This is a genomic window from Haloarcula sediminis (assembly GCF_035656455.1).
In the GTDB taxonomy this organism is placed as follows: Archaea; Halobacteriota; Halobacteria; order Halobacteriales; family Haloarculaceae; genus Haloarcula; species Haloarcula sediminis.
Genome location: NZ_JAYMGA010000006.1, coordinates 166381 through 279742 on the forward strand (window position 1 = coordinate 166381; position 113362 = coordinate 279742).

Annotated in this window: 107 protein-coding genes and 5 pseudogenes (2 of these 112 running past the window's edge); 64 read left to right on the plus strand and 48 right to left on the minus strand. The window is 65.6% G+C overall.

Annotated elements, in window-relative coordinates; translation table 11 throughout:
* The 8 genes from VJ162_RS11745 to VJ162_RS11780 all read left to right on the plus strand — a co-directional run.
* On the plus strand, positions 1–760 hold the 3' portion of the coding sequence (locus VJ162_RS11745) for a carbohydrate ABC transporter permease (protein WP_324664478.1). Its footprint begins 152 nt before the window's first position; only the last 760 of its 912 coding nucleotides appear in the window; the start codon falls outside the window, past its left edge; it ends in the stop codon at positions 758–760.
* 1 nt (position 761) lies between these two features.
* Positions 762–1868, plus strand: a complete 1107-nt coding sequence (locus VJ162_RS11750) for an ABC transporter ATP-binding protein (protein WP_324664479.1) — start codon at positions 762–764, stop codon at positions 1866–1868.
* Positions 1865–3967: an MGH1-like glycoside hydrolase domain-containing protein gene (locus VJ162_RS11755; RefSeq protein WP_324664480.1), complete on the plus strand. Its 2103-nt coding sequence runs from the start codon at positions 1865–1867 to the stop codon at positions 3965–3967. Before VJ162_RS11750 ends, VJ162_RS11755 begins: the two co-directional genes overlap by 4 nt.
* Entirely contained in the window at positions 3960–5123 is a 1164-nt protein-coding gene (locus VJ162_RS11760) for an ABC transporter ATP-binding protein (protein WP_324664481.1), read from the plus strand. The genes VJ162_RS11755 and VJ162_RS11760 overlap by 8 nt, the downstream gene beginning before the upstream one ends.
* 18 nt (positions 5124–5141) lie before the next feature.
* A complete protein-coding gene (locus VJ162_RS11765; protein ID WP_324664482.1) occupies positions 5142–6527 on the plus strand; it encodes a glucoamylase in 1386 nt (461 codons plus the stop codon).
* Between the two features lie 139 nt (positions 6528–6666).
* Positions 6667–6849, plus strand: a complete 183-nt coding sequence (locus tag VJ162_RS11770) for a hypothetical protein (protein WP_324664483.1) — start codon at positions 6667–6669, stop codon at positions 6847–6849.
* Positions 6850–7354: 505 nt separating this feature from the next.
* Positions 7355–8527, plus strand: a complete 1173-nt coding sequence (locus VJ162_RS11775; RefSeq protein WP_324664484.1) for a glycerophosphodiester phosphodiesterase — start codon at positions 7355–7357, stop codon at positions 8525–8527.
* Entirely contained in the window at positions 8524–9225 is a 702-nt protein-coding gene (locus tag VJ162_RS11780; protein WP_324664485.1) for a TVP38/TMEM64 family protein, read from the plus strand. Before VJ162_RS11775 ends, VJ162_RS11780 begins: the two co-directional genes overlap by 4 nt.
* A 55-nt stretch (positions 9226–9280) precedes the next feature.
* Here VJ162_RS11780 and VJ162_RS11785 read toward each other — a convergent pair whose 3' ends face one another.
* The 4 genes and pseudogenes from VJ162_RS11785 to VJ162_RS11800 all read right to left on the minus strand — a co-directional run bounded on the left by VJ162_RS11785 (position 9281) and on the right by VJ162_RS11800 (position 12176).
* Entirely contained in the window at positions 9281–9991 is a 711-nt protein-coding gene (locus VJ162_RS11785; protein ID WP_324664486.1) for a DUF6498-containing protein, read from the minus strand.
* 104 nt (positions 9992–10095) lie between these two features.
* A pseudogene (locus tag VJ162_RS11790) lies at positions 10096–10907 on the minus strand (IS5 family transposase).
* Positions 10904–11254, minus strand: a pseudogene (locus VJ162_RS11795) (hypothetical protein); the annotation flags it as partial. The pseudogenes VJ162_RS11790 and VJ162_RS11795, both read right to left, overlap by 4 nt.
* Positions 11255–11432: 178 nt before the next feature.
* On the minus strand, positions 11433–12176 hold the full coding sequence (locus VJ162_RS11800; RefSeq protein ID WP_324664487.1) for a hypothetical protein: 744 nt from the start codon (positions 12174–12176) through the stop codon (positions 11433–11435).
* 433 nt (positions 12177–12609) lie between these two features.
* On the opposite strand from VJ162_RS11800, the gene VJ162_RS11805 reads away from it, so the two are divergent.
* The 6 genes from VJ162_RS11805 (at position 12610) to VJ162_RS11830 (ending at position 18572) form a co-directional block, all read left to right on the plus strand.
* Positions 12610–13371, plus strand: a complete 762-nt coding sequence (locus VJ162_RS11805; protein WP_324664488.1) for an ABC transporter ATP-binding protein — start codon at positions 12610–12612, stop codon at positions 13369–13371.
* Positions 13371–14654 carry an ABC transporter permease gene (locus tag VJ162_RS11810; protein ID WP_324664489.1) on the plus strand — a complete coding sequence of 428 codons (1284 nt, stop codon included), beginning with the start codon at positions 13371–13373 and terminating at the stop codon, positions 14652–14654. The genes VJ162_RS11805 and VJ162_RS11810 overlap by 1 nt, the downstream gene beginning before the upstream one ends.
* 941 nt (positions 14655–15595) lie before the next feature.
* Entirely contained in the window at positions 15596–16609 is a 1014-nt protein-coding gene (locus VJ162_RS11815; protein WP_324664707.1) for an alcohol dehydrogenase, read from the plus strand.
* 82 nt (positions 16610–16691) lie between these two features.
* Complete coding sequence (locus VJ162_RS11820) at positions 16692–17531, plus strand: hypothetical protein (protein ID WP_324664490.1); 840 nt, start codon at positions 16692–16694, stop codon at positions 17529–17531.
* 353 nt (positions 17532–17884) lie between these two features.
* On the plus strand, positions 17885–18241 hold the full coding sequence (locus tag VJ162_RS11825) for a MarR family transcriptional regulator (protein WP_324664491.1): 357 nt from the start codon (positions 17885–17887) through the stop codon (positions 18239–18241).
* A 1-nt stretch (position 18242) separates the two neighbouring features.
* Positions 18243–18572 (plus strand): type II toxin-antitoxin system PemK/MazF family toxin, encoded by a 330-nt coding sequence (locus VJ162_RS11830; protein WP_324664492.1) that lies wholly within the window; start codon positions 18243–18245, stop codon positions 18570–18572.
* A 318-nt stretch (positions 18573–18890) separates the two neighbouring features.
* Here the strand turns inward: VJ162_RS11830 and VJ162_RS11835 are convergent, their stop codons facing one another.
* The 5 genes and pseudogenes from VJ162_RS11835 to VJ162_RS11855 form a co-directional block, all read right to left on the minus strand.
* Positions 18891–19817, minus strand: coding sequence for an ADP-ribosylglycohydrolase family protein (locus VJ162_RS11835; RefSeq protein WP_324664493.1), 927 nt, complete (start codon positions 19815–19817; stop codon positions 18891–18893).
* Between the two features lie 792 nt (positions 19818–20609).
* Positions 20610–23888: pseudogene (locus VJ162_RS11840) on the minus strand (Eco57I restriction-modification methylase domain-containing protein); the annotation flags it as partial.
* Between the two features lie 3 nt (positions 23889–23891).
* Positions 23892–24083, minus strand: coding sequence for a hypothetical protein (locus VJ162_RS11845; protein ID WP_324664496.1), 192 nt, complete (start codon positions 24081–24083; stop codon positions 23892–23894).
* Positions 24084–24421: 338 nt separating this feature from the next.
* Entirely contained in the window at positions 24422–25417 is a 996-nt protein-coding gene (locus tag VJ162_RS11850; protein WP_324664497.1) for an aldo/keto reductase, read from the minus strand.
* Positions 25418–25695: 278 nt separating this feature from the next.
* The gene (locus VJ162_RS11855) at positions 25696–25917 is read right to left on the minus strand and encodes a hypothetical protein (protein ID WP_324664498.1); all 222 of its coding nucleotides are present in this window, start codon (positions 25915–25917) and stop codon (positions 25696–25698) included.
* Positions 25918–26349: 432 nt separating this feature from the next.
* Here VJ162_RS11855 and VJ162_RS11860 point away from each other — a divergent pair, with 432 nt between their 5' ends.
* Positions 26350–26766, plus strand: a complete 417-nt coding sequence (locus VJ162_RS11860) for a DoxX family protein (protein WP_324664499.1) — start codon at positions 26350–26352, stop codon at positions 26764–26766.
* A gap of 391 nt (positions 26767–27157) precedes the next feature.
* Here the strand turns inward: VJ162_RS11860 and VJ162_RS11865 are convergent, their stop codons facing one another.
* Together VJ162_RS11865 and VJ162_RS18500 are read right to left on the minus strand one after the other, a co-directional pair.
* Positions 27158–28393: a glycosyltransferase gene (locus VJ162_RS11865; RefSeq protein ID WP_324664501.1), complete on the minus strand. Its 1236-nt coding sequence runs from the start codon at positions 28391–28393 to the stop codon at positions 27158–27160.
* A 200-nt stretch (positions 28394–28593) separates the two neighbouring features.
* On the minus strand, positions 28594–28980 hold the full coding sequence (locus tag VJ162_RS18500; protein WP_407066859.1) for an aldehyde dehydrogenase family protein: 387 nt from the start codon (positions 28978–28980) through the stop codon (positions 28594–28596).
* On the opposite strand from VJ162_RS18500, the gene VJ162_RS11870 reads away from it, so the two are divergent.
* The gene (locus VJ162_RS11870) at positions 28935–30197 is read left to right on the plus strand and encodes a sensor histidine kinase (protein ID WP_324664502.1); all 1263 of its coding nucleotides are present in this window, start codon (positions 28935–28937) and stop codon (positions 30195–30197) included. The two genes, VJ162_RS18500 and VJ162_RS11870, sit on opposite strands and share 46 nt — an antisense overlap.
* Before the next feature lie 196 nt (positions 30198–30393).
* On the opposite strand, the gene VJ162_RS11875 is transcribed toward VJ162_RS11870, so the two are convergent.
* Positions 30394–31284 (minus strand): PhzF family phenazine biosynthesis protein, encoded by an 891-nt coding sequence (locus VJ162_RS11875; protein WP_324664503.1) that lies wholly within the window; start codon positions 31282–31284, stop codon positions 30394–30396.
* 234 nt (positions 31285–31518) lie between these two features.
* On the opposite strand from VJ162_RS11875, the gene VJ162_RS11880 reads away from it, so the two are divergent.
* Positions 31519–31935, plus strand: coding sequence for a dual specificity protein phosphatase family protein (locus VJ162_RS11880; RefSeq protein WP_324664504.1), 417 nt, complete (start codon positions 31519–31521; stop codon positions 31933–31935).
* Positions 31936–32144: 209 nt separating this feature from the next.
* Here the strand turns inward: VJ162_RS11880 and VJ162_RS11885 are convergent, their stop codons facing one another.
* Together VJ162_RS11885 and VJ162_RS11890 are read right to left on the minus strand one after the other, a co-directional pair.
* Positions 32145–35606, minus strand: coding sequence for a UvrD-helicase domain-containing protein (locus tag VJ162_RS11885; RefSeq protein ID WP_324664506.1), 3462 nt, complete (start codon positions 35604–35606; stop codon positions 32145–32147).
* Positions 35607–35672: 66 nt separating this feature from the next.
* Positions 35673–37769 carry a PD-(D/E)XK nuclease family protein gene (locus VJ162_RS11890; protein ID WP_324664507.1) on the minus strand — a complete coding sequence of 699 codons (2097 nt, stop codon included), beginning with the start codon at positions 37767–37769 and terminating at the stop codon, positions 35673–35675.
* A gap of 396 nt (positions 37770–38165) precedes the next feature.
* Here VJ162_RS11890 and VJ162_RS11895 point away from each other — a divergent pair, with 396 nt between their 5' ends.
* Positions 38166–38372, plus strand: a complete 207-nt coding sequence (locus tag VJ162_RS11895; RefSeq protein WP_324664508.1) for a hypothetical protein — start codon at positions 38166–38168, stop codon at positions 38370–38372.
* Between the two features lie 297 nt (positions 38373–38669).
* Here the strand turns inward: VJ162_RS11895 and VJ162_RS11900 are convergent, their stop codons facing one another.
* Complete coding sequence (locus VJ162_RS11900; RefSeq protein ID WP_324664509.1) at positions 38670–38894, minus strand: hypothetical protein; 225 nt, start codon at positions 38892–38894, stop codon at positions 38670–38672.
* Between the two features lie 384 nt (positions 38895–39278).
* On the minus strand, positions 39279–39401 hold the full coding sequence (locus VJ162_RS11905) for a hypothetical protein (RefSeq protein WP_324664510.1): 123 nt from the start codon (positions 39399–39401) through the stop codon (positions 39279–39281).
* 176 nt (positions 39402–39577) lie between these two features.
* Between VJ162_RS11905 and VJ162_RS11910 the strand changes: the two genes are divergently transcribed.
* The 4 genes from VJ162_RS11910 (at position 39578) to VJ162_RS11925 (ending at position 45829) form a co-directional block, all read left to right on the plus strand.
* Positions 39578–40294 carry a helix-turn-helix domain-containing protein gene (locus tag VJ162_RS11910; RefSeq protein ID WP_324664511.1) on the plus strand — a complete coding sequence of 239 codons (717 nt, stop codon included), beginning with the start codon at positions 39578–39580 and terminating at the stop codon, positions 40292–40294.
* 455 nt (positions 40295–40749) lie between these two features.
* Positions 40750–41886 (plus strand): HAMP domain-containing sensor histidine kinase, encoded by a 1137-nt coding sequence (locus VJ162_RS11915; protein ID WP_324664512.1) that lies wholly within the window; start codon positions 40750–40752, stop codon positions 41884–41886.
* A gap of 120 nt (positions 41887–42006) precedes the next feature.
* A complete protein-coding gene (locus VJ162_RS11920) occupies positions 42007–43152 on the plus strand; it encodes an FAD binding domain-containing protein (protein WP_324664513.1) in 1146 nt (381 codons plus the stop codon).
* Positions 43153–44113: 961 nt separating this feature from the next.
* Positions 44114–45829 (plus strand): hypothetical protein, encoded by a 1716-nt coding sequence (locus VJ162_RS11925; RefSeq protein WP_324664514.1) that lies wholly within the window; start codon positions 44114–44116, stop codon positions 45827–45829.
* Positions 45830–45945: 116 nt separating this feature from the next.
* On the opposite strand, the gene VJ162_RS11930 is transcribed toward VJ162_RS11925, so the two are convergent.
* Positions 45946–46998 (minus strand): hypothetical protein, encoded by a 1053-nt coding sequence (locus tag VJ162_RS11930; protein ID WP_324664515.1) that lies wholly within the window; start codon positions 46996–46998, stop codon positions 45946–45948.
* A gap of 594 nt (positions 46999–47592) precedes the next feature.
* On the opposite strand from VJ162_RS11930, the gene VJ162_RS11935 reads away from it, so the two are divergent.
* The 3 genes from VJ162_RS11935 to VJ162_RS11945 all read left to right on the plus strand — a co-directional run bounded on the left by VJ162_RS11935 (position 47593) and on the right by VJ162_RS11945 (position 48658).
* Positions 47593–47778, plus strand: coding sequence for a hypothetical protein (locus tag VJ162_RS11935; protein WP_324664516.1), 186 nt, complete (start codon positions 47593–47595; stop codon positions 47776–47778).
* 89 nt (positions 47779–47867) lie between these two features.
* Positions 47868–48272 (plus strand): hypothetical protein, encoded by a 405-nt coding sequence (locus VJ162_RS11940; RefSeq protein WP_324664517.1) that lies wholly within the window; start codon positions 47868–47870, stop codon positions 48270–48272.
* A 158-nt stretch (positions 48273–48430) separates the two neighbouring features.
* The gene (locus VJ162_RS11945; protein WP_324664519.1) at positions 48431–48658 is read left to right on the plus strand and encodes a hypothetical protein; all 228 of its coding nucleotides are present in this window, start codon (positions 48431–48433) and stop codon (positions 48656–48658) included.
* Between the two features lie 158 nt (positions 48659–48816).
* Here VJ162_RS11945 and VJ162_RS11950 read toward each other — a convergent pair whose 3' ends face one another.
* The 4 genes and pseudogenes from VJ162_RS11950 to cobN form a co-directional block, all read right to left on the minus strand.
* Positions 48817–49605, minus strand: coding sequence for a CbiX/SirB N-terminal domain-containing protein (locus tag VJ162_RS11950; RefSeq protein ID WP_324664521.1), 789 nt, complete (start codon positions 49603–49605; stop codon positions 48817–48819).
* Positions 49606–49782: 177 nt separating this feature from the next.
* Positions 49783–50560: pseudogene (locus VJ162_RS11955) on the minus strand (cobalt-precorrin-7 (C(5))-methyltransferase); the annotation flags it as partial.
* Entirely contained in the window at positions 50557–51297 is a 741-nt protein-coding gene (locus VJ162_RS11960; RefSeq protein WP_324664523.1) for a precorrin-8X methylmutase, read from the minus strand. The pseudogene VJ162_RS11955 and the gene VJ162_RS11960, both read right to left, overlap by 4 nt.
* Positions 51287–55174, minus strand: coding sequence for a cobaltochelatase subunit CobN (cobN, locus tag VJ162_RS11965; RefSeq protein ID WP_324664525.1), 3888 nt, complete (start codon positions 55172–55174; stop codon positions 51287–51289). The genes VJ162_RS11960 and cobN overlap by 11 nt, the downstream gene beginning before the upstream one ends.
* 35 nt (positions 55175–55209) lie before the next feature.
* Here cobN and VJ162_RS11970 point away from each other — a divergent pair, with 35 nt between their 5' ends.
* The 4 genes from VJ162_RS11970 to VJ162_RS11985 all read left to right on the plus strand — a co-directional run bounded on the left by VJ162_RS11970 (position 55210) and on the right by VJ162_RS11985 (position 61043).
* Positions 55210–57342: a VWA domain-containing protein gene (locus VJ162_RS11970; RefSeq protein WP_324664526.1), complete on the plus strand. Its 2133-nt coding sequence runs from the start codon at positions 55210–55212 to the stop codon at positions 57340–57342.
* Positions 57343–57428: 86 nt separating this feature from the next.
* Positions 57429–57617: a CbtB domain-containing protein gene (locus tag VJ162_RS11975; RefSeq protein ID WP_324664527.1), complete on the plus strand. Its 189-nt coding sequence runs from the start codon at positions 57429–57431 to the stop codon at positions 57615–57617.
* Positions 57617–58327 (plus strand): CbtA family protein, encoded by a 711-nt coding sequence (locus tag VJ162_RS11980; protein WP_324664528.1) that lies wholly within the window; start codon positions 57617–57619, stop codon positions 58325–58327. Before VJ162_RS11975 ends, VJ162_RS11980 begins: the two co-directional genes overlap by 1 nt.
* Positions 58328–58574: 247 nt before the next feature.
* On the plus strand, positions 58575–61043 hold the full coding sequence (locus VJ162_RS11985) for a DUF5059 domain-containing protein (protein WP_324664530.1): 2469 nt from the start codon (positions 58575–58577) through the stop codon (positions 61041–61043).
* A gap of 12 nt (positions 61044–61055) precedes the next feature.
* Here VJ162_RS11985 and VJ162_RS11990 read toward each other — a convergent pair whose 3' ends face one another.
* The 7 genes from VJ162_RS11990 to VJ162_RS12020 form a co-directional block, all read right to left on the minus strand.
* A complete protein-coding gene (locus VJ162_RS11990) occupies positions 61056–61748 on the minus strand; it encodes a type 1 glutamine amidotransferase (protein ID WP_324664531.1) in 693 nt (230 codons plus the stop codon).
* Between the two features lie 135 nt (positions 61749–61883).
* Positions 61884–62255, minus strand: a complete 372-nt coding sequence (locus VJ162_RS11995; protein WP_324664533.1) for a DUF3209 family protein — start codon at positions 62253–62255, stop codon at positions 61884–61886.
* A gap of 24 nt (positions 62256–62279) precedes the next feature.
* Positions 62280–63503, minus strand: a complete 1224-nt coding sequence (locus tag VJ162_RS12000) for a CbiX/SirB N-terminal domain-containing protein (protein WP_324664534.1) — start codon at positions 63501–63503, stop codon at positions 62280–62282.
* Positions 63500–64159, minus strand: a complete 660-nt coding sequence (locus tag VJ162_RS12005) for a cobalamin biosynthesis protein (RefSeq protein ID WP_324664536.1) — start codon at positions 64157–64159, stop codon at positions 63500–63502. The genes VJ162_RS12000 and VJ162_RS12005 overlap by 4 nt, the downstream gene beginning before the upstream one ends.
* On the minus strand, positions 64156–64416 hold the full coding sequence (locus tag VJ162_RS12010; RefSeq protein ID WP_324664538.1) for a ferredoxin: 261 nt from the start codon (positions 64414–64416) through the stop codon (positions 64156–64158). Before VJ162_RS12010 ends, VJ162_RS12005 begins: the two co-directional genes overlap by 4 nt.
* A gap of 2 nt (positions 64417–64418) precedes the next feature.
* Positions 64419–65387 carry a precorrin-3B C(17)-methyltransferase gene (cobJ, locus tag VJ162_RS12015; RefSeq protein WP_324664540.1) on the minus strand — a complete coding sequence of 323 codons (969 nt, stop codon included), beginning with the start codon at positions 65385–65387 and terminating at the stop codon, positions 64419–64421.
* Positions 65388–65390: 3 nt separating this feature from the next.
* Positions 65391–66323, minus strand: coding sequence for a precorrin-3B C(17)-methyltransferase (locus VJ162_RS12020; RefSeq protein ID WP_324664541.1), 933 nt, complete (start codon positions 66321–66323; stop codon positions 65391–65393).
* Positions 66324–66499: 176 nt separating this feature from the next.
* On the opposite strand from VJ162_RS12020, the gene VJ162_RS12025 reads away from it, so the two are divergent.
* Positions 66500–66685: a hypothetical protein gene (locus VJ162_RS12025; RefSeq protein WP_324664543.1), complete on the plus strand. Its 186-nt coding sequence runs from the start codon at positions 66500–66502 to the stop codon at positions 66683–66685.
* Here VJ162_RS12025 and cbiG read toward each other — a convergent pair.
* From cbiG to cbiT, 4 genes are read right to left on the minus strand one after another with little or no spacing between them, the layout of a single operon-like run.
* On the minus strand, positions 66672–67643 hold the full coding sequence (gene cbiG / locus VJ162_RS12030) for a cobalt-precorrin 5A hydrolase (RefSeq protein WP_324664546.1): 972 nt from the start codon (positions 67641–67643) through the stop codon (positions 66672–66674). The genes VJ162_RS12025 and cbiG overlap by 14 nt on opposite strands.
* A complete protein-coding gene (locus VJ162_RS12035; RefSeq protein ID WP_324664548.1) occupies positions 67643–68518 on the minus strand; it encodes a cobalt-precorrin-4/precorrin-4 C(11)-methyltransferase in 876 nt (291 codons plus the stop codon). The genes cbiG and VJ162_RS12035 overlap by 1 nt, the downstream gene beginning before the upstream one ends.
* Positions 68515–69300 carry a cobalt-factor II C(20)-methyltransferase gene (locus VJ162_RS12040; RefSeq protein ID WP_324664550.1) on the minus strand — a complete coding sequence of 262 codons (786 nt, stop codon included), beginning with the start codon at positions 69298–69300 and terminating at the stop codon, positions 68515–68517. Before VJ162_RS12040 ends, VJ162_RS12035 begins: the two co-directional genes overlap by 4 nt.
* The gene (gene cbiT, locus VJ162_RS12045) at positions 69297–69884 is read right to left on the minus strand and encodes a precorrin-6Y C5,15-methyltransferase (decarboxylating) subunit CbiT (RefSeq protein WP_324664553.1); all 588 of its coding nucleotides are present in this window, start codon (positions 69882–69884) and stop codon (positions 69297–69299) included. Before cbiT ends, VJ162_RS12040 begins: the two co-directional genes overlap by 4 nt.
* Before the next feature lie 148 nt (positions 69885–70032).
* Here cbiT and VJ162_RS12050 point away from each other — a divergent pair, with 148 nt between their 5' ends.
* Positions 70033–70845 carry a DUF7839 domain-containing protein gene (locus VJ162_RS12050; RefSeq protein WP_324664556.1) on the plus strand — a complete coding sequence of 271 codons (813 nt, stop codon included), beginning with the start codon at positions 70033–70035 and terminating at the stop codon, positions 70843–70845.
* On the opposite strand, the gene VJ162_RS12055 is transcribed toward VJ162_RS12050, so the two are convergent.
* Entirely contained in the window at positions 70818–72011 is a 1194-nt protein-coding gene (locus VJ162_RS12055) for a glycoside hydrolase family 27 protein (protein ID WP_324664557.1), read from the minus strand. The two genes, VJ162_RS12050 and VJ162_RS12055, sit on opposite strands and share 28 nt — an antisense overlap.
* 109 nt (positions 72012–72120) lie before the next feature.
* A complete protein-coding gene (locus tag VJ162_RS12060) occupies positions 72121–73134 on the minus strand; it encodes a PhoU domain-containing protein (protein ID WP_324664559.1) in 1014 nt (337 codons plus the stop codon).
* A 212-nt stretch (positions 73135–73346) separates the two neighbouring features.
* Here VJ162_RS12060 and VJ162_RS12065 point away from each other — a divergent pair, with 212 nt between their 5' ends.
* Positions 73347–74240 carry a helix-turn-helix domain-containing protein gene (locus tag VJ162_RS12065; protein WP_324664561.1) on the plus strand — a complete coding sequence of 298 codons (894 nt, stop codon included), beginning with the start codon at positions 73347–73349 and terminating at the stop codon, positions 74238–74240.
* Between the two features lie 131 nt (positions 74241–74371).
* Here VJ162_RS12065 and VJ162_RS12070 read toward each other — a convergent pair whose 3' ends face one another.
* From VJ162_RS12070 to VJ162_RS12085, 4 genes are read right to left on the minus strand one after another with little or no spacing between them, the layout of a single operon-like run.
* A complete protein-coding gene (locus VJ162_RS12070) occupies positions 74372–75031 on the minus strand; it encodes a DapH/DapD/GlmU-related protein (protein WP_324664563.1) in 660 nt (219 codons plus the stop codon).
* Complete coding sequence (gene phnE, locus VJ162_RS12075) at positions 75032–76057, minus strand: phosphonate ABC transporter, permease protein PhnE (protein ID WP_324664565.1); 1026 nt, start codon at positions 76055–76057, stop codon at positions 75032–75034.
* Positions 76054–76869, minus strand: a complete 816-nt coding sequence (locus VJ162_RS12080; protein ID WP_324664566.1) for a phosphonate ABC transporter ATP-binding protein — start codon at positions 76867–76869, stop codon at positions 76054–76056. Before VJ162_RS12080 ends, phnE begins: the two co-directional genes overlap by 4 nt.
* A gap of 23 nt (positions 76870–76892) precedes the next feature.
* Complete coding sequence (locus tag VJ162_RS12085) at positions 76893–77897, minus strand: substrate-binding domain-containing protein (protein WP_324664567.1); 1005 nt, start codon at positions 77895–77897, stop codon at positions 76893–76895.
* Positions 77898–78124: 227 nt separating this feature from the next.
* Here VJ162_RS12085 and phnG point away from each other — a divergent pair, with 227 nt between their 5' ends.
* The 19 genes from phnG to pfkB all read left to right on the plus strand — a co-directional run bounded on the left by phnG (position 78125) and on the right by pfkB (position 94437).
* On the plus strand, positions 78125–78568 hold the full coding sequence (gene phnG, locus VJ162_RS12090; protein WP_324664568.1) for a phosphonate C-P lyase system protein PhnG: 444 nt from the start codon (positions 78125–78127) through the stop codon (positions 78566–78568).
* Positions 78565–79122, plus strand: coding sequence for a phosphonate C-P lyase system protein PhnH (gene phnH / locus VJ162_RS12095; protein ID WP_324664569.1), 558 nt, complete (start codon positions 78565–78567; stop codon positions 79120–79122). The genes phnG and phnH overlap by 4 nt, the downstream gene beginning before the upstream one ends.
* Positions 79122–80276 carry a carbon-phosphorus lyase complex subunit PhnI gene (locus VJ162_RS12100; protein WP_324664571.1) on the plus strand — a complete coding sequence of 385 codons (1155 nt, stop codon included), beginning with the start codon at positions 79122–79124 and terminating at the stop codon, positions 80274–80276. Before phnH ends, VJ162_RS12100 begins: the two co-directional genes overlap by 1 nt.
* Positions 80269–81393, plus strand: coding sequence for an alpha-D-ribose 1-methylphosphonate 5-phosphate C-P-lyase PhnJ (locus VJ162_RS12105; RefSeq protein WP_324664574.1), 1125 nt, complete (start codon positions 80269–80271; stop codon positions 81391–81393). The genes VJ162_RS12100 and VJ162_RS12105 overlap by 8 nt, the downstream gene beginning before the upstream one ends.
* Positions 81390–82220 (plus strand): ATP-binding cassette domain-containing protein, encoded by an 831-nt coding sequence (locus VJ162_RS12110; protein WP_324664576.1) that lies wholly within the window; start codon positions 81390–81392, stop codon positions 82218–82220. Before VJ162_RS12105 ends, VJ162_RS12110 begins: the two co-directional genes overlap by 4 nt.
* On the plus strand, positions 82217–83023 hold the full coding sequence (locus VJ162_RS12115; RefSeq protein ID WP_324664577.1) for a phosphonate C-P lyase system protein PhnL: 807 nt from the start codon (positions 82217–82219) through the stop codon (positions 83021–83023). The genes VJ162_RS12110 and VJ162_RS12115 overlap by 4 nt, the downstream gene beginning before the upstream one ends.
* Positions 83020–84228 (plus strand): alpha-D-ribose 1-methylphosphonate 5-triphosphate diphosphatase, encoded by a 1209-nt coding sequence (locus tag VJ162_RS12120; RefSeq protein ID WP_324664579.1) that lies wholly within the window; start codon positions 83020–83022, stop codon positions 84226–84228. Before VJ162_RS12115 ends, VJ162_RS12120 begins: the two co-directional genes overlap by 4 nt.
* On the plus strand, positions 84225–85034 hold the full coding sequence (locus tag VJ162_RS12125; protein WP_324664580.1) for a sugar phosphate isomerase/epimerase family protein: 810 nt from the start codon (positions 84225–84227) through the stop codon (positions 85032–85034). Before VJ162_RS12120 ends, VJ162_RS12125 begins: the two co-directional genes overlap by 4 nt.
* Positions 85027–85692 carry an HAD family hydrolase gene (locus tag VJ162_RS12130; protein ID WP_324664581.1) on the plus strand — a complete coding sequence of 222 codons (666 nt, stop codon included), beginning with the start codon at positions 85027–85029 and terminating at the stop codon, positions 85690–85692. Before VJ162_RS12125 ends, VJ162_RS12130 begins: the two co-directional genes overlap by 8 nt.
* A gap of 127 nt (positions 85693–85819) precedes the next feature.
* Positions 85820–86215 (plus strand): hypothetical protein, encoded by a 396-nt coding sequence (locus tag VJ162_RS12135; RefSeq protein ID WP_324664582.1) that lies wholly within the window; start codon positions 85820–85822, stop codon positions 86213–86215.
* A 72-nt stretch (positions 86216–86287) separates the two neighbouring features.
* Positions 86288–86884, plus strand: a complete 597-nt coding sequence (gene rdfA / locus VJ162_RS12140; RefSeq protein ID WP_324664584.1) for a rod-determining factor RdfA — start codon at positions 86288–86290, stop codon at positions 86882–86884.
* A 371-nt stretch (positions 86885–87255) separates the two neighbouring features.
* Entirely contained in the window at positions 87256–88401 is a 1146-nt protein-coding gene (locus VJ162_RS12145) for a PTS fructose transporter subunit IIC (protein WP_324664586.1), read from the plus strand.
* A 4-nt stretch (positions 88402–88405) separates the two neighbouring features.
* Positions 88406–88879 carry a PTS sugar transporter subunit IIA gene (locus VJ162_RS12150; protein WP_324664589.1) on the plus strand — a complete coding sequence of 158 codons (474 nt, stop codon included), beginning with the start codon at positions 88406–88408 and terminating at the stop codon, positions 88877–88879.
* Entirely contained in the window at positions 88876–89154 is a 279-nt protein-coding gene (locus tag VJ162_RS12155) for an HPr family phosphocarrier protein (RefSeq protein WP_324664592.1), read from the plus strand. The genes VJ162_RS12150 and VJ162_RS12155 overlap by 4 nt, the downstream gene beginning before the upstream one ends.
* A gap of 2 nt (positions 89155–89156) precedes the next feature.
* Positions 89157–90836 carry a phosphoenolpyruvate--protein phosphotransferase gene (ptsP, locus tag VJ162_RS12160; RefSeq protein WP_324664595.1) on the plus strand — a complete coding sequence of 560 codons (1680 nt, stop codon included), beginning with the start codon at positions 89157–89159 and terminating at the stop codon, positions 90834–90836.
* On the plus strand, positions 90833–91282 hold the full coding sequence (locus VJ162_RS12165) for a PTS fructose transporter subunit IIB (protein WP_324664598.1): 450 nt from the start codon (positions 90833–90835) through the stop codon (positions 91280–91282). The genes ptsP and VJ162_RS12165 overlap by 4 nt, the downstream gene beginning before the upstream one ends.
* Positions 91283–91378: 96 nt before the next feature.
* Positions 91379–92167 (plus strand): class I fructose-bisphosphate aldolase, encoded by a 789-nt coding sequence (locus VJ162_RS12170; RefSeq protein WP_324664601.1) that lies wholly within the window; start codon positions 91379–91381, stop codon positions 92165–92167.
* A gap of 3 nt (positions 92168–92170) precedes the next feature.
* Positions 92171–93544 (plus strand): aldehyde dehydrogenase, encoded by a 1374-nt coding sequence (locus VJ162_RS12175; RefSeq protein ID WP_324664603.1) that lies wholly within the window; start codon positions 92171–92173, stop codon positions 93542–93544.
* The gene (gene pfkB / locus VJ162_RS12180) at positions 93541–94437 is read left to right on the plus strand and encodes a 1-phosphofructokinase (RefSeq protein WP_324664605.1); all 897 of its coding nucleotides are present in this window, start codon (positions 93541–93543) and stop codon (positions 94435–94437) included. Before VJ162_RS12175 ends, pfkB begins: the two co-directional genes overlap by 4 nt.
* 10 nt (positions 94438–94447) lie before the next feature.
* Here the strand turns inward: pfkB and VJ162_RS12185 are convergent, their stop codons facing one another.
* A complete protein-coding gene (locus tag VJ162_RS12185; protein ID WP_324664607.1) occupies positions 94448–95635 on the minus strand; it encodes an outer membrane protein assembly factor BamB family protein in 1188 nt (395 codons plus the stop codon).
* A 281-nt stretch (positions 95636–95916) separates the two neighbouring features.
* Between VJ162_RS12185 and VJ162_RS12190 the strand changes: the two genes are divergently transcribed.
* On the plus strand, positions 95917–96162 hold the full coding sequence (locus tag VJ162_RS12190) for a hypothetical protein (RefSeq protein ID WP_324664609.1): 246 nt from the start codon (positions 95917–95919) through the stop codon (positions 96160–96162).
* Entirely contained in the window at positions 96159–96332 is a 174-nt protein-coding gene (locus tag VJ162_RS12195) for a hypothetical protein (protein WP_324664611.1), read from the plus strand. Before VJ162_RS12190 ends, VJ162_RS12195 begins: the two co-directional genes overlap by 4 nt.
* A 24-nt stretch (positions 96333–96356) precedes the next feature.
* Here the strand turns inward: VJ162_RS12195 and VJ162_RS12200 are convergent, their stop codons facing one another.
* From VJ162_RS12200 to rdfA (VJ162_RS12210), 3 genes are all read right to left on the minus strand, one after another.
* Complete coding sequence (locus VJ162_RS12200; RefSeq protein ID WP_324664613.1) at positions 96357–96833, minus strand: hypothetical protein; 477 nt, start codon at positions 96831–96833, stop codon at positions 96357–96359.
* 93 nt (positions 96834–96926) lie between these two features.
* Positions 96927–98804: an archaea-specific SMC-related protein gene (locus VJ162_RS12205; protein ID WP_324664615.1), complete on the minus strand. Its 1878-nt coding sequence runs from the start codon at positions 98802–98804 to the stop codon at positions 96927–96929.
* Between the two features lie 32 nt (positions 98805–98836).
* Entirely contained in the window at positions 98837–99475 is a 639-nt protein-coding gene (gene rdfA, locus VJ162_RS12210; protein WP_324664617.1) for a rod-determining factor RdfA, read from the minus strand.
* Positions 99476–99757: 282 nt separating this feature from the next.
* Here rdfA (VJ162_RS12210) and VJ162_RS12215 point away from each other — a divergent pair, with 282 nt between their 5' ends.
* Both VJ162_RS12215 and VJ162_RS12220 read left to right on the plus strand, forming a co-directional pair.
* A complete protein-coding gene (locus tag VJ162_RS12215; RefSeq protein ID WP_324664619.1) occupies positions 99758–100120 on the plus strand; it encodes a DUF5789 family protein in 363 nt (120 codons plus the stop codon).
* A gap of 299 nt (positions 100121–100419) precedes the next feature.
* On the plus strand, positions 100420–100683 hold the full coding sequence (locus tag VJ162_RS12220; RefSeq protein WP_324664621.1) for a DUF6684 family protein: 264 nt from the start codon (positions 100420–100422) through the stop codon (positions 100681–100683).
* Between the two features lie 125 nt (positions 100684–100808).
* Here the strand turns inward: VJ162_RS12220 and VJ162_RS12225 are convergent, their stop codons facing one another.
* Complete coding sequence (locus VJ162_RS12225) at positions 100809–101132, minus strand: DUF7344 domain-containing protein (RefSeq protein WP_324664623.1); 324 nt, start codon at positions 101130–101132, stop codon at positions 100809–100811.
* 196 nt (positions 101133–101328) lie between these two features.
* Between VJ162_RS12225 and VJ162_RS12230 the strand changes: the two genes are divergently transcribed.
* The gene (locus VJ162_RS12230) at positions 101329–103281 is read left to right on the plus strand and encodes a GAF domain-containing protein (RefSeq protein ID WP_324664625.1); all 1953 of its coding nucleotides are present in this window, start codon (positions 101329–101331) and stop codon (positions 103279–103281) included.
* A gap of 529 nt (positions 103282–103810) precedes the next feature.
* Here VJ162_RS12230 and VJ162_RS12235 read toward each other — a convergent pair.
* Both VJ162_RS12235 and VJ162_RS12240 read right to left on the minus strand, forming a co-directional pair.
* Positions 103811–103951, minus strand: coding sequence for a hypothetical protein (locus tag VJ162_RS12235; protein ID WP_324664627.1), 141 nt, complete (start codon positions 103949–103951; stop codon positions 103811–103813).
* A 36-nt stretch (positions 103952–103987) separates the two neighbouring features.
* A complete protein-coding gene (locus VJ162_RS12240; RefSeq protein WP_324664629.1) occupies positions 103988–104314 on the minus strand; it encodes a hypothetical protein in 327 nt (108 codons plus the stop codon).
* Between the two features lie 27 nt (positions 104315–104341).
* Here VJ162_RS12240 and VJ162_RS12245 point away from each other — a divergent pair, with 27 nt between their 5' ends.
* A complete protein-coding gene (locus tag VJ162_RS12245; protein WP_324664631.1) occupies positions 104342–104548 on the plus strand; it encodes a hypothetical protein in 207 nt (68 codons plus the stop codon).
* A 144-nt stretch (positions 104549–104692) separates the two neighbouring features.
* On the opposite strand, the gene VJ162_RS12250 is transcribed toward VJ162_RS12245, so the two are convergent.
* Complete coding sequence (locus tag VJ162_RS12250) at positions 104693–105145, minus strand: Rieske 2Fe-2S domain-containing protein (protein WP_324664633.1); 453 nt, start codon at positions 105143–105145, stop codon at positions 104693–104695.
* A 70-nt stretch (positions 105146–105215) separates the two neighbouring features.
* Positions 105216–106109 (minus strand): annotated as a pseudogene (locus VJ162_RS12255) (NAD(P)/FAD-dependent oxidoreductase); the annotation flags it as partial.
* Between VJ162_RS12255 and VJ162_RS12260 the strand changes: the two are divergent.
* The 3 genes from VJ162_RS12260 to VJ162_RS12270 all read left to right on the plus strand — a co-directional run bounded on the left by VJ162_RS12260 (position 106014) and on the right by VJ162_RS12270 (position 109179).
* On the plus strand, positions 106014–106250 hold the full coding sequence (locus tag VJ162_RS12260; RefSeq protein ID WP_324664634.1) for a hypothetical protein: 237 nt from the start codon (positions 106014–106016) through the stop codon (positions 106248–106250). The pseudogene VJ162_RS12255 and the gene VJ162_RS12260 overlap by 96 nt on opposite strands.
* A 256-nt stretch (positions 106251–106506) precedes the next feature.
* The gene (locus tag VJ162_RS12265; protein ID WP_324664635.1) at positions 106507–107811 is read left to right on the plus strand and encodes a hypothetical protein; all 1305 of its coding nucleotides are present in this window, start codon (positions 106507–106509) and stop codon (positions 107809–107811) included.
* Between the two features lie 54 nt (positions 107812–107865).
* Positions 107866–109179, plus strand: a complete 1314-nt coding sequence (locus tag VJ162_RS12270) for a cation:proton antiporter (RefSeq protein WP_324664637.1) — start codon at positions 107866–107868, stop codon at positions 109177–109179.
* Between the two features lie 81 nt (positions 109180–109260).
* Here VJ162_RS12270 and VJ162_RS12275 read toward each other — a convergent pair whose 3' ends face one another.
* A complete protein-coding gene (locus tag VJ162_RS12275) occupies positions 109261–109626 on the minus strand; it encodes a DUF7344 domain-containing protein (protein ID WP_324664639.1) in 366 nt (121 codons plus the stop codon).
* A 278-nt stretch (positions 109627–109904) separates the two neighbouring features.
* Here VJ162_RS12275 and VJ162_RS12280 point away from each other — a divergent pair, with 278 nt between their 5' ends.
* The 4 genes from VJ162_RS12280 to VJ162_RS12295 all read left to right on the plus strand — a co-directional run.
* Positions 109905–111254 (plus strand): hypothetical protein, encoded by a 1350-nt coding sequence (locus tag VJ162_RS12280; RefSeq protein ID WP_324664641.1) that lies wholly within the window; start codon positions 109905–109907, stop codon positions 111252–111254.
* Between the two features lie 212 nt (positions 111255–111466).
* Positions 111467–111814 carry a HalOD1 output domain-containing protein gene (locus tag VJ162_RS12285; RefSeq protein ID WP_324664643.1) on the plus strand — a complete coding sequence of 116 codons (348 nt, stop codon included), beginning with the start codon at positions 111467–111469 and terminating at the stop codon, positions 111812–111814.
* Between the two features lie 275 nt (positions 111815–112089).
* On the plus strand, positions 112090–112908 hold the full coding sequence (locus tag VJ162_RS12290) for a hypothetical protein (RefSeq protein WP_324664646.1): 819 nt from the start codon (positions 112090–112092) through the stop codon (positions 112906–112908).
* Between the two features lie 240 nt (positions 112909–113148).
* On the plus strand, positions 113149–113362 hold the 5' portion of the coding sequence (locus VJ162_RS12295) for a hypothetical protein (protein WP_324664649.1). It continues 134 nt past the right edge of the window; 214 of the gene's 348 nt are visible here — the first part of the coding sequence; the start codon lies at positions 113149–113151; its stop codon lies off the right edge, out of view.

Genomic DNA, 113362 nt, shown 5'->3' on the forward strand with positions numbered 1-113362 from the left:
CTACTACATGGCGCTGGCGAGTCTGCTGCCAGAGTCGAGCCTGTACTCGCTGCCGCCGACGCTGATTCCCCGAGATCTGACACTCGAACACTACCGGACCGTGTTCGGGCCGGAGACGTTCCCGTTCCTGACGTACTTCAAGAACAGTTTCATTATCGCGACGACGACGGCTGGCGCGTCAGTGCTCGTCGCCACGTTCGGTGCCTACAGCTTCGCCCGACTGGACTACCGCGGGCGCGGAGTCATCTCGCGGGGCGTCCTGATGGTGTACATGTTCTCGGGCATCCTACTGGTCGTGCCGATGTTCCAGGTGATCGTCTGGCTCGGCTTCGTCGATTCGCTGGCGAGCCTGTTCATCACCTACCTCGTCCAGACCCTGCCCGTCTCGCTGTACATGCTGGGCAACTACTTCCGGTCGATTCCGGAGGAGATCGAGGAAGCGGCGATTATGGACGGCTATTCGCGGCTGGAAGTGATCTTCAAGATCACGCTGCCGCTGTCGGCGCCCGCGATCGTGGCCGTGTTCTTCTTTACGTTCATGATCGCGTGGAACGAGTACCTGTTTGCCAGCATCTTCCTCCAGTCCCAGAGTGTGTTCACCCTGCCGATCGGCATCGAGGCGCTGTCCTCGAGCTTCCGACAGGTCTGGGGCCAGATCATGGCGGCGTCACTGCTGACCAGCGTGCCGCTGATCGTGATGTTCACCTACTTAGAGAAGTTCATGGTCGAAGGGCTGACCTTCGGGGCGGTGGAGGGGTAACATGGCGACGGAAGCCACCCCTACCGCGGACGCTGCCGATCTGAGCTCCGACGACGACTCAGAGATCCGGCTCCGAAACGTCACGAAGCGGTTCGACGACCTCGTCGCGGTCGACGATCTGGACCTGACGATCCGGAACGGCGAGTTGCTCGTCCTGCTTGGCCCCTCGGGCTGTGGCAAGTCGACGACGCTCCGGATGATCGCCGGCCTCGAGGTGCCATCCGAGGGTAGTATCGAGATCGGCGGCGAGGAGGTCACGGAGGCGCTGCCCCAGAAGCGTGACCTCTCGATGGTGTTCCAGAGCTACGCGCTGTACCCCCACAAGACCGTCCGGGGGAATCTAGCCTTCCCGCTCGGGAAGATGGATATCGACGACGACGAGGCAGACGAGCGGATCCGCCGCACCGCCGAGCTACTGGAGATAGACGACCTACTGGACAACAAGCCCGGCCAGCTCTCGGGCGGCCAGCGCCAGCGCGTCGCGCTCGGGCGGACCATCGTCCGCGAGCCGAAGGCGTTCCTCATGGACGAGCCGCTGTCGAACCTCGACGCCAAGCTCCGTGTCCAGACCCGCTCGGAGGTGCGCAGCCTCCAGCAAAGCCTCGGCACGACGACGGTCTACGTGACCCACGACCAGGAGGAGGCGATGAGCCTCGCCGACCGGATCGCCGTGATGAACGACGGCCGGCTCCAGCAGATCGGGACGCCGAAAGAAGTCTACGAGAACCCGGTCAACGAGTTCGTCGCCGGGTTCCTCGGCGAGCCGTCGATGAACTTCCTCGATGCCGACCGCCTCAGGGGAGTCGATACGTCAGACGACTCGTTCGCGGAAACCGCGACCGTCGGGGTCCGACCGGAAGACATCGCAGTCGCCGAGGAAGCCAGCGGGCGAGCCGACGGCGGGCGGACCTACGAACTCGACGGTGAGGTGCTCGTCGTCGAGCCGCTTGGCAATGCCTACGAGGTCGAGGTCGACTGTGGCGACGACCGGGTCACCGCACGCCTGCGCGACCGTCCCAGCGCCATCAGTCCCGACTCGGCCGTGACACTCCGACTGCCCGCCGACGCCGTCCACCGGTTCGGCGCCGACGGCGAGGTGATCGGATGATCCCGGACGGCTGCGCGCTGGCGGTCCGCAACGGCGTCGTCTGCGTGGTCGGGGAGCGCGGCGACGTCCGCTCCGATTGCGCCGAAACCGGCGTGTTCGCGAACGATACGCAGTACCTCAGCGAGTTCGAGGTGTCCGTAACCGACCGCGGTGCGCCCGAAAGCGGCTGGGAGCGGCTCGACCGGCGGGCCGGCCCGGACGGCGTGACGACCGTGCTGGTCGGCGCCGCGCCGGGCGAGGGACGGGGTGGCGCCCGACGGTGCCTGCTGCAGAAGGACGTCACGGTCGACGGCGACGTGGTGACCGTCGAGACGACGCTCCGGAACTACACGCCCACAGAGCGCGTGGTCGATATCGAACTGACCGCAGCGTCCGATTTCCGGCACGTCTTCGAGTGTTCGGGCTTCTTCGCGGCGCGCGAGTCGGTCGACCGCGACGTGACCGTGTCCGACCGCGAGAGCGGCGCGGAGCTGTCCGGAACGTCGCCCGACGGGACGACGCGGGGCGCGACGATACAGTTGGAGGGCGGCCAAACGGCGTCCGTAGAAGCCGGCGCCGACGCCTCGGGCGCAACCGTCGAACGGACGCTAGAGCTTTCGGCCGGCGAGGCGGTCTCGGTCGTCGCGACGGCGCGGCTCCGGCCGACGCGCGGCCGGGTCGACCGCTCGTTGGAGCCGTCGGTGTCGATGGCATCACACCCCGGGCTGTTCGACGCCGCCGCCGACACCCTGCGGGCGCTCTTGCTGCCCGAGGGCGTCCCGGCGGCCGGCGCACCCCGGTTCGTCGCGCCGTTCGGGCGGGACGCGCTGCTGGTCGGCTTCCAGACGCTGCCGTTCGCGCCCGGTCTGACCAGGAGCGTCCTAACCTCCTTTGCCGGGCAACAGGCCTCGACGACCGACCCGGAGACGCTCGCCGAACCGGGCAAGATACCCCACGAGGGGCGACGGGGCGACCTGCCGGCGCTCGGCCGGTCAATCCGGTCGCCGTACTACGGGACAGTCGACGCGACGCCGCTGTTTGCCGCGCTCGTTGCCGCCTACGCGGAGTGGGCCGGCGAGGACGCGATCACCGACGAGCTGTACGACGCCGCCCTCGGGGCCGTCGAGTGGACGGTCGCGGCTGGCGACGAGGAGGGCGTCGTCTGGTATGAGCCCCACGACCACGAGTACGGGCTCGCCCATCACGGGTGGAAAGACAGCGATCGGTCGATCGCGCGGCCCGACGGCACGGCTGCGACGCCGCCGGTCGCGCTCGCGGAAGTACAGGGGTACGCCTACCGCGCGCTTCGAGGCGTCGCCGACCTCGCGGCGAGTCGGGGGGACAGCGGGCTCACCGAACGGCTGACCGAGCGCGCCGAGCGCCTCCACGAGGCCTTCGACCGGAAGTTCTGGCTGCCCGACGAGGGGTGCTATGCGCTCGCGCTCGACGCCGACGGCGTGGTCGACGCCGTCGCCTCGAACCAGGGCCACGCGCTCTGGAGCGGGCTCGTCCCGCCGGAGCGCGCCGACGACGTAATCGACTGGCTGCTGGCGCCGGAGCTGCTGACCGACGCCGGACTCAGAACGTACTCGGCGGCCCACGACGCGTTTGACCCGCTGTCGTACCACCGCGGCAGTGTCTGGCCCCACGACACCAGTATCGCCGCGATGGGCTGTGCGCGCTATGGACGCGACGACGCCGCCGCGGCGCTCGCCGAGCGGGGGCTGGACGCGCTGGCGACCGGCGCGACCGGCGACGCCGGTCGATGGGGGTTCCCGGAACTCCTGGTCGGCCTCGACGACCCCGACGTGGACGCTGGGCGGGCGCGCCATCCCGACGCCTGCGAGCCGGCCGCCTGGAGCGCCGGCAGCGCGTTCGGCTTTGTCCGAGCCGCGCTCGGCCTGGGCGTCAACTCGGGGACGCCGGTCGCTGAGCCCGCAACGGACGACGGAACCGGACCGGGGCTCGGCACAGTGACGGAAGCGACGATATACTGCCGCGGGCGGCGCTATGCCGTTCGACACAGCAGCGATTCGACGGTCGTGACGCCGACGTGCAGGGCGTCGGCGGCGAGGGGTAGCCCCGACCGCGACCACCCGGAGGTGACTACCGATGGCTGAACTCACACTCAACGACGTTACGAAAATCTACGACGACGCCGAAGGAACCGAGACCGCCGTCGAGGAAGTGTCCGTGACCGTTGAGGACGGCGAGTTCCTCGTCCTGGTCGGGCCCTCGGGCTGCGGGAAGTCGACGACGCTCCGGATGATCGCCGGTCTGGAGACGGTGACCGACGGGACAATCGAGATCGGCGACCGCGAAGTCCAGCACCTCGCGCCGAGCGAACGCGACGTGGCGATGGTGTTTCAGAGCTACGCACTGTACAAGCGCATGACCGCCCGCCAGAACATGGGCTACGGGCTCAAGCACTCGACCGATATGTCGGGCGACGAGCGCGACCGGCGGGTGCGCGAGGGTGCGGAGCTGCTGGGCATCGAGGAACTGCTCGACGACAAACCCGAGGCGATGAGTGGCGGGCAGAAACAGCGCGTCGCCCTCGGGCGGGCGATCGTCCGCGATCCGGACGTGTTCTTACTCGACGAGCCGCTGTCGAATCTCGACGCCAAGCTGCGCTCGCACATGCGGACGGAGATCCAGCGCATCCAGTCGGAGCTCGGTGTCACCGCGGTGTACGTCACCCACGACCAGACCGAGGCGATGACGATGGCCGACCGGATCGCCATCATGAACGACGGCGTCATCCAGCAGGTCGACCCGCCGGAGGTCGCCTACGATCACCCGAACAACGAGTTCGTCGGGGCGTTTCTCGGCAGTCCGTCGATGAACGTCTTCGACGCCGTCGCCCGCGAGGACGCCAACGGGTACGCCATCGACGTCGACGGCGCGACGCTCGGCAGAATCCCCCACGAAGCCGTCGAGGACGATCTCGCCGGCAAGCCGGTCCGCTTTGGCGTCCGTCCCGAGGACCTCCACCTCGACGAAGCGCCGGACGACGCGACCGATACCTGCCGGTTCGCCGCGACCGTCACGGTCACGGAGTATCAGGGGAACGATAACTTCGTCTATCTCGACGTCGGCGATCGATCGCTGACCGCCCGTGTCCCGCCAGGCGTCTACCCCGATTCTGGCGACGAGGTGACAGTCAGCGTCGCCGCGAAGGACGTCTTCCTGTTCGAGCGCGAGACCACGACCGCGATCAAAACGCGCGGCGTCAGCGGCGAGCGCACCGGCACGCAACCGATCACTCGCGGCTAATCCCCGCTTTCCCTACCGATGACACATTCGCAGCAGACGGCGGCAGACAGTATCGTACCCCAGCACGTCGACGCGCCGATCGACGACCCGACGTTCCACCTCGACGTGCTGGAGGAGCTAACTTACGACACCGAGGTCGACGGCGCGGTCCCACTGGCCAGCGACCCCGACAACCGATATCCCTACGTCTATCCGCGAGACGTCGCCTCGATCACGCGCGCCTGGCTGACGGCGCTGCGTCACGGCCTCCGGCCGGACGCCTCCCTGAATCGCGTCGTCGACGCGGCCCGCTTTCTGGTCGCCGTCGAGGACGATGGCTGGTGGTACCAGCGGTACGGGCTCGACGGCAGCGACCAGTCGATCTACCGACAGGAGGATAATCTCGCACACGGCATCAGGATCATCTCGCACGCGGTGCTCGCGCTCGACGCGGCCGACGCCCTCGAAGCGGCGGACGAGGCGTTCCTGTCGAACGCGGTCGACTGCATCGACGCTGCGGTGGCAGTCACCCGGTCCGAACTGTACGACGCCAACGCCCACCTGATCGAGAGCACGACGAGCATCCACGAAGGCGCCATCGAATCCGGCTACACGCTGTGGGTAAACTGCGCGTTCCTCGCTGCGTTGCAGCAGGCGGCCGACGCGCTCGACCGGATCGAGGTAGCGGGGCGATCCGCGGATATCGGGCGAGTCGGCGACAGCACGCCGGAGGCCGTCGGCGACGCCGCCGAGCGGATCGACGAGCTCCGCTCCCTGCTGGAACCGGGCGTAAAGCGATGCTTCGCCGTCGACGGGACGCCCGTGCCGCGCCGGCACACCCCCGACGGCGAGCGCGACGACCGCCCGGACATCACGCTGCTTGCGCCCGTCTACTTCGGACTCCAGGGCGTGTTCGGCGAGCACGCCGTGCGCGCCGCCGAGCGGGCGGCGGCGAGCCTGGAGGACCCACGGCTTGGCGGGCTCCAGCGGTTCCGTGGTTTTCACCGCGACCACGATGTCCACCAGCACGGCGGCAACGGCCCGTGGATGCAGTACACCGCCTGGCACGCGCAGTTTCGCTTCGACCGCGGCGAGGTCGAGCGGGGCGACGAGGTGCTCTCGACGATCACCGGCCACGCCGATGCGGCGGGTCACATCCCCGAACACCTCTCCACGCGCGAGCGCTTCGAGCAGTTCATCGAACAGGAGTGGGATACGGGCGCCGACTTCGAGAAGGAGTTCGACGACGATGTGCTACGGGACGTGCCCTTCGACCGCATCGCAGAGGAACTGGATCACATGCGCACGGCGTACGACGAGATGGCGGCCGCTCTCGAGGAACGAGACATCATCTCCTTTGCGGCACCGCTGGCGTGGTGTCACGCGGAGTTCCTGACGGCGCTGCTCAAGCGCGAGACACAGTGATGGCGGGTCGCACCTTCGAACGCGTCGCGTTCACCACGACCGCCTACCCGTACATTCCGCACTGACGGCCGGCCTACTTGCTCGAGGAGACCGTCGAGCACGGTTACGACGCCGTCGGCGACGTGCTCCACATGGCCACGTGACCGACACCGACCGCCGCCTGCCCGGCGACGGCGGGGTCCGCTGGGAACTCGTGTTCGACGGGATCGGCGATATCGGGTTCGATAGCCCGGTGAGCGTCGAGGTCTGGGGCGACAACCCCGACGAGCTTGCCCGGGCCAGTGCGGCCGGACTGCACACGCTGGGCGTCACGGCGAAGTGACCGACAACTGCATCGACTCTCCGTTCGTAGTTATCGCAGTCCAAAACGCCAAATCTGTGTGAGGTTGGTTAGATATATGGTATTTGTGGGTGTCTTTGATATCTTAACAGGGCCTCTTTCCGATTGAGATCCGGTTCTGGAAACGGGTGTACGCCCATATCACCTGTAAAGCGTGCCACTCTCTCGAACTCAGCGGTTTGATTGGTGGAAAGTAATTCTTCCGAATTTTGCGTTGTATGGGCGTATCAGTCCGGTATTCGATACAAAAGGACTCTATGGTTTATTTGCTCCCGGAAGCGAGGGACACTCGAATGAGCACGATTGAAGCGCACGGTCTGACGAAGCAATACGGAGAATTACCTGAATCAACATATTTCAATCAGTTTGATAGGTGTGGACTCAGCCGTTTTGCTGGCCCAAAATCACCCCAGGGTAGCCTACGGCGTATTGTATTTCGATTGTCTCGACTCGGTGTCGGAAGGAGCAGGAGATTCCCGAACCGCCAATGAAATTAATCGCTCACCGGGGATTCGCCGAAACCTTCCCCGAGAACACACAAACTGCGTTTCAAAACGCACCCGAACACGCTGATATGATCGAATTGGACCTCCGTCGATGTCGAAGCGGGGAAATTGTGGTTATCCATGACGGAATTTTGGACGCTGTTACTGACGCAAGTGGCCGAGTAGATAGCTTTTCGGCCACAGAGCTGGCGAATCTCAATGTCCATAAATCCGGGCAGGGCGTTCCGACGCTCAATAGCGTTCTTGATACCGTTCCATCGAGTGTCGGTCTCAACCTTGAACTGAAAGAATATGGCTTAGCGGAAGATGTTGTGAAAGCGATTCGGGACAGAGAAGCCGATATCGTGGTCTCGTCGGCGAATACGGAAGTTCTCCGGAAAGTAAGGATGGTTGATCCGAACATCCCAACCTCACTCATCTTTGCGATAAATCCAGAGAAAAATCTCAAAACTGCGGAGGAATTGGGTTGCACTCACATTCAACCCCACTGGGGGATCTGCTTGTCTACAAATCTCATTGAGCGAGCACACGAGAAGGAACTGGAAACGTTCGTGTGGACGATAAATACTGACGTTGGGGCGCAAATCCTTCGAAAATCCGGTGCTGACGGCGTGATCGCTGACCGTCCGGTGTCCGTTGGCCCACTATCCTCGCGTTCCTCACAAGAAGGAACAAACTTTGACCACTACCCCGTTCAGGAGCTCGCCATCTCACTGCTTCCAATCGCACTCAGTAGCATTACGTACCCGTTTGTTCTGGTCAGCTCTTGTCTCACCCTCATCACCCAAAATGTCGGAACGATCCACCTCAGTACCACCGATAGCGGACGTACAGGCCGTCTTATCACGCAAAGCAGTTCAACGATGAAACGGAAGCTATCGGTCCTTCTGTGGAAAGGGAAAGCAGTAGCTAAACGGAGAAATGGGGAATGGCGGGGAGAATTATATCTGACTAGTGTTCGCCGATTCTACTCTTGGCTATGCAGCCGAGGAACGGTCCCCATTCAGTCTACAGGATCCGCACCGGCGACCAAAGTGAACAAGCTCTGGAACAAAGCTCAGAACGACGTTTTGTCGGTATATGAAGCAGTGACCGAGAGGCTTCACAACGTTCCCCTGGGCGGGTCAACCGTTACCGGTCGGTGGAGACAATGAAGGTATTTGCGTCCACGCTGAGTCGCACACAGAAGTTCGTAATCCTCAGTGGAACTGTTGTCGCTGCCATCGCACTATATCTGCTCTCCTCCCAGCTTCTACCCAGCTTACTGGACACGACAAGTGTCCGCCAGTGGATCGGTAGCTTCGGTATCTTTGCCCCGCTAGTGTTCATCCTCGTCCAAATTGCGCAGGTTATTTTTGCACCAATTCCCGGTCAGTTGCTAGCGCTGGCTGGCGGGTACCTCTTCGGGCCAGTTAATGGCACAATCTATAGCTTACTCGGCGTCACAGTTGGGAGCAGTATCGCGTTTCTCCTCACAAAGCGATATGGTCGGCCTCTCGTCGAACGAGTCCTTCACGAGGATGTGATAGCTGGATTCGACGGATTTATTGAACGTGTAGGGCTCCCGGGGTTTATCGCCTTCATTATCATCCCCGGACTCCCGGACGACGCAGTGTGTTTCCTCGCCGGTCTCACCCCGTGGCGGTTCAAAACATTTCTATTTGCTATTGTCATCGGCCGCTTCCCCGCGTACGTTCTCACTGTCTATGCTGGTGGTGAACTGGCAAGTGGTCGGTTTGTTATCGGCATAGTGCTCATTGGAGTGTTAGTAGCGCTTTCGGCCGTTGGTTATTTTAAACAAGATGAGATCCAGAATTGGGTCTATCGTCTGGAGGAACACATGCGGTTTTGACCACACAATAGAGACATGGGCTTTGTTGAAATCCCCAGAGAGCCATACTTATATATTATTTGATACTAAAATCATCTGTCTGCGGGTCTAAACTCCCTATCCACGCCCTGATCGCCCCCATGGGAACTAAATAGAGCAACCACACGGCCCGTGAATACAGATCGGTACCCGTCCCGATAATCACAAAACTGACCGGAGCAACCACAAAGACCAACATCAGAAACAACTCAAAGACGGGCCTGAACGCGAAAGCCAACGCGTCTGCCGGTGATTTGTCTTGATACGACCGGTTGACGATGAAATAGCGCCAGACGCGTGCTAGCTGAAAGAAAACAGTGCCAGCAATTGCGAGCCCAACTGAGAGGGAAAGTCCTGAGTCCAAATCATAACCGGGAACCACAGGCCTCATGATTATTGCAAGAATGAAAACTGAGATAATCGCCTTTCGCAAAACATATTTGATATTCCGCCAGTATACCGGCGGTATTAGCGCAATCGGTTGAATTGGAGTGGGCTCTTCATCCCAAGAATCCCCATCGAGATCATCCACGGACTGTGGCGTGAACAACGCGACAGAAAAGAACAGGAGGTTGATAATCGCTATCTCGATGAGATAGATGACAGCGATTTCAACGAGACTCCACTCAAATACAACTACTCCAACAATAAGTGCAGAGTTCAGAATACACGCAAAAACGAAATCGCGGGACTCTCTGAGCATTCCGGGTATTGTTTTGCTCTCCTCTATCTGACTACTCTTTCCCATCCATCTACACATTTCTTCGGTAGCGTTTAGTTAGCTCTGTTGAATACTTCGCCTTCAGCTACAATAAGATATAACAACCCGTAGCTAGATAATGCATAGACCGCTCAGAGCGACCGGTCAGGATTATGAACGGGACAGGCGACGGTGAGTTCACGGAACTGTTTCCACCAGCGTCGTGATCGGACGAACGCACCGTACTTTCTTTGAGCGTCGAGTTGACTGGCTCAGATCGACTCCGTTGCCCGTAGGTCAGCGTGTAAGCGTGCGTTCCATGCTCGGTGGAGTGACGTGAACTCACGGTGCTTGATCAGTGGCCGAACCTCGTACTGACGGGCAAGCCGTCTGATTTTCTGGTCGTTGTACCCTTTGTCACCGAGCAGGATGTCGACGGTCTCGGGGTTGTGTTTGACCAACGACGGCGCGATCTGGCTATCATATTTTCATATCGTTGTTACATGTAGATCAGGGATGGTGTTCCCCTTCGTATCGACTAATAGTGTCTGAGCTGTTGAATAGTGAGTTCGGCCCGTTTCGTGTAGTGTTTTGAGGCGTGACTGCGGTCGAACCCTGGCGCATCAACTACAACAATTCCACTCGTCGGAAGTAGCGTCACAGAGAGTCAATATAACACGCCAGACAGCCATATCAAGCCGATTAAACGCCTTACAGAGCGTTGATGACGTAGAAAGTTCAGCTAATCCAAAGCTCGACGAATGCGTGGTATCTCGATCAGTTCGTCAAGCAGACCACGATAGGTCGTATTCTTCCGAACTTTGAGACACAGCAGAAAAACGTGCTACGGGAGTGTATAGCGGTGTTTGGAAAACGGCGAGGAGTATCGAGAGACAGCTCGGCGTGCCAGTTGGATCGCCTTCTCAGTAAACCGGAGAATCTGCGACTTCGAGAGGGCCTTCATCCTGTGGAATCACACGGTGAACAACTCTCTGAAGATTTCAACAAAGCCTGACAATTATAACCGCCGTCCATGTATCGAGGGTCAGGCCTGTCCGTGAACTCGGTCTCGTGTCTATCAGGGTAGGCGGTAAATCCGCTCTTCGGATTCAGAATTCCAGCCTTTAACGGCGCTGACTGTGACCCATCCGGCGACAGTTGGCCTCGACGGACGTACCGCAGGCAGAGGTTCTTCGCTACATTGTAGTCCGCGTTCGTTTCCGACCGATACTTCCCACACCGGAAGTCGTTGCGCGGCGGGCGAGTCTCGTCTGCGATAAATCCGGACTTGGAACACCGCTTTGACGTGTACGGCGACTCGACTTACATCACCGATATACCGGCGGCTTCGGCTTTGTACTCTACGTATTTATATGACGGTCGGAACGCCCACTTGTGATCCAAAGACGTACCCGTTCGGTCACCAATGTGGGTCGGTTCCCGGACTCGATTACCGACCTTTTCGCCCTCAAACCTTCAGGTGATAGATCTACAACTCGTCCCACGCTTTCCGCATCTGCTTTCCCGGATCCCTGATCAGGCTTTCGAATCCCTCTCTTATTACTGCTGCTGGATTTCGCCGAAACCTCACAAGAACTGGGATGATATTATATTTCAATATTTTTAGTGATATGATAGTGAACCATCCCAATGTGCATACGAGGAAAGGGATAGCAAATAGTGGTAACAGCGGTTCGAGAGAGATCGCCACTCCTTCGGCGATATACTCATCGGACAATTCGAGAATTGCGTAAGGAACGAAAAATGCGATGGCTAGTTTTCCCAGCCTGCTTGCCCGTTTATCCCAGGGACCCCCCTCATACCGTTCTTCAACGGCGGCTTCTGCCTGACTGCGAATCTCTGCCGTTGTCTGAAGTTCGATCTGCTCGATGGTAGCAGCTTTCGTTGTGTCGGGGTTGTCTTCAATCTGGGTGCGAACTTCCCTGATCAGTTCCGCACGGTCGATATCGTTGAGTTCCTGGAGTCGCTCAATGACAATGGTAGTAGACGCGAGTATCGTCAAGAGTTCGTCATCCGATAGTTCATCGAGCGCCATCTCGAATTGCCGGTCTGGATAGTCGGCAAGCAGCTGGAAATCCAAAAGACCTGATCTTACCCGTTCTCGAATTCGTTGTTGGTCCCGGCGTTTTTTCTCCTCATCGAGATCAGCGAAATCATCCCGGATCCTATTTCGCTGGGTTTTCGTGAGTAGTGAAGCCGACTTACCCGCCATACTGTACGGATACAGGGTATAGAGAATTACTATTTTCGGTTGAAGGGTGTTTCTGGAATATGGGTGTATCACCTATACCACCCGTATATCAGATGGCTCTTCCAAACTCGGCGGTTTCGCTTCCGAAAATCAATTCGCCAGAATATAAGCCTATACGGCCTTACAAGGCCGATATTGGATACAACGGTCTCTATAGTTTATTTGCTCCCGGAAGCGAGGGACACTCGAATGAGACTGATCGGAACGCATGGTTTAGAGCAGTGTAGAGATGCCACAGCAGTACAGGTCATTAACTCGTCTTGTGAGCAAGGAGGGGGCGATAGGTTCCTCGGACACAAGCGCGCTGATAGGGCAATTACCACCGATCTAATACTCAGATTCGCTCAGTCCAGTACCCAATCAGAACAGAGCCCGGCACAAAGGGGTGTCAGAAATGTCGTCTTCTGACAAACTTGGTGTCGGGAAAAGCGAACGCACGAATCAGGCAGCAGTCGCGGTTCAGGATGTCCGGAAAACATACCAGATGGGAGAACCCGTCGATGCTCTCGACGGAGTGTCTCTCCAGTTGAAGCGTGGTTCATATACTGCCGTCATGGGCCCGAGCGGTTCAGGGAAGAGTACGCTGATGAATCTCATCGGGTGTTTAGACACTCCGACGGAGGGGCGAGTTATCGTCAACGAGAGGGACGTGACTCAGCTCCCCAGTAGAGAACGAACGCGGCTACGGGGCAGCGAGATCGGGTTCGTCTTTCAGACTTTCAACCTAATGCCTCGACTGACTGCCCAAGAGAACATCGTACAGCCAATGGTCGCCCAGAAAGTGTCACGAAGTAAGCGAAATGAACGTGCGAAGCGACTCTTAGAACGTGTTGGACTCGGTGACCGGGCAGGGCACCGGCCAAACGAACTATCGGGGGGCCAGCGCCAGCGGGTCTCCATCGCTCGCGCCCTCGCTAACGACCCAGCACTGATTCTCGCCGATGAACCGACGGGGAATCTGGATTCGGAAACTGGAGCCGACATCATGAAGCTACTCAGCGAACTCCACGAGGGTGGCAAGACGATCCTTATCGTGACACACGATCGTGACATAGCTGAACACACCGATAAGATCATCCACCTACTCGACGGTGCCATCGAACGCGAAGAGATAGTTGACTCCCCTGTACGGCCAACAGTTGGGGGTGGTGAGTAATGGACCCCTTCGAGAGTCTTCGGATGGCATGGCGGACGATTCGCGGACACCGCCTCCGTTCGACGCTGACCACACTCGGCGTCGTCATCGGCATTGGCGCCGTTATCGCGTTAGTCACATTAGGCGCGAGCCTTCAAGGCGCGATCATTGCCGACGTGGCTGCAGGTTCTTCGAACGACGTGGCTGCAGGGCCCCCGAAAATGACAGTTGTGAGTCAGCTGCAAAGCGCCGATGGCGGCTCGGGAGAGGGTGGCGGCGGTCTGGCGGTATTCACCGAACACGACATCCAACAGCTCCAAGAGCTAAAAGGCGTGGAAACGGTCGTTCCAGAGGGGAACGTCGCACTCTCAGGCGTCACATATAGCGGACAGTCGGTTGCAACAGCAGCAATGACGGCGACGACGCCTGCCTACTTCAGCCAGACGGGAGCGGGAAACTTCTCCGCTGGTGGCCCCTTCTCACCTGGTGAACGGGAAGTCGTCCTGAACGAAGCTGCAGCGACTATGTTCAAGCAGAACGTCGCTGTTGGTGACTCGGTCACAGTCACTCGAAGCGGTGGTGAGAGGATTAACGCGACAGTCGTCGGCATTCTCGAAGGGTCAAGCAGTAGCAGTGAATTCGGTTCTTCGGATGACAGTCCACCACCCGAGATCTACGGCCCGACGGACCCGTTCCACCAGACCCAACTTGTTAGTCCAGCAACGGGAGAAAATCAGCGCGTCTACTCGCAGTTGACTGTCGTGGCAGTTAATTACAACCAAGTTGACCAGGTCGCTAAACGTGTCACAGATTACTTTACTGCTGACTCGGATGCGCAGGGTCTTCTCCCGTCGTCGCACGGAGTGAGTGTCCAGACAATCGATGAGTCTGTCAGGCAAATGCAGAGCTTGGTGAGTACCTTCACGAGCGTCGTCACGGGCATTGCAGTCATCTCGCTCGTTGTCGGCGCGATCGGTATTGCTAACATCATGCTCGTGAGCGTCACCGAACGGACACGTGAGATAGGAATCATGAAAGCCGTTGGGTTCCAGAACCGTGATATCCTTCAGTTGTTCCTCGTTGAGGCAGTTATCCTGGGGCTGTTCGGATCCGTGTTCGGGATCATCCTCGGCGTCCTTGCTGGGTACGGTACGACGACGTTCCTCGCTCTTCCGTTTATTTTCCCGATAGAATGGGCAGGGATTGCCGTCGCCGTCGGGGTGCTCGTCGGCGTCGTTGCTGGTCTGTACCCCGCTTGGAACGGCGCTCGAATCGACCCCATTGAGGCCCTTCGGTACGAGTGATAGTGGCTCTGGTGAATCGCTGGACAGCGTCGGCTTCGACCGGTAGCACTAGGCGTATGAAGCGGGAAACTGCCGATGCTCGATGCCGAAGACTTCCCGCTTTACGAGCAAAGCGGTCCCGTTAGCTACAAATGCTGTTGGTGAGCGAGGCGAAGTCACACGGGACTCGCCCAGCGGGAAGCCGAACTGGATACACGCGTCCACTGTCTCGTCTATGGAGCCGAAGCGGTCGGACTCGTCGGGTCACATTATGGTGCGAGCCAGCGTGAGCACGAGCACATCAAAGGGATCTTGACTTCGTCCCACGGCTTTAGCCGTGGGATTCCGCTCGCTATTGTCAATCCTTGCCCCCGCTCGGACACCAGTACTGCAACTGGAAATCGTATATTGGCTCCCTGGCACCGTCACTGGAAATTTCAGCGGAAACGGTGGTGTGTGAAATCTCCACATGCACTGCTAGTCTCTACGAGCTAGCAGATGGTCATACCTGACGGAGCAGCAGGCGTCCCGGTCAGTCCGCCGATATCGGCACTTTCACCGCCTGAAGCGCTTCGATTTCAGTTGTCAGCTCGGCCTGAGTGACCGATGAGTCGCTACCGAGCGGTTCAGCAGCTTCAGGTGTGCCGCCGTCAGTCGCCGATGTCGCGGCAACAGCTACCGGGTCGACGTTACTGTATCGAGTTGCTGCTGAGCGGCGGGTTCATGTAGTCGAGTTCCTCGACGCTTGGGGCGCCGGGTTGATCCCGACGATGTCGGCGATGATGTCCGCGCGCTTCTTCTCGGTCGCCCGTTTTAATGCGCGCCCTGTCTGACTGAAAGTAGGACTTGTACGCAAGGTTTTAATTCGCCATGCCTCCTGACCGACTCCATAGCCAGTTGTTGAGAGGTCAACAAGTGTTTTTTGTTGCGTCCGTGCGTCAATACTGACGATGCCTGAACAAATGCAGGCGGTTGTCGTTCCCGAAGCCGGTGGGGAGTTCGAACTAGTTGAACGGGAAATCCCCGATCCGGGTCCGGGCGAGGTTCGGATCGCCGTCGAGGCATGTGGGATCTGCCACAGCGATGCCTTCGTCAAGGACGGAACGTACCCTGGTATCAGCTATCCGCGGGTGCCGGGCCACGAAATAGCTGGGCGTGTTGATGCGGTCGGCGAGCGTGTCGACCGACTGAGCGTGGACGACCGCGTCGGCGCCGGCTGGCATGGCGGACACTGTTTCACCTGTGAGCCATGTCGGCGTGGCGACTTCCAGCAGTGTGAGAACGGCGAAATAACTGGGCTCACTTACGATGGTGGATACGCGGAGTATGCGACGGTCCCTGCAGAAGCTGTTGCCTCCATCCCTGATGGACTGGATGCGGTCGACGCTGCACCGCTTTTGTGTGCCGGCGTCACGACATATAATGCCCTGCGACATACTGATGCTCGACCGGGAGACCTCGTCGCCGTACAGGGTATTGGTGGGCTTGGACATCTCGGCGTACAGTATGCCCATGCAGCGGGGTTCGAGACCGTTGCGCTCTCACGCAGCAGCGATAAGGAATCGCTCGCGCTAGAGCTTGGGGCGGACCACTTTGTCAACACAGCGGAACACGACCCAGCTGAACGCCTCCAAGAGCTCGGTGGCGCCTCCGTCGTGCTTGCAACGGCTCCGGCTAGTGAGGCAATCAGTTCCGTTGTCGGTGGGCTCGGAACGGATGGGTCCGTTGTTGTGGTCGGTGTCCCGGGCGAACCAGTTGAGATTAGTGCCCAGCAACTCGTCGGTGCGCGTTCCGGTGTCGAAGGCTGGGCGTCCGGCCATGCGAGAGACTCCCAAGACACACTGGAATTTAGTGCCCTCCGCGACATAGCACCAGAAATCGAGACATATCCACTCACCGAGGTCAGCGAAGCGTACGAACGAATGCTCGCAAATGAAGCACGCTTCCGGGTCGTCCTCAAACCCGGTGGTGACTGACCCCGCTGTCACCACGAGATTGCCGGTCTTGGGTGTCGAGACACCCCCGTGATTTACCACCGCATGCCGTGTGAGTTGGAACGTGAAGCAGTGTCCCGAGGCGCCTGCGCTTGACGAGGTCGAGTTCTCCGGACACGTCTGGGTGCAAGAACTCCCGACTGGTGGGGAGTTTCGCTTCCAGGTCGCGGCGTCCGGCTTCGTAACCTTCGCTACACCCGAGCAGTCTTTCGACACCGTCGCCGCCGTGCCACCGCAGTTCCGTCGAGCAGCCGAACTGATTAACGAGCGACTGGACCGTGACGCACTTGAGGCGGCGACTGACGACCCAAGTAGTGTGACGTTTTGTGGAACTGCTACTCGAAATGAGGGGGTCGAGTACGACTGGAATTCGGTGCCACCATTCGTCGGTGTCGATATCTGGTCCGGGCAGAAGGACCAGTTTCTCTCGCCGGATGCGGCAGCCAGTGTGTTCGATCGACTGGGATTGCCGACGTTGCCGGCCATTGAGAAGGAACTGGCAGCCGCCCACGCTGATTTCACTCGGTACGGGGATGAGTCTGAGTTCCCACAGTCAGCGTGGCGGGATGATCAGGCAGTTGGTGTTCTGATCCGAGATAAATCCGGAAGGCGTGCTGTAGCGTGGCATCAAAAACAGGATCAAGAGCCTGTCTCCGAATCGCAGTCAGCGACAACACTGGCGGCGGAGTACGCCACTACTAAGCAAATCGAGCGGACGATCGCGGCGCTGGACGGAGCTGAACAATCAGTGACTGTCGACACGATTCGTGACTGTCTCATCGCGGATGTGGCCCGTGAATCATATCGAGACCTCTTCTCAAATGGTGAGTTTGTCGTCTCACTGTCCGCGTTCCAGTCTGCCGTCGCTGAGCGTGTTCAGCAACACCAGTCTACAGCGGAATAGACTGCTCTCTTGACTAGCGCTCTCCAAGTTGGAGTGAAGCGACACCAGCTTGAGGACCCTCCTTCTTAGCCATTCAGGAGAATTAGATTCCACTAGCTCTGTTGAAACCTATTCTTTAGACAGGTTGTCGTGTGAAATAGCCGGTCAGTAGATGTGCGAAGTGACTACTGCGAGTCTGCCAATATTAGAGGGTGTTCAGAGTGCCATGTGAGTTGCAGGGCACGCATTCATCACTGCTTGTTCAGCGAGAACAGGGGATATAGGGCGGTTGATACAGGTTTTGATCACGGGCGTATGCTGACGACAACAATTTTATCACGTTCTCAGACAGATACTGACATATACGGACACACATGCCAATCAGAATCGATTCCAGCGGAGGAGACACGCCGCCTGTTAAACCGGGCACGAACGCCCACGAACTGCTCACGGTGTTGCTCGACCATCCCGACATGGGGTTCAGCCCGAAGGAACTGACGGAACTGACCGACGTTCCACATTCAAGCGTCCACAAGACCCTCTCCCGGCTCCAAGAGGAGGACCTCGTTCGGAAGGTGGATTCCTACTGGGCAGTTGCCGATGATGTCGCAGCCTCGGAAATCGCGAACGTAGTGAGCCTCCAGCAGATCGAGGCCGAGTATGGTGACGATGCCTACGGCGACGATGACGAGTGGGCCGACGACGCGCCGGATTTAGGAGAGAACGCGTAGGATGGCCTACGCACAAGGCAGTATCGTCCTCGCACCAGCAACGTTCAAAACCGGGGTCCGACCGTATCTCGTCGTCTCGAACCGGAACCGGCCGTTCTTCGGCGATCGGTATACAGTTGCGGTCATCACATCGACCGAGCGGGAGACCGCAGTTGAACTGACGGTCGATTCGCTCATCGAAGGCGAACTGAAGACGTATCCGAGTTACGTGAGTCCGTGGTCGCTGCACGTCTTTCCCCACCAAGAGATCACCAAGCGTGTGGCACAGATCGACGACTCAACCATGACTCTGGTTGCAGACAGTATACACGAACTGACCCGGGTACTGTGATGAATCGATTCTCTGCACAGATCACTGACCCGAGTTCTAACACCCATCAAACGACTAGTATGACTGAGAGTGGCTACCGAAGGGTGCTGACTATCATCGGGAGCATGGCGCTTACCGGGGTCGGTATCGTCTGGCTGCTTGGTGTTGAACGAGCACGGCTTCTTCAAACTATGCTGCTGGCAGTCAGTCTCGTGGTAGTTGCCGTGTTCGTCTTCCACCTCGGGGAACGACACGGGATTGCGAAACAGAAAGCGAAGGACGACCAGCACCGAGGCGCTTGACCGCTTCGCAGATTCCGCGATACGTTTGGGGTTATCTTCACCCGGTAATCTGGCCAGTGGCAAGCGCCTGCCCGAGCAGGGCTAAATCGTTCCGGTACTCCACTGTCTCAAGCCACCTATCGGGAAGCCCCGAAGCACCAAAGCGTGCACCAGCCAGAGCACCAGTCACAGCCCCCAGTGTGTCCGTATCGCCGCCGCGGTTGACCGACTTGACGATGGCCTCTTCAGCGCTGTCTGCCGTCAGCGCGTCGTACAGTGAGGTCTGTAACGTATGGACGACATAACCGGTGTTCGCTAACTGCTTGTCATCCACGAGGTCCGGAACGAGACGGATAGTCTCGACGAGCTCGTCCGGCCCATCACCGTCAACACGTACGATCGCCTCGGCGAGTGGTGACTCCGCACCCCGGAGGAACCCGGCGATGGTCTGATTGAGCAGTACGCACCCGTACTGGCAGCGGGGGTCGTAATGGGTAATCGCCGAAGACTGCTTGCTCACTTGTTCGAGCGTGTCTGACGCCTCGGCGAACGCGATGGCGTGAGGGGCACACCGCATGATGCTGCCGTTCCCAGCGTTCGAGCCTTCAGCGCGGCGCTGCCAGACTTCCCGGCCGGCGTCGCGCCATGACGTGCCGCTCTGGTATTCGCTAATCGCGTCAGCGGTCATGAGCCCGATGTCGAAGGGGCCGTCGTCGTACCACTTTGCGAACCGGTCGGCGATGTCCTGTCCGTCGAACGCCCGCTTTTCGGCGAGACTACGCGCAATGCACACTATCATGTCCGTATCATCAGTGACCGTCCCGGCGGGTTGTCCATGTGTCCCATGGGCCAGCATTTCCGTAACGCGGCCGTGTTCACTGGCGATCTGTTCCGACGATGTGAACTCAACTGGCCGTCCAAGCGCATCACCACAAGCGAGGCCAACAAGAGTGCCAGCTGCTCGGTCGGAATCAGTTGAAGACACGCCTATATCACTGGAAGCGAGGGATGTAGTCGTTTGGTCAGTACCTTGGTTCTCGTGAGATCGCCACGTCCACCAGCGAACCTGACGTGGTCGCCGGCGTCGAAGTCAGTCATTGATGAACTCGTCTTTCACCACGGTTCTCTCTTCGTCAGTCAGACCGTAGAGATCACAGACCCGTTCTTCGAGCATCAGCCGGGCGTCTTCGATCCGATCGTCGAGTTCGTCGGCACGCTCCCGCCTGTCGATGAACTGCTGCAGTCCACGTTCCACGTCGGCAACTCGGGGTAGCTGTAGCTCACTCAGGCGGTCATAGAGGGACTTCGAAGTAGTCGCGTTCTCCCTGAAGTTCGCGAAGCCGCCCGCTGTCTCAGTCGCGTACGGAACAAACGTTTCGACCAGGGTCTCATACTCGGTGTCCAACCCGACGAACTCTACCGCCGGAATAGGCTCCGTTTCGGCGTAGCCCCACCGGTCCGTCTCGACGGCATCGCTGTCTGGCTTGTATCGTGCGGTAGCAGTTAGAACAATAGCACTACCCGTCTCTTCGACCGTGACTGTCCCGATCTTCAGGTTCGGCCACTCGTCGGTAGTCGCTGCAAGCTTGCTTGCCGAGACTCCATCGGATGGTTGACACCCGGGGAGTTCGTCTATCGAGGAGCCAAACTCGTAGGTGCCGAGATAGTCCTCGACTCGAAGATTGAGCTGTGAGCGGTCGCCAGTCAGGTCAAGTAGCTCGTTGACAGCGTTGATGATCACTTCGTCCGGCGCCTCCCCAATTGGGACAGGAAACGCCTCAAAAGTGGACTGGTTGATTTGTGGGAACACGGAGCGGTATGCAGCGTGTTTATAGTGGTGATAGAAGTTGAGCACTGCCGAATTCAATATCCCCAGAACGTGTTTCAGTTCGTCGACTGAATCCGTGTTACTGTGGATGTTGTATGCCGATTTGATCGTTACAAGATCCTCTGTATCGAATGTTCCGACAAGAGAATCACTTGTCTGTCGGAAGACCAATTTCGGGCTCTGGTAGTTTTCACGAGCCTTTTGCACATCGGTCTGTTCCACATATCGCAGCTCTTCCTCGTCGATGCCATAGCGTATAATCGCACCACCAGGCGCGATCGGACGAGTGTTCGACTGCTGGTTTTCGAAGAGGAAATCGGCCCGCTTGCTGATCTCCTCTCCTCGTGAGATACTGATGTGGTTTTTCAGAGGGGGATTATTCTCAACCTTTTCCAGTATCGACCGAGTTTCCCCATCAAGATAGATGAGGAACCGCTTTGCCTCTTGTGTCTTGAACACGCGATTGGGAATCTGGTTGTAGTCGAGTGAGGGGAGGTCAGTTACCGAGGGTGTGTCTGCACATCGAATCTGCTCCACAGTACCACTGCTTACGAGAATAACAGCCCCGGTTTCGACGCCCTCGAAGGCAGTCCCGACGCGAACGATCTCAGACAGTGACGTGTTAGAGAGAACGAACTCGCGTATCGGTTTGTTCTGTTCCCGAGTCAGGACTGCATCAGGGACGATGATTCCCACTCGTCCGCTCTGTGATTGTCGAACGGACTGTTCGTAGAACGCGACGTAGAGGTCAAATTGGTTCTCGGCGGTCGTGAATTCCTCCGCAAGATAGGCCCGTAGATCTGTATCGATGTTCGCGCTGATATCGGCGCGGCCCGCGGTGGCAACCCAAGGGGGGTTTCCGATCACTGCATCGAACCCTTGTGCAGGGAGTGGGTGTCCCGCCGCGTCGTAATAGAGTTCAGGGAACTCTAATTTCCAGTGGAAATAGCTATCCATCTGTGCCCATCGCTGAGCATCCTGGAACCACTGCGTCTGTTCGATATCGTTCCAGATAGCATCGTCCTCTAGGGCAGCCGCCATTCGTTTGTACGCGTCGCCCGGGAGAGTATCGAGGCCAAACTGTTCAGCCGTGTGAACGTTTGCCATTCCCTCCAGCCGTCGACGGAGTTTGTTCCGCTCGAACTCGTCGTACTTGGCCTCTATCTCTTTTATGTCTGCCAACTCTCGGTTCTCGATGGCGATGAAGTCCTGATAGATCCGCATGAGCTGCTCGATAGTTCCCTTCCGAGCGACCCCGAAGTCGGCAAGCGTGGCATTTTGCCCGCCCCCACTGGCATCGGACTCCAGTTTCTCGATTTCCTCGATGTCGCTCCCGACCAGGGAGTTCCCAGTCTTTAGGTGGTGATCCAGAAAGGCGAGGGGCTGTTCGGCGGCGAGTGTCCGGAGCCAGAGCGACACTTTCGCGAGCTCGACGGCGAGCGGATTCAGGTCGACACCGTAGATACACCGCTGTGCAACCTGTCGGCGGGCCCAGTTGATATCATGCGCTTTGTCGACGGTTTCGATTCCCCGCTGGGCGGCCTGGCGCTCCTGTGCGTCGATAATCTCACGGGCGAGGTAGTCGACAGCGCTCGTCAGGAAGTGGCCACTCCCCATCGCAGGGTCGAGGATCTTGAGGTCGAACACTGCCTCGGCGAACTCCTCGGCGAACCCGCCCTCGTCGACCGCGTTCTGCCCGACGAGATCGCTCCGAATGTCGTCGACCAGCGGCTCGAGCGTCTCCTCGACGATATACTCAACGACAGCTTCCGGCGTGTAGTACGACCCCGTCGCTTTTCGGTCGCCGGAGCCGGTCAAAAGGTACACTTCGCCCGCTGTGACGATCACTTCATCGTCCTCTTGTGCGGGGACGTACTCACCGTCGTCCAGTGCAAGTGGTTCCTCAGCGATGTCGAGCTGATACTCCAAGAGGCCCTCGTAGATGCTGCCGAGGTGGCGGACATCCAGCGACGAGTAGTCGACGAAGATCTTCCCGCCGCCGTCGCCGTTCTGACTCCGGGTGAGTAGTTCGATAACTTCAGCGAGGTAAGCGTCACCCACCTTGTGGTTCGCGAGGAACCGGGCTTCAACACTGTCGTCATCGTCGATATCCGTCCGGAAGAGCCCACCGTTGTATGCCGGGATATAGAGGTCTTCGACGGGGATGTCACGAGATTTGCTTCCCTGGTCGATTAGCTTGAACAACTCGTCCAGCCGATCCCAGAGGGTATCCTGCCAGGCTCGATATCGAGGCTGGGAGCTATCCAGCTCGTCCGCGATATCCTGCTTGAGGGCATTGAGACTGTAGGACGCCGCGTAAATCTCGTTGTTCGTATCGAGGAGGTTCCGACCCTCACTCTCCGCATAGAGCACGAAGATGAGCCGGTACAGATAGATCAGGGAACTGTCGTGGATACGGTCGAGGTCGTCCGCAGAGAGTTCATTGTCCGGGTACTGCAGGAACCCCTCAGAGAGCACCTTGATTGCCTCGTAGATGTTGTCCTGGAGGTCCTCACCCAGTTCCTGAGCAAAGACGTTTGACTCGTTATACACGTCGTCCAGAAAGGAGTCCCCAGTTGCGTCTTCGAGAAACGCGCTATGGCGGAAAAAGAGGTAGAAGTACTTGAACTCCGCAAGATCGCCTTTTTCGAGGACGGTCGGCAGGTCGATCTCGTAGTAGGAGTCGAGCTTGTGACTCGTTGGCCGGTAGTAAAGCCGCCATCTCTTCCCGTTCGTTAGCACGCCCCATGTCGTGGATGTGAAACGCAAATATTGGTCGATCTGGTGACTAGGGTTTTCAAAATCCCGTTGCTTCTTTCCCCGCGTATCGAGCGGGCGACCCCAGCGTTTGGCGTCCGCGACGGCGACAGCGTCTCTGTAGAAATCACCACCGTTCTCACGGCGTCCGAACGCGCCACGCGCAGCATCCGCTGATGCGAAGAACCCGTAGTCCGGCCGGCGCTGGGTTTCGCTAGTGCGCTCCGCAACCTCAAAGGGGATGCCCAGCTTCCGGAACATCGGCCGGATAAACTTTTCCTCGAGTTGGGATTCGTTTCGTTTGGGAGCCGTCTCTCTCTCGCGCTCCCACAGCTCCATAATGTCCGCTTTCGCCTCACGCAGTTCGTCGTCGGTGAGTTCGTTCCAGACCTCGGTTTCGGGGAGGTGCTCAGTGAGGTAGTAGTTCGAGAACAGGTCGCGGTTCGTCCAGTAGGTGAGTGGCGTTTGCATAAATTATCGTGGAGTGACGATGCGGAATCGGTCGGCGGCCTTACTGTCGGTGATACCGTGGCCGGCTTCTTTGGTGCCGGCAACGTCGACATCGATATCGTCGGCGCGCTCGCCGCTGAGCTTCGCAAGCGCGGACCCCGAGAGACTCACACGCCCGGCGCTGTCTACGTTCCGAGCGGTTGTCTTCGGGGGCATTTTGGCTGATAAGATTGTCAGATTCAGCTCGTATAGTCTTTGCTTAGATTTCTGGCGATGTTTGACAGCTGCTAACAAACGTCGCGGTACAGCTCACGGCAGTTGCTGGTGAGCCTGTTTACCCTCCTGCAGCCAGTGCCACCGGGCTAGGATGTGACGGCCGGCGAACTGGGCGAAAACCGCCCGATAAACGCCCATCTGGATGCGCCGAGCTGTCGGCCCGGGGCGGTGTCCAACGCGTCGAGCCGTGGGGAGTCCCGCCGGTAGGCACGGCTCCGGCGGCTCACCGTACCAGCCACGCCGCGGTCGACACCGCCCGCGCGAGACAGGCCGGTCGGTCACCAGCGGTGGTGTACTGCATCGTACAGGTGGGCGTCATACACGTCGCGTACGGCCCCGTGTGTCTCGTGGGAGAGCGGTGGCAGGTCGGCGGCCGCGACGTTCTCCGCGACGTGATCGGGCGTCGTCGAGCCCGGGATGACGGTCGTCACGGCATCGAAATCGAGGATCCACCGGAGGGTAAACTGCGCCATCGTGGTGTCCTCAGGGACAAGCCGCCGGAGGTCGGCAACGGCGTCCAGGCCGGCCTCGAACGGCACGCCGGCGAACGTCTCGCCGCCCTCGCGGCCGACGCCGGCGGCCACGCCCTCCCGGGCGGCCGTCCGCCGGTGGTCGTCGGGGCCAAAGTCCTCGATCCCGTCGAAGGCATCGGCGAGCAGCCCCGACGCGAGGGGGACGCGGACGATGATTCCAACGTCCTCGGCAGCGGCTCGCTCGAAGAAGCGCTCTGCCGGGCGCTGCCGGAACGGGTTGAAGATGATCTGGACCGACTCGACCACGTCGTATTCGATCGGCTTCATCGCCTCTTCGACCTTCTCGACGCTGACGCCGGCGTGGGCTATCTCGCCCTCGGCTTTGAGGTCTTCTAGCGCCGAGAACGTCCCGGGTTCGTAGAAGGCGGCCGTCTCCGGACAGTGCAACTGGAGCAAGTCGAGCTGGTCGACACCGAGGCGAGCCTGCGAACCCGCGACGGACTCACGCAGTCCCGACTCCGAGTGACGGCCGTCCTCGTCGGGAGCGGCTTTCGTTGCGACGTACGCCCGCTCCGCGCCGGCGGAGCGCTCCGCGAGGGCGTCCGCGATCAGGCGCTCAGCCCGACCGTCGCCGTACACCTCGGCCGTATCGACGAAGTTCGCCCCCTCCTTGAGGGCCGTGCGGATCGCTTCACGGGCCTGTTCGTCCGACACGTCGTCCCAGACCGGACCCACGTTCCAGGTCCCGAGTCCGACTGTCGACAGCGCCATGCCGGTGGTCCCGAGCGGTCGTCGTTCCATACCCAAGACGGGGAACAGGGGGGAGAAAAACCTGTGGGAGCCTGTCAGTCTTCGGCGGGGTGGGCGTCTCGGCCCTGTCGTAGCGACCGAGACACACAGTGTGGCCAGGAGCCTGGGGAGGGTGTCGGTTACACGCCACTGATAGCCGTTCCAGCAGCCGTGATGCCGCCGCCACCCGGCTCAAACTCGCTCGGGACACGAGGCCGTCGCGTCGGCCACACGACGGCTCACGGCCGAGTCTCACTCGTCGCTCCGGCGCGTGGCTCCCGTAGCAGTGCCTACTCCGGCTCGTCGTCCTGCAGTTGCTCGACCTGTGCTTCCAGGCGACCGATTTTCCGCTCGATTCGGTCCAGCCGTTCGCTTACACTCCCGCCCGAGCGGATCCGGAGGAGAAAGTAGCTGAGACCGCCCAGAAACCCGACGAGAACCAGGAGGTTGAGCCCGAGGGCGAGGACGAGTAGTATCAGCTCGGGACCAGCGGGAACTTGGAGGGGGACCATCGCTCGCAGCAACGCAGAGAGTCAGCATATCCTTTGGGGAATACTCGGAACAAGAGACGTGAACTGGGTGGCAGGGTCCCGCACGGCGGTCCAGATGCGGATAAAAAGTGGCTGTTTGGCGGCGTTTGAATGACAGTATCTCGACAGGCCTTTTGTGAGCCGTCCCTCGCCCGTGGACGGTGTGACCGAAAAAGCACGGTGGCGCCGGAACACGTCGCAGTCGGTCAGTACCGACCACCGGAGGGGATTTTGGGCGCTAATTGCCATAACAAATACACCCAGTAGCACCGGTGATATGTGGTTGCTCAGATGTCGCCAAATGCATACAAGAGAGCCCGAATTACAGAGACTCGCTATGTCACTGTACGATCTACGTTCGCATTCGATTGGTAACTGCCGCGCAGCTGTGTCTGCTCCGGGGGTCGGTGTCTAATGGCGGTCACCGGAACCGAAGGGCTGGTCCTGCTAGTTGGACGAGTCCTGTTCGGCGGGGTCATCGCGTTCACCGGGTTCAACCACTTCCTGCAGACGGAGGAGATGACGGGGTACGCGGAGTACAAAGGCCTGCCAGCGCCGAAGGCAGGTGTCTTACTCTCCGGCCTGTTGCTCATCCTGGGCGGCGTCGGTATCGTTCTCGGTGTGTTGCCGGTGCCCCTCGCGGTCCTGATCGCCGGCTTCCTCGTTGTCTCCGCGCTCATCTTCCACGATTTCTGGGCCGCTCCGGAGGAGGACCAGCAGACCGAGATGACGCAGTTCCTGAAAAACATCGCGCTGGCCGGTGGGGCGCTCGTCGTCGCCGCCATCGGACCACAGAGCTGGGCATACAGTCTCGGTCTGGGGCTGTTCTGAGCGCCGGAGACCCGAACTAACCCCGGAACACGACCGCCTCTGTACCCGTTTCAGGCGGTCGCTCCGCGGCTCGAACTCGATGTTCTGGCCGGGCCGTGCACGGACTCGTCGACGAACCCACAGCGTCGGCGACTGGCACACCGCCCACCGCCGGACCTCGTATACCGTCGCGTCCGAGCGCCCGGTGTCTCCGGACCACGTCCCAGTCGCCCAGTTGCACCGCCCCGGTCACCGCGTCGACGGCAGCAGTCGGCAGGGCCGAAGTCCGTGTACTGTCTCACAGTGAGGCGCCCTCCCTGCGGTCGAGGTGCGAGAAACGGAACTTCCACAGCGGCGAAGACGTGTCTCCCCAGACTGACGATACCCAACGCCCTGTGACAGCAGATGAGAACTAGTCGTCGTCGCTGAAAATCCCGCGTTCGAACTCCTCATCGGACTCACGGAGGAGCCGCCCAGTCCCCTCGTGCTCGGCAAGCGTCCCCTCGTCGAGCTTGTTAGCCCGCTCTACAACGTCAGCGGTGACCTTTTGAGTCACTTCGAAATTCTCGACTGGGCTCACGACTCCCCAGAGTGCGCCGGCCGAGTGGAGGACAACTGCCAGCGGCGTGAGAAGGAGGAACACGGGCCACAGAACCGGATGTTTCCGATAGGCGATCACGCCAAAGAACATGTAGACGAACAGAATCCCCAGGAGTGCGGTTGAGAGCAGGGAATACAGTCCGATTCCGGGGGCTGTCCCGGGTAACAGATACGATGCGATAGCCAGCAACGGCACGAACGGTGAGAACGCCCACGCTATTACCCGGGTGAAATAGAGTGGGCGGTACAGTGGCGGTAGCAAGTAATCGTCACCGACGGTCCCGGACATCCACCGGCGCCGCTGTTTGATCATCGCTTTCAGTGACGGTGGGGCTTGGTTTCGAAACCGAGCATCGACCAACTGGTAGGTCAGATCGCGTTTTCGCGCTGCCCGCCAGATCAGATTTGTGTCTTCTGTGATCGTGGCTACGTCCCAGCCGATCTCTTGTTCGATCTCGCGGCGGATGGCGAACCCCCCGCCCCACGCGTACAGGGGATATGAGAGGCGGTGGAACCCGAGCTGTTCGAATTGGTAACCCGTACGGAATACTTCACAGAGGTACGTGAGCCGTGAGCCAGTGTAGATCGGTTTCTCCGTGAACTGGATGAAATCAGCATCCGGAAGGCCAGTAAGCTCTGTAACAAGCGTATCTTCGTCCAGATACAGAAGGTATTCCGCATCGGCATCGACGTTTCTCCGTGCCCACTCGACGGCCCGACCTTTGTTGGTCGCGTTACAGTCGAATTCATCGGGGACGACGTGGACCCGAGCACCATCGATATTGATGTTGGCTTCGGCGATAACACGTACGTCAGTGATACCGTCGGGCAGTGCGTCGACTGTCTGTTGGACGACAGGCTCAGCGTCAAGCGTCAGTACGCGGACTTGGATATCATCGAGCCCCCAGACGTCCCCAGTGTTCCGTTCCCAGCCACGTGAGAGCACAGCCACCTCGATGAGCCACCACAGCGACGAGAAACCATAGACGAGTAGTGCAGCCCACAAGAACACGGCCAACAGCCCTTGTAGCGACACCAGATCGGTCACAGACCGCAATTGTCGCATGATGTATTAAGCACATGGTAATCAACCGGCGAGTACAGGCCGTCGCCGAGGAAGCCGATTTCTTGGGTCAGGGACTTCGCAAACGTCGTGCAGTAACGACCTACCCGAGACAGAGCGTCGATACATCGGGAGAGCCACGCTCTCCCGTGCAAGGAGAGACAGGTGTCACGGGCCCTGCGAACTCACCGCCGCCACTGGGGTAACTGCCGCTGTGCATTCGCGAGAGCAGTTACGACGCGCGTATACAGCGCATCCGGGACGCCGGGCACAGACCCCAGTGGGCCGACGCGTGAGGTTGCAACCGTTTTCGGCTCCGTATATCGTAGCAGTCCTTCCGGCCCGTGGCGTCGCTCGATACCCGATTGTCCCACACCGCCCATCGGCGCGTCGTAGGCCGCCCAGCCGGCGAAATGCGAGTCATTGATACAGACGGTCCCGCAGTCCAACTGGCCGGCCAGCGCTTTCGCACGCCCGGTGTCACCCGACCAGACACTCCCGGTTAGCCCGTATGCGGAACTGTTGGATGACCGCGGACGTATGCGTGACCGTGAGAAAACTGGGTTCGAGATCTGCCACTGCTTATCTGCTGGCCCCCGTGTTCGCGATGTCCCGTTACCTCTTTGCTCGCGAAGTGGTTACTGTATGCGTAGCCTACATGTCAAACTCGTCTCTGTCAGCTGATCGAGCACGCCACAAGCTCTATGCGGTTATGAAAACGGACCGCTCGTTCGAGGAGAAAGCCGAGCAAGCTCTCTCTATCGGCAAACAATACCTGGGTGTCGAGAACGGACACGTGACCAAAATCGGTCAGGAGAGTGACTACTGGCGGGCTATCGCGAGCACTGATGGTGCTGATGGACAATTTCCGACCGGTCTCAGATTAGACCTGCAGGAGACCTACTGTCGACGAACTGCAGCGACGGATCAACCCGTCGCTCTCCACGACGCACAGCGACAAGGCTGGGCAGATGACCCCGCTTTCGAAACCCACGGACTGCACTGCTATCACGGGACCACGATCACCGTCGGTGAGCAAGCCTACGGGACCGTCTGTTTCGTCTCGACAGAACCGCGTGAAAAACCGTTCTCCGACGATGAGACGATGTTTGCCGAACTCATCGGACGGATGTTGGAACACGAGTTACAGCGAGAGCGAACGGCTACGAAGATAGAGCACTTAGACCGGTTTGCCGGTGTCGTCTCCCACGAACTCCGCAATCCGCTGAACGTCGCTCAAGGCCGTGTGGATATCGAGCGGGGAAATCGTGATAGCGAGCATCTGGCGGTCGCTGCAGACGCGCTTGCCCGGATGGAAACGCTGATCACGGATGTGCTCACGATGGCGAGACAGGGCCACGATATCGAAGCGACCGAAACCGTCTCGTTGGCGGCGATCGCCGAGGAGTGTTGGCAGTCGGTCCAGACCGACAGTGCTACCCTCGAGATAGCGGACGATCTTCGTTTCAAAGCGGCTCCCGATCGTAGCAAACGCTGCTTCGAGAATCTCTTTCGCAACGCCGTTGAGCACGGCGGCGATGCGGTGTCTGTCCGCGCCGGCCCACTCGAGAACACCGACGGGTTCTATATCGAGGATGACGGCCCGGGTATTCCTGACCCGGAGCGAGCACAGGTCTTCGAGACCGGCTACTCGACGGACGACGACGGAGTCGGACTCGGTCTTGCAATTGTCAGCGACGTTGTAGCCGCGCATGGCTGGAGTCTTTCAGTCGGAGAAAGCACTTCAGGGGGCGCTCGGTTCGAGATCTCTGACGTCGTGGTCGTGTAGAGCGGCCACTTGCGACGTTACGGAGCCACTGCTGTCTGTCGTCTCGGACGCCCCACACTAACAGTTGTCGTGAATACGGTTTTTATGAATCCAACTGGCTGAAACGACCGGTCAGTGGGCGTGGGAACTGACGGCTGTGGTTCCTTCGAGTTGCAGATGATGTCCGACAAACCGCGATGAATACAGGGAAAAGAGCTTATTCGCCCACTAACTCTCCGGTTGCAACAGAGATGACTTCGCCTCCAACATGTACACTCATATCCTCAACTGTACGATCTGCCTGGAGGTGAAGCAGCGAGGGTCGCCCCATCTCGTATCCTTGCTCAACTCGAACATCAATGGCGGGGGTATCGAGATATTCGTACTTGGCGAGGTATCCTGCGAGACAGCCATTGGCACTGCCTGTTGCGGGGTCTTCCGGAACACCATGGTAATGTGCGAACACCCGGGCAGCGAGGTGGTTTGTACTGTCTCGCGGCTCGGGACAGAATGCGAGAATGAGTTTCGCATCGTGGCCCGCGACGAACCCGGCATATGCCTCCCGATCAACCGAAATACGTTCCACTGCGTCACGACTCTTGAGGGGAACAATCACCGTTGGGAGTCCCGTCGAGACGGCCTGAACGGGGAACTCCTGATGTACCGCGTCTGACTCAAGCCCCAGAACAGTTGCTACCTGCTCATGACCGAACTCCTGTCCGAAGTCGGGCTGGTTTTGTTTCATCCAGAGTGTCTCAGCCTCCCCAGTCGAGTCGACTGTCACCGGAATCTGCCCGGCCTTGAGATTCAGTGTAACTCTATCAGAGGCGCCCGTAGCGATATGCTCTCGAAGGATATGCGCCGTGCCAAGCGTTGGATGCCCCGCGAACGGGACTTCTTCTTCCGGTGTGAAGATGCGAACAGCATATCCCCCATCGACGGGGGTGGAAGATTCGATGAATGTGGTTTCGGAATAGTCGAACTCCCGAGCGATCTGTTGCATTTGCTCTGTCGACAGTGAGTCGCCCCCTTCAACGACAGCCAGTTGATTTCCGGCATATCGTCTCTCAGCAAACACATCAACGATATGGAACGTGTTTCCTGTCATTCAGCCACGTTTAGTGGAGGTCCGAAGTAAGGCCTTTGAGTGCCGGCGTCCGCGACAGCGCAAACACGTTGAGCTTGATGGCAAGCAGTATTTTCGCCAGTGCTGCCACGGTGGTGTCAGCCGTCCCAGACGTTTCGGTCGCCCACGGCGCCAGTCGTTCGACGGTCCAGAGACGAGTCAGGCACAGTGATATGCGATCCCGGTCTCTATGTAGTTCCCGCCGACAGCGTCTGTATGGACGAGGTCACAGACGGCATCTTCGTCGGGACGGAAGCAGACGCGGGTGCGGAGTCACGACTGCGGACACACGGTATCGACGTCGTCGTCTCGCTCACACACAGCAAGCCGGAGACGGGCGGGGTCAGCCGCGTCGACGTGCCCATGACGGATGGGCCCCAGAACAGCTACCGGGCGTTTACCGAGGCTGTGCGGACAGTGCTCGACCGCCGAGACGCCGGTCACTGCGTCCTGATACACTGTGCCGCCGGCTCCTCTCGCAGTCCCTCCGTCGCCGCCGCTGTGATAACACACCTCACAGACGACACGCTGAACCAGGCGTTCAATCAGGTCCTCGACCGGCGCCCGGAAACGGATCCCCACGACGCGCTGGTCCGCCAGGCCGCCAGAGTGGCCGGCCACGACCGGGAGTGAGCGCGAGTCCGGGATGCGTACCGTTACGCTCAGGCGCCGGCGGTGCGGACCGAGCGACCCCGCCCTGTCACCACACCGGGTCCGCGACCGCCCTCGCGCATCGCTGGTCGTGGCTGGCCGGCCACGGGGATGTCGCCAAACCAACCGCGGCAAAACACAGCGTGGCGGGGTCGCCGACCCGGGAGTAGCGCGTCCGCGAGCGGTTCGGGTCAACGCGACCGAAGCCGGTCCAGTTGCTCGCGGATATCGGTCTCCGAGAGCGTCAGCTGTCGAGTCCGGTATTCGGTCCCGAGGTACGTGAGCGCCCCGGAGACGGGTGGGTTCGCGTCTTCGGGCAGTTGTCGTTCGAGCGCCCAGAGATAGAGTGTGACCTGTCGTTCGTGTCGACACCGGAGCGTCTCGCCCGCCTCGGTGAGTGCGATCTTCAGCTCGTCGACGTGCCACGTGCCATCGGGAGCGACGGAGACGACGTCGACGTGGTTGTGTGCTTCTATCCTGAGTCCCGCCACGTCGGCGACTGCATCCACTGGCTCCTCGATAAACCGGGCCGTACTCGCCCGTAGTCGGGCCCACGTCGCTGTCTCTGCAAACTGCGGACAGACCGTGTTGCCCACGAACTCGCGGACGGTCGCTCGCTCGGTCGGGCCGGCGTCGGCGGCGTGGTCGGCAACGCTGTCGGCCAGGACTTGTTCCAGTGGCCCCGAACACGCACGGAGGTCTTCCGTATCGATGTCCAGACTGATGGCCGCGGTCAGTACGTCGTGTGCGATTGTCCCGACGGCGTCCGGGCCGACAGCGTCGAACGGGAGGGCCAGTGCCGGGTCGGGCTCCGGCCGCTCGGTGTGCAGCGCTCGGCCTTGCAGATACGGGAGCCAGTGGCGGTCGAACGCCGTCTGCAGCGGCGCGAGAGCGCTTCCGCTGACGAACCGGGGTGTCCGCCGGGTCCGGACGGGTGCCGGCTGCGACGCAGCCCGCGGTGTCGGCGGGGCGGACGTCGAGACGGTCGGCGGATCGAACGGCACGTCGTTGACACCAATAGGGAGACTCGCGTCCCCGTCGGGTCGGGAAACGGGGCAGTCGTAGCTGCCGCGGGAGGGCGCCCGCTCCAGTTCGAGTGCCTGCTGGAGCGAGCCCAGCCAGCTGTTCCGTGGCGCCTGCGGACCGTCGGCCCGTTCGCGTGGGAGCGACAGCACGAGGTGGTCCTGTGCACGCGTTAGTGCGACATAGAGCAGCCGCCAGCGGTCGGCGCGGTGAGCGGCACTGACAGCGCGAAGCGACGGCGCGCCGGCCAGCTGGCCGTCGACCCAGCGGTTCGTTGCCCACCGGAGCGGGCTCGCCGAGCGCTGATACCCCGCATCGCCGTCGTAGACCTGGACCCGCGACAGCGTCGTCGGTGGCGCCAGAGCGAGCGTGTCACCGTGTGCCACGAACGTGTCGCCGTGTGGCCCGTATGCCCCGACGGGATTGCTCAGGTCCGCCAGACAGACCACGCTGGCCTCGTCCCCCTTCATGTTGTGGATGGTACGGAAGACGACGTCATGGTCCGCCGTGCCCGTCACCGGGACCGTGGGACCGTCGGCCGGGTTGTGACGGTACTGCCTGCAGACGGCGGCCAGGTCGCTGATGCTGTAGCGGTCGTCGCCCTCCCACTCGCCGACGCGGTCGACGAGCGCGTCGACGATGGCGAGACAGCGCTCGGCGTCGTCGACGTGGCCGAAGGGGTCAGTGCGCAGTTCGAGCGTCTCGACGATGTCGTCTATGACGAGCGTTCCGGGGTCACTGGCGTGGCGGGCCCGCCGGGCTGCAAGCTCCCGGAGGCCGCGGACGAACGACGAGACTGGCGGCGTGAACGAGCCGCCATCCGCTGCCGCCTCGATCCGGTAGTCGTGGGCCGCGAACACCGCCTTTGCAGACTGCTCGACCGCGCTCGCTTCGGGCGGCGCCGCTCGGAGAAACTCACAGGCGTCGTGGTCGAGCAGGGTCCGGGTCCGGTCGGGGTCGAACGGGTCGACGAGCCAGTCGACGACCGCACAGACGAGCCCGACCAGCGGCGCTTCGAAGAGCCGTTGACTGGCATTGGCCACGGTGAGGCCACGCTCCTGTAGGGCTGTCGCGAGCGTGTCCATGTTCGTTCGCCGCGAGAACAGGACCGTTACCGTGTCACAGTCGTCGGTACCCCCGAAGGCGTCGGTCGCGATGGCGCTGTGGAGGTAGGTGGCGAGGGCCTCGGACTCGCCGGTGTCGAACCACGACTCGCTCCCGGGGACGCCGTTGGCGCGATAGGCCGCCACGTGAACCGACGGTTCCGCGACGGGGTCCCGGTCCGGCGTCACGAGCCGGTAGTCAGCCTCCGCTGTCCCGTCGGCACCGCGCTGGGTGTCGGTGAACACGTCGGCAAACAGCGTGTCGACGGCGGCGGTGATGTCGGGGCGCATACGATAGGTTCTGGTCGCGCGTTCGCTCTTGTGGACGGTCCAGTCCCTACCGAAGTACCGCCCGGTGGCGAACGCCCTGGTAAACAGGTCCGGCCGAGCGTTCCGCCACGCGTAGATACACTGGTCGGTGTCGCCCGCGAGGAGCACCCGCGCGTCGTCCGGAACGAGTTCCGCGAGGGCGTCGTGCTGGACGACGGAGACGTCCTGGGCTTCGTCGACGACGAGCGTCTGGAACTGTGTTGCGTGGCGCCGCCGGGCGCGCTCGCGGACGCGCTCGTCGACATCGGGGAGCGTGTCGGGCAGGCTGTGACTGGTGTCGAAGAACTCGGCGATCCAGTAGGCGACATCGCCGTGTGAGAGGACCCCGCGGGACCGGCAGGCGCGGTCGTACGCACGCTCGTAGGCGGCGACGAGCGAGGCGAACGCGTCGACACACTCGCGCCACCGGTCGTGACACTCCGTGTCCCGACGGACCGTCACAGCGGCGGACTCCGACGGGGCGAACTGTCCCGCTGCCGCGTCGTCGTAGAACCGGCTGATGTCTGCCCGGATATCGGCGACCGTGTCCGGTGGCCCCTCGGGGTAGACATCGTCGACCGTGCCGGTCAGTCGGTCGCGGAAGGCCGCATCCGTGAGCCGCCGGTCACGCTTTGCCCGCCGTCCCGACTCCAGGAGGGCGTCGACGTCCGGCTGGTCGCCGTCCCCGTAGGCCGCTTCGAGGGTCGCAAACAGCTCGGCACACCCGGGCTCTGTCCGCAACTCGGCGAGACAGTCACGGCGGAGCGACGCGAGCAACGCCTCGTTGCCGACCGTCGGCATGTCGTCGAACCCGAGGGCACCGGCGATGTCGTCGAACACTGACCGGAGGACGCTGTCGATAGTGCCGATGGACTCCGACTGCCGGAGTCGGTGCGTGAGTCTCGACGCCGTTGCACTGTCGATGGTACACGCCGTCGACTGTTCGTCGTCAGCAAACAGCTCCAGCACCGCCTCTATCCCGGGCCCGATACCTGCGGCGTCGTCGCGGGCGAACGAGACGACGGCGAGTTGCTCTTCCGGACACGGTCGTCCGGTGCGCTCGGCCACACAGAGGGACTCCGCGGCGATGTGTTCTGCCGTCGTCGACTTCCCGAAGCCGGCCGTACAGTCGAGGACGAACAGGCCGCTGTCGTGGTCGAAGAAGTGTTCTCGCATGCGTGCCTGCACCCCGTCGAGTTGCGCCACGGGGTCAGACACAGCTGTCACCGCCCGGCACGCCGCTTTCGGGCCGAAATCGCGCTGAGCGTCGGTTTCGCCGGTGGCTCATCGGCGTTCACCAGCGTTCGCATTCGTGGCGGCCGTCACACCGGACAGCGGGGCCGGTACGGCGCCCTGCACACTTCGGAGCCGTTGCTGGGCGTCGGCCGACAGCGGCGTCGGGTCGACGGTATCGAGCAGCGGGGAGCGCTGGTACTGCACGCCCTCGACGTCTTCGCGGTACCGGGTCACGACGAGATGTTCGGCGGCGGTGTGGACCGCGTCCGCGAAGTGGTCGTACTCCCTGGCCTCGGTCCAGGCGCCCCGGACGCCGAGTTGCCGGGCCGGCTGGGAGTGGCCATCGACGACAGCGGTTCGAAACGTCGACGGGAACGCGCCGTGTGGGCGCTGGGGCCACGTCCCGTCGACGAGTCCGAGCGCGACGACGTACGGATACGACCGGAGCCAGGTGTCCGTCGCGTCGAGGACGTCGATTCGCTCGGCGTTCCCGTGCTCCCGCCGGCCGGGACGGACCGTCGCAATCGCGTCGAGGACCGCGCTAACCTCCGCCCACGAACGGCCGATGTGGCCACGTTCGAGCCAGTCAGCGTATTTCGCCCGCGTCTCGCGAAGCAGATGTTCGGTCCCCGCCTCACCCGCGACCCGCTCGACCGCGCGGGCCGTACGCGACGCGTCGCTGTAGCTTTGGTCGTCGTCTGCGACCCGTTCCGGGAGGACGTTGCGGTCGAACGCGTCGACTATGGGCTCAAGCACCGTGACAACGTCGTCGGGACCTGGAGCAGCCGGCTGGTCGCGACACCAGTTCAGGAACGCCACGACGTGGGCCCGCGACTGGTCGGCGAGCGTCCCGTCCGCCGCGACCGTCTTGAGCCACCCCTCGGGGGACTGCGGGTCGGTGGTATCGAACCGCCGTCGGAGCACGCTCAGCGCTGCCGCCGAGAGCGGCGCCTCGATCGCCCCGAAGGGGGGCGTCCACTGCAGCGCCAGCGGGCGAAGGAGCTGCCTACTGTCGAGTGACTCGTCGCCGAGCGCCGTACAGACAGCGACCACGAGCCGGTAGGGGAGCGTGCGTTTGAGTTCGAGCTGCGACCAGACCGAGAGGTGACGGCCGTAGACGGACATGGCCCGCGACAGCGGCCGTTCGTACTCGTCGGCGTCGCGAGCCACGAGGGCGATATCAGTGGCCGTGTGGCCGCTGTCGAGGATGCTATCGACCAGTGCGGCGACCGCCCGGCACTCTTCGTGTTTCGTCGCCGCGGGGATCTCTGTGACGGGACAGCCCGGTGAGAGCGCCTTCCGCTGGTGACGGGACACTGGGGACGGGTCGTCCCCACTGCGCTGGACGCCCACCCGGCGGTCCAGACGGCTGCGGATTCCGGGTCCGGTACCGGCCCGGAGAAAGAGTGTGACGTCCACGTCGGTCGTCGTCGTGAGCGCGTCGAGAAACCCCAGTAGCGGCGTCCCGAGCGTACTGATGCCGCCGACGGCGAGGCGTTCGATGCGGGGATAGGTGCGTTCCCACGCGCCACCGTCCGTCTCCCGGAGGGCCGCTGTCGCGGTATCGAGGAGCGCCCCGTCGGAGACAACCCCGTCAGTTCGTGCCCGGAGCTCGGTATCGAGCGTCTGGAGCCCGGACAGGAGCGCGTGCGTGTCTTCCCGGGCGACTGGCGAGAGGTCGTCGGCGACGGACGCGACGGCGTCGAGGCGAGCGGTCTCGAACCCCGTCATGAGGCGCAGTTCCTGGCGCGCAACCTCGATCTGCTCGACGGCTGCGTGGAGGTCCGTCCCGAAGACGGGTTGCAGCTCGGCGTAGCTGTCGGGGTCGTCGCGGAGTATCGCTTGCTGAGCGCGTCTGCGGTCGAGTTTGTCCAGCACACTCGGCGCGGTGCCGGTCCGGGTCTGGACGATGTCCGCTGCCACGTCGCTGGGAGCGCGAAGTGACAGGGACGAGCGCGGCCGGCCTTCGGCCGCGAGTGCGACCTTCAGGTTCCGTTTGTGCAGTTGCGTCGGCGCCAGCACGATAGTGGTCGCGTGTTCGGCTCGCGTGGCCAGACGCAGTAGCTCTCCCTGCTCGTCGATGTAGACGTTCCCCACCCCATGTGTTGTCTGGTGGGGGCGCTGCGAGGTGGTCTGTTCGCCCACGTCTGCTGAGAGAGGGGTACATCGGGGACACCTAAAGCCCATCGCCACGGACTGAAACTGAAACGGCACAGGAGCGACCCGGGGCCAGTCGTTGGGAGCCAGTGTCTGAGCCGGGCGCCGATGCTACCGCAGATGGCCTGTGCGGTGTCGCTTTCGACGGGAGTCCAACTGGCGGTGGACAGCGAGAACGCGTCGCCGCCGGTGCGAGGATATACCGCGACGGGCCGACGGCGCGAGTCGACACGGGCGTGCCAAGCGCCGGTCAGAGTCCGGACAACTGCTGTGTGCTGTCCCAAAGCAGTGCCGCTGGCCTGGCGAGCCCGGGGAAAGGCTCAAATCGCGTTTTGAGTTTTAGTTGTTTGTTTAACTATTCCCCCGAATATCTCTCTGAGAACGATGAACGCGGTTCAGATACTCTATCCATACGTTCTGGCTGCGCTAAACATAGCGGTCGCCTGGCTGTCCTACGTCCTGTTGACGCCGGACTTTGCCGTCCCGTTTCTCGCTATCGGTCTGCTCGTCTTCGTCGCTGTCGTCGGACAGACGGCGGCTCGGTACATCTCCGGCCGAACACGAGCGTCGCGACGGCGTGAAACGTCCTGATACGGGCCGCTGGGCAGCGAAGTCCCGCCTGGCGTCCAGTTCGCCCCCGGGAGGCCGTGGTCGACCGTCGCAACTTCGGCATGGGTGCAGTGACTCGCCCGTTGCTCGGCCGACGCTGATCGAACCCCGCCGCGCCGATGGACACAATACGAACTCGGCGACCGGCCCATGTGCGCCCCGAAGCCGAGGTCCGGACCGGAACCATCGCGGGCGACTCCCGACCCGTGCAGTCGTGCGACCGCGGACGGTCGTCCGGTGCCGGTCAGTTCGGGAGCGCCCCAGGTCCGGCGACGCCGGTCAGTTCGGCCCCCGGTCCGACAGCATCGAGTGCTCCCGGCCGAGGCCGATCGCAAACAGCAGTATCGCGCTCGGCACGAGCAGGAGCGCCCCGAGCGCGGTGACCATGTCGTCGGTTCGCAGTCCGTACACGATAGCGGTCGTGGCGATACCGGCCGTAAACAGCCCGGGGAGACAGATCCGACAGCCGAGGAGGCGGCGTTTCACCGTGTCGGAAAGCGACATACACAGTATGTCGGCATAGAGCGGATTGGATACTGGGTTGTCAGCAGACAACGGGGGGACAGCCGGCCACCGCTGACGGTGCGCCTCGCAGGACCGCTCTGCGGACGCGGCGGCGTCCGGACGGTCCGTCCTGTACGGGTGGGGACCCTGTGGTGCCTGATTGCACCTCGGTAGTACTCATGCCGGTTCGTCTGAACCGACCCGACAGAGTTGAACGCTACCATGGCACAGGACAACTCGAAACTGTTTCGGCCGCCCACGGCACCGAGCGCCGTCGCCGCGGGTCGGACCATGCGTTGATCGGACGTACCGTCTCTGCCGTCGAGCAGCCACAGCTGGCGCGGGGAGATCACTCGGCTACGTCGGACAACCCGTTCGACGCAGTTACCAGGCCGCAGCGAACGTAAGCAGGTCGATACCGAGGATGAAAAGGACGACGAGCAACGCGACAGCGATAACTGCTTTGACGAACCACGGGAGCGAGCCGTCAGTGCTTGAATTGCTCATTACTAATGTATTCTCCCCGGATACCCTGAACGCTTCGTTGACCAGCGACAACCGTCCGACCCTCGCCACGACGCCGCGCCGGTAAGCCCGGTATCCCGCCGTCGGGTCGCCACGACCGGCAGTGCCACAGGCGCGAACCGAAATTAACTGTACGACCGATACGCAACTCCGTACAGATGCGGGAATTCGTCTTCGAGGTCCGGTACGAAGCCGCCGCCGACGAGCTGATGGATCTGTTCATCGAGACACCGGAAGCCCGTTCGACGACGTTCCTCTGTTCGATGGGGAACGCACAGCTCTGGCGGTTAGACCGAATAATGGGTCCCTCTTCAGCGGTCGAGGAGGCGACAGCGTTGCTGACTGGGTCGGAGTACAACCAGCTGAGCGTCAGCGGCCGTGCCTGCGGTGGGCGCCACTACAGTGACATACTGGAGGACGGCCCACATCGCAGTCTCGTGTACAGCTATTTCGAAGATCTCGTCCACTGCGACTCGATACCGACGATTACGAACCGGTATATAAACGGGGCACTGCTGTTCGAGATAATCCGTCAGGAAAACACCGAGCGCTGGCGAATTCTCATGGAAGACGACAAGAAGGTGGGAATGCTTTACGACACGCTTGGGGGCGTGCTCCGGGACGGGCTCTCCTTTCACTTCGACCGCGTCAGCGACGCGTCAGGTCCACTGCTGGCGCTTTTCGACTCGGTCTCTATCCGACCCGAACAACGCCGTGTGCTCGAACTGGCGGCGGAAAGGGGGTATTACGAAACACCGCGCCAGACGACGCTCGACGAGCTCGCTACGGAGCTTGACTGGCCGCGCTCGACGGTCTCGTACAGGCTACGCAAGGCGGAGGCGGCGCTCGTCGACGGGTTCATGTCCGTCAATTGACCCACAGACCTCACTCGGCGCGTTCGCGGGGACAACTGTGCAGGTCGGGCCGCTGGTAGCGTCGGCGCCACATCTGACTCCGGAACCGATGCCGCCGGGAAACGCTAGGACTGCGGCCCGGTGTGACGACCGGCGTCCCGCCGTTCCCGTTCGGTTACACACAGAGCGTCCCAACAGACCGAACAGCGGGGGTCGTCACTGCCTCTCGACGGCACCACGCTGAGCGGGCGGCGGTCACGGCCGGTTGCCAGCGTGACTCTGTCCCCACCCGCGGGGAGTCCGTTATCGGCAGCCAGTACTACACCAGTCCCGCGTTTCTCCGACGGCGTTTCCGCGACGAACACCGTCATAGAGACGGGACACACAACGGGTGCGCTCAGTCCGGGAAGCAGCAAATTATCAAATTTTGATATTGACTGTGCTGTTATTTATATCGTTGTGACATATAGCAAAATGTGATCTACAAGTACTTACGCGGCCTCTGGTCCTCGAACTCAGCTCCAAGGGCCGTTATCTCATTATCATCTCTAATATTATTCTGGACAACAATAGAACTGGTTTATCTGTCTCTGTCTGACGTGTCGGCGCTGACTGACCCGAGATATCTGATCGGGGTTCTCACAATTGTGCCGTCCTGTCTCGGAATGATCTATGGGTCTCACTGGTTGCGGGAAAGTGAGATCTCCGCGGACCACCACCCTCGAATCAGGAAATACTGGCTGGTTGGTGGGATTGGGTTCCTCGTGTTCAATGCTGGTCTTATGCTGTTTTTTCCGACCGAATCTGTCTGGATAGTTTTGAACTGGACGCGGTGGGCACTCACGTTCGGTTTAGTCATCGGTCTAATCGTCGGCGTTGCACAGACACGCGCAGTGACCAGCAGGCTTGCGGCGGAACGGGAGTCGCTTCGAGCGGAACACATGGAAAAGCAGCGTAACTTGATCGATCAGATGAACGGGCTCCTGCGCCACGAGGTGCTCAACTCCACGCAGGTTATCACCGGCAATGCGTCGTCGCTGATGGATTCGGACGGGCCCGTTGACCCGACAGACGAGCGGATCGAACGCATCCACAGGCAGGGAAATGAGTTAACGAGAGTGATTCAGGAGGTACGTGTCTTACTGAGTACTATCGAGGACGGCCGAGAGCTGGAGCCGATCGACCTCACAAACGTCGTTGAAACGCAGGTGCACAAGATCAGAGACCAGTATCCGGGCGTCGACGTTGACCTGCACTGCCAGGGGGAGATACACGTTCAAGCCGACGAGTTGCTGGGGCGTGCTTTCAGTAATATCTTCAGAAACGCGGTCGAACACAACGACACGGCATCGTTGCAGATAACGGTCGAGATAACGCGTGTTGACCAGTCTGTAACCGTCACAGTAGAAGATAATGGCGGTGGGATTCCGGAGTACAAGCTACCGACGCTCTTCGATCGCCCGCAGGTCGGCGATCACGGGTTGGGCATCTATCTGGTCAAAGAGCTCACAAACAGCTACGACGGGACCATCGAGCTGTTACAGACGGGGGAGGAAGGGACCGTATTCCAGTTTCGGTTTCCGACCGCAGAACCGCCCTCACAGGGGGTGTAAAGAGTTCAAAGCGGCTGTCGAACCCATGGGTGGTAAAATCCGGTGGCGCTGGTGATGAGTTTACGGCCGCTGGTAGATGGGAAGCCCGCAGGCTTTCAACGTCCGCAACCAAAGGGACCTGTGTCACACGAGCGCGCCGAACAGTCACCGACTGAACTCGATGTTCTCATTTCCGGCGGGTCGATGGGTGGACTCGCTACCGGAATCGCGTTAGCTGACCTGGGTCACTCACCGACGATCTACGAGCGGTCGACGGGGGAACTGAAAAGCCGTGGCGGTGGTATCGTCGCCCAGCAGAATATTCGACGGTTTCTCACCCAGCATACGTCCGTCCAGCCCGAGTCGATTACGACGAGTTCGAGCGAGCGGCGGTATCTCACCGCGTCGGGCGGTCTCGAACGGTCGGTGTCCGAGGAGATGGTGTTTACCTCCTGGGATGCCCTCTACCGACAGCTTCGGGATGCCGTCCCCGCGGAGCGCTACCGGATGGGCGAGGAGGTAGTCGGCGTCACCACCGAGTCGGCGACCGCCGCGTTCGAAGATGGCCGCGAACGGAGCGCAGACCTGCTTATCGTGGCCGAGGGAGGGCAGTCCTCGACCCGTAACCAGCTGTTTCCGGGCACAGCACCGTCGTTTGCTGACTACGTCGCCTGGCGTGGGGTCATCCCGGAGTCTTCGCTCCCGAGTGCCGTCCGCGACGAGTTCGATGAGACGTTCACCTTCTATCAGGGGACAGACCAGCTCGTTCTCGCCTATTTCATTCCGGGCCCGGACGGCAGTACAACACCGGGCGAGCGGCGCCTCAACTGGGTCTGGTACGACACAGTCAACGGCGACGACCGACGGGACATCTTCACCGACACAACGGGCACAGAACGACGCGTTACCGTCCCCCCGGGCCGGCTCCGTGACCCGATACGCGCCAGCCAGCGCGAACGGGCGGCGGCACTACCGCCGGTCTTCGAGACAGTCGTGGCCGAGACGCCGGAGTTGTTCGTCCAGGCGATCTACGACCTTAGCGTCCCCGAGATGGTCGTTGATCGCGTCTGTCTGCTCGGCGATAGCGCGTTCGTTGCCCGCCCGCACACAGCAGCGGGGACCGCAAAGGCCGTCGGCGACGCAGTCACTCTGGCCGGGGCGCTCTCCGACCACGAATCGGTAGACCAGGCGCTCACATCGTGGAATCAAACCCGCCGGGCGTATGGTACCCGGCTCGTTTCCAGAGGCAAGCGGATGGGTGACGAACGGCTACATCTGGGCTCCTGAACTGGCAGCGCGGAAGGACACGGTGGCACAGCTCCCGTGGCAAAACAGCGGTTTCACCGCCTCGGCCGGCCGTCGTATCACGAGCGGCTCGGAGGCCGCCGACAGTGAGCAGCCGGTTGAGCCGCTATCGAGCGAATCCCGGTCCGTGGCTACAGTGTTCCTTATTCGAACACGTACGCCGAGTCTCTGTTCTTGCCGTTTGGGTCCGCGTCGGCGCAAGCGCCGACGGGGGAGTGCTCCCGTCGTCCGACACCACCACCAGCCGCCCGAACTCGTCGTGGCTGTCGCCGTCGGTAGCGGCGAGCTTGGCAGCCCGCCCGACACTCGCAGTACCCTCGGTGGGGGGCGTCGTTGCGCTGGGCGTTGTCCTCGCTGTGGGCGGCCCTGCGCGCAGATACAGGACCGAAGCGGACACCCGGACGTTCTGCGCAACGGCCTGTGTAACCCGCTCACCGAGTGTCGCTGTCGGCTCCCGACAGGCGGGAGTGGATATTTCGACCCTGAGCGAGTCGAAATTCCCCAGCTGGCTCGGCAACGAACGCCGCATCGGCTGTGGTTACCGGTGACGTACCCCCGTTTCGCGTTCTATCGATTGATAATTTTGGCGTGAGGTTTATACCAGATTATTCTACATATAGTAAACATAACATCAGATGAGCCTTGACAATCATGTGCCTCCGGATAAAGCGTGCGACAATCTGCCCCCCATAGCGGGGTCGGAGAGAGACGCCGGTCACCACGCATATCAACAATGACATCAGTGCAATCAAACCGAGCGATACGAGCCGTATCGTTGTCGCTGCTGCTGGTACTGTCCGTTACAGCTGCGACGGTTTCCCTCTCGACAGGGGCCGCTGCGGCCGCGAATCAGGGGAGCCTGGACACGGATGAACCAGCCGTAGGACCAGACGAAGTTATCACCGTGACGGGGACGCTCGACGGTTCCGAGGATACCTCAAATGTGGCGTTCGAGTTCGAAGACTCGGACGGTAACCGTGATATCGTGGTCAGAAATGTCGGTACGAATGAAGGAGATTTCAGTGTCGATATCGATCTTGGAAATCTGGGCACGGAACTGGCCGCGGGCGAGGTGACCGTTCGGGCGGACCAGGGGGCCGGCTTCGTCGAGGCCGAGGCGACGACCACGTTCGAAGTCGATACGGATTCCCCGACCGTCGAGGTGACCGGGCCGTCTAGCGCCGAGCAGACGGCGGCACCCACGATTACCGGGACGGTCTCGGACCAGACCATCGACTCGGACATCGGCTCCGTCTCCGTCGCCATCCGAAACAGCGACGACAAGTACTACGACGGTTCGAGCTGGTCCCCGGACCGGCAATGGCTGACCGCGGATGTCTCTGACGACGGGACCTGGAGCTACGATACGTCCTCGCTCGACATCCCCGACGACGCTTATACCGTCTACGTGAAGGCGACGGACGGTGTCGGTAACACCCACTCGTACTTCGACGGCCCGGGTAGCTCGTCGCTGCAGGTCAGTTACACGCTTGACACCGAAACGCCGAGCGTTTCGAACCCCGGAGCCGCCGCCGTCGGGGACGGGGACAAGACCGTCCAGCCGGGCGACTCCGTCCGGGTGACCGCGGATGTCTCCGACAGTCCCGCCGGCGTCGACACCGTCACCGCGGACGCCTCGGACCTAGGTGGTCCGACTTCGCTGGAGCTAACCGAGGAATCGGACGGCACGTACGCCGGGTCGTTCACCATCTCCGACCCGGAGGTCGGTGACGGGCCGGTAACCCTCCCGGTCACAGCGACCGACACCCACGGACAGACCAGCGATCCGGTCGACACTCCGGCGCTCACGCTGGAGACGACAATCGCCTCAGTCGAGCAGCTCACGCTCCACCAGAACGTCGTCGGGACTGTCGCGGACCAGAACAGCTCCATCAGGGTGACCGCGTCGGGTGTCCGCGACGAGCAGGGGAACCTTGTCGCCGGGGGGTCGGCAAAGAGTGAGACGGCCACGCTGGTCGTCGGGTCGACGCAGTACGAGGTGACCGTGACCGACGGAGCGGTCGATGCCCGTATCGACCCCACGCAGATACCGGACGGCACGGATACCGGGACCGTCACGGTCGAACTGGCCGAAGCAGACGACAGTTCGGCGACGGACTCGGTCCGCCTCATGCACGAGGTCCGTGACCTCGATTCGGGCTACCAGATCGTCGGCACCCCTATGGACGCGGAGACGGTCGTCACGCAGTACACGGACAGTGAACTCACCTACGAGCCGACGAATTCGAGCTGGATCGGAGCGGACATGAACCAGGCCGGTTCGACGTACTACGTGAGCGGTATCAACGACTCGGCCCGGATCGGCTACGTCTTCAGCGACGACGCGGAGAGCCACACCCGACAGCTCCACGAGGGGTACAACCTCGTCACGCCCACCATCGACCTGAACGACGGGTCGAGTATCACGTTCAGTAGCGAGCTCGGGTCGATATCTCTCGTGTCCATGGACCAACTCTACAGGCCCGAGTCTGGCCAGGGGACGACCGCTCCGGAGAACCTCACGTTCGCGACGCTGTCGTCGGACGATGACATCTCGTCCTACCAGGGGTACTACGTCTACGTCGAAGCCGGCGAGAAATGGGGCGTTATAACCGACGAGAGCTACGCGCCGGCCGAGGGGAGCCACACTCCGGCCTAGGGAGCTAATCCCCACGTCGGACTCACGCCCGCTCTCCCGGAAGACGGTGTACAGCCGTACCACAGGCCGCTCGGTTCCAGAGTTACTTTTTCAACATAGAACGGGCGATGGCCGGTTCAGTAGCCGTAGTAGATTGCCAGTGCTTTGAGTACGCCGTAGATGAGCGCAATCGGGAGAGCGACGTACAGCGCTATCGTCCGGAGCAGTCCCCAGGGGATCAGCCCGCCTCCGCCGCCGTTCCCGACGGTCACGGTCCCAGCCGTCTTCGGGCCGACGCTGAGTTGCACCACGCCGGTCTCGTTCGCCCGGTATCTGAACTGCATCTGTTCCGTCTCGCCCGGCGCAATCGTGTAGTCGGCGTCCGACACCGCGGTCCCGTTGGCGTATAGCTTCACCGACCCGTTGGCGCTGCCGGTACCCTCGTTCCGTAGCGTCGCGTTCACCAGCACGACGCCACCGACCGGGGCTTCGGTCCGATTGACCGTCGCCCCGGTCACCGAGACGTCGGGCGAGCCACTGACAGTCGGGAGCGGGGTCGACGGTCGCGTTCGGTCGTCGGAAGTCGAGCCGTCCGCCGTCGTCGAGCGTGTCGCTCCCTCGGTTGCCGTCGCCGTTGCCGTCGTCGCCGTCGCGGTCCCCGTCGTCGCCGTCGCAGTCCCCGTCGCCGTCCCCGTCGTGGTGGGGGTGGCAGTCGACGTGGCCGTAGTCGTCGCAGTCGATTCCGAGGTCGGCGTCGATGTCGAGTCCGACGTCGGCGTCGGCGTGAACGTCTGTGTCGGACTGGTGTCGTCGAAAGCGCCGTCCGGGAACGTCAGGTCCAGCTCCTCGACTTCCGCGGTTGGGTTCGGGTCCGTCTGGCGCGCCTGTGTACCGTTGGCGTCCCCTACGTGAAACGTAACCTCCGAGTCGATATCGCTGCTCACGCGGAGCTTCTCACCCGACCGGCTGCCGTATTGGCCGTCCGAGCCGACAGTAATCGCGTCCTGTCGCTCGCCGTTTGCCACGGCGACGATCGTCGTTCCCTGGGGCGCGACCCGCTCGCTGGTTTCCGCGACTCCGTAGTAGGAGTTTGGGGGAAGCGGCTGGCCGACCGCAAGAGCCGCTACCGTCAGAAGGACACCGACCGCGCCGAACACCGTCACCAACTGTCGAGCTTTGTCTCGGTCCATCTCTCTCACCGGTAGTGGGTGCGAACAACAGTCATATGCATTCCAATTCAGGCTCGATATGGGACGGATTTGACAGGGATCCGTATAGAGTTACTGCTATGCAGGACACACAGGGGAGCTGTGGCGGAGCGGTCACGGGAACACGCGGGGAGTCCCTGTGGGGGCGTCACCAGACAGGACGACTGGTGCTGTCGGCCGTGCCGGCCACCGGGCGACCCGGTCGCTTCCAGCCGGGTCGCCCGGTGCAGTGGCATCGGCGTTACTGGGATACTTTTCCGTCCCTGGGCCCGAAATCCGCTGCCGTACACAAGCTGTCAGAGGCACCGCACTCGGCTGGCGTCTCACGCCGGCCTCCGGCGCGGCCTGTCCCCCCAGAAGGCTCATAACTGGACAGCGCCGCGTCTCAGTCGGGAACTGGTACTCACCACCGGTCGACATCGGTGTCTGCCATCTGTGGAACCCGTTCCCTGTGTGTTCCGACTGATTCGGTCGCGCCCGTACCACTGATTTTGCCTGCCTCCGACGGCGTCCGGACAGTTCGTTCCCGTTCTGCAGGGGGTACATTTTTTATCCGACCGGGGGGACGTGTTCCCGATGGACGAAACGACCATGCGGGCGCTGAAGCTGGTCGCGCTGGTGGGTGTCGCGGGCGTGTTTCTGGCCGTCGGTCTGTGGGTGTATCTCGGCCCCGGTCTCATACTCGGCCTCGCCGGCCCGATGTTCGGTCTCGTACTGCTCCTCTATGTCACCAACGACCTGTACGCGACGTTCATCGGCTGAGACCGCGTTCCTGTCCGACGCTGCGATCCCGGCTGCGCCGTGTTGGTATGGCCGTTGAATGCCTATGTCCCATTAATATTCAGTGTACAATGTCAACCATTTCTGAGTCGGACCGAGACACCGACGCGAGCTACGAGATACGAGCCGACCGAACCGAGAACACGCTGTATCTGGATTTCGCCGGGTCACTCACGGCCGAAACGATGCGGACCGCTGCCGACGAGACCGTCGAGGCGGCGGAACGGCTCGATGACGGGTTCGGAATCATCAACGACATCTCGGAGTTCACGCCGCCGTCGCCCGAGGCCGCCAAACCCATCCAGGAGGCACAGGCCACGCTAAAGGAACTGGGCGTCGGCGACGTGGTCCGCGTCGTCGCCGATGAGACGAGTGCCGTCACGGAGAACGCCTTCCAGCGCCGGTCACGCGAGGCCGGCTACGGGGGCAAGACCGCGACAACGATGAGCGAAGCCGAGCGGAAACTGGAGTCGTGAGCGGGGGTCCGGGCGACCTCCGCAGAGGGTCGTCGAATCGACCCACGACCGGGCCGTTCGCTCCGACACCAGCAGATACTCCCCAGTCCGGACCGCTTTGTTGCCACCTATAAATATAAGGTGCTGACACTATCCGTTCGGACGACTAACAGGTGGGTATGGATGGACAGACAATGGCGGAGTCACTCTCGGACCAGGAACTCGCACAGCGAGTCGTCGAAGTGGAGAACCGACTCGACTGTCTCGAAACGACTCTGGCGTCAGTCGCCGACGAAATAGACGGCCTCTCGCTTTCCAGCCCGTGTGGTAAATGCGAGAAGTCGCTGTTGCTCATCAAGGACGGAACCCTGTACTGCCCGTACTGCGGTAACGGCGATCCGCTGTAACAGACATCTGTAACGGGTATCTGTAACGCTTGCCAGGAAAGTCGCGGTGACAACGGGGGCCGACCGGACACACAGGGAGTGGCGCTTCCGTCCCCGGAACAGGTCGCTACCGGGAAAGCAAGACGGTAGTAACGCGGCTCGGTCGGCTCACGGCCGGCTCAGTACGGCGACCGGCCGTCGCCGTCGGTCGCTACCGGTCGCCGGGTCGCCGTCAGCGCCGCCTCGAAGGAGGTGACCGATTCGGACGCCCCGTCCAGGGCGCGCTGTTTCTCTATCTCGCCCGCGATGGCGTCGGTGACGCCGGGGTGGTCGAGGAGCGGGTCCGCGTAGGTGATGCCGCCGCGGTCGAGTTCGAGCGCCTCGGGAATCCGGCGCTCGGTCGCCTCGCTCCGGCCGAGAAACAGCGGAACGGCGACGGCGGCGCTGGTCGGGACGTTGTAGCGAGCGCACTCTACGGCCGGGTTCTGGAGGAGATAGCAGGTGACCACCGCGCCGTAGTCGGACTGGGCGTCCAGCCGGCTCGCGTGGTAGTCGGTCGTCTGGCGCTGGTAGGGGTCGGAGCTGCTGCCAAAGCTCACCAGGACGACCGACGCGTCCTCGTCGGGCTCGACTTCGGTGCCGGCCCGCTGTGCCAGTACGTCCGTTATCGCCGGGCTCTGGCCGGGCGGCTCGCAGTAGTTGACAGTGCCCGGGACGGCCGAGAGCGCGGCCGGAATCTCTGTCGTCGTGTCCCGCGTGTGGGCGGCGACCATCGGGACGACGTACACTGTCTCGGCCGTCAGCGACTCCAGCCGGGGGGTGAGCTCGCGTACCGGCTCGTCCTCGTAGGTCGCCACCGCGACGCCGTCGACATCGGTGCGGTCGCGCAGTCGCGCCGCGTGTGTCTCCAGCAGGTCCTCGGTCCCGACCGCGTCGCGACCAACGAGGAGTATCGATTCGGTCGTCATGCCGTTGTCGCGTTGTACAAGTGCATTTGTTTTACCCCAACTACTCTTGGTCTAGACGATGGTGGGGTCCATGAAATAGATTGTGGTGGTAGCGGCCTGCCAGTCCCCCGGGCAATCGCGTCCGGCGCTGGCCGGAGAGTAACGCCGACAGAGCGCGTGACAGAAAGAGCGGGGCCGGTCAGTCGCGTCCGTCGGCGGCCCGGACGGCGAGTACCGACAGGTCGGAGTAGGGCGTGTCGTCACGTCCGTCGCCGCCGGCCGTCGCCGCGAGCGCCTCCAGCGTCGTCCGGGTGACCGATTCGTCGTCGTGGGTCAGCCGTTCGAGGACGAGCGCCGGGAGCGCGGGATCGGCGCCGGCGTCCAGCAGGTCGGCCGCGATGTCGCCCGGCATCCAGTCGAACGGCCGCGGAAGCACGAGCAGGTGCCGCGCGCCGACGTGTTCGCGCAGGCGGGCGAGGTCCGCCTCGACGGGGCCGCTCTTGTGCAGCGTCACGAACTCGGTGTCCTCCATCGGCGTCCGGGCCCGACTCGCCGCCACCTGCAGCGAGGAGATGCCCGGAATCACCCGCACGGGCGATGAGACAGCCCGCTGGACCTTCCCGAGGAACTGATACCCCGAGTGGTTCGGGTCGCCCATCAGCACCGCCGTCCCGCGCTCGCCGTCGGCGACCCGCTCGCCGAAGGCCGCCAGTGTCTCGCCCTCGTCGCGGTAGCCACAGGTCAGCAGGTCGGCCTCGGTCACCTCGCCGACGAACTCGACGACGGTCTCGAAGCCGACGACCACGTCGGCCTCGGCGATGGCACGTCGGCCCCGCTCGGTCAGATACTCGACGTTCCCGGGCCCGACGCCGACGGCGTAGACTGGGTCGGTGGCGTCCGCGGTCGGCGGTTCCGGCGCCGACGCGGCCAGGTCCGCCGGGTCCGGACCCGCGTCGAGGTCGTAGCCGTCGCTCATGAGTCGGCGCCCGCGGCTGTCGCATCGATGTCGACCGTCCCTTCCCGGGCGTCGCTGGCGACGTGGACGAGTTCGTTCGTCAGCCCCGCCGCGAGCCCGCTGCCGCCGCGGCGACCGACGGTCGTGACGGCGGGAACGCCGTACTCGTCGGCGACCTCGCGGACGCGCTCGCGGCTCTCTGCGGCCTTCACGAAGCCGACGGGCGTGGCGACGACGGCGGCGGGCCGGGTCCCGTCCTCGATGCAGTCAGCCAGCGCGAGCGCGGCAGTCGGCGCGTTCCCGACGACCGCGATAGCGCCGTCGTAGACGCCCTGTCTGTCGAGTTCCAGCACCGACGCCGCCGTTCGGGTCATCCCCGTCTCGGCGGCCAGCTCGGCCCCGTTGCCGATGGCTTTCCGGACCGGGCAGTCGTGGCCACGGCCCGTGATGCCGGCTTTGACCATCGTGATGTCGGTGACGATGGGGCGTTCGTCCAGCACGGCGCGGGCGCCGGCTCGGACGACGGCCGACTCGTCGGCTCCCGAGAACCGCACCAGGTGCTGGAACTCCGGGTCCCCGGTCGCGTGGACGGCCTTCTGGCGGATGCGGTCGCCGAGCGTCTCGTCGGGGACGAGTTCGCGCACGCGGTCCATGCTCGTCTCGGCGATGTCCATCGCGTCGCTGGTCGTCGCGCCGAGGTCGGCGTATTCTTCGAACCCCGAGTTTGCAGGGGGCTCGCTGTGCCCGTCAGTCGTCATCGCTGGACACCTCCTGCGGGTCGGCGGCGCCGGCACGCGCCTCCAGGTCGCCGTCGACGGTCAGGTTCACGTCGCGGATGTCGTCCCGCATCTCGTCGCTAGCGTCCCAGAGCCCGCGGTCGATGGCTTCGAGCAGCGTATCTGTGATGCTCTCTAGAGCCCACGGGTTCACGTCCCGCAGCCACTCCTGGCGGTCCTCGTCCAGCGCGTACCGCTCGGCCACGTCCTCCCAGAGCCGGTCGCTGACGACGCCCGTGGTCGCGTCCCAGCCAAGCACCACGTCGACCGTCGTCGAGAGGTCGCCGGCGCCCTTGTAGTCGTGGTCCTCCATCGAGTCGAGCCAGGCGGGGTTGAGCACCCGCGCGCGCATCGCCTTTCGGACCTTCTCCTCGTTCGTGTAGACGTCCACGTTGTCGGGGTCCGAGGAGTCGCCGACGTAGGAGGCGGGTTCGGTGCCCGAAATCTCCGAGACGGCGCTGATGAAGCCGCCGTGGAAGGCATACCAGTCGGAGCTGTCGAACTCGTCCTGTTCGGCGGTGTCCTCGATTTTGACCGTCGCCTCGACGCTGCCTAGACGGCGCTCGAAGGACTCGTGGGCCTCGCTTACCTTCCCGCGGGAGCCCATGGCGTAGCCGCCCCACTGGACGTACACGTCGGCGAGGTCCGAGCGGTCGTCCCAGTTGCCCTCGTCGACGGCCTTGTTCGTCCCCGCGCCGTAGCCGCCGGGCCGGGTGGTGAACACGCGGGCTTTCGCCGCGCTCTCGGCGTCGCCCTTGTCCATGCCGTCGCTCACGAGGTCCTCTGTCTCCGCCTCGACGTGCTTTTTGACGTAGTTCATCTCGTGGGGTTCGTCCAGGTCGACGACGGCGTTGACGGCGTCGTGGACGACGCTCGCCGCGGCGGGGAAGGCGTCACGGAACAGGCCCGAAACCCGGGTCGTCACGTCGATACGGGGCCGGCCGAGTTCGTCGAGCGGAATCGGCTCCACATCCTCGACGCGGCCGGCGTCGCTCCAGACCGGCTCGACGCCCATCAGCGCGAGCACCTGGGCGATGGTCTCGCCCCGGGTGCGGACAGTCGGGGTCCCCCAGACGACGACGCCGATTTCCTCCGGGTAGTCCCCTTCGTCGGTTTCGTGTCGTTCCAGCACGCCCTCGGCGACCTCGCTGCCCACGTCCCAGGCGGTCTTGGCCGGCACCTTCCGCGGGTCCAGCGTGTAGAAGTTCCGGGCCGTCGGCAGCAGGTCGACGCCCCCTCTGGTGGGAGCGCCGGAGCCCCCGGGCGGGACGTACTCGCCGTTGAGTGCGTCGGCCGTGCGGGGGATCTCGTCGGCCGCGCCGGCCACCCGCGGCGCGGCCTCCTCGCAGATGTATGCGAGCGCCTCGCGCAGCCGGTCGTGGGCGCCCGAGGCCGCGCGGGCGTCCCCGAGCGGGTCGATATCCACCACGAGGAGGTTCATGTTCACCTCCGAGCTGCTGTCTTCGAGTTCGCTCTCTGGCACGTCGAAGTCGTACTCGGCGAGCGTCTCCACGAGATCAAGACTGGTCTCGTGGACGCGGTCGGCCGCCTCGGCGTAGGTCATCCCCAGCGCGTCGTCGTACTCGCCGGGCGCGTTGCGGAGCTTGTCGTAGTCGACGCCGAGCACGCCGGCGACGCTCTCCCGGAGCGAGGGCGCGCCGGGGTTCTCCAGCCGGGTGAGCGCGACCAGATAGTCCACCAGCCGGTCGTCGGCCGGCGGCTCGCCCATCGTGTGCAGGCCCTTGCGAATCTGGGTGGTCTTCACGTCCGTGAGATACTCGTGGACGCGCTCGACGAGTTCGTCGATGGCCACCTCGTCGCCGCCGACCTCGCCCTCGGCGAGCGTCGACCCGGCTTCGTCCGGGCCCCGAACGTCGGCTTGCTCGTCTATCTCGCCGGCGATGCCGAGTTCGACGGCGAGGTCCATCTCGTCGACGACTTCACGGATTCGCTCGGCGAGATGCTCGCCGTCGTCGGTCCGGGCGTCCTCCATCCCGGCCTCGCGGTAGCGGTCCGCCAGTTCCTCCAGGTCGGCCAGCTCGTCGTAGGTGCCCGCGTTGGCCATCACCGGCGTCAGGTAGTCGACGATAGCGGCGTAGGACCGCCGTTTGGCCTGTGTCCCCTCGCCGGGGTTGTTGACGATGTAGGGGTAGACGTTCGGGATGTCGTCGATTAGCTGGTCGGGCGCGCTCTCGCCGTCCAGCCCGACGGTCTTGCCGGGCAACCACTCCAGGCTGCCGTGGGTGCCCAGATGGACCACGGCGTCGGCCTCGTAGCTGTTGCGGAGCCAGCGGTAGAAGGCAACGTAGTCGTGGGGCGGCTGGAGGTCCGAGTCGTGGTACACCTTCGAGGGGTCCATGCCGAAGCCGCGCGGGGGCTGGACCGTGACGAGGACGTTGCCGAACTCGACGCCGGGGATGGCGAAGGGCCGCTCGGGCGGGTCACCCCACTCCTCGACGACGTTCTCCCGAAAGCCCGCGTCGAGCGCGTCGAACCACTCGCCGTACTGGCCCGGCGAGACGGTGTCGACGCTCAGCTCGCGGACGTCCTCGGGGGCGACCCAGCGGTCCTCCAGAGTGAGCTGGGCGGTCAGGCGCTCGACCAGCGACTGGCCGCTGTCGGGCATCGTCGGGCCGGTGTCGTACCCCCGTGTGTCCAGTTCTTCCAGCAGATTGACCGTGCTCTCGGGCGAGTCCAGCCCGAAGGCGGTGCCGATGCCGTCGTCGCTGGGCGGGTAGTTGTGGAGGACGACGGCCACCTGTTTGTCCTCGTTTGGCGTGTGTCTGAGTTCGGCCCAGTTGACCGCGAGGCGGGCCGCGTGGTCGACGCGGTCGTCGATGGGGAAGTGCTGTTTGGGGGCGCTCCCGATGTCGGCGGTGTCCTCGGTGCGTTCCTTCCCCGAAATCGGATGCGTGATGACGTTCCCGTCGAACTCCGGCAAAGCGACCGAGAGCGCGAGTTCAAAGCCCATCACGCCGGTGTCGCTGCTGTCGTACCGCGACCGCGAGCGCATCGTCGTCACAGTCTGGATGACCGGGACGCCAAGGCGGTCGAGGAACACGTCCTCGGCGGACTGGCCCTCGTCGTCTGCCTCGCGACCGCGCTCGTCCATCGACAGCGAGAACATGAACGACGAGCAGACGGCGTCCACAGTCCGATTGCCATCCTCGTCGATGAGCCACTCCTCGGTCACCCGCTCGGCGTTCCACTGCCCCTCGGCGTCGGTCGCGGGCTCACAGAAGATAGGGAGGGCGTTGGCCCCCTGGCTCTCGATGGCCCGGACCTGCGCGTCGACGTAGCGGGTGTTCTCGTGTGTCCAGTGGGACTCGTAGAACCACACCGCGACGGTCGGTTTCGCGGGGTCGAACGTCGAACGCAGCTCCTCGTAGCTCGCGCCGGGGTGGTCGGGATGGTAGACGCCCTCGGTCGGGAGCTCGACTGGGTCGTCGAAGGCGGGGTCGGCGTCGCCGTACTCGGCGACGAGATAGCGCAGGCAGTTCGCCACGTTGCTCGCGCCGCCCTTCTCCAGGTAGTCGTAGACGGTCTCGCGGTGGCTGTCCGGGACCGACGTGTCCTCGTAGGCGAAGGCGTCGCCGGTGGCCTTCACCACGAGCGGGACACCCGCCTCGTGCAAGCGCTCGACGGCCCGCTCGTAGCCGGGCATGCTGTCCTCGGCCCCGTGGAGCCAGAGAATCACGGCCGTGGCGTCTTCCAGTTCCTCGACGAACGCCTCGACTGCGGGTTCGTCGTCGAGGTCGCTCTCCGAGCGGACGACGAGGTCGGCGTCGACCTCGCCGGCCGCCCGCTGGACGGCCCCGAGTTCGTTCTCCGTCGCGGTGTAGAGTCCGAGCTGTGGCATAAGGTTATTAAAACTCCGTTGTGGCTAGTACAACTATGGTTGATTTCGCTGCGGACAAAAAGGCTTCGGGCTCGTGGGGGGTGGTCGGCCAGCGCGACCTCAAGGAGGGGCTGCTCGCCGTCGCGGCCGACGACGCTATCGACGGCCTGCTGATTCGCGGCGAGAAAGGCACCGCCAAGTCCACGGCGGTGCGTGCGCTGGCCGATATGCTGCCTACCCAGCGGGCTATCGCCGACTGTCCCTACGGCTGTCCGCCCGACGACCCGAGCGCGCAGTGTTCGGACTGCCGGGAGCGGGCGGACCCGCCCGTCGAGGAGCGGGCCGCGCCGCTGGTGACGCTGCCGCTTGGCGCCACCCGTGACCGCGTCGTCGGGACGCTCTCGGTGGCGGACGCGATGGACGGCGAGGCGGCGTTCGACCCCGGCTTGCTCGCGCGGGCGAACCGCGGGATCCTGTACGTCGACGAGGTGAACCTGCTGGACGACCACCTCGTGGACGTGTTGCTCGACGCCGCGGCGAGCGGCGTCAACCGCGTCGAACGCGACGGCGTCACCGTCTCCCACCCCGCTCAGTTCACGCTCGTCGGCACGATGAACCCCGAGGAGGGCGACCTGCGGCCACAGCTCCGTGACCGCTTTGCCCTCCAGACGGAGGTGACCGCTTGCGAGGACATCGAGGACCGGGTCGCCATCATCGACGGCGCGCTCGACGGGGCCGACGCAGTCGAGCGACAGGCCGAAGAACCGACAGACAACACGACAAAAGAGCGACTCGCCACGGCCCGTGAACTGCTCCCCGAGGTGACGCTGGCCCGGGAGTTCCGCGAGGAGATCGCCGAACTCTGCCGGGACGCCGGGCTCGACGGCCACCGCGGCGACATCGCGACGGCCCGGGCGGCCCGCGTCTTCGCCGCGCTGGACGAGCGGACCACCGTCCTCCAGTCGGACATCGAGCGCGCCGCGGAGTTCGCGCTGCCCCACCGGCTCCAGTCCGAACCCTTCGAGTCGCCGCCGGAACTGGACGACGTACTGGACGACCACTTCGAGGACGGGGAGGGCGACGAGACCGATGAGTCGGATGCGGGGGACGGCGACGCGGAATCGGGCGATGATGCAGACGGGGACGACGAGTCGGCGGGCACCGACGGGGAAAGCGACACCGGCACAGACGAAAGCGGGGAGTCCGAGCCGGGAAGCAGTGACGACGAACGCGAACAGTCGGCCGAGGGGAACGAGGAGAAGCGGGACACCGAAGACGACGAGTCGGGGAGCGGCGGCGGTTCGGCGCCAGAGCCGGCCGAGGCGGGAGACGGTAGCGAAGACGACACCGGTGGGGAGAACGACAGCGGCGAAGCTGAGAGCGGTGACGAGGAGGAGGCGACACCCCTGCTCCCCGGCCAGTCGCGGGCCGGCGTCGGGGACAGCGCGAGCCCGGAGGTCGAGCCGCCGGCGGTCGACGCGGACGGCGGGTCGGCGAGCGGCCGGGCAACGGCCACCGGAACCAGCCGCGGGGCGTCGGTCCGGACCGAGCGAGCGGCCCCCGACGACGACGTGGACGCGGCGGCCTCTGTCAGAGCCGCCGCCCGGCGCGGCGGGGACGGCGTCGCGTCGCGGGACCTCCGCAAGTCCGTGCGGGCCGGCGACGCCGGGACGCTCGTCGTCTTCGCCGTCGACGCCAGCGCGTCGATGCGCCCGGCGATGCGGGCCGCGAAGGGGTGTGTGCTGGAGCTGCTGCGAGACGCCTACCAGGCCCGCGACGAGGTGGCGGTCGTCACGTTCGCCGGCGACGACGCCGACGTGGTGCTCCCGCCGACGGACAGCGTCTCGCTGGCAGCGCGACACCTCAAGGAGCTCCCGACGGGCGACCGGACGCCCCTGCCCGCGGGGCTGACGACCGCTGCCGAGGTGGTGACACAGGCGGCCCCCGACGCCGCCGTCGCCGTCGTCGTCACGGACGGGCGGGCCAACACCGCCGACGGGAGCCCGGTCGGTGAGACCCGCGAGGCGGCGGCGCGCCTCGACGCGGTCGCCGACCGGACCGTGGTCGTCGACGCCGGGGCGGAGGAACGGACCACCCTCACCGGAGCCGTCGCCGAGGCCACCGACGGGACGGTCGTCCCCCTGTCGGCGCTCAGCGCCGAGCGTATCGACGCCGCCGCCGGGGAGTGAACGCCCCGAGCCGGCGGTCCGGCGGCGAATCGGCGTGGGTCGGAAGTTTTACAATCTTACTTGTGCTATATCCAAGTAGAATTTCAATGGAGACCGAGACTGACACCGTCCGTCAACGCGTCGACATCGCCACCAGCACGCTCTCGGGCACTCAGATGGCCCTCGGGCTGGCCCTCGTGGTCGCCCTCGCGTTCACGCTGCTTTTCGTCCAGGACCCGATGGTCCACGACTCGCTGCACAACTTCAGACACGGGGCCGGCATCACCTGCCACTGATGGCCACCGACTACCTCACCCGCGGCGCGCTCTCGGGCGCGGCCGGGGGGCTGGTGTATGGCCTGTTCCAGACGACGGTCGGCAACAGCTTCGTCGCCGGGCTGGAGACGTTCGAGTCGGGACACAGCCACGGCGCCGGTCCGGCCGTCGACGGCGTCACGACGGCGGCGGTCAGCGTCGGCGGCGGCGTCCTCTGGGGCCTGCTGTTCGGCATCGCGGTGTTCGGTGTGGGCTACTACTTCCTCGAACCGGCGCTCCCCGGGTCGGGCCTGACCAAGCGGCTGGCGCTCGCGGCCGCCGGCTTCCTCACCGTCTCGGGCGCGCCGTGGCTCGTCCTCCCGCCCCAACCGCCGGGCGTCAAGCAGGCGCTCCCGACCGAGACGCGCATGCTCTGGTACGGCGGGCTGATGGTGCTGGGCGCGCTCGTGGCGGGCCTGTGCGGGTACACGTACCGACGGACCGCGAACCGCCACCCGGCGGTGACGGCGCTTTCGACCGCGCTCCCGCTTGCGCTGCTTGCCGTCCCGGTCGCGCTCGCGCCGGCAAACCCCGTTACGGGGCCCGTGCCGGCGGCGCTCGCGGCGGCGTACCGGTGGACCGTCGTCTTCAGTCAGCTTGGGCTGTGGGCGACTGTCGCGGCCGTCCACGCCCGGCTGGGCGACCCCGAACTCGTCGCCGACGGGACTGAGTTCCCGGCGACAGCCGACTGAACCGGTCGGGCCGAACTGCCCGAACGACGACACACCGCCGTACAGCCGGGTCGGCTACCACCGGCCTCCGGCGACCCCGATTTTCCAGACCGGTCGCGTCTTCGACGAGAGTCCCCTGTGTAGCGGCGACACCCGATAGCGGCTGCGCCGGGCAGAACCGCTCTCTCCCGAACAGGTCGCTCCATCTAGATTTAGGCCCCCCTAAAATTCGACGGGTTTTTGTTTGATTAGGTGAGCCTAAAACACGATGCGACCAACGAGACGGAAGCTGTTGACGGCGACCGGAGCGGCGCTGACCGGCGCCCTCGCGGGGTGTAGCGGCGGAGACGAGGAGAGTACGGCAACGGGGACCGAAACGCCGACCGGCGGGCAGCCACAGGGCGGCGCCTCGATGAGCGCGTCCGTCGAGACGGCCGTCGCGGCCGAGTGGAACGCGATGCGGGCCCGTATCTGGGACGCCCACGACGCGGGCCTGGCGGGCGCGACCGGCGCCGGCGCGGCCGTCGCCCAGTCGACCTTCGCCCGCTTCGAGAACGCCTCGGGCGAGTACGGGGCCCACGAGATGCTGGAGGCGACGAGCGAGGAGAGCTACGAGGGCTTCGAGGCGGCGCTCGGAGCGCTGCGTACCGAGGGGCTCGAAGCCGGTGACATGGGCCGGGCCGGCGAGGCGGCGACCACGGCGAGCACACAGCTTGCCGAGGCCCAGCGGGCCCTGGTGAGCGAGGCGGCCGCGGAGCTGTTCGAGCTCCAGTTGCTCGGCGCCACGGCACAGAACGCCGGCTTCCTGGCGGCGTCGGGCAACCTCGACGCGGCGGCGACCGTCGCGTCGAACGTCACGGACCGGTTCGAATCGTCGGCGGTTCACGACAGCCTCGAATCGGCCGAGGGCGACGCCTACGAGCGCTTCGAGAGCGCCTTAGAATCCGCCGGCTCGGCCGCCGAAGACGGTGACGCGGCAGCGGTCCAGTCGGCCGCTGAGGACGCCTTCACCGCGGCCATCGACGGCAGCTACGCCCTCGCCGGGAACGAGACGGTCGCTGGGACCGGCCACATGGCCGCGCTGCAGGCCCGGGGCTGGGACGCCGCCGCGGTCGCGTCGATGGGCGGCCCCTCGACCGACTACGCCCACGCGGCCTCGCTGACGATATACCGGGCGCGGGCCTACGACTGCCGCTGGCTCGCCGCCCGCGGCGAGACCGAGCGGGCGGCGACGATGGCCGGCGACATCTTCGCGCACTTCGAGGGCGCGAAAGCGCACGAGGCGCTCGAAGACGCCGACGAAGCGGCGTACGAGACCTTCGAGTCCGGGCTGTCGGAGCTCAGGACCGCCATCGAGAACGGGGACAGCGAGGGGGCCGACAGCGCGGTCGAGACGGTCGATTCGAGCCTCGTGACCGGCATCGAGGCGCTGGCTGGCGGCGACGCCCCGCTGCTGGAGGCCGCGTTCTTCAGAGCCCGCTTCGCCGACGCCTACGAGCTGTACCAGCTCGGCGAGAGCAGCGCCGCCGCGACCGTCGCGGAGTCGCTGTTCCAGCGCTTCGAGCAGAACGAGCTGGACTTCCACGAGACCGTCGAGGACACCAGCGAGCAGCTCTACACCAGCTTCGAGGAGGAGCACCTCAGCGGCCTCATCGACGCCTTCGAGAACACGAACGACAGCGAGGTCGAGACGCACTACGAGGGTGTCAACTCGACGCTGCTCGACTTCGAGACGATGGCCGGGACCACTGCGACCGTCAGCGGGGCCGAGGGGGCCTACATGGCCGCCCGCGGCTTCGACGCCGCCGCCCTCGACGCGCTGGGCGAGGACAGTCGCGCACAGGCCATCGCACAGGACGCGTTCCAGCACTTCGAAGCCGGCGCCGGCGGCTTCCACGAGGCCCTGGAAGACGCCGACGAATCCGTATACGAGTCCTTCGAGACTGAGCTTGGCGCGGTCGGTACCGCGGCCGGCAACGGCGACGACGTGTACCCCGCCGCAAAATCGTTCAATGCCGAGGCGCTGTCGGCCATCTACGCCGTCGTCGAGAGCGGCGGTGGCTCCGGCGGCGACGCCGCGACGGGCGTGGTGCAGGACGTCTTCGCTCACTTCGAGGCGGCTCGCGTCCACGAGCGCATCGAGGAGGCCGACCACAACGCCTACGAGACCTTCGAGGGCGGGCTCGACGCCTACATCGCCGCGCTGGAGGACGGGGGCGACGTCGAAGCGGCCGCGGCCACGTTCGCCGACGGCGCCCAGTACGCGGGGTTCGCGCTCGTCGACAGCGTCGAGAAGGTGCCGCTGGACCTCGATCTGGCAGGGGGCGCTGGCGGCTCCTCGGGCGGCGAGAGCGACGGCGAGTCCGACCTGTCGGGCGGCCCGAACGTCGCCGAGGGGAGTCCGAGCGACGCCGATCACGTCGTCGACATGAACGCGGTCGCCTTCGAGCCCGCCGACCTCACCGTCTCGCAGGGCGACACTGTCGCCTGGGTCCACAGCGCCGGCGAGCCCCACTCGGTGACCGCCTACGGCGAGGAGATACCGGACGGGGCGACCTACTGGGCGTCGGGCGACTTCGATTCCGAGGACGCCGCCCGGAGCGGCTGGGAGAACGGCGAGGGCGCGGTGGGGTCCGGCCAGTACTACACGCACACCTTCGAGACGACCGGCACGCACCAGTACGTCTGTATCCCCCACGAGGCCGCGGGGATGGAAGGCAGCGTCACGGTCGAGTAGCCGAGGAGACGGTCAGGTCGCACCCGTTCGGCTTCGCCGGACCTCCTCGACGAACGCCAGGAAGTTGTCGAACAGCTGTTTGGCCTCGCAGGCGACCTCGTAGTTGTCGACGGTGATGTCCGCCAGGACGGCCTCGATGCGCTGGTCGGGGAGCTCGTCTTTCCCGCGCGTGACCGACCGGGCGGTCGCCATGTCGTACTCGGGGTGGAACTGCACCGCGAAGACGCGGTCCTTGCGGAAGCCGTGGATGCCGTAGTCGTTCCTGGCGAAGACGGTCGCCCCGGGCGGCGCCTCGACGACGTGGTCGGAGTGGGTCGTGAAGACGGTCAGCCGGTCGTCAAGGCCGTCCAGCAGCCTGTTGTCCCCGTCCTGTTCGACGGTACGGTAGCCGATCTCGTACTCGCCCATGCTCCTGACGCGCCCGCCCAAGACGTCGGCGAGCAGCTGGTGGCCATAACAGACCCCCAGCGCCGGCAGCCCCGCCTCGACGGCGTCGCCCACCCAGGTCTTCAGCCGGCCGATCCACTCCCGGTCCCAGTACACCGACGCCCACGAGCCGGTCACGACGAAGCCGTCGTACCGGAAATCGGGCGGAACCTCGCCGGACGGGCAGTGGAATACGTCCAGGTCGGCGTCGAGTTCGCGGCGGAAGTTCTCCCGTGTCTCGTCGGCCGCCTGGGCCGCGTTCAGGAGCGCGAGACGCATGTGACATCCTTCCGGCCACCGGCTGAATACCCCACCAGTCGTGTCAAAAATTGCCACGCCGGGCGGCCGCGCAGGTCGGCCCGGCGCCTCCCGTGTCAGTACAGCCGGCCACAGTAGCCGCGCCCGGTCAGCGTGTCACTCCTCGACCGGGAACGCCTCGTGGAGCACGTCGTGGGCCTCGCCCAGACCCGAAAGCACGTCCTCGCCCTGGGCGGTGATGCGGCTCACGGCCCGCTCGGCGTCCCGGACGGCGACGAGTCGGCCCCGCATATAGTCGTACTCGTCCGTGTCCTCGTCGGTGCGGGCGATCTCCTCTTCGAGGTCGACGAGGGCGGCGTCGAGGTGGCGCTCGATGGCCGAAAGCGTCTCCGCGTTCGCAAGCGCCTCGATGGGGCCGGTCAGGTGGCCCTCCAGCTCGGCTTCCGCGTGCTGGCGCGCGTGGTCGTCTTCGGTACCGAGAACGTTCATGAGGCCCAGTCGGAGGGCCTCGATTTCGTAGCAGCTCATGTGTGTCAGTGTTCGTCGTCGTACTTACAGCGTCTGGTCGACCAGTTCGCTCACGATGCGGTCGCGGTCGAGATGGTCGGCGACGATGTCGTCGGCGTCATCCTCGCCGACGCCGCCGTACCAGACGCCGTCGGGGTAGACCGCGACCATCGGTCCCTCGCCACAGCGGCCCAGACAGGACGAACGCGTGATGCGGGCGTCGCAGTGGTCGCTGTCGCGGACGGCCTGTCGCAGTCGTTCGAGGACCGCCGGCGCGCCGTCGGCGGCACACGTCTGGTTGGTACAGACCGCGACGTGTTTCTCGGGCGCGTCGTGGACGTGCGGGTCGTCGTCGACGTCCTCGCGGTCCTCGTGTTCGGCCTGGTGGGTCAGCGCCCGGAGCATCGCGCGGGCGCCGCCGGTGTCGTCCTCGTAGCCGTCGAGTTCGACCTTGTACTTGCAGGTGTCACAGGACATCTCGACGCTGCCGGTTCGGGCCTCCTGCCAGCGGTCCCCAAGCACGTCGAGCAGCCGCGGATCGGTCCCGAGGGGCTCGCCGAAGCCGGCGTCGACGTAGGGGTATTCGTCGTCGAATTCTCGGGCACCGTCCTTGATGCGCCCCGTCAGCACGCCGTCGCCGAGCATGTACGGCAGGACCACGACGGCGTCGGGGCGTGTCTTGGCCACGTCGTGGAGCGTGTCATCGAGCAGCGGCTCGGTGACGCCGATGAAGGACGCGTCGACGCGGCTGAACTCCCGGCCCTCGTACAGCAGCCGGGCGAGCTTGTGAACGTCGGCGTTGGCGTCGGGGTCCGACGAGCCCCGCGCACAGAGGACGACCGCCACGTCGTCCTCGGTTCGGTCGACGCCCAGCTCGGCCTCGACGGCGGCCGCGCGGTCGTCCAGCAAGTCCAGAATCGCCGGGTGGACACCCAGGTGCGCGCCGTTGTTGATGGTGAGCTCCGGGTGCCGTTCCCGGGCCTGTGTCACCGCCAGCGGCACGTCGTTTTTGACGTGACTCGCGGCAAAGAGCGAGAGGTGGACGACCGACACCTGCGAGACGGTCGCCGCCAGCCCCGAGATGGCCTCGTCGATGGCCGGCTCGGCGAGTTCGAGGAAGGCGGCGTCGACCGGGATGCCGAGCCGGCCTTCGAGCTGGGCGGCCAGCTCGCGGACCTGCTCGTTTGACTTCTCGCGGCGGGAGCCATGTCCCGCAAGCAGGATGGCCTCGTCGTCCAGCCCCTCCGGGGCGGTGGTGGCTTCGCTCATCGGATACGCTCCAGGCTCTTGCGGAGCTTCCGGCGCCTGCTCGGCGCGAACAGCCCCGTCGATTCGCTCCCCTCGTAGAGCCACTCGCCGACGGCGGGGACGGCGTCGTCCTCGACGCCGAACCAGTAGCCAGAGGACGCCTCGCTTGGCTCGTCGTAGGGCGCAGCCACCGGGACGTCGTCGAGCAGCGACTGTATCGTCCGGAGGAGCGCCCGGCTCTCGTGGACGAAAGAGAGCCCGACGGCGTCGTCGTCCGACTTGAAACAGACGGTGCCACAGCCCTCGACGAGTCCGCGAAGCAGCTGCCGGTCGTAGTCCGAAAGCGGGTCGAGCCGGTAGCCGCCGGATTCGCCCTCGAAGGGCAGGCCGAGCGCGCCGCTGGCCCGCTCGCCCAGCGGCCCGACGACCTGGACCGTGAACTCCTCCTCCCGGCGGGTAATCGAGGTGTCGTGGGCGTAGGGACGCTTGACGATGCGCTGGTCGGTCCGCTCGGCGCCGGCGATGGTCGCCAGCCGCCGGGCCGCCGTCTCGTCTCCCGTGCGGACCGTGACACAGTTCTCCCCGCAGTCGCCGTCGCCCGCCACGCGCCCCCAGAAGTACGCCGTCTCCGGGTGGGCCGCCAGCATGTCGCCGGGCGGGCCGGTCTCGATGCTCATCGATTGGCCTCCCCCAGCGGCTGGCTCCGCGGCGCGTCGGCTTCGGCGTCCTCGACGGTGATGGCGTCTAGCGGACACGCGGCGGCCGCCTGCTCGGCGTCCGCCCGTCGGTCGTCGTCGAAGGTCCCGGCGATGGCGTGGGCGTCGTCGACCTCGATGGCCGCCAGCCCCTCACTGTCCTCGACGAAGCGGTCGTCCCGGACCAGACAGGCGAAGACGCCGTCGCAGGCCTCGCGGTCGATACTGATTGTATACATTGTCAGTAATCGTATTTCGTCTCGTAGCCCCGGGGCGTGACCATCCGGTCGTCCCAGACGTAGGTGTCCTCGTTGCCGACCAACAGCGTGGTCGTCATGTCCACGAGGTCGGTCTCGCCCAGCTCGGGGAGCTCTCCAAGCTCGACGATCTCGACCTGTTCGTCCTCGCGGCCGGCGGCGTGGACGACGCCGACGGGGGTCTCGGGGTCCCGGTGTTCGAGCAGTATCTCACAGCACTTCTGGTAGTTCTCGCGGCGCTTGCGGCTCCAGGGGTTGTAGATACTGATGGTAAAGCCCTCCTTGGCGGTCGCGTGGAGCCGGGACTCGATGGTCGGCATGTCCGTGAGGTGGTCCGAAAGCGAGATGGAGACGGTGTCGTTGACCAGCGGCGCGCCGACGCGTGCGGCACAGGACTGGGCCGCGGGGACGCCGGGCACCACGTCGAAATCGAGCATCGACGCCGTCGCGCCCTTCGACTCGATGATTTCGAGTGCGAGCCCGGCCAACGCGTAGACGTTCGGGTCGCCGCTACCGATGATGGCCACGTCGTTGCCGGCGAGCGCGCGGTCGATGGCCTCCTCCGTCCGAGAGACCTCGCCACACATCGGCGTGTTGTAGATGTCCTCGGCCCCCTCGGTGACCTCGTCGGGGAGCAGTTCAACGTAGGTTGTATAACCGACGATGTGTTCGGCCTCAAGCAGCGCCGAGCGGGCCTTCGCGGTCATCCCCTCCGGCTGGCCCGGGCCGAGCCCGACGGCGACGAGCCGGCCGGGGTCGGCCTCGAAGTCGTCGACCGTTGCGCCGACTTCCTCCTCGTCGCTGGAGGCTCCACAGGAGCTACTGGACGAGGAGTCGGAACTGCTTGCACCGCACTTCGAGCTGGTTTCGGCGGTCGCGTCCGCGTCGGTAGTCGTCTCGTCGGTCGATGCGCCGCATTTCGATTCGGTGGACTCGGTGTTGTCGGTACTCATGGTTCAGAAATCCTCCACGTCACGCCCGCCCCGCGGGGTGACGAGGAACTCGCGGTAGTCGTTCGCCCAGACCTCGGTCTCGTGGGTGCCGACGACGATGGACGAGCCCATCCCGCCGACCTCCTCGCTGTGTTCGGGCAGTTCGCCCAGCGTGGTGATGGTCTCGACCTCGTCGTCGAGATTCCGGCCGGCGCTGCCGCGGCCCGAATCGTTGACAATGGCCGCCGGCACGTCGTCGGCCCGCTCCTCGCGGAGGACCTCGACGGCCCGCTCGTAGTCGCGCCAGCAGTTGTACAGCACGACGACGAAGCCGCTGATGGCCGCCGCCCGGAGCTTCTCGGCTATCTCGTCCCAGCCGCGCCACTTGTCCGACAGCGAAATCGTACAGAAGTCGTTCGACAGCGGCGCGCCGAGATTGGCCGCGCCCGACAGGGCCGCGGTCACGCCCGGAACGATTTCGATGGGGACGTCGTCGGCCCCGTCCGCCTCGGCCATCTTGAACAGCAGGTCGGACTTCCCGTAGACGTTCGGGTCGCCGCCGGAGACGTGGGCCACGTCCTCGCCCGCTCGGACCCGCTCGAAGGCCGCCCGCGCGAGTTCGACCTGCTTGCCCATCGAGGAGCGGATGAGCGTCTGGCGGCTGCCGTCGGGACGCTCCAGGACGGTGCCTTCCTCGTCGGCCACCTCGCTGTCGTCCGAGACATCGTCCAGAGCGGCCGATTCAGCGGGAAGGGTCCCATCCTTCCGGAGGAACTCCTGATAGAGGTTCGAGGCGACGACCGTATCCGCGGTCCGGATGACGTCGCTCGCCCGCTGGGTCATGTGATGGGGGAGCCCGGGACCGATGCCGACGACGTAGAGGGTGCCGTAGTCGTCGGGCCGCTCCGTCGTCCCGTCGGCCGCTGACTCGGCGACACTGCCGTGGTCGCTACTCATCGGCTACCGCCACCGCTCCGACAGTCGTACTGTGGGACATGGCGAATACAACGTAGCTTTCGCATAAAACAATTTTGTTTGTTTTACTGCAACCAGGCTTTTCTCACGTCGCCGATGGTGTCTGCCCCGTGCCCGGCGTGGGGAACTGATTTCCGCCCGTGACGGGTGGGTGGCGCATGGAAATCGTCGTCGAGGACCCACAGCGAACCGGCGGAATCACGACCTACCACCCGGCACGGTACGGCTACGACGAGTCCACGGGGATGTGGTCGCTCCGGCTCGATAACGGGGTCGAACGCCTGATACCCAGGGAGCGAATCGTCTACATCGAGGACGACTCGGACGGCCTCAGCGACCGATAGCGACCGTCACGGCCTCGTCGTAGCGGGTCTTCTCGGCCAGCAGGTCGTGGTCGCGGCCGCCGGCGATGGCGCTCGCTTCGGCGATGCCCGGCCACCCGATGAGTTCCTTCGACCGCGATGGGGTCGGGCCCTCGAAGGGCTCCAGGTCCTCCTTCTCGAAGGCGACGACGCCCAGCCCCCACGCCTCGGCGGCGGCGAGCATCCCCTCTTCGTCGGCCTTTCGGGTGCCGGTGGCGACGAACTCCACGTCCTCGCGGGCGAGTCCGGCTTCTTCGAGCGCGGCGTCCCAGGCGGCGTGGAACTGCTCGACGTCGGCGCCGGCGACAGAGCCACAGCCCAGCACGACGCCGTCGTCGCCGTTGCGCTTGAGGACGCTCACGTCGTCGTCCACGAGGACCGCTTTCGGGCCGTCGAGGCGCTCGACGGGGCCGAGTTCGTCGTCCAGCACGGCGAGGTTCGTCGCCACCGTCGAATCGCCGTTGACGACGTGGGCGTCCAGTGCCTTCGCCTGCTTTTCGACGCCCTGCTTGCCCGCCGCTTCGCTGGCGGTGGTCATCGCCGGCACCGCGCCCATGCTCGCGAGGTCGTCGGCGACCTGGTTCGCGCCGTGGTGGCCCCCGGTGATGGGGATGGCCCAGGTGAGTTCCTCGTCGACGACACAGATGGCGGGGTCGTCCCACTTGTCGTCGAGCAGGTGGGCCGTCTTGCGCATGGCGATGCCGCTGGCCATCAGGCCGATGAAACAGTCGTACTCGCCCCAGTGCTCGTCGAAGACGCTCCCGTGGTACTCCAGCACGTCGATGGACTCGTAGCGGTCGCCGATGCCGTCGACGATGTCCTCGGCGGTGTCCATCTTGCGCTCGAAGGCGATGATGGCGATGTCCTCCGCGACCTCCCCGTCGGAGTCGGGCGCTTTGCAGCTGTTCGAACCGGAATCGGTGTCGCTGTCAGTGCTCATTAATCATCAGCCTCCTGTGAGTCCCCGCTTCCCCCGCTCGCCCACTCGCCATACAGGAACGAGCGCTCGTAGTCCTCGCCGCCGACGGCGTCGCCGATGATGACCATGGCCGAGGCGCGATACCCCGCCTCCTCGACTTTCGCCCCGATGGTCTCGATGGTCCCCTCGATGACCTCCTCGTCGGGCCAGGAGGCGTGATACACCGCCGCGACGGGCGTCTCGGGGTCGTGGCCGTCCTCCAGCAGTCGCTCCATCGTCTCGCTGACGGCGTGGGTCCCGAGGTAGATACACGTCGTCACGTCGCCCATCCCGACGAACTCTGAGATGTGGTCTTCCTCCTCGGTCAGGGTCTTGCCCTGGGGCCGGGTGAAGGCGACGTGGTTGGCGACCTCGTTCAGCGTCAGCTGGGTCCGCATGGTCGCACTCGCCGCGAACGCCGACGTGACGCCGGGGACGATGTAGGTGGGGACGCCCTCGTGTTCTAAAGCGTCCATCTGCTCTAAGGCGGCGCCATAAATCGCGGGGTCGCCGCTGTGGAGCCGGACAACGGTGTCGCCGTCCTCGTAGGCGTCCCGCATCAGCGGAATCAGCTCTTCGAGGTCCTTCCCGATGGAGGAGACGGTCTCGGCGTCGGCGCAGTATTCGTCCAGCAGTTCGCTGTTGACCAGCGAGCCGGCATGCACGACGAGGTCGGCGTCGGCCAGCAGGTCACGGCCCGCGACCGTCAGGAGCCGGGGGTCGCCCGGGCCGGCACCGACGAAGGGAATCCCCTCCTGCTCGTCGCCGGCGCTGTGGTCGTACACCCGGTCGTCGCGGTCGGTCGCGACGGCGTCGATGGCGTCCTGCGGGTCGGTCTCCGCGTGGTCGTCGGTCATTGTCGCACCTCGTCGCCGCCGAGGGCGGCCTCGGAGCGCTCCTGTCGGGCGATACTCGCCTCACCGCCGTCGGAAATCACGCCGGCCTCGTCGACCCCTTCGAGGAATGCGTCGGTGGCCTGCTCGACCCGAGCGTCGGGCTTTTCGGCGTAGGCCAGCGTGTAGTAGTCCCGCTCGTCGATCTCGGTGGGGTCGTCGGTCACGACGGTCTCGCCCTGCTCCATGAACAGCCGTCGGCCATAGGTCACGTCGTAGCCCGCCTCGACCAGTCCCGCGTGGGTCGCGGGCGCGTCGGTCACCTTGAACAGAATCATCCGGTCGGGCCCCGTCGGCGAGACGCCGCCGTCGGCCTCCCGCAGCGCCAGGCTCGACCCCGCAGTTATCTCGACGCCCAGCGCCGTCGCGAAGGCGGTGACCGCGCTCACGCCGGGGACGACCTCCAGATCGACGTTCGGGTGAAAGGCCGCAAGCGTCCGCCGGAGGTGGCCAAACGTCGAGTAGACGTTCGGGTCCCCCAGCGTGACGAAGGCGGCGTCGCCCTCGCGGGCTTGCGGGGCAATCTCGGCCGCGGCCGCTTTCCAGGCCGAGCGGAGCTTCTCCTCGTCCCGTGTCATCGGGAAGTCGAGGTCGCCGATGCGCTCCTCCGGGACGTGTTTGGTCGCGACCGTCCGGGAGAGCCGGCCGGGCGAGTAGACCACGTCGGCGTTCTCCAGAGCGCGCTTGCCCCGCACCGTCACGAGGTCGGCCTGGCCGGGGCCGAGGCCGACGCCGTACAGCGTCATCGCTGGCCTCCGTCAGCCGGGTCCCCGCCGTCTGTCGCTACCTCGCTTGCGCTCCCGACGAGCATGTAGACGGGGTTCTCCGAATCGAAACTCGTCGCCCCGGCCAGCTCGTAGCCGTGGCTCACCTGGAACTGGAGGACCTCCTCCAGCAGGTCACGCTCGCGGAAGGCCTCGGTGGCCGCGCCGGCGACCTCCAGCCGGGAGACGTTCATCACCACGCGGTCGATACCGGTCTCGGCGGCGTGGTCGAGGACGGCCTCGTAGTTGCGGCTGCCGCCCAGGAAGAGCGCGTCGGCGTCGTCGGGGAGGCCCTCGGGCGCTTCGGCCTCGCGGAGCGTGACATCGGCGTCAGTGTCGTTTGCGGCCAGGTTCTTCTCCGTCACTTCGAGTCGCTCCGGCTTGCGTTCGAGCGAGGTGACTTTGCCCGCGCGGCGGGCCGCCTCGACGGTGACGGCGCCGGTACAGGAGCCGACCTCGACGAAGTGGTCGGACGGCCCGAGCGCGAGTTTGCTCGCGAGGACCGCCCGCACCTCCGGCTTCGTCGGCCCGGCCTTCGCGTCGTGGGGCAACGAGACGTGTGCCATGCGCAGTACCAACTCGCGTGGGGCATAAAACAATTGTGCTTGTACTACTCCAATCTGTATTGTCTTCCTGGCGCGTTCTCGCCGGTTTCGACCAAGCAGACCTTCGGTAACGAAAAGCTACTTTAGCTCGCGGGACCGACAGACCCGTATGGTACAGCGTTCGGACGGGAGCGAGGAGTTCGGCGTCCTCCGGAGCAAGCGGACCGCGACACGGTACCAGATACTGGTCGAGGTCGCGGAGCGACAGCCGGCGGTCAGCCAGCAGGAGATCGCGGACGCCATCGGCATCACCTCCCAGGCCGTCAGCGACTACCTTCGCGGGCTCGCCGACGAGGGCCACGTCACCAAACACGGCCGCGGTCGCTACGAGGTGACAAAGGAGGGCGTCGACTGGCTCATCTCCCAGACCGACGCGCTGCAGAGCTTCGTGAGCCACGTCTCCGAAGACATCATCGGACAGGTCGACATCGAGACGGTGCTCGCGACGAGCGACATCGAGGAGGGCGAGACGGTCTCGGTAACGATGCGTGACGGGGTCTTACGGGCCGTCGCGGGCGACGCCGGCAACGCGACCGCGGTCGCGGTGACCGACGCCGCCGCCGGGGCCGACCTGGGCATCACCAACGTCGAGGGCGTCGTCGAGTACGACCTCGGCGACGTGACCGCGGTGTCGATTCCCCGGGTGCAAAACGACGGGAGCGCGGCCGTCGACGCCGACCGCATCGCACAGCTTGCGACCGAGCACGACCTCGTCGCCGTCGCCGGCGTCGAGGCGCTGGCCGCCGCACGGGCCGCCGACGTGCCGGTCGACATCCGCTACGGGAGCGTCGCCGCCGTCGAGGAGGCCGCCACGAAGGGCCAGGACGTACTCCTGCTTTCGAGCGCCGCCCAGCTCTCGACCCACACCGACGCGCTGGCCGGGGCCAACATCGGCTACGAAGTGCTCGACGCCGCCGAGTAATCCCCGGGCGTCACCCGGAAGACGGCCGTCCCGCGTGGCTCGACTGTCGCGGATAGCTCGCCGAGTGACTCCCACCGCTCGCCGGTCCAGCAGTCCAGCACCGCGTAGCGGTCCCCCGCCGTCGGGACCGAGGTCTCGTCGACGTGGACGCGGATGTCGGCCGGCGCCTCGCCGCGGTTCCACAGCGCCACCGCAGCGCCGTCCCGGAGTCGTTTGCTCCAGACCTCCCGCGTCGGCTCGCGGCGGTCCGGGGTGCCCTGTAGTCCCAGCGGGTCCTGGTCGATAGCGACGAGATGCTCGTTGGTGAGCAGGTCGAGCACGTCGCCCCGAGCGTCGGTGAGGTCCGTCCCGACCATCAGCGGCGCGCCGAGCAGACACCAGAACGCGAAGTGCGTCCGGTTCTCAACGGGCGAGAGGGGGCGTTCGATGTCGGTCGGTTCGTGGCGGGACTGGCCCGACTCGGGCCCGTTCCCGACCTGGAGCATGTCGGGATCGTTCCACCCGCCCGGGGCCTGGGCCGCCGCGATGTCGAGTTCCGCCACGCGGTCGACGATATCGGCGATACCCAGCCCGAACTCGTCGCCGGTGGTCCACTTCGCGACGGCGTCGTCGGTCACCCGCCACAACTGCCCGCCGACGTTCCGGCCCCACGCCCAGGGGGCTGACTCGCCCCACTCGCAGATGCTGTAGACGATATCCCGGTCGACCGCCCGCAGAGCCTCGCCCATCGCCCCGTAGCGGTCCACGGCGTCGCGGCCGCGGTGGTCGCCGCAGTTGTCGTACTTCAGGTAGTCGACGCCCCAGTCGGCGAACTGCTCGGCGTGGCGCCGTTCGCGGCCGAGCGTCGCCGGATACCCCTGGCAGGTGTGGCTCCCGGCCGAGGAGTAGATGCCGAACTTGAGCCCACGGTCGTGGACGTAGTCAGCCAGCGCCGCCATCCCGCTCGGGAACGCGTCGGGGTCGGCCCGCAGCCGACCCGCATCGTCGGTCTCCCCGGCCATCCAGCAGTCGTCGACGACGACGTACTCGTAGCCCACATCGCGCAGGCCGGTGTCGACCAGCGCGTCCGCCGCGGCGCGAACGTCGGCCTCGGTGACCGCACAGCTGTGGGCGTTCCAGGAGTTCCAGCCCATGGGGGGCGTGCGGGCGAGGCGGTCGCCGGTCATACCCGGGAGTGGTGGCGGCTGGCTAAAACAGTTAGTCCGGCCGGGGACGAGCCGGACTGTACAGCGACGGACGCCTGCCCGTACCCACCGCTGTCGGGCTGGGCGAGCGCTAGGGGTCCAACCCCTCTCTGACCGTCTGCTGGACGGCGATGGCCGCGATGTTGACGCCGTACTCGCCGGTTCGGCGGAGGCTGTCGAGCAGGAGGCCGACGACGTAGGCCTCGGCGGGGTCCTCGTGGGCGTACAGCTCCCGGTCTAAGGCCGATATCTCCTCGTCGAGAGCGTCGTACCGGTCGAGCGCCGAGTGGGCGGCCTCGATACCGGCGTCGCTCAGGATGACGTCGGCGGCCGTGTCGACCACCTTCCTGCCGTCGGCGCCGATGTCGTCGAGCCGGTCGGCGAACGCGTCGGGGACGGCGGCGTCCGGGTCGGAGACGAACTGGGCTATCTTGACCGCGTGGTCGGCGACGCGCTCGAACTGCCGGCTGGCGTAGTAGTACTCGAACAGTTCGGCGCGGCTGTAGGCTAGCTTCTCCACCTCGTGGAGGTTCGTCAGCGCGCGCCGGAAGTGACGGGTCACCATCGCGAACAGTTTGTCCGCCTCGCTGTCGCGCCTGACGACACGGTCGGCGAGGTCGGCGTCGTCCCCGAGCACCGCATCTACGGCGTCGCGATGCATCGCGAGCATCAGGAGCCGGAGCCGGAGCGCCGACTTGCGGACGTCGACGTTCTCGGCGTCGATGAGGTTGGTCAGTTGGATCCGCGAGTCGGTGGTAGAGAGCAACTCGAACCCCGACAGCTCGGCGACGGCCTCCTCGACGACCGCCCGGCGGTGGTCGGAGTGCCCCGTCGGGTCCAGGAGCGTCACCGTGTCGAACCCCACCGCGTGCAGGGCCCTGATGCGCTGTCGCAACGCCGTGTCCGAGTCCGTGGCCACATCGACAGTCGTCTCGTGGTCGGTCCCCGCCGGGTTCGCGCTGGCCTCGACCAGCAGCGTCCCGTCGCCGTTCGCGTGCAGCGAGAGCACGGACCCGGCCTCGATACCGTGTTCCTGTGCCCACTGCTTTGGCAGCGAAACTGTGTACGTCGTCCCCCCGGAAAGCTGTACTTTCCGTGTTTCCATACGGCATGCACGTGGCAGTACAGTACTTATTGTTTATATGAGGGAACTATCCCGGTACTGACCGGTATATAGCTATCGTCGAACGCCCCTGAACGGCCAGACCCCGCGACAGCGCCGCGGCGTCCGGGTGTCTCAATAGGGACCCGACGGCTCAATAGGCGTCCGGACAATCTGTGGGACACCGCTATACACGACAACAGCGAGTGACGGGTATGTCCCGACAACCGTGGCAGCGGCCGCTGGCGTCGACACAGCAGGGCCGCGACGCGACGCGAGCGCAAGTCGTCGAGGCCATCGACCGGATAGCCCCGGAGACGAAAGGGGAACTGGCCGAGACCGTGGGTATCTCCAAACAGTACCTCTCGGAGCTGCTACAGGGACTCAAGTCCGAGGGCATCGTCCGGAAGGGGTACGTCGTCAACGATGCGGCGGTGTACTCGGAGACGCCGAGTATCTCCCGGCTGCACGGCGAGGAGGCCGGCGAAGCGGTGGGCGACCGCGGGCCCACGGTCTTGGCGTTACTGGAACGGCTGGAAGCCGTCACCACGTCCCAGTACGAGGCCGCGCGCACGGCCTTCGAGGGCGGCGAACCGGAGCAGTCGGCCGACACGCTCGAATCGCTCGCCAACGAGCGGTACTCGGCGGTCATCTCGGAGCTGAAGTCGTACACGCTGACGACGGACTGGCCGGGGAACCGCGTGGCCGCGGACCTGGCGACGGTCGCGACCAACTTAGAGATCGTCGGCGACCGCGCCTGCTTCATCGCGGACGTGGTCGCCGAGCGGCCCGCCCCGGGGGCGGGCGTCATCACGGACCGGCTGGAGGAGATATTCGCGGCGGGAGACCGCATTAACGACCTCTTCACCGCCGTCCTGTTCGACGCCGACACGTCGGCCTATCCGGAGCTGCGCTCCGAGGAGGCGACCGTCCACCGCGACTTAGACGAGCTGTTCGAGCTGGTGACCGCCTACGACATGGACCTCTTTGGCTATCTCGTCACGGTGACGCGGGCGCTCGAACGGGCCATCTACTACTGGGCCGACGCCGCCGAGCTGGCGGTCCAGTTACAGACGGGGGTCGGCCCGGACCACGCGTTGACCTGGTGATGGGACCGTCGCGCGGCCGGGAGACGGGCCGCACAGTCGGCCGAACCGGCGGAGAGAATCCGCCACCCGTTGTGGCCGTCCACGGCGATAGTCCCCACCGCGAACGCTGACGTATGCGACAGCCGACAGAATCAGTCGGGCTGTTCGACCGGCGCCGGCGCGTACTCGTCGAGGAAGGTCTCCAGGTCGCGAAACGCCGGGAGCCGCTCGACGAGGGTGTCGTGGTCCCAGGTCCACCACTCGGTCGCCTCGATGCGCTCGGCGACCTCGGGGCTGAACCGGCGTCGGATCGGCGCGGCCGGGACGCCGGCGACCACGGTGTAGGCGGGGACGTCCCCGGTGACGACCGCGCCCGCACCCACGACCGCGCCGGTGCCGATAGTGACGCCCGGCAAGACGATGGCACCGTGTCCGAGCCAGACGTCGTGGCCGACCTCGACGGGCTGGTCGGCCCGCCACTCGAAGATGGACTCGTCGTCCTCGCCGAGTTCGTACCGCTCCGCGCGGTAGGTGAGATGGTGGGCCGTCGGCCGGTCGATGGGGTGGTTCGTCGGTCCCAGCCGGGCGTCCGTCGCCACGCTGGCGAACCGGCCGACCGTCGTGTAGTCGAGCTGGACCCGCTCCATCAGGTAGGTGTAGTCGCCGATGGCCGACTCGTTGAGCCGAGCCCCCGCCCGGACCTCCGTCCAGGCCCCGAGTTCGCTCTCGCTGATACTGACCGGGTCATGCAGCGTCGGCTCGGGCCCCAGCTCCTCGGTACGGTCCGGCCCGTACGAGTCGACGTACACCATCTACCGGCGCCCCGCGGTGGACTCGAGGATTTTCCCGGGAGCGTTGATGAACGCTTCGAGGACCCCCGATTTCTCCACATCGTCGCCCTCGCGGAGCGCGGATCGGACCCGCTGGCTGACCAGTTCGACCGACCCCGCCAGCAGGAAGATGAGGATGATACAGGCCATCATCTCCGTGTAGTGGAACGTCTGGCGCTGGACGTACAGCTCCAGGCCGAGGCCGCCGGCACCGATGATGCCCAGTCCGATCGCCGCCCGGACGTTGTGCTCTAAGTCGAACGCGATCCAGGCGATGAACTGCCGGAACACCTGGCTCAACATCCCGAAAGAGACCACCTGTGAGGAACTCGCGCCGGTCGAGCGGATCCCCTCTATCGGCCCGTCCTCGATCTCTTCGAGTTCGTCGGTGAACAGCCGACCGAGATACCCCGTGGTGTCGACCATGATCGCAAGCGCGCCGGTAAAGGGCGTGACACCGGCAAGCGGGATCAAGATCAGGAACCACACCAGCCCCGGGATGGCGCGGATGAGGCTCATCGTCCCGCGGAAAAAGAAGTTGAACGGGTACGGAACGACCCGCTCGCTGGACATGACACCGAAAAACAGCGCCAGCGGAAGCCCGAGCACTGTCCCGGCGAAGGCGACGGCCATCGTGACGAACATCGCGCCCCAGACGATCTGCCCGCCCTCTACCGTGAGGATGAGGTTCTCCGCGATGATGAAATCGGCGTACGCGCCGATGTCGACGAACGGGACGCCGAAGTACGTCGTCGGCGGGAAGTATTCAAGCAGCGCCTCGTAGAACTGGTCCAGTTGGCCGACCAGTTCGGCGAGACTGAACTCGATGAGGACGAGACTGGCGTAAAACGCCGCGTAGGTGCCGACCAGACCGAGAAGCGTCCAGAGTCGCCGCTTTGTCTTGCGGCGTTTCATGTCCTGGAGCTTCCGTTCGGCCGGCGAGTCGCCGGCGTCGCCGTAGCCGAAGTACGCCGCGATCGAGTTGTCTTTCGATGGGGGCATGCTCATGCTTCGAGCTCCCGTTCGACCTCTTCGCTCGGTGTCCGGTCTAAGGCGTCGCTGGGTGTCGACTCGACAGCCCCTTCCTGTTCTGCGAGGGTGACCGTCTCGACGCTCCCGTAGAGGTCGTCGATAAGTTCGGGCGTGAGTTCGCCGCGCTCGACGTCGAATAGTTTCTCCCCCTCGCGGAGGCCGATGAACCGGTCGCCAAAGTGCGCGGCGACGTTCACCTGGTGGAGGCTCACGAGCGCAGTCACGCTGTGTTCGGACGCCGCTTTGCGTAGGTAGCCCATCACCGACTCGGCGCTGGACGGGTCCAGGCTCGCGACCGGTTCGTCGGCGAGTAACAACCCCGGATCCTGGACGAGCGCCCGCGCGATGCCGACGCGCTGTTGCTGGCCGCCGGACATTCGCGAGACTTTCTGGTGGCTCTCATCGAGCAGGCCGACCGTTTCCAGCGCTTCCAGCGCCCGGACCTTGTCGTCCCGGGACTGCCACTGGAGCATGCTCCTGGCCAGCGAGACGCGGTCCAGCGACCCCGTGAGCGCGTTGAGATACGCCGAGACGCCCTCGACGAGGTTGTGTTGCTGGAAGATCATCCCGACATCCGTCTGTGAGCCGGATATCTCCGCGCCGTCGAGCGTGATCGATCCGTCAGTCGGTTCAGTCAGCCCGTTGATACACCGCAGCAGCGTCGACTTGCCCGCGCCGGACTCCCCGAGGAGGACGACGAACTCGTCCTCTATCTCGAAGGAGACACCGTCGAGTGCGGTCACGTCACCGTACTGTTTCGACAGGTTCTGGACTTTGAGTGAACTCATTGTGAGATGTTGAAGCTGAGTGATTACTCGCCGGGGTCGATACCCACGGCGTTCATCCGGTCGATGATCGGCTGGTAGTCCTCGATCGACGTCTCCTGCAGCGTCGTAAAGGGCAGTTCGTCCTCGTTGTAGTCCGTGGGATAGTGCTGTTCGATTGTATCCTGGTCGGAGCCCCGGAGTACCTCGCCGACCTCCGATTTGATGTCGGAGTCCCAGCTCTTGCGGGCGTACATCGGCTGTTTCGGGATCGGGAACGACCACCAGACGGCTTTGAACTCCGGCGTCTCAGTGCCCATCGTATCGAGGAACGAGCTCTTTTCATCGACGCGGTCGGGAACCTCGTGACCCTCCGGCAGGTGGGGAATACCGTTCCCACCCCAGGTCGTCGCGCCGTCGGCCTGCCCCTCACCGACTCGCTGGAGCGCCTGGTCGTGGTCGGTCCAGCTCCCCTCGAAGTCGACGGGGTCCTCTTTTGGCGCGCCGCCGATATCGAGACCGGCCTCTTGGAGCGCGTACAGCGCGAAGATGGAGCCGCTGGTCGAGAGGCGGTCGGCAAACGCCCACGTCCTGCCCTCGACATCCTCCGGCCCGCTGATGTTCGATTCCGGTGGGACGACCATCAACGAGAAATAGAACGCCGAGCCGCCGGTCACGGTCGTCCCGAAGATGTCCATGAGGTCCGGCTCCGAAAGGACCGTCACGTCGTCCATTCCGATCTCGGCCTGTTCGCTCTTGAGCGCCGGGAGGATCGCCGAGTAGTCCGTCGGGACCTCCATCTCGAAGGTCGCACCGTCTATCTCGTCGTTGAGGAGGTTCTGGACGGGCTTGTACCGTCGGCGGGCGTCCGCCGGCGTACCCGGTGTCAGCAGCATCGTCACCGTAGTCTCGTCCTCACCGCTCCCGCCGAGGACGCCCGAACACCCGGCGAGCCCGGTGACCGCCCCGGCAGCGACCGCGGACTTGGCGATGAAACTGCGTCTGCTCGTCCCTGTCCCCGCTCCCGTAGTCTCGGACTGGCTGTCTGTCATCACCTGCATCGTAACAAAGGGTTGGAATAACCGTTATCTGCGTAGAGTCCGGGGCCCAACCGGTGTCCCGGAGCGGGAACGGAACACAGCCACCTACTGCCGAGACAGGTACGGACTAGTCCGGACTCGCTGGGCCGGGCGTCGGATTGAGCACCCGATGCTGGGAAGCAATAGAGAGTCCCCAGTGAACCCTTATCCGGGTGTTGTGGCTGGGTCCCACTGACTGTATGGTTGACCCACACGACCGTTCGGACCGGTTCGAGCTCATCGCGGGCTGCGACGGCGAGACGCTCGCCCGGTTCGCCAACGAGGTACTCGAAGAGGACCCGCAGCTGTCCGTCCAGCAAGACCCCCACCCGCAGCTGCTGGTGCAGCAGGTGACCGAACCGGTAGAACGCCGGCCGTTCAACCTCGGGGAGGTCGTCGTCACGCCGGCCGCGGTGGAGCTCGACGGCCACCGTGGCTTCGCGATGGTCCCGGGCAAGGCCGAGCGGGCCGCCCTCTCCGGTGCTATCGTCGACGCCGCCGTCGCCGGGGGCCACCGGCTGAGCGAGTCGATGACTGCGGCCCTGGAGCGGGCGGCGGCCGACCGCGAGGCCGAGCGGGCACAGGCCTGGGCGGAGAGCAAACACACCACCGTCGACTTCCGGACGATGGAGGACGAGACGTGAGGGCGCTCGGTATCGACCCCGTCCACGGGACACGGACGGCGTTCCGGGCGCTCCTGTCGGCGATGAGTCGCCCGGGCACCGTCGAGCCCGCCCCCGAGCGGGCGGACCACGCCGTCGCCGCGGCGCTCGTCGACCACGAGGTCGCGTTCGCCACCGACGACGAGCGCCTGCGCGAGGCGCTCGCGACGGAGGGACGCCTCGAAGCGAGCGAGCCCGCCGCCGCGGACATGGTCCACGCCACCGACCCCGCGTTCGTCGACCTGGCAGAGTGCAAGCGAGGGTCGCTGGTCGAGCCCAGCGAGGGCGCGACGGTCGTCTATCACGTCGACGCGCTCGCCGACGGCGCGACCGACGGCCTGGCGACGGTGACGCTGTCGGGGCCGGGCGTCGACGGGACGGCGTCGCTGTCGGTCGACCTGCCGGCGGCCGAACTCGAAGCCGTCGACGAGGCCGGGTCGTCGTTCCCCCGCGGGGTCGATGCCGTCTTCGCGACCGACGACGCCGTGGCGGCGGTGCCCCGGTCGGCGACGGTCGAGTCCCTGGAGGTGGCCTGATGGGGTACGTCGCCGTCACCGCCGGCGAGGAGATAATCGAGCGCGCCGAGGAGCTGTTCGAGAAACAGCGCGTCGAGGGCGAGGGGGAAGACATCGACCTCGACCAGGTCACGGGCCAGCTCGGCCGGCTCACCGCACAGGCGATGAGCGAAGGCGGGCTGTACGCCCCGCGGCTCGCCGCCCTCGCGGTCAAGCAGGCACAGGGCGACACCGTCGAGGCGGCCTTCCTGCTGCGGGCCTACCGCTCGACGCTGGAGCGGTTCGACGAGACGGTCCCCGTCGACCCGTCGGAGATGGTCGCGAGCCGCCGGGTCTCCCCGGCCTACAAGGACGTGCCCGGCGGACAGATTCTCGGGCCGACGAAGGACTACACCCAGCGGCTGCTGGATTTCGACCTCATCGAGGGCGAGCCCGAGGACCCGACGGCGGCGTGGGACACCGAGGACGCGGGCGACCCCGAGCGGCTGACGAACGTGATGGCGCTGTTGCGCGACGAGGGGCTGGTCGCCGAGCCAGACGCGCCCGAGGTCGACGAGCCGACCGACACCACCCGCGAGCCGGTGAGCCACCCGCCAGACCGGGACGCGGTCCTGCAGGAGCTCGCCCGCGGCGAGACCGGCGCGGTCACCGCGCTGGGCTACTCGGCGCTGCGGGGGTACGGCCAGGTCCACCCGACGCTGGGGGAGGTCCGCGTCGGCCGGCTCCCGGTGCGCATCGAGCATCCGTTCACCGGCGACGAGGTGACCGTCTGTCACACCGAGGTCAGCGAGTCCGAGGCCATCGTCCCTGTCTACGCCAAGCGCGACGACCCGCAGTTCGCCTTCGGCTACGGGCTGACCTTCGGTCGCAACGAGCGCAAGGCCATCGGGATGACTATTCTCGACGCCTCCATCCAGCTCGACGGCGCCGAAGAGCCCGCCGAAGACGCCGAGTTCGTGCTGGACGTCGTCGACGGGATGGACTCGTTTGGCTTCATAGAACACCTGAAGCTCCCCCACTACGTCACCTTCCAGTCCACCCTCGACCGCATCCGGGCCATCCGGGAGCGCGAGGGGCTGGACGCTGGCCCCGCCGCCGATGGGTCGACGGACGCGGCGGACCGGCCGGCCGGGGACGAGGCACCGCCGGCCGCGGAGGTGGGCGACGATGACTGACGACCGGGCGTCGGCGGACGACCGACAACCGGACGGCGGGACCGCGGTCACGACCGATTCGGTGTCGGCGGTCCTGGACTCGCTCGACGGCGAGGGGCTCTCGGGGTACAACTACGCTTACCTGGACGAACACACCAAACGGGAGGTCCGGCGGGCGACGCTGAAAGCCGTCGCGCTGCCGGGTCACCAGGTGCCCTACGCTTCCCGGCCGATGCCGCTGGCACGGGGCTGGGGGACCGGCGGGATACAGGCTTCGCTCTCGCTGCTTGGCCCCGAGGACGTGTTCAAGGTCATCGACCAGGGCGCCGACGAGAGCGTCAACGCGGCCAACATCCGCCGGCTGGCCGAGAACACCGCCGACGTCGAGACGACGACCGACGCGACCGAGGCCGACCTGATACAGACCCGCCACCGCATCCCCGAGGAGGTCCTGACCGACGAGCAGATTCTCGTCCTGCAGGTGCCCATCACGGACGCGCTCCGGAAGGTCGACCCCTCCGACGCCGCCAACCGGCGCCGCCACGCCCACCGGAACTACGGGAAGATGTGGGTCCACCTCTACGAGAACGTCGTCGAGTGGGGCGAGATACAGATCAGCTCTCGCTACCCGACGATGGTCGCCGGCCGCTACCTGATGGACCCGTCGCCCATCCCGCGGTGGGACGTGCCGAAACTCGACGACGCCGAGAACCTCTTCGTGTTCGCGGCCGGCCGCGAGGCGCGCATCTACGCGGTGCCGCCCCACACCGAGGTCAAGCCGCTGGCGTTCGAGGACCGCGAGTTCACCGTCGAGCGCTTCACCGGGAAGTCCTGTCACGCCTGTGGCTCGACCGACACCTACCTCGTCGAGGTGTCCGAGGAAGGCGACGGGTCGGCGACGGACGGCGCTCCCGGCGACGACGCGTTCGAGACCCGCTACGCCTGCAACGATTCGAGCTTCTGTGCGAAACGCCGCGAGAACCCCGACCTGCCGAAATACCACCACCTCGACCGCGAGGGGGTCGACTGGGGGCCCGGGACGCCGGATGCCGAAGTCGGGGACGCGGACAGGGGAGATGAATCGGACGACCCTGAGCCCGACGGGGTGGCCGCCGACCCGGGAGGTGACGACCGGTGACGCTGCTCGAAGCCGAGGGCCTGCAGACGGTCTACGGCGAGGGCTGTCCCGAGTGCGTCGAATCGACCGGCGACGGTGCCGGGACGAACCAGTGTCCACACTGTGGCAGCGTCGTCGCCTGCGCCGAGGCCGACCTCTCGGTGCGACGGGGCGAGGTGCTCGGCATCGTCGGTGAGTCCGGCTCCGGGAAGTCCAGCCTGGCCGAACTGCTGGCCTTAGAGCGGGACGAGGACGCCCGTACCGCCGGCCGCGTCGACTACGCGGGCCACGACGGCAACCTGCTCGACGTGGACTACGAGCGCCGCCACGAGCTTCGGACGGGCGACATCGCCCTGGTCCACCAGCACATCCGGGACGGGCTCAACCCCGAGTTCTCCGGGGGCGGCAACGTCGCGGAGAAGCTGCTGTCGGCCGGCTGGCGCTCCTTCGAGGACGTCCGGGCCCGGGTCGAGGAGCTGTTCGAAGCGACCGAAATCCCGGTCGCCCGCATGGACGACCCCACCAGCACCTACTCCGGCGGGATGCAGCGGCGCGTCCAGATCGCGCGTGCGCTGGCCAACGACCCCGAACTCGTCGTCCTCGACGAACCCACCACGGGGCTCGACGTCAGCGTCCAGGCCCGCGTGCTGGACATGTTCCGCCGGGTCCAGCGCGAGGAGGGGGTCGCCGCCGTCGTCGTCTCCCACGACCTCGGCGTCGTCCGCCTGCTGGCCGACCGGACGCTGGTGATGCGCCACGGCCGCATCGTCGAGTCGGGGCTCACTGACCGGGTCATGGAGGACCCGCACCACGAATACACGCAGACGCTAATCAATTCAGTCATATGACAGTACTCACCGTCGACGGGTTATCGAAGACCTTCGACATGCACGTGCTCGGCGACACGCGCGTCGTCGGGCTGGACGACGTCTCGTTCGACGTCCGCGAGGGGGAGTTCCTCGCGGTCGTCGGGGAATCCGGCAGCGGCAAGTCCTCGCTGCTGAAGTGTCTCTACCGGACCTACGACCCGACCGGGGGCCGCATCGTCTACCACCGGAACGCCGGGTCCGAGGACCCGGAAGACGTCGAGGGTCCAGCCGATGTCGCCGGCCCGGACCCCGCCGGCGGCTCGGCCGATACCGTCGACCTCGCCGCCTGCGACGACCGCACGGTTATCGGCCTGCGTGGCGACGCGATAGGCTACACCTCGCAGTTCCTCGATGAGATACCGCGTGTGCCGGCCGTCGACGTGGTCGCCCGGCCGCTGCGCGAGCAGGGCGTCCCGACGGCGGACGCGCGCGAGCGGGCCCGAGACCTGCTCTCCCGGCTCAATCTGCCGGAGGAGCTGTGGGAGGCCTATCCGGCGACGTTCTCCGGCGGGGAGCGCCAGCGAGTGAACCTCGCACAGGCGCTGGCGCCCCGACCGGACCTGCTGTTGCTCGACGAGCCCACCAGCGCGCTCGACCCGGAGACCCGACAGGCGGCCATCGACCTCCTCCGGGCGTATCTGGACGCGGACACCACCGTCGTCGGCGTCTTCCACAACACGGCGGTCATCGAGGCCGTCGCCGACCGCGTGGTGGTCCTCGACGACGGCCGGGTCGACCGAATCGTTCCGGTCGCCGACTTCGAGGGGGCGGTGGTCGGATGACGGAGTCGGTCGCCGATGGGACCGACACCATTGGGACGCCAGCCGACACCGCCGCCGAGCGCTCGCTCGCGGTGCGCAACGGCCGCGTGATAACGCCCGACAGCGTCGTCGAGGGCGGCGTCCGCATCGAGGGCGACCGCATCGTCGCCGTGGGCGACGTCGACGGCGACGCCGAGACGGTCATCGACGCCGACGGGCGGTACGTCATGCCGGGGCTCGTCGACCTCCACGGCGACGACATCGAGAGCCACCTCTACCCGCGCTCGGGGGCCCGGGTCTCGACGCCGATGGCGCTGTCCTCGTCCGACCGGGCAAACGTCGCCGCCGGCATCACGACGAAGTTCCACGCCATCTCCTTCGAGCTCGACGAGTCACAGAACCGCTCGCCGGAGCTGGCCGGCGAGCTGACCGACGCCATCACCGGGGCCGACAGCCTGCTCGCCGACCACCGGCTCCACGCCCGCTGTGAGGTGACCCAGCCCGACAGCGTCGACGCCGTGCTCGAAGTCCTCGCCAACGGCGACGCCGACCTCGTCTCGGTGATGACCCACATCCCCGGCAAGGGGCAGTTCCGCGACATCGACGCGTTCCGCGAGTACTACGAGGAGTCGGCCAACCACACCGCTGAGGAGGCCGAGGAGATGATCGCCGAGCGCTGTGACGTGCCGATGGCGACGGTCCGCGACCGCATCGAGCGCGTCGTCGACCGCGCACACGACGCCGGCGTCGTCACCGCCTCCCACGACGACGAGGCCCCCGAGGAGGTCGACCGCCTGGCCGACACCGGCGTCGACATCACGGAGTACCCCATCACGCTAGAGACGGCCCAGCGCGCCGCCGAGCGCGGGCTGACGACGGCGATGGGCGCGCCGAACCTCGTCCGCGGGGAGAGCCAGTGGGGGAACCTCGCCTCCGGCGACGCCATCGACGCCGGCGTCGTGGACGTGCTGGTCGCCGACTACCACCCGCCGTCGCTGCTGGCGGCGGCGTTCGTCGACACCGGCGAGCCACTCCCCGAGCGGGTCGCGCGGGTCACGGCGAACGCCGCCGACGCGGTCGGGTTCGGCGACCGGGGCCGGCTCGCGGCCGGCTGCCGCGCCGACGTCGTCGTCGTCGACAGCGAGCCGACGCCGACCGTCACCCGGGCTATCGTCGGTGGGAAGCCGGCCTATCGCGCCGACGGGACCGCCGGAGGCGAGCGATGACCGACGCCGGGCTGGGGGCGGCCATGGACATCCGTTTCGGCGCCAGCGTCCCCGAGTTCCTTGAGTACATCACCGACCTCGGGCTCGACCACGTCGAGCTGAAACGGGAGTATCTCCAGGGCCACCCGGACGCGCCGTCGCCCGAGCGAATGGGCGAACTGGCCGACGACTACGGCGTCTCGGTCACCTACCACGCGCCGTTCCGGGACTGGAACCTGGGCAGTTTCAACGACGCCTCGCGCCGGGCCTCGGCCGCGCAGGTGAAAGCGACCATCGACGACGCGGCCACCGCCGGCGCGGGCGCCGTCGTCGTCCACGGGGGGTCGGTCCCCCGCCGCTACCCGGAGTGGGTCCGCGATAAAGCCCGCCAGAACGCGCTGCGCTCGCTCGCGGAGTGTGCCGAGTACGCCCAGCTCGTCGGCGTCCCGCTCTGCCTGGAGAACCAGCCCAGAAACGCCTCGAAGCGACGGTACACGGAGACGCCCGAGGAGCTGGCGGCCGTCCTCGACGACGTCGACGTCACGCCCGAGTACTTCGGGGTGACGCTGGACGTGGGCCACGCCAAGGTCAACGACGTGGACTGGGGCGCGTTCGTCGACCGGTTTGGCGACCGCATCCGCGTCTGTCACCTCCACGACAACGACGGCACCGCCGACCAGCACGAGCCCCTCGTCGACCACGAGTCGGTCGTCGAGCGCGTGCCGGCCGACTACTTCGTCTTCGAGACGAAGTCGGTTCCCGACGTCGCCCGCTCGGTCGGCGCCGAACCGTCCGCCCCCGACACGGGACCCACGAGCGATGTCTGAGAGCGACTACGACGCCGTCGTCTTCGACAACGACGGCGTCATCGTCGAGCCGACTGACCGGGCCGTCCTCGTCGACGCCGTCGCCGCGAGCCTCGACGCGTTCGACCTCGACGTCGGCCGAGCGTTCGCCGAACGGACCGTCGCCAACGACGTCGTCCCGGCCGAGACGGTTCGGGAACACGGCGTCGCGCCGGAGCCGTTCTGGCACCACCGGGAGCTGACCGCCAGCCTGGCCCAGCAGGCCCACGTCCGCGACGGCGGGAAGCCGGTCTACGACGACGTGGTCGCGCTGGGCGACCTCGACGTCCCGCTCGCGCTCGTCAGCAACAACCAGCACGCCACCGTCGAGTTCCTGCTTGCCTACCACGACCTCGGGGACCTGTTCGTGTCGGCCGGCGGTCGCGCGCCCACGCTCGCCGGTGCAGCAAAGCGGAAACCCGAGCCCGATCTCATCGAGCGCGCCCTCGACGAGGTCGGGACCGGCGACGCGCTGTACGTCGGCGATTCGGAGAAAGACATCGTCGCGGCCCGGCGTGCCGGTATCGACTCGGCGTTTCTCCGCCGGAGCCACGTCGACCACGTCGAGCTGTCCGTCGAGCCCACCTTCGAGGCGGCCGATCTGCACGAGCTGTTCGACCGAATCCCGAACGGCCGCTGAGGGCGGCCTCACGGAAGGTAGGCGGCGAGTCGTTCCGGCACCGAGACGGGGGCTCGCGGCGCCGTCCCCGCCCGAGTCCGGACACTACGGACGATACATTGAGGTGTGAACGGGTGGGGGGTCCGGTATGCACCGTCGCACACTTCTCGGGACGCTCGCGGCCGGCTGCGGGTCGGCTCTGGCGGGCTGTAGCGGGTCGACAGTCACCGGCGAGGTCGTCGCCAACGAGACGCCGCTGTCCCTGACCCACGAGTACGCGATACAGGGGACCCCCTCCGGGACGCGGCTGGTCGTCGACGTGACGGCCGAGAACGACGGCACGGACCGCATCACGCCCGAGGGGCAGGTCCCGGAGCTCGCCTGCACGTTTCTGGACGACGCCGGCGAACAGATCTATCGGACGGGCCTGCAGCCCCGGGACCCTATCCGCGTCGGCGCCACGTCGGCGTTCGAGTTCGCGCTCAGCACCCGCGTGAGCGAGACCACACGCTATGAACTCACCGCCACCTGGAGCCAAGAGTGAGACAGACCACGCTGTGTCGGACGGCGGCCACGCGGCACAACACCTTTTGAATCGCCGGCCGTGGACCTGGCAATGAGTTCGGACACCCGCTCGAAAGTCGCGCGGCTCATCGACGCCTACGAGCTCGCGCCCATCGGCGACGAGCTGGAGACCGCCTGGCTGGGAGAGGCGGGCGAGCGACAGAGCCTGCGTGACCTCGCCGACCGGTTCAACCGGGCGCTGTTGCTCTCGGGGATACGGGACGCGGGCATGGACGTCGTCGACGGCGAGGCCCGGAACTACTACCGGCTGCTGACCGACGAAGACGTGAGCGCGGGCCCGCGGGTCGAGGCCGAAAACCGGCTCGACGCGGCGGGCATCGACGTCGACGCGCTGGTCGAGAACTTCGTCACCTACCAGGCGATTCGGCACTACCTGACCGAGGTCCGCGGCGCGAGCTACGAGCGCGAGGAGCGCGACGGCGTCGACCGCGAGCGGTCCGTCATCGACCGGCTCCAGGGCCGCGTCGAGCGGGTCGTCCGCGACACGGTCGACCGCCTCGCCAAGGCCGGCCGGCTCACCGTCGGCGACTACCGGCTGTTCGTCAGCGTCGACGTGCGCTGTGAGGACTGTGGCGGGCAGTACACCGTCGACGAGTTGCTCGACCGCGGTCACTGCGACTGCGACTGACACCCGGTAGCTGTCGGGCAACGCCACAGTCCCCGTGGGGGTCACGCTCGGCGACAGGGACACCGCCGCCGACTCGGTGCTGCCGATTCCCTCGACGGTCACTACTCCGTCGGCTTCGCCAGTTCCGTCACTCCCGGTCGGCCGGCCCAAATCGTAAGCGCTGGGGCGCGCGCGACGGTGTCGCTGCCGGGCCTCGACCGTTCGTTTCCGCTTGGCTAACAGCCATATGCTTGTTAGTCAATTTCCGGCCCGGGCGCCAGAGCAGTCAGTATCAATCACCTTAATCTGGATAAAACCCAGAATCAGTCGATATCGTTCAAAAACGCTAATCTTTATGGTCGTTAGTGGATGTAGCTACTGGTGTCGCAACAATGTCAGAGAGCAACAACACCGAACGCATGCTCCGGTCGCACCTGACCTCCGTCAAGGAGGACCTGATGACCGGCGTGTCGTTCATGATCCCGTTCGTCACAATCGGTGGTATCTTCCTCGCCCTCGCGTACGCGGTGGGAGATACCGAATCAGTGTTCTCGAACACCGGCTCGGCCGGCTGGTTCCTCGCACAGGTCGGTACCGCTGGCCTCACCATCATGGTCCCAATCCTGGGGGCCTACATCGCCTACGCTATCGCGGACCGACCGGGTCTCGCGCCCGGCTTCCTGCTTTCGTACCTCATCCAGGATGGGGCCGTCGTCGCTGAGGCGGCGAAGGTCATCGGCATCTCCGGCGGCGAGGCCGGCGCCGGCTACCTCGGCGCCATCGTCGCCGGGCTGCTGGCCGGATACGTGGCCCGCTGGTTCAAGGGCCTGGACGTGCCGGAGTTCCTCGCCCCCATGATGCCCGTGCTCATCATTCCGGTGGCCACAATGGCCGTGCTGACGCCCATCATGCTGTTCGTGCTGGGCGTCCCGGTCGCGCTCGCTAACGCGGGTCTCACCGGCTTCCTTGAGGGAATGCAGGGCGGGCAGGCGATTCTCGTCGGGACGATTCTGGGCGGGATGATGGCCTTCGACATGGGCGGTCCGGTCAACAAGGTGGCCTACGTCTTCTCGACGGGGCTCATCACCGAAGGCATCTACGCGCCGATGGCGGCCGTGATGATCGGCGGGATGGTCCCGCCCATCGGCCTAGCGCTGTCGAACTTCATCTCCCCGCACAAGTACGCGGCCGAGATGTACGAGAACGCAAAGAGCGGCGTCGTGCTCGGCTTCTCGTTTATCACCGAGGGTGCGATTCCGTACGCCGCGGCCGACCCGCTGCGCGTCATCCCCGCAGTGGTGGCCGGCAGCGCCGCTGGCGGCGCCGCTTCGATGGCGCTGAACGTCACGATGCCCGCGCCCCACGGCGGCATCTTCGTCATCCCGCTGTCGAACAAGCCGTTCATGTTCCTCGCCTGTATTATCCTGGGGTCGTTCGTCACGGCGGCCGTCGCGCTTGTGCTCAAGCCCGACTTCGAGGACCGCGTCGACGCCGGCAGCGAGTCCAGCTCCGCGAGCGCATCACCGAGCGACGACTAACACAATGACAGACGCAATCACGGACGACATCGACGAGCTGATTCCGGCGAGCCACATCTCGCTGTCCGAACCACCCGCCCAGAAGGAGGCGACCATCGAGTACCTCCTCGACCTCGTCGTCGAGTCGGGCCGCGTCGACGACCGGCAGGCGGCCCTGGACGCGCTGTTGGCCCGCGAGGAGGAGACGAGCACCGGCGTCGGGATGGGTATCGGCATCCCCCACGCCAAGACCGCGGCCGTCAATCGCCCGTCGCTGGCGTTCGCCCGCTCCAATGAGGGCATCGACTTCGGCTCGATGGACGGCGAGCCCGCGACGCTCATCTTCATGATACTCGTCCCCGAGGCGGGCGGCGAGGACCACCTGCAGATTCTCAGCTCGCTGTCGCGGGCGCTGATGCACGACGACGTGCGCGAGCGCCTGCACGACGCCGACGACGAGGGCGAGGTACAGGACACGCTCCGGGAGGCCATCGCATGAGCCAGGAGCGCATCGTCGAGATCGTCCCGGAAGCGGGCCTGCACGCCCGCCCGGCGGCGCTGTTCGTCGAGGCGGTCAACGACCACGAGGCCGAGGTCGAGGCCGGCCCGCCCGATGGTGACCTCGTCGCGGCCCGGAGCATGATCGCCGTCACCAGCCTCGGCGTCGGTCACGGCGACGAGATACGGCTGGTCGCCGACGGCCCCGACGCCGAAGCGGTCCTCGATGAGCTAGAGCGAATACTGACAACCCCCGAGGACGAACTGGAGGCATAGACATGGCATCCCGCACACTCACCGGCACCGGCGCGACGCCCCGCTCGGGACTGGGAACCGTCGTCTGGTACGACCCCGAGATAACGCTCCCGGACGCGGACGAGTCCGTCGACGCCGAGGCCGAGCGCGACCGCTTCGCTGACGCCGTCGGGACCGCACGCGCGGAACTGGAGGATGAACGTGACGCCACCGCGGAGCGCGTCGGCGAGGACGAGGCCGCGGTCTTCGACGCCCACATCCAGTTCCTCGAGGACCCGACCATCAAGGAGGCGGTCGAGGAGAGCATCGAGGCGGGCCATCCCGCGGCCCTGGCCGTCGACGACGCCTTCGGCGAGCACATCGAGCAGTTCGAGGGGATGGAGGGTCGGATGGCCGAGCGCGCCGACGACCTCCGAGACGTGCGGGACCGCCTGCTGCGCCTGCTGACCGGCGGCGAGCGGGTGAACCTGGCCGACCTGCCCGAGGGCAGCGTCGTGCTGGCAGAACGGCTCACGCCCAGCGACACCGCCCAGTTAGACCCCGAGACGGTCGCCGGCTTCGCCACGGTCACCGGCGGCCGGACATCCCACGCGGCCATCTTCGCCCGGTCGCTGGCGCTGCCCGCCGTCGTCGGCTTAGGCGAGGAACTGAACGACGTGGACGACGGCACCGAGGTCGTCGTCGACGGTGACGCCGGCGAGTTGCTCGTCGAGCCCGACGACGCCGAGCGCTCGGCCGCACGCGCCGACGAGGGCGCCGACGTTATCGAGGCGACGGTCGAGACCAGCGACGGCCGCGAGATAGAGGTCGCCGCCAACGTCGGCCGGCCCGAGGAACTGGAGCCGGCCGCCGCCCGCGGCGCGGACGGCGTCGGGCTCTACCGGACCGAGTTCCTCTTCCTCGACCGGCAGTCCCCGCCCGAGGAAGACGAGCAGTACGAGGCCGTCGTCGACGCGCTCGATACGTTCCCGGACGGCCGCGTCGTCGTCCGGACGCTGGACATCGGCGGTGACAAACAGATACCGTATCTCGATCTACCGGAAGAGGAGAACCCGTTCCTGGGCGAGCGGGGCATCCGGCGCTCGCTCGACCCCGACTCGGAGCTGTTCCGCACGCAGCTGCGGGCGCTGCTTCGCGCGGCCGCCGACGGTGCCGGGGAGCTGAACGTAATGTTCCCCTTAGTCGCGACCGTCGAGGAGCTGGAGGCGAGCATCGAGGCCGTCGAGGACGCCGCCGCCGAGCTCGACGACCGCGGGGTCGACTACGAGCGGCCCTCGCTGGGCGTGATGGTCGAGACGCCCAGCGCCGTCTTCATGGCCGAGGAGTTCGCCGAGCGGGTCGACTTCCTCTCCATCGGGACGAACGACCTCACGCAGTACGTGATGGCCGCCGACCGGGAGAACGAGCACGTCGGCCACCTCCACGACCCGACCCATCCCGGCGTGGTACGCGCGATAGCCGACACCGTAGAGCGGGCCCACGCCCAGGACGCCTGGGTCGGGATGTGCGGCGAGATGGCCGGCAACCCGGACGTGACCGAGCTGCTCGTCGGGCTGGGACTGGACGAACTCAGCATGAGCGCCGTCACCATCCCCGACGTGAAAGCCGCCGTAAGCGAGACAGGGTACAGTGCCGCACGCGAGCGCGCCGACAGCGCGCTCCGTGTCGCAACGCGCAGCGAAGTCCACGACACAATCCAATGAAATTCGTCGCAGTCACCGCCTGTCCGACCGGTATCGCACACAGTCAGATGGGCGCCGAGAACCTAGAACAGGAAGCAGAGAGACGCGGTCACGACATCAAAGTCGAGATACAGGGCGCGATGGGCGCCGAAAACGAGCTCTCGGCCGAGGACATCGACGAGGCCGACGCCGCCATCATCGCCGCAGACACGTCGGTAAATCGGGACCGGTTCGAGAACCTCCCGCTCGTCAAGGGCACCATCAAGGCCGCCGTCAACGACGTGGAGGGGCTCATGGACCAGGCCGAGGCGGCCGCCGGGGCCGACGCCGACACCGAAGTCACCGTCGACGCCGACGAGACCGACGACACGGACGACAAGACCCACGACAGCGGCTCGCCGGACGTGCGCCGCGGCGGCGACCGCTCGAAGAGCCTCGTCGCCCGACTGAAACGACTGCTGAGCTGACGCCGACGACCCGTTGGCGCGGACGCCGGCTCGGCGTGGTCCCCGACGGGCCGAGTTGCACCGACCACAGAACGCACGCAACCCACACAGACACACATGTACGATTTCACCGACTCATCGCTCGTTCGCAACGACAAGACGCTAGTACTCGCTCACGACCACGGGCTCGAACACGGCCCCAAGCAGTTCAGCGGCGTCGAGGAACGCCTCGACCCCCGGGAAGTGTTCGAGATGGCGACCCACGACGCCGTCACGGCCCTCGCAGTGGGGAAGGGCCTCGCCGAGACGTACTACCCAAGCTACGAGGACGACGTGAACCTGCTGGCGAAGCTCAACGGCAGTTCGGACCTCTGGATGGGCGACCCCTACTCGCCCCAGAACTGGTCCGTCGAGTACGCCGCCGAGCTGGGCGCCGACGCCATCGGCTACACCATCTACCCCGGCGTCAACAAGGAGCCGGAGATGTTCGAGGACTTCCGCCCGGTCCAGGAGGCGGCCCGCGACCACGACCTGCCCGTCGCGATGTGGTCGTACCCGCGCGGGCAGGCCGTCAAGTCCCATCGCAGCGAGTCCATCATCGCTTATGCCGCCCGGCTCGGCCTGGAGCTTGGCGCGGACTTCACGAAGGTGAAGTACCCCCGGAGCAAGGAGGCGATGGCCCACGCCGTCAACGCCGCCGCCGACAACCGCGTCCTGCTGTCGGGCGGGTCCAAGACCTCCGACCGCGAGTTCCTCGAACTCGTCGCGGACTGCATGGACGTCGGCGTCTCCGGGCTCGCCGTCGGCCGCAACGTCTGGCAGCGCGAGAACCCCTACGACATCCTCGACAAGCTCGAAGGGGTCGTCTTCGAGGAGGCGACCGCGGACGACGTCCTGGAGGCGTGACGGATGAGCACCGCACAGACAGAGTACCACGTCCAGCCCGTCGTCGAGGGCGAGCCACTCGCCGTTGGTGACGCGGTGGACGTCAGGGACAGCGCGACCGGTGACCCCTTGGCCACGGTCGAGGTCGGCGACGAGGGGACGGTAACGAGCGCGCTGGCGGCCGCCGAGGCCGCCCGGCGTTCACTCGGCGAGACCACCGTCTCCGGGCGAGCGAGCTGGTGTGAGCGGATCGCGACCGAGCTCCGCGAGCGGAAACCGGCACTCGCAGACGCGCTGGTCCGCGAGACCGGCGTGCCGGTGACGAGCGCCCGAGCGGAGGTCGCGGTCGCGGCCGAGCAGTTCGACCGGGTGGCAGACACCCTCAGGTCGCTCACCGGCAAGTACCGCACCTGGACCACCTCGACCCGCGAGGGCGACAACTCGCTGGTGGCGGCGGCCCCGCTCGGGGTCGTTCGCTGCCGGCCGAGCGGTCGCGCCCCGCTCGCGATGGCGGCGCTCCAGGCGGCCCCCGCGCTCGGTGCCGGCAACGCCGTCGTCCTCACGCCGCCGCCGGCGGCGGCCGTCACCGTCTCGCTGTTCGCCGAGACGGTCGGGTCGACCGTCCCGACCGGGGCCGCAGGGTTCGTCCCCGCGGCGACCGATTCCGACACCGCCGACACGCGGACAGCGGACGCGGTACTCGCCGCCGAGTCGGCCGGGGTCACGCGGTTCGAGCAGTGGCTCGGCGGCGGCACCGCGACGCTCGTCTTCCCCGACGCGGACCTCGACGCGGCCGCGGCCGCGCTCACCGAGGGCGGCCCGAGCGCGGTCGACAGCCGGCTCGCCGGGGCGGGCTGTGTCATCGCCCACGAGTCGGTACAGGACGCCCTCGTCGAGCGGCTCGACGAGCGTGTGGCCGACTGGGCGGTCGGTGACCCCTTCGAGGAGTCGACGGTCGTCGGCCCGCTCCGGGACGGGGCCACGGCCCGGCAGGTAGCGCGACAGGTCGACGACGCTGTCGCCGCGGGAGCCAGGCTGGTCCGCGGCGGCGAGGTCGACGGCCGCACGTGTGAGCCGACAGTGCTCGCGGACGTGCCACGGGAGTCGGCGCTGCGGCGCGAGCCGGTCGCCGGCCCGGTCGTTCCGGTGACGCCGTTCGAGTCGACGAGCACGGCGCTTCGTCTGGTGACCGAGACCGGACCGGTCGGTCTCGCGCGCGTGTTCACCGACCGCCACAGCCTGGCGATGGACGTGGCGGACGCCGTCGATGCGGGTCGCATCGATATTCACGGCTCCGTCACTGACGACGAGGCCGGCCAGCGCGTCGGACTCGACGGCGAGGCGGCCACGGCCGCAATCGACCGACTCACGCGAACGAAACGGGTGCGAACGCTATGATAGCCACAGTCACGCTCAACCCGGCCGTCGACCAGACGGTCACGACCGACCAGCCGCTCACGCCCGACGAGGTAATCCGGGTCGACGACGCGCAGTTCGACGCCGGCGGGAAGGGTATCAACGTCTCGAAGTACCTCACCGCGATGGGGACCGAGACGGTCGCGACCGGGGTCCTCGGCGGCTTTCTCGGCCGGTTCGTCACCGAGCGGCTCGCGTCCGACGGTATCGAGGCGCGCTTTGTCGAGATCGACGGGACGACCCGGCTCAACTCGACCGTCCTCGCGACCGACGGGGAGTACAAGCTCAACCAGCGCGGGCCGACGGTCTCGGCCGCGGAGGTCGGGGCCATCGTCGAGCGGCTGTCGTCGCTGTCGCCCGACACCGTCGTCGTCGCCGGCAGTCTCCCGCCCGGGCTCGACACCGACACCATCGACCGGCTCGCCGAGGCCGGCCCCTGGAAGACCGTCGTCGATGTCGACGGGCCGCTGCTGGCCCAGTTGGACGCCGAGTACGCCCTGTGTAAGCCGAACGCGCCGGAACTGGAGGCGGCGACGGGGCTGGCGGTCACCGACGTCGACTCGGCCATCGACGCCGCCCAGAAGCTCCGAAAGCAGGGGTTCGACCGCGTCGTGGCGTCGCTGGGCGCCGACGGGGCGGTCCTCGTAAGCGAGGACAGGGTCGTCCACGAGCCAGCCATCGACTGTGAGGTCGTCGACACCGTTGGCGCGGGCGATGCGCTGCTCTCGGGCGTCCTGGCGGCTATGGATGCCGGCGCCGACGAGGCGACCGCGCTACACACCGGCGTCGTCGCCGCCGCCGCGGCGGTGTCGACACCGGGGACGAACATCCCGTCGCTGCCCGAGCCAAGCGCCAGCGGCGTCGAACTCGTCTGAGAGGGGCGAGTCAGGGCGCAGTCAGCCCGTAGACGTCGCCGGCGCCGGCGACGAAGACGACGTCGTCCACCACGGCCGGCGAAGTGGAGACCGGGCCGCCCACGGATAGCTCCCACTGGACGGTGCCGTCGCCGGTCGAGAGGATGTACAGCTTGTTGTCGTCACTGCCGACGTAGACGCTGCCGTCGACGACCGACGGGGAGGAGCGGACGCTGTCCCCGGTGGTGAACGACCACTGCTCGGTCCCGTCGCCCGCCGACAGGGCGACAACGTCGCCCCCGTCAGTCCCGACGTACACCGTGTCACCGTCGACGGCTGGCGAGGTGGAGACCGGCTCGCCCGCCCCGTAGCGCCACTGTTCGGTCCCGTCGCCCGCCGACAGGGCGACGACGTCGCCCCCGTCGGTCCCGACGTAGACGGTCCCGTCCGCCACCGCCGGCGAGCCAGTGACCGCGCTCCCGGCGTCGACGGCCCACTGTTCGGTCCCGTCGTCCGCCGACAGGGCGACGACATCGCCCCCGTCGGTCCCGACGTAGACGGTCCCGTCCGCCACCGCCGGCGTCGTCCGGACCGAGCCGCCGGCGTCTGCTGTCCACTGCTCGCTCCCGTCCGTCGCGACGGCGCTGACCGTGTCGCTGTCGCTGCCGACATACACCGTCCCGTCCGCGACCGTCGGCGAGGCCTGGACCGGCTGGCGATCGACCAGCGGGTTGTCGGAGGCGCCCGCCTCGAAGCGCCACTCCACGTCGCCGGAGCCGGCCGAGAGCGCGTACAGGTAGCCGTCGAAGCTGCCGACGTAGACGGTCCCGTCGACGACCGCCGGCGAGGAGTGGACCAGCCCGTCGGTTTCGTGGCGCCACTGCTCTCCGCCGTCGACGGCAGAAAGCGCGTAGACCGCGTTGTCGTTGCTGCCGACGTAGACGGTCCCGTCGACGACCGCCGGCGAGCTGAAGACCTGGGCGTCGGTGGGGTAGCCCCACTGCACGATGACGTTTGTCGTCGGACCGGTCTCGTCGGCAGCCGCCCCCGTGTTGGCGGCGTTGTGGCCGAACATCGGCCAGCGGCCGATGTTTTCGGGGATGGAGGGGTCGCCTGTCGGGGCCCGGGTGTCGGAGTCGTTGGAACAGCCGGCCAGCGCGGCCGCCCCAGCCGCCCCGAGAGTCGCGAGATACCGTCGCCGCGTCTGTCGCCAGGGCATGGAGGGCCCTTCCGTGTCACCCGAAATAAAGCCAACCGATACACGCCGGTGGTTTGGGCCCTGAGAGCCCACCGCCCCGCCAGCCGGTAGTCGGGACCGATATGACGCCCGCAGCGTAGCCGATAAAACGTCTCCGTCGACCTGAGCCGCCTATCTCGTCAGGTACTGGGACGTAAAATGGGGTGAAACGCGGGCGTTGCGGTGAACAGTCCTGAATCCGTACTAGGGGTCTGTCGTTTATATGTGGGTACGGTGTGACGGGGTAGATACACGACGCACCAATGTCCACGCTCGACCCCTCCACGCCGCGACTGCCCGCCCGCGCCACCGACATCGACGCCCTGCTCGGCACGGCCCGGACAGCCATCAGCGGGGCGGCCTTCTGGGCGAGCATCCCGCTCCCGCTCGTCATCCTCGCCGCCTTGCTGTCGGGCGTCGCCGCGACGACGCCGATGGCCCTCGTCGCGCTCGTCGCCCTGAACGTCTGCTGTGCCGCCCTCGGCCACTCTTACACCCCAGCCAGATGACCCTCGAACACAGACGCGAGCAACGCCTCGCCAAGACCCGGCTGTTCTGTCCGACCTGCAGCCACGAGAGCCCCCTCGGCGGCGACTGGATCGGCGACGACCGCACACCCCGTCACCGCCTGCTGTGTCCCGCCTGTGGCAACTGCGTGGTCGACCAACCGCGAGTCTGATACCCGTCCCGAGCGCACCGGGACCTAAATCAGGTTCCGAACGTACGTGAGCGCGCGCTTTGACCCCTGCCGGACCCGTTCGATAGGCGGCGTCGACGACTGGTACTGGATAGCGTTGATGTTCCGGAGAATCTCGTCCTCGTTTTCGAGGCCCTGCCGGAACGCGTCTTTCTCGAAGGACATCTGCTGGTACTTGACGTTCCCGCGCTTCTGTTCCTCCCAGCTGCGGATGCGCGAGATGAACGTAAACCGGTCGTACTCCGGGGACGCGATGACGTGCGTGTGACGGGACGTGTTCTCGGGCTGGTAGTCGTCGGCGGACTCGCCGGGTTTGGCCTCGATGACGACGATGTACTCGTCGTTACCGATACCGAGCAACCGCTCGTTCTGGGCGCCCATGCTCGGTCGTGGCTCCAGTCCCCGTTTCTCGAACGACGCCACGATATCGCCGAGCGAGTTCCAGTCGATGATGTCGGCGGCGGTAATCTGCTCGGTATTCACACGCACACTTTTCCGTCCATCCATTTGAACCTGTGGTCCGGGACAGAACCACCGCGCTGACCGCTCTTTCCCCCGCGGTCGCAGTCGTGACGGTCAGGCCCGGGCGCCGCCCATCTCGATGCGGTCGTACTCGCCGGACAGGGCCTGGGCGTCCTCCGGCAGGAGAGCGACGACGAGGTAGTCGGGGAAGTCAGCGAAGTACTCGACCAGAGCGGCGATGCGGTCGGCGTCGATGGCCTCCAGGGAGTCGAGCACCATCACCGGAACCGTCTCGTGGACGTCGTGGACGAGATAGCCCGCCAGCGCGACCACGAGGCCGACGACCTCGCGTTCCGACTCCGAGAGGTGGTCGAGAGTGTCCTCGTAGACGACGTCTTCGGCCGTCGCCCGGACCACGTGGAGGGCGAAGTCGCTCCCGTCGTCCGCCGCTGTGCGCTCGATCCAGACCCGCTCTATGTTCTCGTACCCGAGTTGGGAGCGCACCGTCTCCATGTGGTCGTTGAACGTCTCGACCGCCGACCGTTCGAGCGATTCGACGCGGGTGCGAGCGCGTTCGAGGTCGCCCTCCCGCTCGTCGAGTCGCCCCTCGATGTCCGCCAGCCGGGACGCCGCCTCGCGGACCGTCTCCAGTTCGGCCTCGACGGACGCGATCTGCTCTTCGAGCTGCCCGCGCTCGTACTCAAGCTCCGACCGGCGGCGGTACTGTTCGAGCAGGTCGCTCCCGCGGAGCTCTTCTGTGACCGCGGCGCTTTCCTCAAGCTCCTCGATGCGCTCACGCAGCTTCTCGGCCCGCGCCGAGAGCTCCTCGACCGTGCGCTGCCGGTCGGCTATCTCGGCCTCGATATCCGCCAGTTCGTCCGCCAGCGCCTCGCGCCGGTCGGTCGCCTCGCGCCGGGCCGAGAGGTCGGCGCGTCTGGACTCGAGCGTCGAGCGGAGCTCGTTCCGTTCGGCCCGCTTCTCGTCGACGACTGCCCGGAGGTCCTCGAGCCGGTCATCTATCGCCGTCCGGTCGACCGTCGTCCCGCAGGTCCAGCACTCGACCGCGCCGGGCGGTGTGTCGCTGACGCGCTCCCCGACGCCCGACAGCTCCCCGTCGTCGGTCAGTTGCTCGTTGAACTCGACGATGGAGAGGAGGCTGGATATCGTGGTTTCGAGGTCACGAACGCGGCGCTGCAGGCGCTCTATCTCGGCTTCGGCGCGGTCGGGCTCGACGTCCGGTATCGAGAGGGCCTCCAGTTTTGCCCGCACCTCGTCGCGTTCCTCGCGCAGCGAGGCGACGGCGTCGCGCTGTGTCTCCAGCCGGTCGCGGACGCGCTCGTAGCTCTCCCGGGCGTCGGTGAGTTCGTCGACGGCGTCCTCGGCGCGCTCGATGGCCTCGGCGTCCGTCTCGACGTCGTCGAGGGCCGCACGGACGGCGTCGAGTTCCGCGGTGGTGTCGGCAAGCGCCTCGCGGTGGTCGGCCAGCCGCCGTTCGAGTTCCGGGCGGCGTTCGACCGTCTGCTTTGCCGCCGCCCGGTCCTCGCGGAGCGACTCAATCTCTCGCCGGGTCCGGCGTATGGTCGCCTCCAGTTCGTCCGTGTCCACGGGCGCCATGATAAACGACCGGAGCGCCTCGGTGTCGCCACGGGCCACGGCCCGACGGGCCGGGTTGTCGGCCAGCAGGCAGCTGTACTGGTCGACGAGCATCGCCTCGTCGGCGTATGGCTCGCCACCCGCGCGGACCGCCTCGCCGTCACGCTCGAACGTCCGGGTGTAGTCGGCGCCGTCGAGCGACAGCGTCACCGAGCCCCTGTCGGCGTCGGCTTTCAGCGCCCCCGTAGAGCCCCCAAGCGCGGCGCCGATGGCCCGCAGGAGGGAGGTCCGATTCGTCGCGTTCCGGCCGGTCAACACCGAGACGCCCTCGGCCAGCGTGACCGTCGCGCTCTCGATGCCTCCCAGGTTCTCGACGGTCACCACCGTGTCTCTGTCCATCAGTATTCAGCGGGAGAAGTTGTGTACGGAACTCACTGTCGGTCACCGGTTGGGGCGTCCGTCGCGCAGTCACAGCCGCCCCGGTCGAGGAACCGCTCGACCGGATAGCTCCCGCCGCAGTCCGCACACGAGACGCGGACGACGGTGGTCACGTCGACGGCGCCACAGTGGAACCCCTCGGTGCCGTCCAGTCGTTCGATAGTCCGGCCGACGATACCCTCGCTCCGGGAGCGCGCCCACTCGATTGTCCCCTCGGCGTCGCCGACGGACAGCGAGCGCTCCCGGGTGGTGTCGACACCGAGACACTCCCGGAGGTGGGTCCGGACCGTCTGGTAGGAGACGAAGTCGCCGTCGAGTTCGGCCGGATCGACGCCGACGCGGGACAGCCAGGCCTCGGTCTCCGTCCGCACGCCGGCGCTTGCGTCCTCGCCCGTGAGGTTCCGGTAGATGGCCGCGGCGTCCCGAAACACGTCGGTGTCGGTCCCCTCCAGGGCCGCCCGGAGGACGGCCTCGTTCACGACGGTCTCCAGACGGCGGAGACTCGCGCCGTCCGCCCGGCGCTGACACAATAGCTCGTCGAGGTCGTCGAGCCCGTACTTTTCGGCCGTCCGCCCGACCTTGCACGAACAGGCCCCGGCCCGCGAGGCGCCCGCCCGGTCACCGCCGCTCATCGGCCGAGCGGAACGGGGACCCGGTCGTGTGCGTTGCGACATCTTATCACACCACCACGTTGCCGCTAGCGCCTACTTAGGTGTTGTGTCGTCCCCAGATAGGTCTCGAACGGTCCCCTACCGCCGATAGGGCCGGCTTACCCGGACTGAGCCACCGGTCGACGGGCGGGGGTGATACCGGGCTGTGTCGGCCGTTCGTAACAGCGGATTCAGTGTTAAATCTATGGGCGTACAGCGTCACGTCAGCACAACACCCTTGAAGCTAGTGACGGTAGATAGTGTATGAGCAACGACAGTTCTGGCGCGGAGACCGGCGGAGAATCACGCGAACAGGGTGTCGAGTTCGGTGACCTGACCGCGACGCTGGAGGATCACGACTACCCGGCGACACAGGAGCAGCTCCTAGAGGAGTATGGCGACGAACAGCTGGAACTGAAAGACGGCGAGGTGACGCTCGCGAGCGTCCTCGCCGAACGGGAGTCAGCCGCCGAGGAGGACACCATCAAGTACGACTCCGCCGACGAGGTCCACCAGGCCATACTCAACATGGTCGGGGACCGCGCTGTCGGTCGGACCGACTACAGCGACCGCGGCGGGTCGCTCCCGGACGAGGACGGGGAGGGAGAGAGCGACCAGTCGCTGTAAGCGCCGGGCCGACGCCTCAGAGGGGCCAACCGACACCAGATAGACGAGCCGCGTCGGGTCCGGGAGATAGCCGAGAACGACACCGAGGAGGTACACCAGCGAGACGAGTGCAAGCAGGAGGATGAGGCCGATGAGATACCAGTACGTGTCCTCGACACTCGTCACGGGTTGGGCCGCCATACGGACACATCGCCCGGCCGGGCGAAAAGTGTTTTCCAGTGACAAGTCAGCGTCGTCGGGCCGATGTCCCAGGACGTGTCACTGAAAATACTTTTCGGTGCCCGGCGCCTACGTCGGGTATGGCTGACGAACCCGTCCGTGCCGACGCCGGCGAACAGCGAGAGTGGGCCGACGTGGAGACGCTGCTCGACGTGACGGTGAACCTCATTCCAATGGGTATCTTGCTGTTTTTCGTCGCCCTGTACACCGTCTTTCGCCCCTGGGAGTGGGACCCGGCGATATTCGTGCTAATGCACTTTCTGACCGTGTTCCCGTTCCTCCTGCTGGCGCTTCTGACATACGTCTCGGCGCGGGCCATCGCAGGCGCCGAAGAGGGGACCTGACCTGTCGGGACATCGCCTGCGGCCACACGCCGCCGGCACGACCACTAGCAGTGGACGGCACCGCCAGCAGTGACTGCCCAGCGAACGACAAACGTCGTCGGAGCACCGCCTGATAGCAAAGCTCGTCAGCGCTGCTCGGCGGGCGTGGGGAGCGCCCGCGGGCCATCGAGGCTGATGCGTTTCGTCTCCCCGTCGTACTCCAGCAGTCCCGCGTCGGCCAGCATCGGGAGGTGGACGTGGTGCAATCGACAGCGGAGGTGCTGTCGGCTGTCGACCTGTCCGTGTCCCGCCCGCTGGAGACGAGCCGCGAACGCATCGAGCGTGGTATCGCCGCGACCGGCCGTTAGCAGCGACTCGATGACGGACCGTCGCTGCTCGTCTGCGAGCAGTCGGTGCCGCGTCGTTTCCTCGAGCGCAAAGACAGTGTGTCGGGGCTGGGTTCTGGTCATTCGTGTTACCCACAAGTAGCAGGACGGAGTAACGTGATCGGCCTAAACGGCTAGGCTCTGGCGGAGCCGCCGCGTCGCTGCGGGACCCAGTCACGCCGGGTAACAGAGCGGAACGACCGTGCGTGGGACGGCCCGTCCCGAATCGGACGGTCCCCGATAGCGGAACGTTCATCACCTCACAAAGATGACAGTTCGTATGAACGTCCAGGGAGTGTCCCCACAGCTACAGGAGACCCTGGCGGTCTTCGACCGGAGCCAAGCGGGCGCGCCGCTGACGACGAGCGAGGTCGCAAGCGAACTGTCGGTCCCGCGCCGGAGCACGTACGAGCGGCTCAAGCGGCTGTCCGACCGGGAGTATCTCGAGACGAAGAAAGTGGGGGCGAAAGCCCGCATCTGGTGGCGCGACAGCGGGACAACGGCCGACCTCGAACGGCGGGTATACCAGCAGGACGTGGTCACGGAGCTGGGCCAGCGCGCGCTTGCGGACCGCGACCTCGAGTCGCTCTTCCAGCAGGCCTGTGTCGGGGTCGCTGGGACACTCGATACGGACTACTGCAAAGTGCTTGACCTCGACGGGGACGGCGAAGCGTTGCTGCTACGGTCCGGCGTCGGCTGGCGGGACGGCATCGTCGGAAGCGCCACGGTGTCGGCCACCGACGACGACTCGCAGGCGGCCTACACACTTGCCACAGACGAGCCCGTCGTCGTCGGGGACCTGCAAAGCGAGACGCGGTTTTCCGGTCCAGCCCTGCTGACCGACCACGACGTGCGCAGCGGCATCAGCGTCATCATCGGTACCGCCGACGAGCCCTGGGGGATTCTCGGCGTCCACGACACCGAGCCCAGGTCCTTTGACACACACGACGTGAACTTCGTCCAGTCGGTTGCGAACGTGCTGGCCTCCGCGATAACGCGACGCACCGACGAGGAGATACTGGTCAGTCAGCGCAAGCAACTCGCCGCGCTGACCAGCCTTCAGGAGGTGGTCCGGGTGACGACGGACGCTGTCATCGACCAGTCGACCAGAAGCGAGATAGAGTCGGTCGTCTGTGAACACCTGGCAGCGACCGACTCCTACGAGTTCGCCTGGATCGGCGACGTCGACCACCGGTCACAGACAGTCCGCGTCAGGGCCGAGGCCGGCGTCGAGAACTACCTCGACGGGACCGCCATCTCGGTCGACCCGGACGACGAGCACAGCGACGGACCGACGGGACGTGCGTTCCGCACGGGCGAGACACAGACCTGCCACCACATCCACACGGACCCGCGCTACAAACCGTGGCGCGACCAAGCGGTCGAATACGGCTACCAGTCCTCGGCCGCCATCCCGATCGCCCACGAGGGGACCGTCTACGGCGTCCTGAACGTCTACACGGACCGGCCAGTGGGCATCACCGGCCGCGAACGAACTGTCGTCACACAGCTTGGCGAAATCGTCGGCCACGCCATCGCGGCGGCCGAGCGCAAGCGCGCGCTGTTGAGCGATACGGTGACGGAACTGGGCTTTCACCTGGGTGATATCGGCTCGGTGCTCGGCATCGACGACGTCAGCGGAACGGTGACTATCGAGGACGCGATTCCGGTTACCGACGGTGAGTACCTGCTGTACGGGACGGTGAGCCGGGACGGCACCGACCTCCTTTCGGCCATCGCCGACAGGCAGGACCACTGGGAAGGGGTCGAGATACACGACAGGGACACCGACGAGGAGCTTCGGTTCGAGGCGCCCCTGCGGGACCCGCCGCTGCTTACGGCCCTGGCGAACACCGGCGGCGTGCTCGTCGAAGCCGGTATCGAGGGGGGAAACTACCACATGACGCTGCAGTTCCCGCCGAGCGGGGACGTACGGAGCGTCACCGAGACGATACAGGCGGTGTACCCCGACGCGGAGATGCTGACCCGGCGCCAGACCACACGGGAGGGGACACAGGCGTCGACAGTGGTGCGCAAAATCGGCGCGGAGCTGACCGAGCGCCAGTCGGTCGTCCTCCGGACGGCGTACCACGCGGGCTTTTTCGAGTGGCCCCGGACGGTCTCCGGCGAGGACGTCGCCGACTCGCTGGACATCGCGCCGCCGACCTTCCACCAGCACCTCAGGAAGGCGGAGAAACACGTCTTCGATGCGCTGGTCCCGACCCTCCTGTAACCGAAGCTTGCCGGAGCGGTATCGCCGACTGACACCGGTTACCGGACGAGCACCGGCCACCGCAGTAAGCGCAGGTTCCGCCGACGGGCAGCCGGAGAGTCAAAACGGGACGCGGACTCGCCCGCAAGCGACGTGGACCGTCGGTCACGCCTGGCAGAACGGTGACGTAAGACCGGTGTGTCAGAGATTAAATCCCGAAAACCCGCGAGTAGCGCCGTCTTGACCCGGATAGTCGGCGTATACGGTGGTGAACTGTCGCAACGGGTTTATCAGGACCAGTCGTTCCGTCGGACGGGAGCCGCGGCGAGTCACCGACGCCCCGTCCCTCTCAGAGCGTCACGTAGACGAGGCAATCGGGTCACCGGGGTAGTCACCGCCGCATCCCAGCAACTGAACCATGAACGTCCAAGAAAATCAGCAGCACGGGCAGCGACAGCACGGCCAGCGGTCCGACCAGCAAAATCAGGGTCTCACCGAGGAGCAGGGTCTCGGGCAGAGTTCCATCGTCGGTCAGGAGTCGACACAGCAGCTATCGAGTCAGTTCCAGCCCCGGGAGACCGAGCACCAGCAGTTCCAGCAGCCCCAGCGCCAGCAGTCCCAACAGCGGAGACAGCCACAGACACACCAGTCCCAGCAGCCCCAGCGTCAGCAGTCCCAGCCGCCACAGCAACAGCCCTCACAGCAGATGGGACAGCAGCGCCAACAATCACAGCAGCAGATGGGACAACAGCGCCAGCAGCCACAGCAACAGTTCCAACAGCCACAGCAACAGACGGGACAGCAGTACCAGCAGCCACAGCAACAAAGCCAGCAGCACCAGCAACAGAACCAGCAGCCACGACAGCAGAACCAGCAGCCACAGCAACAAAGCCAGCAGCACCAGCAACAGAACCAGCAGCCACGACAGCAGAACCAGCAGCCACAGCAACAAAGCCAGCAGCACCAGCAACCACAGCAGCGGCTCCAACAGTCTCAGCAGCACCAGCAGCAGACAGGACAGCAGCCACAACAGCAGATAGGACAGCAGCCACAACAGCGGACAGGACAGCAGTCGACACAGATGGGACGGCAGCCACAACAACAGACAGGACAGCAGCCGACACAGCTAGGCCAGCAACCACAGCAGCAGTCTCAACCGCCACAGCAACAGCCGTCCCAGCAAAGCGGTCCCCAGCAGTCCACCAGCCAGCAGGGCCGACAGCCCTCACAGCAGGGCAGTCTCAAGCTCCAGCAGCGACCGCGGGAACAGCGGTCCGAGCGGTACTGAGCAGGTCGCCCCACAAGCGCGCCGGCGTGTGCGACGCGACGGACAACAGGTGACAGTGACAGCGTCGGACACTGCGACACCTGAGCCGCCCAGGGCACGACCCACGGGTAGCCGCCAGCCAGAGCGGGCAGGCGGCAAACGGCATCAGGAGTCCGGTTCGGACGCGAGCCGGACGTCGGCGAGCCCGTCGACGGCGGGCGTGTCCAGCACCTCGCCGTCGACGTCGAACCGGGAGCCGTGACACGAGCAGTCCCAGGACTGCTCGCCGTCGTTCCACGAGACGAGACACCCCATGTGCGGACAGACTGCAGAGCGGGCGTGAACCTCGCCGTCGCTGTCCCGGTACACCGCGACCGGGTCGGTGTCGGTCTCGTAGACACCGGCCTCGCCGGGGCCGAGGTCGACGCCCTCGAAAGGCGGCTTGCTCCCGAGATAGTCCTCGGCGTACTGTCCCAGCACGTGTCTGGTGTGCGAGGCGAGTGCTGACTTCGAGGCGAGTGGCTTGAACCGGTTCGGGTCGAACATGTCGCCCCAAGCCGACCCCCGGTCCAGAATCTCGTCGGCCAGCAGCCGCCCCGCGGCCGTCCCGTTGGTCATCCCCCAGCCGCCAAAGCCCGTCGCGACGTAGACGTTCGAGAGATGGGGGGGCGGCTTTGCCGACGAAGGGTACCGAGTCGACCGAGACGTGGTCCTGTGTCGCCCAGCGGTACTCGATGGACGCGACGTCGAATCGGTCGCGGGCCCGGCGTTCGAGGCGTCGGTACCGCGCTGCCGTGCTGTCGGCGTCCCCGGTACGGTGGGTCTGGCCCCCCAGCAGGACGAGCGACTCGTCCGTGGCGTGGGGACGCACAGAGAAGTGTGGCTCGCCGGGGCGGTAGTACAGCCCGTCAGGGGAGTCACTGGCGAGCCGGGCCGCGACGACGTAGGAGCGTTTGGGCCGCAGCCGCGAGAAGTACAGCGCGTCGTCCGCCACCGGGAAGTGGGAGGCGACGACGACGTCGTCGGCTCTGACGGTCCCGCGGTCGGTCGAAACGCGACAGGGGGCGCCGTCCTCGACATCCTCGACCGTCGTCCCCTCGAAGACGTGGCCTTCCCCCGTCGCGACGCCCCGTGCGAGTTCGAGGAGGTACTGCCGCGGGTGAGAGTACGCCTGGTCGTCGAGTCTGATGGCGGCCCCGACACCGTAGGGGAGTTCGGTCTCCTCGACGTACCCAGCCGGGAGGCCGAGCCGTCTGGCAGCATTTACCTCCGCCCGGATCTGTGAGCGGTCGCCGTCCGGCCCCAGGTAGGTGTACGCCGGCGCGCGACCGAACCCACAGTCGATATCGCGGCGCTCGACCGTGTCGGCGATGGCCTCGACGGCGCGCTGGTTCGCAGCGGCGTACTGGCGGGCCTTCTCCTCGCCGAAGCTGTCGAGGAGTTCGTCGTAGACGAGTCCGTGGAGCGAGGTGACCTTCGCGGTCGTGTGCCCGGTGACACCGTCGAGGATGCGGTCCCGTTCGAGCAGTGCGACGGTCTGGCCGGCCCCATCGAGCCTGGCGGCGGTCGTGACACCGGCGATACCGCCGCCGACGACGGCGGTGTCGACGGCTCGGTCGCCATCGAGCGGGTCGTAGCCGGTCCGGTCGGATGTCGCTTTCCAGACGGGTTCGTGTCTCCCTTCGAGGGACAGAGCGGAGGCGTCCATAGAAGTAGCCGGTAAACGTACCGGCGTGAGGTCAAACTGCTGCTGGCAACGGCCGGGGAACAGGCGCCGTCGGGGCCGCTTGGACGCGCAGGGCTTGCAACTGCCGGCAGTGGCCTCTCGGCGGTCCTGTTCGAAGGCGTGTCACGATGGGCGACACAACAGCGCCAGGTTCCCAGTGGGACACGTCGGAAGCGACTGAGCGCCGCGTCGGACACGCTCTGACGCCGCTCTGTAGACGGGGGCCGCCCGCCGAGGAGACAACGGCGCGTCGGTGGGGACACCCAGCGACGGGACAACCGGCGAGCCCGCGACCGCGCTGTTTGCGGGTGTCAGCGTGAGCGCCGGTGGGTCCCAACGAGCGCCGGCCGTCGGGCCGCGAGTCCAGACGGCGGACGCGGGTATGACAGCCGACGCGGGACGGTCCGGGCGTCATATCGGTCGGGTAGTCACGGCCCCGCTGTCGGCTGTCAGGGCGGTACTGTGGTCGAACCGAATCACGAGATGGGTGGTGTTCCGGGGCCGGCGGTCGGTGGTATCCATCGCGTTGCTCGGGGCCGTGTTCGTCGCGTTCACCTCGCTTGCGCTCGTGCGACCGCTCGACACCCAGCGGCTCCTCTCGGATACGGCGACGGTCAGAACGCTGTTTTCGGCGCTGCTGAGCGGGGCCATCCTCATCGTCTCCGTCGTCTCCTCTATCAGCTCCGTCGTCCTCTCACAGGAGATAAGCGACATCGAGACGACACAGGAGCGCATCGACGCGTCCATCGACTTTCGCCGCCAGGCGGCGGACCTCGCCGACATCGAGGGGAGCCCGGGCCAACCGGCCGCGTTCCTGGAGGTCATCCTCTATACGATCTACCGGGAGACACGGGAGCTCCAGCGAGTGGCCGAGCGCAGCGACAACGACGAGTTCAGCCGGCAGGTCCAGGACTTTACCGAGACAGTGCTCTCGGCGGCAAAGCAGGCCGGAACGACCCTCGACGGCGCCCGGTTTGGCACGTTCAAGGTGCTCTCGGCCGGCCTGAGCTACGACCACTCCTGGCAGCTCAACACCGCCCGCCGGATACAGAACCGGTACGCGGACACGCTCACGGAGTCCGAGTCGGCAGCTCTCGACGACCTGATAGACACGCTGAAGCTGTTCGCGACGGGACGGGAGTACTTCGAGTCGCTCTACTACAAGCGCGAGGTCGCCCGGCTGTCGGGCATGCTCCTGTATGTCTCGCTGCCGGTCATCGTCGTCATCTCGTATCTCATGCTCGCGATGGACGCTGACCTCGTCCCGGAGTTTTCGGTCGGACTGCTGTCGGGCCAGGCGCTGGTACTGCTTGCCGTCTACACCCTCTCGCTGGCACCGTACGTCGTCCTCACCGCCCACGTGCTCCGCATCGCCGCCATCACGCTACGGACACTCGCCGCCGGCCCCTTCACCATCGGGTCCGGAAGCGACCACGACGGAGTGGAGTCGGAGCTCGACATCGACCCGGAGAGCTGGGAAAGCGACACCGCCGGCGGGTCCGAAAGCCGAGCACCCGACACGACGACCGACGAGGGAGGTATCGACGGTGACCGATAAAGCCGGCGTCGACGCCGACACGACCCCCTTCCTGTCAGGGACACAGGGATATCTATGGCGGCTTACGAGATAGCGCTCCTGGTGACGGGGTTCGCGATACTGGGTGCCGTCGTACTGCCGCGAATCCTGGCGGACAAGCCGATGTCGTTCCCGCTCCTCTATGTCGGTCTCGGGGCGCTTGTCTTTTGGCTTCCGACCGGCGTCACCGTCCCCGACCCGGTCACGAACCCGAACGCGACCAGACGGCTGACGGAGCTCGTCATCATCATCTCCCTGATGGGCGCCGGCCTGAAGCTCGACCGCCCCTTCGACTGGCAGGCCTGGTCACCGACCTGGCGCCTGCTGGCCGTCGCGATGCCCCTGACTATCATCGCTGTCAGCCTGCTCGGATGGGGGATGCTCGGACTCAGCGTCCCGGTCGCGGTCCTGCTCGGGGCCGTCATCGCGCCGACGGACCCGGTACTTGCCTCCTCCGTCGAGGCGTCACCGCCGGAAAGCGACATGGACGAGGAGGTCGACCCCACCGAACAGGAGGGCGCGATTCGGTTCGCACTCACCTCCGAAGCGGGACTGAACGACGGGCTCGCCTTTCCGTTTACCTACCTCGCCGTCGTGATGGCCGGCGCGAGTCAGTCACCGTTCCGGGGCGGCTGGCTCCTGGAGTGGCTCGGGTTCTACGTCGTCTACAAGATAGCCGTCGGCGTCGTCGGCGGGGTCATCGTCGGGTACCTCATCGCACGGTTCATCTTTGGCCGACCGTCGAGTAACCAGCTCTCCCGGGTGATGGAGGGGGCGGAAGCGCTCGCGGCCACACTGCTTGCCTACGCCGCCACGGAACTCGTCGCCGGCTACGGGTTCATCGCGGTGTTCGTCGCCGCACTGGTCATGCGCCACTACGAGTGGGAACACGCCTACTACCAGCATCTCCACGACTTCGCCGTGGTGGTCGAGCGGCTGCTGATGGCGACCGTCCTCGTGCTGTTTGGCGGGGTGCTGGTTCAGGGGCTGCTCGCGCCGCTGACGCTGATCCACGTGGCTGTCGGGCTCGCGATACTCCTCGTTGTCAGGCCGGTCGCGGGCATGCTCGCGACCGTCGGGAGCGGCCAGCTCTTCGCCGAGCGGGCCGTCATCGCCGGGTTCGGAATCAGGGGTATCGGCTCCTTTTTTTACCTGGCGTACGCGCTCAACACGGCGTCGCTCAGTGAGTACGAACTCGTCGTCGCGGCCGAGGAGCTGTGGGCGCTCCTGGGCTTTATCGTCGTCACGTCACTGGTCCTCCACGGTATCTCTGCCGCGCCGGTGATGAACACGCTCGACCAGTTGCGGGAAGGGGACATCGGAGAAGGCGCCCCGGCGGATGACGACTGAGACAGACTGTCGTCGGTTTCGCCGACCCTCCCGCCAGCCGGTGTGTCCGGATGCCGTCCGCTGGATACGCCGACAGTGTCGTCAGTCCGGCTCGGGGTCCCCCTCACGTCGCCGTGGCTGGCTCCCGGCGGCCGGGGCGACCGACTCGTCTGTCAACGCGACCGTCCGCTGCTCGGGGTCGAACGCGACTATCCCCTGCTCGTCGAGTGTCGGTAGCAGGCCGTGGTGGAGCCAGATCTGGACGCGACGCTCGACGTTCGCTGGCACCTGGCCGGCCGCCACGCCGGTCATCCTGCCGACGATATCCCTCGATACGTCCTCGACCCCGGTCGGCCCGTCGCTCTCCCGGAGCAACACCAGGAGGTGTTTGCAGTGTGGGTCAGAGAGGAGGTCGGCGAGCGTCTCCTGGGACGTGGCGCCGTCAGTAGCGGAGAATCGTGCGTTCATATCTGTCGGCTGTTCGCTACTCCGTCGACATATGTCACTGACGTGGCTACATAGATAGGACGAGCGTCTCGAATAGGTCGTAAACGTCGAGGACAGCGCCGATGGCATCGTCACACGGCGGTCTTCGATGGCACGGGACAGCCGCGACCGGTTCCGACACCTGAGGGGAAGAGCGACCCCGGTAAGATGAGCCAAAACACCCCGTAGAAGATATAAAGATACGATTACCGACTGTATCTGTCCGTGAACTTAACCGTCGGAGGGTCGAAGTGTAAACGATGTCACAGGACAGAAACGAGCACACGGAGAGTCAGGTAACGACAGACGCCGACACGATCCGGTCGTGGGCCGGGACACACACCATGGTGCCGGTCCATCGGGAGGTCGGTGACGAGCCACACCTCGAAGTCGTCCCGGAAGACGAGATACACGCGGACCACCGGGAGATGGAGTGGACGGAGTTCGAGCGCGAACTGAGAGACCGGGGTATGGTCGTGGTCCGGAGCGGCGAGTCGGCCGGAGACGTCGATGTCGTCGACCGCTCGTCGGTCATCAGCCGCGCGACAGTCGGAAGCGAGGCGGTCGAGGAGGCGCTGATAGAGGGCGAGACAGTGGAAAGCGAGATAACCGAGCGGCGGGTCGTCGAACACGTCGTCGTCGAGGAGGCGACTGTCGAGAGCGAGATCGTCGACCGCGAAACTATCCAGAGCGATATCGTCGCCGTCGACCTGCTGGCGACCGACGTAACGGAGTGTTCGGTGTCGCGGGCCGAGCCGCCCGAGGAGTCGACGACGGACCTGACCTGGTTCCAGCCGGGGACAAATCTGGACGACCCGTACGACGTCGAGATAGACGTCGACGAGCGGTGGGAGGTCACACGCGACGTCGTCGAGCGAATCACCATCGAGAGCCAGGTCGTCGATACGGACGTCGAGGAGACCGAGACGGTCGAGAGCGACACGATGCGCGAGACGGTCGATATCGAGGGTGTCACACAGACGGTACTGGAGGGCGAACTCGTCGAGTCGCCGGAGACGGCGGCGGCCGCCGTCGAACACGGCCACGTCGAGAGCCAGTTCCGCGAGGACAACGCCATCGAGACGAACCTGCTCCGGCGCCAGACTATCGACGAGGAGATGACCGTCAGCAAAGTGATAACGGGGGAGGTGTCCGACGCGGAGACCGTCAGTTCCGACGCCATCTCCCACACCGTGGTCGACAGCGAAATCGTCGAACAGGGGGAGTACGACGTGGACCTCGCGGCGACGGTCGCCGCGGCTGACACCGAGGCCACGGCGGACACGGACCCCGCCGCGGGCGAACCGGCCGCCGGCGGAGCGCCGACCGCTGACGCCGACCCGGCCGGAGACGGGGACATGAGGGTCACCCCGATGGAGGAAGACGAGGGAAAGACCGTCGTCAATCCCGACGGCGAAGAAGTCGGGATGGTCGTCGATGTCGACAACAGCCAGCTGTACGTCGACCCCCATCCGTCGATAACCGACCGCATCAGGACCGCGCTGGGCTGGAGCGACCACGACGACGACAGCTACCTGCTGGGGACTGACCACATCGACCACATCGACGACGACCAAGTCGTCCTGCGGATGGAACGCGACACAGAGTAACGCGCCGCTTTCGGTCCCACGGGGCAGGTCGTCGGACAGCACCGACTCTCCGTGACCGGTTCGAACCGGCATAGGCCCGTGTTACCCGCCACGCGCCGGCCCCGGACCGCGAGTAGTCCGGCTGTCGTCCCACGTTTCTCTGCGACCAAGAGCGGTCCCAGCGGGGAGAAGGCTTTTATTACCCGACAGGCAACGGGTGTCTGTCACACGCAATGTATCGCAACGAGACACACGCGAACCCATCTCCCCGGCAGTATCAGGGTCAAAACTCCGGGGCGTACTTCTTCAGACACGATTTCGACGGGCCTGCGGAACTGACGACCACGCTCGCACACGCGCTGTCGGATGTCAGCGGCGTCGACGTCACGGACGCGGGTTTCACGCTGTACGACTACATCGACCCCGACGCGCTCGACCGGCTGTTCGAGCCCGACGGCAACGGGGCCCGGCGTGTCAACGGAGCTCTCACGCTGACGGTCTGGGACCACCAGGTAACAGTCTACAGTGACGGACAGATAGCCATCGTCCCGCCACAGCAGACGGCCCAACCGATGCGGTGAGAGGGGCGCAAGCGGCTGTTTCCGTCGGGATAGCGCCACGGCCAGGGTCGACGTGACGGATACACCACCCAAGCGGCGGTCGCGGAGGGCCCACCGTGAGAGGGAGTACCACTTACTCCCTGAACGGTGTCGCCGGTTTATTACTGCCACCCCCATCCGAGTTGACGCACACGAGCGAGGTGTAGCGCGTCGCCGAGTACCGACCAACGGTCCGGTAACGCGCCCGCAGGCGCGGCCCGACCTGTGTGCACTGGGCGCGGCGACGACCCCTCCCCATGACCATGAGCCAACCCGATATGCAACAGACGAACCAGCTGATGAGCAACGCCATTCAACTGCAGCAGACGGCCCTCGACATCGGGCAGGAGGCGATGGACCAGGCCGTCGAGATACCGCTGAAACAGTCCATCGAGTTCCAGCGAAGCGCCGGGAAGCTGTTTCTCAACGGGCTGGAGATGAGCAGCTGGCTCGGAAACCGCGGCACCGAGCTGACCCGGGAAGGGCTGGACACCTACTTCCGGACAGTCGACAGCGCCGCCGAGAACGCCGTCCAGATGACAGAACAGGGGATAGAGCAGGCGACACAGATGACGGAACAGGGACTCCAGCAGGCAGGCGAAGCCGGTCAACAGCAACTCAAGGCCCAGCAAGAGCAGTTCCAGCCCGGAGACGCCTTCGGCGGCCAGCAGCGTGCGGGTAGCGGGCAGCCGAGGCCGGACCAGTTCCCGAACGGGCAGGGGGCTCAGACGCCACACCAGTCGACCGGTCAGCGACCCCAGCCGTCGCTGGCCCAACAGCCACCAGCCGGCCCACAGACTCAGCAGCCACCGGCCCACCAGCAGCCACAGGCCCCACCGGCACAACAGCCCCCGACCCAGCAGCCTGCAGCCGGCCCGCAGTCCCAGCAGCCGTCAGCCAGCCCACAGTCCCAGCAGCCTCCGATCCAGCAGCCGTCAGCCAGCCCGCAGATCCAGCAGCCGCCCCACGGGGGTGGGATGTCACAACCGCCGGCCCAGTCCCGGCAGCCGGTCCAAGAGCAGACCAAGCCACGGCAGTCGGCCCCCGAGCAGCCCCAGCAATCCCCACAAGAGTAGGCTCAACAGCCGTTCCGGGAACCGCCCCAGCAGTCGGCCCCGGAACAGGTCCAGCGTTTCGGTCGCCAGCTAGCGGCGGCCGGCGGCGTTCCCGAGGAAGAGTCGGGTAGCACAGAGGCCCCCGTCGACGACAACTGAAGTCGGTCCCAGCCGCCGTTTTCGGGAGTAATCCGGCGGTACCGGGGCTAGCTCGGTCGTACTTATTTGCCGGCCAGTCGAACTGCCTGACGGTGTTTCCCAGTGCAAATCATCTGTAAGGACGGAACCACGATACAGTGTACCGACTTCGAGGCCATCGACTCCGGCGTCCTGTTCTTCCAGGCGGAGATGGGCAACCCGGATGAGGCCGAAGCGGAACCGGCGGAAGACGAGGGCGAGCGAAAGGCCGACGGCTTCGTGCCCATCACCGAGTTGCACTTCGTGTTGCCCGACGAGATGGTTCAGCAGGCCCCCC

Coding starts and splice junctions, on each gene's coding strand:
- VJ162_RS11750 (WP_324664479.1), top strand. CDS start 762: ATGGCGACGGAAGCCACCCCTACCGCGGACGCTGCCGATCTGAGCTCC.
- VJ162_RS11755 (WP_324664480.1), top strand. CDS start 1,865: ATGATCCCGGACGGCTGCGCGCTGGCGGTCCGCAACGGCGTCGTCTGC.
- VJ162_RS11760 (WP_324664481.1), top strand. CDS start 3,960: ATGGCTGAACTCACACTCAACGACGTTACGAAAATCTACGACGACGCC.
- VJ162_RS11765 (WP_324664482.1), top strand. CDS start 5,142: ATGACACATTCGCAGCAGACGGCGGCAGACAGTATCGTACCCCAGCAC.
- VJ162_RS11775 (WP_324664484.1), top strand. CDS start 7,355: ATGAAATTAATCGCTCACCGGGGATTCGCCGAAACCTTCCCCGAGAAC.
- VJ162_RS11780 (WP_324664485.1), top strand. CDS start 8,524: ATGAAGGTATTTGCGTCCACGCTGAGTCGCACACAGAAGTTCGTAATC.
- VJ162_RS11785 (WP_324664486.1), bottom strand. CDS start 9,991: ATGGGAAAGAGTAGTCAGATAGAGGAGAGCAAAACAATACCCGGAATG.
- VJ162_RS11800 (WP_324664487.1), bottom strand. CDS start 12,176: ATGGCGGGTAAGTCGGCTTCACTACTCACGAAAACCCAGCGAAATAGG.
- VJ162_RS11805 (WP_324664488.1), top strand. CDS start 12,610: ATGTCGTCTTCTGACAAACTTGGTGTCGGGAAAAGCGAACGCACGAAT.
- VJ162_RS11810 (WP_324664489.1), top strand. CDS start 13,371: ATGGACCCCTTCGAGAGTCTTCGGATGGCATGGCGGACGATTCGCGGA.
- VJ162_RS11815 (WP_324664707.1), top strand. CDS start 15,596: ATGCAGGCGGTTGTCGTTCCCGAAGCCGGTGGGGAGTTCGAACTAGTT.
- VJ162_RS11825 (WP_324664491.1), top strand. CDS start 17,885: ATGCCAATCAGAATCGATTCCAGCGGAGGAGACACGCCGCCTGTTAAA.
- VJ162_RS11830 (WP_324664492.1), top strand. CDS start 18,243: ATGGCCTACGCACAAGGCAGTATCGTCCTCGCACCAGCAACGTTCAAA.
- VJ162_RS11845 (WP_324664496.1), bottom strand. CDS start 24,083: ATGCCCCCGAAGACAACCGCTCGGAACGTAGACAGCGCCGGGCGTGTG.
- VJ162_RS11850 (WP_324664497.1), bottom strand. CDS start 25,417: ATGGAACGACGACCGCTCGGGACCACCGGCATGGCGCTGTCGACAGTC.
- VJ162_RS11855 (WP_324664498.1), bottom strand. CDS start 25,917: ATGGTCCCCCTCCAAGTTCCCGCTGGTCCCGAGCTGATACTACTCGTC.
- VJ162_RS11860 (WP_324664499.1), top strand. CDS start 26,350: ATGGCGGTCACCGGAACCGAAGGGCTGGTCCTGCTAGTTGGACGAGTC.
- VJ162_RS11870 (WP_324664502.1), top strand. CDS start 28,935: ATGACCGCGGACGTATGCGTGACCGTGAGAAAACTGGGTTCGAGATCT.
- VJ162_RS11875 (WP_324664503.1), bottom strand. CDS start 31,284: ATGACAGGAAACACGTTCCATATCGTTGATGTGTTTGCTGAGAGACGA.
- VJ162_RS11880 (WP_324664504.1), top strand. CDS start 31,519: ATGGACGAGGTCACAGACGGCATCTTCGTCGGGACGGAAGCAGACGCG.
- VJ162_RS11895 (WP_324664508.1), top strand. CDS start 38,166: ATGAACGCGGTTCAGATACTCTATCCATACGTTCTGGCTGCGCTAAAC.
- VJ162_RS11900 (WP_324664509.1), bottom strand. CDS start 38,894: ATGTCGCTTTCCGACACGGTGAAACGCCGCCTCCTCGGCTGTCGGATC.
- VJ162_RS11905 (WP_324664510.1), bottom strand. CDS start 39,401: ATGAGCAATTCAAGCACTGACGGCTCGCTCCCGTGGTTCGTCAAAGCA.
- VJ162_RS11910 (WP_324664511.1), top strand. CDS start 39,578: ATGCGGGAATTCGTCTTCGAGGTCCGGTACGAAGCCGCCGCCGACGAG.
- VJ162_RS11930 (WP_324664515.1), bottom strand. CDS start 46,998: ATGGACCGAGACAAAGCTCGACAGTTGGTGACGGTGTTCGGCGCGGTC.
- VJ162_RS11935 (WP_324664516.1), top strand. CDS start 47,593: ATGGACGAAACGACCATGCGGGCGCTGAAGCTGGTCGCGCTGGTGGGT.
- VJ162_RS11940 (WP_324664517.1), top strand. CDS start 47,868: ATGTCAACCATTTCTGAGTCGGACCGAGACACCGACGCGAGCTACGAG.
- VJ162_RS11945 (WP_324664519.1), top strand. CDS start 48,431: ATGGATGGACAGACAATGGCGGAGTCACTCTCGGACCAGGAACTCGCA.
- VJ162_RS11950 (WP_324664521.1), bottom strand. CDS start 49,605: ATGACGACCGAATCGATACTCCTCGTTGGTCGCGACGCGGTCGGGACC.
- VJ162_RS11960 (WP_324664523.1), bottom strand. CDS start 51,297: ATGACGACTGACGGGCACAGCGAGCCCCCTGCAAACTCGGGGTTCGAA.
- cobN (WP_324664525.1), bottom strand. CDS start 55,174: ATGCCACAGCTCGGACTCTACACCGCGACGGAGAACGAACTCGGGGCC.
- VJ162_RS11970 (WP_324664526.1), top strand. CDS start 55,210: ATGGTTGATTTCGCTGCGGACAAAAAGGCTTCGGGCTCGTGGGGGGTG.
- VJ162_RS11975 (WP_324664527.1), top strand. CDS start 57,429: ATGGAGACCGAGACTGACACCGTCCGTCAACGCGTCGACATCGCCACC.
- VJ162_RS11980 (WP_324664528.1), top strand. CDS start 57,617: ATGGCCACCGACTACCTCACCCGCGGCGCGCTCTCGGGCGCGGCCGGG.
- VJ162_RS11985 (WP_324664530.1), top strand. CDS start 58,575: ATGCGACCAACGAGACGGAAGCTGTTGACGGCGACCGGAGCGGCGCTG.
- VJ162_RS11990 (WP_324664531.1), bottom strand. CDS start 61,748: ATGCGTCTCGCGCTCCTGAACGCGGCCCAGGCGGCCGACGAGACACGG.
- VJ162_RS11995 (WP_324664533.1), bottom strand. CDS start 62,255: ATGAGCTGCTACGAAATCGAGGCCCTCCGACTGGGCCTCATGAACGTT.
- VJ162_RS12000 (WP_324664534.1), bottom strand. CDS start 63,503: ATGAGCGAAGCCACCACCGCCCCGGAGGGGCTGGACGACGAGGCCATC.
- VJ162_RS12005 (WP_324664536.1), bottom strand. CDS start 64,159: ATGAGCATCGAGACCGGCCCGCCCGGCGACATGCTGGCGGCCCACCCG.
- VJ162_RS12010 (WP_324664538.1), bottom strand. CDS start 64,416: ATGTATACAATCAGTATCGACCGCGAGGCCTGCGACGGCGTCTTCGCC.
- cobJ (WP_324664540.1), bottom strand. CDS start 65,387: ATGAGTACCGACAACACCGAGTCCACCGAATCGAAATGCGGCGCATCG.
- VJ162_RS12020 (WP_324664541.1), bottom strand. CDS start 66,323: ATGAGTAGCGACCACGGCAGTGTCGCCGAGTCAGCGGCCGACGGGACG.
- VJ162_RS12025 (WP_324664543.1), top strand. CDS start 66,500: ATGGAAATCGTCGTCGAGGACCCACAGCGAACCGGCGGAATCACGACC.
- cbiG (WP_324664546.1), bottom strand. CDS start 67,643: ATGAGCACTGACAGCGACACCGATTCCGGTTCGAACAGCTGCAAAGCG.
- VJ162_RS12035 (WP_324664548.1), bottom strand. CDS start 68,518: ATGACCGACGACCACGCGGAGACCGACCCGCAGGACGCCATCGACGCC.
- VJ162_RS12040 (WP_324664550.1), bottom strand. CDS start 69,300: ATGACGCTGTACGGCGTCGGCCTCGGCCCCGGCCAGGCCGACCTCGTG.
- cbiT (WP_324664553.1), bottom strand. CDS start 69,884: ATGGCACACGTCTCGTTGCCCCACGACGCGAAGGCCGGGCCGACGAAG.
- VJ162_RS12050 (WP_324664556.1), top strand. CDS start 70,033: ATGGTACAGCGTTCGGACGGGAGCGAGGAGTTCGGCGTCCTCCGGAGC.
- VJ162_RS12055 (WP_324664557.1), bottom strand. CDS start 72,011: ATGACCGGCGACCGCCTCGCCCGCACGCCCCCCATGGGCTGGAACTCC.
- VJ162_RS12060 (WP_324664559.1), bottom strand. CDS start 73,134: ATGGAAACACGGAAAGTACAGCTTTCCGGGGGGACGACGTACACAGTT.
- VJ162_RS12065 (WP_324664561.1), top strand. CDS start 73,347: ATGTCCCGACAACCGTGGCAGCGGCCGCTGGCGTCGACACAGCAGGGC.
- VJ162_RS12070 (WP_324664563.1), bottom strand. CDS start 75,031: ATGGTGTACGTCGACTCGTACGGGCCGGACCGTACCGAGGAGCTGGGG.
- phnE (WP_324664565.1), bottom strand. CDS start 76,057: ATGAGCATGCCCCCATCGAAAGACAACTCGATCGCGGCGTACTTCGGC.
- VJ162_RS12080 (WP_324664566.1), bottom strand. CDS start 76,869: ATGAGTTCACTCAAAGTCCAGAACCTGTCGAAACAGTACGGTGACGTG.
- VJ162_RS12085 (WP_324664567.1), bottom strand. CDS start 77,897: ATGACAGACAGCCAGTCCGAGACTACGGGAGCGGGGACAGGGACGAGC.
- phnG (WP_324664568.1), top strand. CDS start 78,125: ATGGTTGACCCACACGACCGTTCGGACCGGTTCGAGCTCATCGCGGGC.
- VJ162_RS12100 (WP_324664571.1), top strand. CDS start 79,122: ATGGGGTACGTCGCCGTCACCGCCGGCGAGGAGATAATCGAGCGCGCC.
- VJ162_RS12105 (WP_324664574.1), top strand. CDS start 80,269: ATGACTGACGACCGGGCGTCGGCGGACGACCGACAACCGGACGGCGGG.
- VJ162_RS12115 (WP_324664577.1), top strand. CDS start 82,217: ATGACAGTACTCACCGTCGACGGGTTATCGAAGACCTTCGACATGCAC.
- VJ162_RS12120 (WP_324664579.1), top strand. CDS start 83,020: ATGACGGAGTCGGTCGCCGATGGGACCGACACCATTGGGACGCCAGCC.
- VJ162_RS12125 (WP_324664580.1), top strand. CDS start 84,225: ATGACCGACGCCGGGCTGGGGGCGGCCATGGACATCCGTTTCGGCGCC.
- VJ162_RS12130 (WP_324664581.1), top strand. CDS start 85,027: ATGTCTGAGAGCGACTACGACGCCGTCGTCTTCGACAACGACGGCGTC.
- VJ162_RS12135 (WP_324664582.1), top strand. CDS start 85,820: ATGCACCGTCGCACACTTCTCGGGACGCTCGCGGCCGGCTGCGGGTCG.
- rdfA (WP_324664584.1), top strand. CDS start 86,288: ATGAGTTCGGACACCCGCTCGAAAGTCGCGCGGCTCATCGACGCCTAC.
- VJ162_RS12145 (WP_324664586.1), top strand. CDS start 87,256: ATGTCAGAGAGCAACAACACCGAACGCATGCTCCGGTCGCACCTGACC.
- VJ162_RS12150 (WP_324664589.1), top strand. CDS start 88,406: ATGACAGACGCAATCACGGACGACATCGACGAGCTGATTCCGGCGAGC.
- VJ162_RS12155 (WP_324664592.1), top strand. CDS start 88,876: ATGAGCCAGGAGCGCATCGTCGAGATCGTCCCGGAAGCGGGCCTGCAC.
- ptsP (WP_324664595.1), top strand. CDS start 89,157: ATGGCATCCCGCACACTCACCGGCACCGGCGCGACGCCCCGCTCGGGA.
- VJ162_RS12165 (WP_324664598.1), top strand. CDS start 90,833: ATGAAATTCGTCGCAGTCACCGCCTGTCCGACCGGTATCGCACACAGT.
- VJ162_RS12170 (WP_324664601.1), top strand. CDS start 91,379: ATGTACGATTTCACCGACTCATCGCTCGTTCGCAACGACAAGACGCTA.
- VJ162_RS12175 (WP_324664603.1), top strand. CDS start 92,171: ATGAGCACCGCACAGACAGAGTACCACGTCCAGCCCGTCGTCGAGGGC.
- pfkB (WP_324664605.1), top strand. CDS start 93,541: ATGATAGCCACAGTCACGCTCAACCCGGCCGTCGACCAGACGGTCACG.
- VJ162_RS12185 (WP_324664607.1), bottom strand. CDS start 95,635: ATGCCCTGGCGACAGACGCGGCGACGGTATCTCGCGACTCTCGGGGCG.
- VJ162_RS12190 (WP_324664609.1), top strand. CDS start 95,917: ATGTCCACGCTCGACCCCTCCACGCCGCGACTGCCCGCCCGCGCCACC.
- VJ162_RS12195 (WP_324664611.1), top strand. CDS start 96,159: ATGACCCTCGAACACAGACGCGAGCAACGCCTCGCCAAGACCCGGCTG.
- VJ162_RS12205 (WP_324664615.1), bottom strand. CDS start 98,804: ATGGACAGAGACACGGTGGTGACCGTCGAGAACCTGGGAGGCATCGAG.
- rdfA (WP_324664617.1), bottom strand. CDS start 99,475: ATGAGCGGCGGTGACCGGGCGGGCGCCTCGCGGGCCGGGGCCTGTTCG.
- VJ162_RS12215 (WP_324664619.1), top strand. CDS start 99,758: ATGAGCAACGACAGTTCTGGCGCGGAGACCGGCGGAGAATCACGCGAA.
- VJ162_RS12220 (WP_324664621.1), top strand. CDS start 100,420: ATGGCTGACGAACCCGTCCGTGCCGACGCCGGCGAACAGCGAGAGTGG.
- VJ162_RS12225 (WP_324664623.1), bottom strand. CDS start 101,132: ATGACCAGAACCCAGCCCCGACACACTGTCTTTGCGCTCGAGGAAACG.
- VJ162_RS12230 (WP_324664625.1), top strand. CDS start 101,329: ATGAACGTCCAGGGAGTGTCCCCACAGCTACAGGAGACCCTGGCGGTC.
- VJ162_RS12245 (WP_324664631.1), top strand. CDS start 104,342: ATGGGACGGCAGCCACAACAACAGACAGGACAGCAGCCGACACAGCTA.
- VJ162_RS12250 (WP_324664633.1), bottom strand. CDS start 105,145: ATGACCAACGGGACGGCCGCGGGGCGGCTGCTGGCCGACGAGATTCTG.
- VJ162_RS12270 (WP_324664637.1), top strand. CDS start 107,866: ATGGCGGCTTACGAGATAGCGCTCCTGGTGACGGGGTTCGCGATACTG.
- VJ162_RS12275 (WP_324664639.1), bottom strand. CDS start 109,626: ATGAACGCACGATTCTCCGCTACTGACGGCGCCACGTCCCAGGAGACG.
- VJ162_RS12280 (WP_324664641.1), top strand. CDS start 109,905: ATGTCACAGGACAGAAACGAGCACACGGAGAGTCAGGTAACGACAGAC.
- VJ162_RS12285 (WP_324664643.1), top strand. CDS start 111,467: ATGTATCGCAACGAGACACACGCGAACCCATCTCCCCGGCAGTATCAG.
- VJ162_RS12290 (WP_324664646.1), top strand. CDS start 112,090: ATGACCATGAGCCAACCCGATATGCAACAGACGAACCAGCTGATGAGC.